Here is a 113,691-nt window from a genome sequence, read left to right as displayed (position 1 = left end):
AACTCGAGCTCGACCGGGGGGCCGTGCCGCCCCAGCGCCCGGGCGAAGTCGGCCATGAACATGACCGCGCCCTTGAGGACACAGACGAGCAGCAGCCCGTCGGCCACCGACGCGTAGTCGGCCGATACCTGCTTGGCGAGGTCAGCGGTCTTCTCACGGATCTGCGCCTCGGTGATGATCACGTGGTCGATGTCGGCGTCGTACCAGGAGCCGTCAGCCATGGCCCTAGCCTGCCGTACGCCGCCGGACGCCCGCCGTCGGGGCGGGTACCGCGTACGCCGCCGGCCGGCCGGTGGCGCAGGCCGCCACCGGCCGGCGCTTTCCGTCGCGACGCGGACCCGGTCAGTAGCTATGTGAGCGCCACCGGTGGCCACGCTCGGTGGGTTTCCAGTCCGCGGAGTCGCGGCTGTCGGCGGTGAGTCCGGCCGCGCTGGCGGCGGCCAGGATCAGGAAGAAGGCGATCAGGATCAGGAGTTCCATGGCGGCGGCCACCTTTCGGGTAATGCCTTCGGAGGGTTCGCCGCCGGTGCGCACCGGACGTCTGAATCCAGTCTGCGGGTGACGCCGGACGAGCAACAGTGGCAGTCATGCCATACACCCTCGAATTTCTGCCAGCGAACGGTTAGGCTGGTCGGCATGCTGCGAAACGTCGCCGTCCTCGCGCTCGATCAGGTGACCGCCTTCGAGCTCGGCGTGCTCTGCGAGGTCTTCGGCACCGACCGGACCGCCGACGGCTTCCCCGGCTACCGCTTCGACCTCTGCACCGCCGACGGCCGACCGGTCCGCTGCCGCTCCGGCTTCACCATCACCCCGACCGCCGACCTCGGGCCGGTCGAGCAGGCGGATCTAGTCGCCGTACCGGCACATCCGGACGGCACCCTGGTGCCACCGGTGGTGACCGAGGCGCTCCGCCGGGCCGCCGAGCGCGGCGCGTACGTGCTCAGCGTCTGCTCGGGGGCGTTCGTGCTGGCCGAGGCCGGGCTGCTGGACGGCCGGGCCTGCACCACTCACTGGCGGTACGCCGACGAACTCGCCCAGCGCTATCCGCTGGCCCAGGTCCGGTGCAACTCGCTGTACGTGCAGGACGGCCGGATCCTCACCAGCGCCGGTACGGCGGCCGGCATCGACGCCTGCCTGCACCTGGTCCGGCAGGAGCACGGTTCGGCGCTGGCCACCAAGCTGGCCCGCCGGATGGTGGTCCCGCCGCACCGCGACGGCGGGCAGGCCCAGTACATCGAGGCGCCGATCCCGCAGACCCCGGACGCGGCGACCCTGGAGCCGATCCTGACCTGGCTGATGGGTCACCTGGACCGCAACGTGACGGTGGACGAACTGGCCGCCCGGGCGCACATGGCACCGCGTACCTTCGCCCGTCGGTTCCGGGCCGAGACCGGGACCACCCCGCACGACTGGCTCACCAATCAGCGGGTCCTGCTGGCCCGGCAGTTGCTCGAGGAGACCGACCTCGGCGTCGAGGCGGTGGCCACCCGGGCCGGCTTCGGTGACGCGGCGACCATGCGGCACCACTTCGGGCGCCGGATCGGCGCCACGCCGCAGGCCTACCGGGCCACCTTCCGCGACCGGGTCCCGGCGGGCTGACCAGGGGACCGCGGCCCACGCCGTGGAGCCGGGCGGACCGGCTCCGAATGCCAGGTGCCCCACCACCGACCGGTGGTGGGGCACCCGAGCTGGCTGGCCCCGACGGCGCCGGGGCCGGCCCGATTACGGCAGGAAGCCGCCGGTACGGAATCGGACCTCGACGTTCGACGACACCTGGGTGGTGCCGGGAACCGTGTCGGCGTCCATCGACGTGGCGAGCACGCCGGTGCCGGGCAGCACCCCGGTGACCTGGACGGTGTACGAGACCGACGCGCCCGGAACCGGGTCGCTGCTGGTCACCCGCAGGTCCTGGGTCGGTGCCGTACCCGCCGGCAGTTGGTCACCGCCGGTGCCGTTGACGTTCTCCGCCCCGACCACGGTGGCCTGGGCCGCCGGCAGCGCCGGCAGGGCGGCGGGGTTGTAGGCGTAGGCAATGTCCTCGGTGCCGTTCACCCCGATCCAGACCTGGAAGGTCCGGTTGGAGGTGGTGCCGTACACGAAGACGTTCCACTCCACGACCAGCCAGGTGTCCACCCCGTCGGTCAGCGTGCCGATCCGGATGCCCTGGGCGCCGGTGCCGTTCAGGTCGGTCCAGAACGGCGCCAGGACGTTGTTCGGCCGACTCGGGTCCGGGATCGCCGGCGGGTCGTACTCGACGTCCTGCGAGGTGCCCCCGCCGACCACCAGGTAGCCGTTGGAGGTGACTCCGACGCTGGTGTAGGTCTGGCCGCCGTAGACGAACCCGGGCACGTCGTAGTTGAGGATCGTTTCGTCGGCGACGGCTTCCGGCGCGATGCCGAACGCGGCCAGCGGCAGGTATCCGGCGATGGTGCCCGGGCTCAACGACGGATCGCCCGGCTGCGCGCCGGCCAGCGCCACGTCCTTCTTCTCCACCGTCCACGGGCTGGTCTTCCTGGCGCCGTTCACGCCGGAGACCAGCAGGTGCAGGTTGGCGGTGGACTTCAGGTCCACGGTGGCATCCCCGAACGAGTTGTTCGTGGCGGTCACCGTGCAGGTGCTCTTGCCGAACCAGGTGATCTGGGCCGGCCCGCAGCTGCTGGTCAGGGCGACGTCGCCCTGCTGCGGCACGAACGCCACCGGCAGGTGCAGGGTGGGCAGCCCGGCGCGGGTGGCGTCGAGCTTGACCTCGCCGAACACCTGGGCGGTCGGCGCGGTCGAGGAGATGGTGATCTTCAGGTTGACGGACCTGCCGGGCGCCAAACTGAACGAGCTCGGGCTCACCGTGATCTTGCTCTTGGCCGGTGCGCTGGCGGAGACCCGGTAGGACTGGGTCCGGTTGGTCACGTTGGTCGCGGTGCGGACCGTGGTGAGCTTGCCCGGCATCACCGGGGCGTTCACCGACGGCAGGTTGAGGTGCACCGCGTTGACCGGGTCGTTGCCGAGGGCGAGCATCCGCTCGGCGGTCTCGTCGAAGGTCAGGCCCGGGTTGTCGGCGGTGGTGAGGTCCACCCGGCCACTGCCGTAGTCGAACGGATCGGCCGGGGTGGTCAGGTCCTCCTTGACCACGTCCTGCGTCGCCGTCGTCATCAGCGCCGACTTGATCTGCCCCGGCGTCCAGGTCGGGTGCAGCGCCTTCATCAGCACGGCCGCGCCGGCGATGTGCGGCGAGGACATCGAGGTGCCGGCGATCGCCTGGAAGAACTCCCCGGGCGGGCCGCCGTCGATGGTGTCCGGGGTCGGGGTGTGGCCGGCCAGGATCTGCACCCCCGGCGCGGTGATGTCCGGCTTGATGCCGAAGCCCCCCGGACCGCGGGAGGAGAAGGCGGCCATCACGTCGCCCTGACCGGCGCGCTTCTGACCCGCCGTGAAGCTGGCGGTCACCCCGCTGTGCGAGCCCATCCAGGCCACGAACTCGGTGCCGTCGGCCAGGTGCACCGTCGGCAGCCAGTGGTTGTCGGTATTGGTGTCGGCCAGCGACGGGTTGTAGAGGATCATGCCGACCGCGCCGCCCTGGGCGACGTTGTAACCCTTGCTGACCCGGCTGGTCACCCCCCGCTGGCACGCGACGATCTTGCCGGCGAAGCTGCCGGCCGGGGCCGGCGCCTGGCAGAGCGCGTCCCCGTACGGCGCCGCCGAGGCCATCACCACCGGGGTGTCGGTCGGGACGCCGGCAGTGACCGACGCGCCGCGCAGGACCAGCGTCTCGGTTCCGGACTTCAGGGTCAGCGTCGAGCTGAACTCCCGGGTCTGGGTGGAGGCGGCAACGGTCGTCACCCACGGCGAGACGTGGTTTGTCGTCGCCGCGCCCGGGCCGCTGTTGCCGGCCGAGGTCGCCACGAACACCCCGGCCGCGTACGCGTCCAGGAAGGCCAGCTCCACCGGGTCGGAGAACGGGTTGGCGCCGCCGGAGATGGAGAAGTTGATGACGTTGACGCCGTCGAGCACGGCCTGGGCCACCGCGGCCGCCGAGTCCGAGGAGAAGCAGCCGTCGGTGCCACAGACCTTGTAGATCGAGACCCAGGCCCCCGGGGCGACACCTCGCGCCGGGCCGCGCTCGACCCCGAAGATCGGGGCGTTGTCGATCACGTTGCCGGCCGTGGTGGTTCCGGTGTGGGTGCCGTGGCCGTCGCTGTCCCGGGCCGAGTCGGGGTAGACCTCGCCACCGACGGCCGCGTTGTAGGTGTCGATGAACGGCTGCCCGCCGATCAGCTTGTTGTTGCACTCGAAGACGTCGGTCTCCGGAGTCAGCGGGTTGTCACCGAAGTCGCAGGTCCGGGCCGGACCGGGCGGGGCGGAGAGGTTGCCCTGGTCGGCGAAGGAGGGGTGCTCCGGCCAGGCGCCACTGTCCAGGACCCCGAAGATGACGCCCTCGCCGGCGTTGCTCGCACCACCGAGTTCGTCGTTGAGGGAGTCGGCACCGATGAACTCGGTGCTGGAGTCGGTGAGCGGCTGCCGCAGCTCGTCCTTCTGCACCGCGACCACGCCGTCGATCTTCAGCAGGTCCGAGATCTTGTTCGCCGGTACGGTCGCCGAGACGCCGCCGTAGACGGTCCTCAGCCGCTGGCCGACGTCCGCTCCCGGCACCGCGCGGTCGAGGTCGGCGACGAACTCCGCCTCCTGGCGAGCCAGGTAGTTCTCGTAGCTGCGCTCCGGCGCGGAGCCGGTGAGCTTGCGCCCGGTCACGGCCGGGCTGGTGGCCGCGAGGTTGTCCACCCCGCCGGCGTAGGTGGCCACCGGGTCGTGGTCGAGCTTGACCAGCACCGCCACCGGCTCGGCGTCCTTGCGACCGAGCAGGGAGCGGTCGGTCTCGGCGAGCCGACTGGTCGGCGCCTTGGCCGCCTCCTCACGGGACTTGACCGCGATCGGCGTGGCGGTCAGGTCACCCGCCGGTGCCGCCGCGGCCGGAGCGGCCCAGGCGACGACCGCGAGCGGTGGCAGTAGGGCGGCGGCGATTCCGGCCCGCAGCCACTTTGGATCTCGCATCCGGTTCCCCTCTCAAGGGTTTGGTAGTGCAGCACCGTTCCAACGTCGGCGGACCGAGTCAGTCACGTTGACCGAACGGTGACAGGGGGTTCCGGCATCGTTGCATGGGAAATAGTCAAACAACAGATGTCCGGCCGCGGCTGGTACCGCAGTTGGTCGAATCGATACCTGAGACCCACCACCGATGGGAATTAAGGCTTCGAATCGGGAGCATGGCCCCAACCCCGGCAACCGGCAATCCGGTAACCGACAGCATTCCCCTCAGTACCCGACGGCCGACCCGTCGGTACGCGGCTCGGTACCCGCCACGTACCCGCCGCCGGCCAACCGCCAGATGGCCTGCCCGTGCCCGAAGATCGCCGGCTCGCTCCCGACGGTGGCCAGGTGGCCCCGGGACCGCAACCCCGCCGCCACCTTCTCGCCGAGGTCGGGCTCGACCAGCACCGACCGGCCGGCGTGCCAGTACCAGCGCGGGGCGGCCAGGGCCGCCTGCGGGTCGAGCCCGCCGTCCACCGTGGCCGAAACCAGCTGGACGTGTCCCTGCGGCTGCAGGTGACCACCCATCACCCCGAACGGTCCGACCGGCTCGCCGCCGCGGGTCAGGAAACCGGGAATGATTGTATGGAAAGGCCGCTTGCCCGGCTCGACCACATTCGGGTGTGCCGGGTCCAGGCTGAAACCGACGCCACGATTCTGCAGGCCGAACCCGTGGCCGGGCAGCACCAGGTAGGAGCCGAATCCCAGGTAGTTCGACTGGATCAGGCTGACCATCATTCCGGCCGAATCGGCCGCGCAGAGATACACGGTGCCGCCGCGGGCCGGCAGGCCCGGCGCCGGCTCCCCGGCCCGTGGGCCGATCAGCGCCCGCCGCCGGTCCGCGTAGCCGGCCGACAGGAGCTCCCCGGTCGGCACCGGCACCCGGTCCGGATCGGCCACGTAGGCGTGCGCGTCGGCGAAGCCGAGCTTGATCGCCTCGATCTGCCAGTGCAGCCGCTCCTCGACCGGCATGGCGGCCAGGTCCACCCCCGCCAGGATGTTCAGCGCGAGCAGCGCCGCCACCCCCTGCCCGTTCGGTGGCAGCTCCCAAACCTCATGCCCGCGGTACCCGACGGACACCGGCGACACCCAGGTCGAGGCATGTCCGGCCAGGTCCGCGCCGGACAACAACCCACCGGTACGCGCGGAGTGCGCCGCCAGCGCCGCCGCGATCTCGCCCCGGTAGAACGACTCCGCCCCGCTGGCCGCGATGGCCCGCAGGGTGCGCGCCGCGTCCGGGTTCCGCCACCGTTCGCCGGCCCGCGGCGCGCGTCCACCGTCGACCGTGAAGACCCGCCGCCACTCGGCGAACTCGGGTCCGGTCAGCGCGGCGTGGGCGGCCACCGCCCGGGCCCAACCGGCCGCGACGGTGGGCGCCACCGGATGGCCGCCCTCGGCGTAGCCGATCGCATCGGTGAACAGGTCGGCGAAGGGCAGCCGGCCGAACCGGTCGTGCAGATCCCGCCAACCGGCCGGCGCGCCGGGCACGGTCACCGGCAACCAGCCCGCGGTCGGCATCGCCGGTCCGCTGGCCTGCGCGCCGCCGAGCGCCTCGGTCGGCGCCGCCCCACCGGCCCCGGTGGCCGCCAGGACCGCCTCCCGGGTCAGCGCGGCTGGTGCCCGGCCGGAGGCGTTGAGCCCGTGCAGCCGGTCGCCGTCCCAGACGATCGCGAACAGGTCGCCGCCGATGTCGTTCGAACCGGGCTGGACCACGGTGAGAGTGATCGCGGCGGCGAGCGCGGCGTCCACGGCGGTCCCGCCCCGCCGCAGCGCGGCCAGGCCGGCGGTCGCGGCGAGCGGCTGGCTGGTGGCGACCGCGCCGCGCGGCGCGAAGATCGGCTGTCGGGGGTGCGGCATGCCACCTGTCTACCCGGCGCTCAGCCGGGTAGCTCCTCCGGTGCCGGTTCGGTTGCCGGTCCGCCCGGGCACCCCAGCAGGGTCCCGCCCCGGCGGGACACCACGATGCCGCCGGGCAGCTGGGTCGGGCCCTGGCCGCGCCAGCCGGTGACCAGGGCGTCGAGCGCCTCGACGTGCCGATGGGAGAGCGCGCCCGGCGCCGCCCCCAGCTCACGTGCCCAGGCGTGCAGCACCCGGGTCCGGATCGCCGCCGGCAGCCCGGCCAGCGCCGCCGCCGCGAGCGTCCGGCCGGCCTCCCGGTTCCGGTCCGGGCCCGGCGCGGCGGCCAGGTCCGACCCGCCGGTTCCTGACCCGACGCCCGGCCCGACGCCCGGTGCGACGGTGGCGGCTTGGAGCGCGGCGGCGGCCAGTTCGTCGAGGGCGGCGTTGTCGGCGGCCACCAGGCTGGCGGTGCGGGCCAGGTTCCCGACCACCCCGGGGCCGAGCTGCCCCACCAGCGCCGGCAGCAGTTCCGACCGGACCCGGGCCCGGCGGTAGCGCGGGTCCGCGTTGTGCGGGTCGTCCCAGGGGGTCAGGCCGAGCGCCGCGCACGCCTGGCGGGTCTGCTCCCGGCTCACCGCCAGCAGTGGCCGCAGCAGGGTCACCCCGGCCAACTCGCGCCGCTCCGGCATGCCGGCGATGCCGCGCGGCCCGGCGCCCCGGGCGAGGGCGAGCAGGACTGTCTCGGCCTGGTCGTCCCGGGTGTGGCCGAGCAGCACGGCGGACGCACCATGCCGGTGGGCCACCTCGACCAGCGCCTGGTAGCGGGCCTCCCGGGCGGCGGCCTCCGGGCCGCCGGGCCGGCCGGCCACCGTCACGGTCGCCAGTTCGGCCGGGGCCAGGCCGATCTTCTCGGCCCACCGCAGCACGTCGGTCGCCCGCGCCGCCGAGCCGGCCTGCAGCCCGTGGTCCACCGTGACCAGGCCGGCGGCGCGCCCCAGCCGACGGGCGACGAAGGCGGTGCCGGCGGCGAGCGCCAGCGAGTCGGCGCCCCCCGAACAGGCGACCAGCACCAGCCCACCCGGCGGACTTTCACCGGCCCTCGCCCCTCCACCGCCCGACAGCTCCGCCTCCGCGGGCGGCCACGCGGCGTCGTGCGGTGGCCGGACGTGGGCGGCGGCGGGTGCCGGCAAGCTGGTCAGTGCCCGGCGCACCGCGAGGCGGATGGCCGCGACCGACGGCGCGAGCGTCGCCACGGCGATCCGGTCAGCCGATCGCCGGAATCGGGCCGACCGGGCCGTGCACCCGGGCCACCCAGGCGTCCGGGTCGGCCAGCTCCTCCAGCCGCGGCAGGGTCAGCGGTGAGCTGAAGACCTTGTTGAACCCGTCCATGCCGACCCGTTCGACCACGCCGTGGACGAACTTGCGGCCCTCGGCGTACTGGCGCATCTTCACGTCGACGCCGAGCAGCTTGCGGATCGCCTTCTCCAGCGGGTTGCCGGACTCCCGGCGCCGGTTGAAGCGGGCGCGGATCTGGTCCACGGTCGGCACCACCTGCGGGCCGACCCCGTCCATCACGAACTCGGCGTGCCCTTCGAGCAGGGTCATCAGCGCGGTCAGCCGGTCGAGCACGGCGCGCTGCCCGGGCGTCTGCACGATGTCCAGCACGCTCGCCCGGCCGTCGGGGTTGCGGATCGAGTCGGCGAGGGTGCCCACGCCCCGGCGCAGTCGCTCCAGAAAGTGCTCGCCGCCGGCCTGGGAGGCGTCCACGAACGCCTGCACCTCGCCGAGGAAGTGGCCGCGCATCCACGGCACGGCGGTGAACTGGGTGCGGTGGGTCACCTCGTGTAGGCAGACCCAGAGCCGGAAGTCGCGCGGGTCGGCTTCGAGCTTCCGCTCCACCTCGACGATGTTCGGGGCGACAAGCATCAGCTGCCCGGGGTCGGTGGAGAAGACCTCGTACTGCCCGAGCACCCGGCCGGACAGGTACGCCAGCACCGTGCCGGCCTGCACCCCGGTCAGCCGGGAGCCGATGGCGTCGCCGAACGCTCCCGGCCGCCGGTCGCCGGAGAGCCGGGACACCAGCGGCGTGATCACCTCGCGCAGCCCGGCGATGTTCGTGGCCGCCCAGTCCCGCCGGTCCACCACCCGCACCGGGGGGAACTCGACCTGCGGCCGCAGCCCGGTGTACGCGACCACGTGCTCCGCCGCCTCGTCGGTGAGCCGCCGCAGGTCGGCGACGACCTCGGTGGCCTCGTCGTACGAGACCCGGGGGCCGGACTTACCCAACGCCCCCGCGGTAGCGGCGGCCAGATCCCAGTCCACGAACTGCGCCATGCAACCACCGTACCCGCGCTCCGGTAGCCGGACCGGGGCTCGGGCCGCGCGGCCGGCGGATCCGCCGTTCCGGGGGCCTGGTGCGCCCGGTCAGCGGCAGCCGCAACGGGCCAGCGCCGCGGCGATCCGGTCGAGCGCCGGCTGCGCCTGTTCCGGGCCGCTCGGCACCCGGTCGGCCAGCACCGCGAAGGCCAGCAGCCGGCCCTCCGCGGTGGTCACCGTCCCGGAGATCGCGTGTACCCCCGAGAGCGTGCCCGTCTTGGCCCGGACCACTCCGGCGCCGGCCGCGGTACCGGCGGTCGCGGCGGCGGGGCCGGCGAAGCGTTCGCTGAGCGTGCCCGACCAGGCGGCCACCGGCAGCCCGCTGAAGAGACCGGCCAGCTCCGGCCGGGAGCCGTCGGCGGCGAGCGCGAGCAGGTCGGTGAGGAGCGCCGGCGTGATCCGGTTCGTCCGGGACAGCCCGCTGCCGTCGGCGAGGGTGCCGCCGCCGTCGGTGAGTCCCAGCTCGGCGACCACCGCCTCGGTGGCCGCCGCGGCGCCCTCGAACGAACCCGGCTGGTCGCGGGCGAGCGCCACCTGGCGGGCCAACGCCTCGGCCACCACGTTGTCGCTGTCGGCGAGCATGTACTCGACCAGCCGGACGACGGGTGGGGACTCGACGCTGCCGAGTTCCGTACCGGGGGTGACCGGGGCGGCGCTCGCCGAGGTCGGGCTCGCGCCGGATGCCGAAGGAGCAGGCGGGGCGGCGCCCCGACGCGCCGCCGAGGCGGGCAGTCCCAGGGCCTTCGCGAACGAGCGGCCGGCCGCCAGGTCCGGCGTCGACGACCTGGCCGGCCCCTTCGCCTTGTCCTTCGGATCGAGCCGCGCCCCGTCGGTCATCAGGGCGGTGATCGGGGCCCCGAACCCGCCGGTGGGGATGTCGTCGTCCCAGCCCGGTTCGTAGACCGGACCGCTGAACAGCGAGCCGTCCACGGTCACCCGGGTCGGCGCCGTGCCGCCCATCGCCTCCTTCACCTGCCGGGCGAGCCGGTCGAGCCGGCCCGCCCCGGCGTAGAAGGAGGTGCCGTTGATGGCCAGGGTGGGGTCGCCGCCGCCGACCAGCACCACCTCGCCGGGCTGGGCGCCGGCCACCGCCCGGGTCTTGATCCGGTACCCGGGGCCGCGGGCGGCGAGCACCGCCACCGCGGTGATCAGCTTGGTGGTCGAGGCGGGCACGGTCGGGGTGTCGCCGTCGTGGTCGTAGAGGGACTCCCGGGTGGCCACGTCGACTACTGACACGTTCACCCGGTCGCCCAGCGCGGCCGCGGTCACCAGCGACTCAAGCGCGGCCTCGACGCCGGCCCGGGTGGGCAGCGGGGCGGTGGCCTCGGCCGCGGCCAGCACGGCCGGCGGCGGTGACTCGGGCTGTTCCGGGACGGTGGTGGGGGTGGTCGGCTCAGCGCCCAGCCAGCCGGCGACCGGTCCCGGCCGGACGACCGCGACCCCGGCCAGCCCGAGCAGCAGGACGAGGACGAGGACCAGTGGTACCGCGAGCCGCCGGGCCCGACCCGGCCGGCTCGGGCCGGCGGCCTCCGGGTGAGCCCCGCCCCCGGCCGCTGGCCTGGGCGGACCGGGCGGCGGACTGTCCGGACCCGGAGCGTTCCGCGGACCACCCGGAGCCGTCTGCGGGCCGCCCGGAGCGTTCCGCGGACCACCCGGGACCGTCTGCGGGCCGGCGGCGGGCGGCCAGGCCCGCGGCGGTACGACGGCCCGACCGCGAACCGGCCCCGGACCGCCCGGACCCGGACCGTGCGGACCCTGGCCGTGCGGACCCTGGCCGTGCGGGCCCGGTCCACCGGGGCCCGGGTTGCCCGGAGTCGGTCGCCGGTCGGCATCGGGCACCGGGTAGGAGCCCGGGACACCGGCCCGGCCCCGGTGCGGCGGGACCCCCGACGAGCCGCTCACCGGACCCGAGTGTGAATCTTCACTCCCCACCGGCCCCTCCTCCCCGCACGATTCGGCCTAGGCGACACTACTTCGGTCCGTACCTTAGGCGGCGTCCAGATCGACCAGATGGCGAGAATCTCGTCCGGTCCGCGCCGTTTCGATTCCTAAGCCAGCGCCGGCGACGAGGGAGCGTGTGTGATGGATTTCGACGTGACGGTTGAGATCCCCAAGGGTCACCGCAACAAGTACGAGGTGGACCACGCCACCGGCCGCATCCGGCTGGACCGCACCCTCTTCACCTCCACCCAGTATCCGGCCGACTACGGCTTCATCGAGGGCACCCTCGGAGCCGACGGCGACCCGCTCGACGCGCTGGTCCTGGTGCCCGAACCGACCTTCCCGGGCTGCCTGATCCGGTGCCGGACGATCGGGATGTTCCGGATGACCGATGAGAAGGGCGGCGACGACAAGGTGCTCTGCGTTCCCTACGAGGACCCCCGCCAGGAGCACCTGCGCGATATCCACCACCTCGGCGAGTTCGACCGGCTGGAGATCCAGCACTTCTTCGAGGTGTACAAGGACCTGGAGCCCGGCAAGTCGGTCGAGGGGGCGACCTGGGTCGGGCGGACCGAGGCCGAGGCGGAGATCCGGGCGTCGTACCGCCGGCAGCAGGATGCCGAGGCGGCGGGCGAGACCACCCACTGACGCCCGTCAGCCGAGCAGTCCGCGGGCCCGCCCGTAGAGGCCGAGCACCGCGCAGGCCACCGGCACCACCGAGACCACCATCAGCACGTCGAGCACCTCGGCCGCTCGGCCCAGATAGGGGCCGGGCGGTCGATTCGCGTACCTGGCGCCGGTGGCGACCGTGGCCAGGGCGGTGATCAGCGCGGCGGCGGCCAGCGTCATCAGCCCGGCGGCGCCGAGCCGGCCGGTCCAGGCCAGCCCGAGCAGGGCGCCCAGGGCCAGGCCGGCGGCGAGCAGGGGGATCCGCTGCGCCCGGGCGGCGAAGATCCGGGAGCGCAGCAGCAGGGCGATCCCGGCGACCGCCGCCAGCAGCTGACCGGCCACCCCGCCGGCGGTGACCAGCAGCAGTCCGGCCAGCCCCGCCAGTACGGCGTGGCCGATCAACAGGCCGGTCAGGATCTCCTCGGTCCGGGCCACCGCGGCGTGGACGCGACCGCGCGCCGGCCGGTGCCGGGCACCGTCCGGCCCGCCGGCCACCGCGCCCTCCGGCGGGTGCTCCGACAGGTGCTCCGGCGCGCCGGTCCCGGTCGGCACCGCGATGGCCGGCATCGGCAGTCTGCCGAACCGGATGGCCAGCAGCGGCAGCGCGCCGATGCCGCAGACCAGCACCGACATCAGCACCGCCGCCGCGCCGGCGGCCGGCAGCACGAACCCGAGCAGCGCCGTCGCGGCGCCGAACCCACCGGCGAGGACGCCGGCCACCGGCACCGGTCGGCCGGCCGCCACCCCGACGGTCGCCAGGACGGCGGTGAGCAGAACGGCGACCGCGCCGGCCAACGCCTCCGGGGCGCCGATCCAGCGCACCGGCGCCAGCACCCCGACCGGGTCACCGGTGGCGACCAGTTGGGCGCCGCCGCAGAACGCGTACCCGAGCGCGTAGCCGCCGAGGGCGGTGCCGGCCGGGGCGTCCCCGTACGCCCGGGAGGCGACCACCCCGGCCAGGGTGAGCAGGGCGGCCGTCCCGAGCGCCGCGACCGCGCCGAGGTGCCAGCCCGGGCCGCCCCGAAGTAGGGCGGCGAGGCCGATCGCGAGGGCCAGCCCGGCGGCGACCAGGCTCACCGTCCGGGTGGCCGGGGCGGACCAGGCGCCGCCCCGACGGCGGGCGCCGTCGGCGATCGCCTCCACCACGTCGTCGTACTCCAGTTCCGGCCACTGCGCCCGGGCCGGGACGAGGTGCAGCACCTCGCCGTCGCGTACCCCCTGCGGGTGCAGCGGCTGCCCGGCGGCGAGCGCGGCCCCGTCGGCCCGCCGCAGCACCCAGCCGCCGTGCCGTTCGCCGTCGTCGGCGAGCCCTTCACCGGCGTGCCGCAGCACCTCGGGCAGCAGGTCGGCCAGGGGCAGGTGTTCGGGTAGCGCGAGGTCCATCCGCCGCTGCGGTGCGCTGATCGTGACGCGGGCCAGCCCGGTACTCATCGAGTCCTCCATCGCGCGGTGGACCGCGGCTGCGCGGACGGCCGCACTTACCTACCATGAGTCCGGCTCATACTACCGAGCGCGATGATCACGGTCTGGATTGGACCGGCTGCAATGGACAGGACGGCATGAGCACGCTCGTCATCCGACGCCCGCCCCGGCGTCCCGCGCCCGAGATCCCGACCGGCGAACTTGTCGTCGAGGCGCCACCGGAGCTCCCCCAGGAAACCGGGAACCGCTGGCAGCAACTGCTGATGGTGCTGCCGATGCTGGGTGGCTCGGTCGCGATGGCGATGATGTTCGGCCGCGGCGGCGGCGCCTACGCGTACGTGGTCGGCGCGATGTTCGGGCTCTCGTCGCTGGCCATGCTCGCCACCTCCTGGGGTGGCTCGGCCGGTTCGCCGCGCCGGTCGGAGCTGGTCGCGGCCCGGCGGGGGTACCTTCGGCACCTCGCCGGGCTGCGGCGGCGGGTCCGCCAGACCGCGGCGCGGCAGCGGGCCGGTCTCTTCTACCGGCACCCGGACCCGGGCCAGCTCTGGTCGACGGTCGCCAGCCACCGGGTCTGGGAGCGCCGCCCCACCGACGCGGACTTCGGGGTGGTCCGGGTGGGGGTCGGCCCGCAGACCCTGGCGACGCCGCTGCTGCCGCCGGCGACCCGGTCGTTGGAGGATCTGGAGCCGCTGACCGCCGGTGCGCTGCGCCGCTTCCTCGACGCGTACTCGGTGGTGCCGGACCTGCCGGTGGCGCTGTCGCTGCGCGGCTTCGCCCGGGTCCACCTGCAGGGCGAGGCCACCGGGGCCGGACCCGGTGGCAGCGGCCACGCGCTGGCCCGGGCGATGTTGACGCAGCTCTCGGTCTTCCACGCCCCGGACGAGTTGATGATCGCGATCTGCGCCGGTCCGGAGCGGCGGGCCTGGTGGGAGTGGGCGAAGTGGCTTCCGCATGCCCGCCATCCGAGTCGTACCGACGCGGTCGGCCCGGTGCGGTTGGTCGGCAGCTCGGTGGCGGACCTGGAGCGACTCCTCGCCGACGTGGTGGGCGACCGTTCCCGGTTCGATCCGGCCGGCCCACCGACCGCCGGCCCGCATGTGGTGGTGGTGCTGGACAGCGCCGACCTGACCGGGGCCGCCCGACTGATCGGCGAGGGCGGCATCGACGGCGTCACGGTCATCGACATCGACGGTGTGCCGCCCCGGCTGCCGGACCGGTCCACGATCGTGCTGACCGCCCGCGACGACCGGCTGGGCACGTTTTCGACGGACGGCGCGGCCGAGGTCGGCACCCCGGACCGGCTCGGGCTGGTCGAGGCCGAGGCGGTGGCCCGCCGGCTGGCGCCGCTGCGGCTGGCCGGCCCGGCCAGGGGGTCGGACGCCGCGCTGGCCGCCGAGCCGGGCCTGGCCGAGCTGCTCGGCGTGGGCGACCCCGACAGCTTCGCCGTCGCCCAGGGCTGGGCGCCCCGCGCGGACGCCGACCGGCTCCGGGTGCCGATCGGGGTCGGAACGGACGGCGGCGCCGTCGAGCTCGACCTCAAGGAGTCCGCCCAGGACGGGATGGGCCCGCACGGCCTGCTGATCGGTGCCACCGGCTCCGGCAAGTCCGAGCTGCTCCGGACCCTGGTGCTCGGGCTGGCCGCCACCCATTCGTCGGAGGAGCTCAACGTCGTCCTGGTCGACTTCAAGGGCGGGGCCACCTTCTTCTCCCTGGACCGGCTGCCGCACACCGCCGCGGTGATCACCAATCTCGCCGACGAGCTGCCGCTCGTCGACCGGATGGTCGACGCCCTCAACGGCGAGCTGGTCCGCCGCCAGGAGCTGTTGCGCCGGGCCGGCAACCTCACCAACCAGCGCGAGTACGCGGCGGCGCGCGCCGCCGGCGCCGCCCTGGCTCCGCTGCCGGTCCTGCTGATCGTCGTCGACGAGTTCTCCGAGCTGCTCGCCGCCAAGCCGGACTTCATCGACCTCTTCGTCCAGATCGGCCGGTTGGGCCGGTCGCTCGGCGTACACCTGCTGCTCGCCTCGCAGCGGTTGGAGGAGGGCCGGCTGCGCGGGTTGGACACCCATCTGTCGTACCGGATCGGGTTGCGGACCTTCTCGGCGTTGGAGTCCCGGGCGGTGCTCGGGGCAGCGGACGCGTACGAGCTGCCGAGGTCGCCGGGGCACGGCTATCTGAAGTTCGGCACCGAGCCGCTGGTCCGGTTCAAGGCGGCCTACGTCTCCGGGGCGTACCGCCGCCCGGGCGGGCCGGCCGACGCGGGGCGGACGGGCGCGGCCCGGGTGCTGTCCTATTCGACCCACTTCACCCCGGCCCCCGAGCCGATCTCGCCGCTCCCGGCCGCGCCGGGGCCGGGCGCGAATTCCGCGAGCCTGCTCGACATCCTGGTCGACCGGCTCGCCGGGCAGGGTCCGCCGGCGCACCAGGTCTGGTTGCCGCCACTGTCGGCGGCCCCGACCCTCGACGAGCTGCTCGGGCCGGTCGGCGTCGACCCGGCCCGGGGCCTCACCGTCGGCAACCCCGAGCTGCACGGCGCCCTGCAGGTGCCGGTCGCGCTGGTGGACAAGCCGTTCGAGCAGCGCCGGGACCTGCACTGGCTCACGTTGGCGGGCAGCGCCGGGCATGTGGCGGTGGTCGGCGGCCCGCAGAGCGGCAAGTCCACGGTGCTGCGGGCGCTGATCTGCGGCCTGGCGCTGACCCACACCCCGGTCGAGGTGCAGATCTACTGCCTGGACTTCGGTGGCGGTTCGCTCGCCACGCTGCGCGACCTGCCGCACGTGGGCGGGGTGGCCGGCCGGCTGGACGACGCCGCCGTGCGGCGTACCGTCGGGGAGATCACCACCCTGTTGGCCGACCGGGAGCGGCGCTTCGCCGAGCTGGGGGTGGATTCGATGCCGGCGTACCGCCGTCGGCGGCGGGCCGCGACCGGCCCGGGTCATCCGCTGGGCGACCCGTTCGGAGACGTCTTCCTGGTGGTCGACGGGTGGCCGACGCTGCGCGGCGAGTACGACGATCTGGAGCCCCTGATCACCGACATCGCCACCCGCGGGCTGTCGTACGGCGTGCACGTGGTCGCCAGCGCGCCGCGCTGGATGGACTACCGGCCGGCGATCCGGGACCTGTTCGGCTCCCGGTTGGAGCTGCGTCTCGGCGACCCGACGGATTCCATCGTGTCCCGCCGGGCGGCGAGCAACGTGCCGGAGCGGACCCCGGGCCGGGGTATCACCGCCGACAGCCTGCATCTGCTCACCGTCCTACCGGCACTGGCCAGTCTGGGCGATCAGACGGCACCGCTGGTCAAGGCGGTCGCCGCCGGCTGGTCGGGCGCCCCCGCCCCACGGGTACGGCTGCTGCCGCCGGTGTTGCCGTACCCCGATCTGGACCTGGCCGGCAGCAGCGGACTGCGGATTCCGATCGGCATCGCCGAGGCGGACCTCCGGCCGGTGGTGGTCGACTTCGGCGCCGAGCCGCACTTCCTGGTCTTCGGTGACGCCGAGTGCGGCAAGTCGTCGTTTCTGCGGGCGCTGGCCACCACGATCGTCGGCCGGTTCGCGCCGGAGCAGGCCCGGGTGATCCTGGTCGACTACCGGCGCAGCCTGCTCGGCGCGGTCGAGACCGAACATCTGATCGGGTACGGCACGGCGGCGGCCGGCACCGCCGAGTTGATCGAGTCGGTGGCCGGGTACATGCAGCGTCGGCTGCCCGGTGCCGACGTCACCGCGCAGCAGTTGCGGGACCGCTCGTGGTGGACCGGTCCGGAGTTGTTCGTCCTGGTCGACGACTACGACCTGGTGGCGACCGGGCCGGCGAACCCGCTGCGGGCGCTGGAGGAGTATCTGCCGCAGGGCCGCGACGTCGGCCTGCACCTGGTGCTGGCCCGCCGCTCGGGTGGCGCCGCCCGGGCGCTCTACGACCCGATCGTGCAACGGCTGCGGGAGCTCTCCGCGCCCGGTCTGGTGATGTCCGGCAGTCCGGACGAGGGCGCGCTGATCGGCACGGTGCGGCCCGGCCCCCTGCCGCCGGGCCGCGGCCGGTTGATCACCAGGCGGGAGGGGGTACGGCTGGTACAGCTCGGACATCTGCCGCCGACCTGACCGGTGCCCCCGCCCGCCAGGTGTGATCAAATCCGCGAAGATGCCACCGCGACAGGGGTGAAACACGGTAACCTCCGTGCATCACGTGTCTGCCGGGGTGTAAAGGCCATGCTGTGACTGGGCAACGGCATCAGTACCGGAGCGCCGTGGCCCGGGTGTCGGGAGCGGCGCTGATTGCCGTTGCCGGCTTCTCGGGTGTGCTGCTCGGACCGTCTCCGGCCGCCGCCGCGCCGGTCCCGCCGCCGGTGGGCGTGCCGGTCTCCACCGACATGGCCCGCGACGAGCAGTGGCAACTCGACGCGTTCGACATCGAGTCGGCGTGGCAGGTTTCGACCGGCGAGGGCGTCACGGTCGCCGTCATCGATTCCGGGGTGGATGGTTCCCATCCGGACCTGGCCGGCCAGGTGCTGCCGGGTATCGACCTGGTCGCCAATCCGGGAGACCCGGCGGACCCGGCGGCCGATCCGGAGCCGGTGGCCGGGGCGGGCGACGGTCAGAACGATCCGGTCGGGCACGGCACCACCGTCGCCGGGCTGATCGCCGGCCGCAACGACGACAGCCGCGGTGTGGTCGGCCTGGCGCCGCGGGCCAAGATTCTGCCGGTCCGGGTGCTGGACGAGGAGAACCGCTACGACGACGCGCTGATCGTGGCGAAGGGCGTGCGGTGGGCCGTGGACAACGGGGCGACGGTGGTGAACCTCTCCCTGGGCGGCACCGGCGAGAGCCCGGCTTTGGCCGCCGCCCTCGACTACGCGTTCGCCCGGGACGTGGTGGTGATCGCCTGCACGGGCAACGCCAGCGCCTCCTCCACCAACGAGGTCTGGTACCCGGCCCGGGAGCCGGGGATGGTGGCCGTTGCCGGTCTGGAACGCGACAGCGACGCGCTCTGGTCGGGGTCGATCACCGGTCCGGAGACCGTGCTCACCGCCCCGGCGACCGGGCTGCTGGGCGCCCGGCCCGGTGGCTTCTGGCGGGTCCAGGGCACCAGCTTCGCGGCCCCGCTGGTCGCCGCGTCGGCGGCCCTGGTCCGGTCGCGCTGGCCGGACCTGCCGGCCGGGGCGGTGGTGAATCGGCTGATCAGCACCGCCCGCGATCTCGGCCCGGCCGGCCGGGACGCCGAGTTCGGGTTCGGGCTGGTGAACCCGAACGCCGCCCTGAACAGCGAGGTCTCGACGGTCGAGCGTAACCCGCTGGACGACGGTGCCGCGGCGCCGGGGGTGTCCGGATTCGGTCCGGCGCCCGGCCAGACTCCGCCGCCGGACCGGGCCGAGGCCGACCCGGAGCAGCTCGGCGCCGCGGCGCACGGTTCGCGGGACGGTTGGGTGGCGCTACCCGCCGGCAGTCCGGTGGGTGGTCGGCCGCAGGGTTTCTGGGGTGGCGGGGCGTTGCTGGTGGCGGTCGTCGCCGGCGGTGCCCTGCTGGCTCGCCGGTTCCGCGAGGTGCCGGCCCGGGCACGCCAGCGCGGCGGTCGCGCCGGCCTGTCCCACGGCTCCACCCCCCGCCGCCCTCGACCGGACTGAGCTCCCCCTCCCCGGGCCCGCCGTCCGTCGGGCGGGTCCGGCTCAGGTGCAGTCGCCGGTGCCGGTGCTGCGGGTGCGGTCCGCGCCGGCGGTGGCGACCGGGGCGGCCTCGGCGGCGGTGACGGCGAAGCCGGTGTTGCGGTCGTCCGCCGCCGCCGCGAAGATCACCCCGAGCACCTCGCCGTTCGGCGCCACCAGCGGGCCACCCGAGTTGCCGCTGCGGACCAGCGCCCGGATCGTGTAGATCTCCCGGGTGACGTCCCCGGACTCGTAGATGTCCGGTCCGGTGATGTCCCCGGCACTGCGGACCCGGGCGGACTGGGCGTTGTAGGGGCCGTCCAGCGGGAAGCCCAGCACGATCGCGTCGGCGTCCGGCGCCACCGGGCGTTGCGCGAACGGCATCACCGGCGCGGAGATGCCGGGTACGTAGAGGACGGCCAGGTCCCGGTCCGGGTCGTAGACCACCACCCGCCCGGTGTGCCGCTCACCGCGTACCTCGACGGCGACGGTCCGGGCACCGGCCACCACGTGCGCGTTCGTCATCACCCGGTCCTCGGCGTAGACGAAGCCCGACCCCTCGATCCGGCGCGAGCAGCTCGGCGCGACGGCCAGCACCTTCACCACCGACCGTTCCCCGTTCGCCACCACCTGGGAGCCGGCCAGGGCCGGGTCCGGTGGCGCCACGTCCCGCGCCCGGGTCGGCGTCAGGCCGCCGAACACGTCGGGGAAGCCGTTGGTGTCCACGGTGTCCCGCAGCGCGTTGGAGAGGGTCTGCACCTCTTCGGGCAGCACCCGGTCGACCACGGAGAGCAGCGCGCTGTTGCGGACCGCGCTGGCCAGCCACGGCAGCGACGACGACCCGAGCGGTACCGCGACCAGCCAGCCGACCAGCAGCACGGCGAGCAGCGAGACGAACGCCCCGCCGATGTCGTCGGCCTTGCGGCCGGCGTGACTGGTGATCGCCCGCCGCAGGTGCGAGCCGACCCAGCCCGCCAGCGCCTGGCCGAGGACGGCCAGCCCGAAGATCGTGACCAGCGAGACGCCGACCCGGGTCGCTCCGTCGGCGAACCGCTGGGCGAGCAGCGGCCCGAGCTGCAGGCCGATCAGCGCCCCGGCGAAGAACCCCGCGAACGAGAGGAGACCGATGACGAAGCCCTGCCGGTAGCCGCTGATCGCGAACACGAGCATGAGCAGGATGAGGATGACATCCACGGCGGACACCCGTTAAGGGTACGGGGCGGTCGCCGCAACGGCTTCCGTGACTCGATCATGGGACGGTCAGTCCGCGCCGGCGGACGGCGTCGGGAGCGATTGGCTCGGGGGCAGGTCCACCACCCGGTCCAGCGGCCAGGGGCGGCTCCAGCCGGCCATGTCGAGCAGCGCGGCGAGCACTCCGCCGGTGAAGCCCCAGACCAGCATCCCGCGGGCCTGGAAGGCCGGCCCGACCCAACCGCTGGGGTGGCGGACCCGGAGCCGGTTGTCGGGGTCGACCAGCTCGGCGACGGGCAGCCGGGCCACGTGCGCCACCTCGGCGGGCTGCCGGGGGTGCACGGGGTGCGGCCGGTGCCACCAGCCGAGGACCGGGGTGACCACGAATTCGCTTACCGGAATCCACAGCCTCGGCAGCTGGGCCAGCACCGTCACGCTCGTCGGATCGAGACCGACCTCCTCGTTCGCCTCGCGCAGCGCGGTGGCCGGCGGGTCCGCGTCCCCCTCGTCGGCGGCACCGCCCGGGAAGGCCGGCTGCCCCGCATGGTTACGCAGGGTCGCCGCGCGCTGCATGATCAGCACGTCGGGTCCCTGGCCGGGTTCCTCGCCGAGCAGTACCAGCACGGCGCTCTCCCGACCGCCGCTGGTGGGCGTCCGCAACCGGGTGAAGTCCTCCCGCCGGGCGGCCCGGACCCGACTGAGCAGCGGCTCGCACCAGCCGGGTAGCTGGTCGGCCCCGCCGCCGGTGGCGCCGGACCCGCCGGCACCGCCCCCGGTGGCGTGGCCGGTCACGGTGCCACCGCCACGCCGAGATGCTGCTCGACCAGCTTGCCGAGCGTCTCGTCGTCGAGGGCGCCGGACTCGTCCAGGTGCCGGATCAGGCCCTGGCCGTCCACGAAGGCGGTGACCGGGATGACCCGACGTTCCAGCCCGATCAGCAGCCGCTCCTGCTCGTCGAAGAACTGCGGGAAAGTGATGCCGAGGTCGGCGGCGGTCTCCTCGGCGGCCGCCCGCCGGTCGCGGGTGTCCACCCCGATCACCCGCACCGCGCCGGCGGCCCGCTCATGCAGCCGCTGCAGGGCGGGCAGTTCCTTGCGGCACGGCCCGCACCAGGAGGCCCAGAGGTTGACGACTGCCGGGCCGCGCAGTGCGCCGAGGTCGACCCGCTCCCCGCCGACGAAACAGTCGAGCGTCACGGCTGGCATCGCCCGATGCCCGCCACCCGGGGCCGTTTCCATGGCCACCACTCCCAGGGCCGCCGTTCGTGGGGCCTCCGCCGGGCTCTCGGCCGGAGCGCGTGCGGCAGGCGCGGCCGAGGACCCCGCCGGGACCGGCGGGACGTCGAGTTTCGGGCAGGGCTCGAACGGCGCCGGGTCGGACCCGGCCGTGGCCGACCGACGGTCCGGCTCCGGCGACGGACCGGAACAGCCGGCGGCGAGCAGCGCCAGCGGCAGCAGCACCAGAGCCAGCAGCGGCCCGGCCGAGCGGGGTCTCACGGCACCTCCGCCGCCACGGCCGTCGCCGGGACCAGGCCCGGGTCGATGCCGGCCGCGACCACCAACTCGACCGCGCGGGGGCCCTTGAGCAGCTTCGCCGCGGCCGGCGCCGCCGTCGGCCCCAGCCCGACGGACGGGCAGAGCGGGGCCAGCGTGCAGGCCCCGCAGGCCGGCTTCCGGGCGTGGCAGACCCGCCGCCCGTGGAAGATCACCCGGTGCGAGAGCATCGTCCAGTCCCGCTTCTCGAAGAGCCCGCCGACGGCGCTCTCGATCTTGACCGGGTCGGTCTCGGCCGTCCAGCCCCAGCGCCGGACCAGCCGCTGGAAGTGGGTGTCGACGGTGATCCCGGGGACCCCGAACGCGTTGCCGAGGATCACGTTCGCCGTCTTGCGGCCGATCCCCGGCAGGGTCACCAGGTCGGTCAGCCGGCCGGGCACCTCACCGTCGTACCGCTCCACCAGCGCCTGGCCCAGGTTGATCAGGGAGGTGGTCTTGTTGCGGTAGAAGCCGGTGGGTCGGAGCAGCTCCTCCAGCTCGGCCCGGTCGGCGCCGGCGTAGTCGGCCGCGCTGTGGTAGCGGGCGAACAGTTTCGGCGTGACCTCGTTGACCTTCTTGTCGGTGGTCTGGGCGGAGAGGACCGTGGCCACCGCGAGCTGCAACGGCCCCTGGTGGTCCAGTTCGCAGTGCGCGTCCGGATGGGTCTCGGCCAGCACGCGGGCCATCCGGCGCGCCCGCCGCTTGCGGCCGAGGTCGGTCTCGCCGACCGGGCCGGCGCTGATGGGGGTACTGGTCACGAGGTCAGCGTACGTCGGGGTTGTGACGCCACCGCGGGCCCGGCGGCCCGGCCGCGGTCGTCGCCGGTCAGTCGGCCGGTGGCGGCGAGATGACGCCCTTGGCGTCCAGCTTCGCGCCGGTCTGCGGGAAGTCGGAGCGGTTGAGCTGCTGAATCAGCTTCAACCCGCGCAGGTCGCGGTCCATGGTCGGCTTGCCGGCCCCGTTCATGTACGTCGAGAGGAACTGCCCGCCGGCCCAGCTCCCGTCGGCGTTCAGCTCGACCTTGAGCACCCCGCCCCAGCCGAGCCGGCCGTTGTTGCTGAGCATGTTGCCGCCGCCGGCGAAGTTCCCGAGGCTGTACGCGATCAGCCGGCCCTGGTAGAACTCCATGCCGCGCAGCACGTGCGGCCCGTGCCCGACGATCAGGTCGGCACCGGCGTCGATCATCGCCTTCGAGAATTTGACCGGATCGCCCCGGTTCTCGCCCAGGAACAGCTCGGTGCCGGGCTTGACGCGGGTCATCTCCGACCCCTCCGCACCCATGTGCACCTGGACCACGACCAGGTCGGCCATGGTGGTCGCCTTCTCGATCACCTTCTCCGCGGCGGCGATGTCGACCAGGCTGTTGTTCCAGGCGTACGAGGAGAAGCCGGCGACCGCGACCTTGACCCCCTCGACCTCGGTGACGGTGATCTGGTCCACCGCGCCGGTGTGCAGCAGGTCGTGGCGCTCCAGTGCCTGCTGGGTGTTGCGGTAGCCGGCGGCGCCGAAGTCGTACCCGTGGTTGTTGGCCTGGTTGAGCAGGTCGAAACCGGCGTCGGCCAGGTGCTTGGCGTACGACGGTGGGGCCCGGAACTGGAAGCACCGGGTGGAGTCGGCGCCGCACTTGCCGGTCCCGGTGTCCTCGGTCAGCGGCTCCTCCAGGTTGCCCATCACCAGGTCGGCGGCGAGGGCGTCGCGGACCGAGTCGAAGAAGCCCTCGCCGTCGTTGGCCGGCAGCCGGTTCGGCGCGTTGCCGAGCACGATGTCGCCGGTCGCGGACATCGAGATCGCCCGGTCGGCCGGCGTCGGGCTCGGGGTCGGCGCCGACTGGCCGGTCCCGCCGGTGCTGTCGGCCGAGCCGGCCTGCCAGGTCGGCGCCGGCGGCTCGTCGCGGAGGAACCCGGCCGCGGCGACACCGACCACGCCCAGCCCGACCAGCAGTACGACGACAGCGGCCAGCACCAGGGCCGGCCGGCCGAGCAGTCGTCGGCGGGGGCGTCCCGGGCGGTTGGGTGCCTGATCAGCGTGTGTGGACATCGCCAGCAGACAGTACCGGAACCGGTACCGGGGGACGACTGACCGACCGTCCGGACATTTCAGCGTTCGTGCCGGTCGGCGGCTCGTTTCACCTCGGCCGCGTACCGGACCGACCAGGCCGGACCGGGGTCCGGTCCACGGGCCACGACCGCGTCCCGGGTCGCCCGCGCCAGCGGGGCACCCCAGCGGGACCGCGGACCGCCGTACGCCTCCCGCGGGCCGTCCGGCGGGCAGAGCACCACCACCGCGTCGGTCGCGGTGCCGGTGGCCGCCAGCCCCAGCTCCCAGAGCGCCTGGGCCTTGGCCTCGGTCACCGTGCCGACGGCGTTGACAAGCGCCGCATCGCTCAACCCGACCGGCACCCAGGCGACGATGTTCACCGTCCCCACCTCGCGCGGAGCCGGCGATGATCGCGGCCGGACCGGCACCCGCACCGCCGCCGACCCTGCCGACTCCGGCGTCGCGGGCACCGACTCCGACCCGGGCGCTGAACTCTCCGGTGAGACGGCCAGGATCGCAGGCGCCGACCCGGGCGCTGCCGGCTCCGGGGCGGCGGCCAGGATCGGCGTGCCCAGCCCGATGGTCGCCCAGACGCGCACCCCGGTCTCCTCGCGGGTCACCAGGTCGGCGACGTCGACGCCAGTGAGCAGGCCGATACCGGGTCCGACCAGGTCGAGGTCGTGGGCGAGCGCGGCCAGGTGCGCATCCGGGTCGTCCCGGCGGTACGACATCGGCACGGTCGCGTTGATCAACCAGCGCCGTTCGCCGATCCCGCCGCCCAGCGGCGCGGATCCGATCGCCCGCGCCGGCCCCGGCAGCCGCCAGACCAGCAGCGGAAGATCGAGGCCATCCTCGCGCCGGGACGTCAGCGCGGGACCGGTGATCACGGGCCGACCCTAGCGGTCGGCGCCGAAGCAGGAGCCCCGGGAGTGCCCCGACGAGCCCGTGGGAGCGCGATCGTAGCGAGGTATGAGAACAGATCGGTTACGCTTCTGGATCAAGATTCCCGGGGTGCACCGCCGATCACGGCCGGCGGGCGCCTAGACTTGGCGAACGCGCGACGGATGACCGACCGGCGGACCCGGCCGGCGGACGGCACGCGCGGGTGGAGGTGCGCTATGGATGAGGTACTGGCACGCAGCGGGATCTTCCAGGGCGTGGACCCGGAGGCCGCCGAGGCGCTCGCCAAGGAGATGGAGATCATCGAGTCCCGCAAGGGCGAGATCGTCTTCAACGAGGGCGAACCGGGCGACAGCCTCTATATTGTCCTGAGCGGCAAGATCAAGGTGGGCCGACGCGCCGCCGACGGCCGACAGAATCTGATTGCCGTGATGGGCCCCTCCGACATGGTCGGGGAGCTCTCCCTCTTCGATCCCGGCCCGCGTACGGCCACCGCGACCGCGGTCACCGACACCCGGCTGGCCCGGCTCCGCAAGCAGGCGCTGCGCCCCTGGCTGAACAACCGCCCGGAGATCGCGGAGCAGCTGCTCCGGGTGCTCGCCCGTAGGCTGCGCCGGACGAACGACGCGCTGGCCGACTTGATATTCACTGACGTGCCGGGGCGGGTGGCGAAGAACCTGCTGCAGATGGCCGGCCGGTTCGGCACCCGGGACGGCGGGGTCCTGCGGGTCACCCACGACCTCACCCAGGAGGAGATCGCCCAGCTCGTCGGCGCCTCCCGGGAGACCGTCAACAAGGCACTCGCCGACTTCGCCTCGCGCGGCTGGCTGCGCCTGGACGGCAAGAGCATCATCATCCTCGACCCGGAACGCCTGGCCCGCCGCGCCCGCGTCTAGCCCCAGCCGCAGCCCCACTGGTCGCACCTGTGATCACGAAGGATCCGGTGATCTGGCGCGACCCGAACCCGTCGCGATCACGGGCCGACGTGCAGGGCTGGGGCGGGACCAGGTTCCTGCGTGGCGTCGATTACGCGGCCGTGATGCTCGGCCTCCGCTCGTGAGGATGGCTGGCGCACCGGGTGAAGAAGATCCCGGTGTACGCGGCGGGATCGGTCGTGGGAATCCAGCCGGTGTGTCCGTCCCGGAATGGCCAGGTCGGGACATGACAGGGGCACCGCCCCTTCGCGCCGCCGGGGTAGCGGACGCAGCAACAGGGAACCGCGGTCCCGACGGCGCCGGTAAGTGAGCCGTCGACGTCTACGACCAGCAGCTTGCCGGTGCAGTTCGGACACGGGTCGCCTTCCGGCATGATCAGCGGTCTCGGTATCTGGGGTACGGACATTACTGATGCCTTCCTCCCGAGCCAGCGCGTCACCAGGATCCAGCCATGGGACTAAGCACCTCCCGTTTCCGTCACCCACAGCCTGTGGATAGCACATGTGTACGACGGATGCCTTCCGGCTGACGCCACGTAACACCGGCCGACCACTTACCCTGGCGGAGTTTGCATATGCAAACCCTGATTCGAGTTTCCGTTGAGCCGGGGTGGATAGTCAAGGGTCTGCGTACGCATACTTGGCAGAGATGTGACAGGGGAGGACCGAAGGTGGCAACGGGATACCGCGCGATCGCGGAGATGCTCCGGGCGGCCATCGAGCGGGGGGATTTCCAGCCGGGATCGCGTATCCCGACGGAGCACGAGTTGGCCGAGCAGTACGGCGTCGCGCGGGAGACGGTCCGTCGCGCCTTGGCTGTGCTCAAGGCAGGTGGTCTGCTTGTCTCGGCGACGAGCCAGGGCACCGTGGTGGCCGAGCCGCCGGTACGCCTGTCAGTGACCAGGTACGCCGACGTCACGGATGGGAGCCGGTCAGACAACCACCTGGGGCCGTGGGAGACGGCCTGCGCGCAGCAGGGTGTGCCGGGCCGGGCCGAGGTTGTCGGGGTGAACCGGGCGACCGCAGACGCCTCGCTTGCCGCTCAGCTCGATGTTCCCGAAGGGGCCGAACTGGTGCACCGGGCTCGCGAGATGTGGGCGGGCGACGATGTCGCCCAACTCCAGGACTCGTGGTTGCCCGCCGAGCTCGTGGAGGGCACGCCGCTGGCAGAACCGGGGAAGGTGGTCGGTGGGGTCTACGCGGCGATGCTGTCCGCCGGGCTCGTCCCAGCGACCTTCACCGAGTCACTTTCCGCGAGACTGCCCACCAGAGAAGAGCAGCAGCGGATGCGGCTCGGAGATGCGGCGCCGGTCCTGGAGGTCTGGCGAATCACCCGGGACGGTTCAGGCCGGTCATTGGAGGCGCTGCGTACGGTGGCGGATGCTCGCCGATCCCTGTTCGTCTACGACGACCTGCCGGTCCGGACGTGACAGGGACCCAGGCTCTGGTCTGCCCCAAGCAGAAGGGCGGGACAGCCGCCTCGGGTGGCTGACAGGGTGGGCCGATGCGGAACCGGGTCGCTGTCCTGTCCGATATTCACGGCGTACTGCCGGCGCTGGCGGCGGTGCTGGCCGAGCCGGAGGTTGCCACCGCCGACCGGGTGGTGCTGACGGGGGACATCGCGGCTGGCCCGCAACCGGTCGAGGTCCTGGACCTGCTCACCGAAATCGGCGACCGGGCGGTCTGGGTACGCGGCAACGCCGAGCGGATGATGGTGACCTACCGGCGGGGCGGGACGGTCGACATCCCCGACCCGATCCTGCCGTGGGCGGCCGACCAACTGGGCCGGACCCACCTGGACCGGCTCACCGACCTGCCCACCTCGGCCACGCTGCCTGTGGCAGGGCTTGGTCCGGTGCTGTTCTGCCACGCCACTCCCCGCGACGACGAGGAGGTCGTCCTCGTCGACTCGCGGCTGGACCGGTGGGCGGAGGTGCTCGAAGGCACGGAAGAGGGCGTCCGCACCGTCGTCGGCGGACACACCCACATGCCGTACGTCCGGCTGGCGCACGGGCGGTTGGTCGTGAACCCGGGCAGCGTGGGGATGCCGTACGGGCGCTCCGGGGCGCACTGGGCGCTGCTCGGACCAGGCGTGGAGCTACGCCGCACGGTCTACGACGTAGACGCCGCCTGCGCCGAGGTCGCCGCCAACTCGACCTATCCGGACGCGGCTCGGTGGGCCGACTACTACTTGCGGGCCACCGCCACCGATGCCGACGCCCTGCGCGTTTTCGGACCTCGCGACGGTCGTACTACGTCCTGAGAAGCTGCACCGCTTCGCCCAAAAGGCCCACGATGACGCGACGCTCGTCCACCTCGTACCCGCTTCCAAAGCGAGGTCACGGTCACGAAGAGGGCTGCTCCTCGTTTGCCCAGCGCACGTTGGTCGGGCGTCGGCCGGTGGCGGTGTATTCCAGGACTGCGGCCCGGGCGACCACGGAGGTGACGCGGGCGAGGTTGGCCGGAATGTCGACCAGGCCGGTATCGGGTGACTCGTAGACGGTGATCGGCGTACCGGCCTCTTGCTCGATGGCGTAACTGCCGTCAGGCAGCCAGCGCACCGCCGCCCGGTCGGTGTCGATGTCGATGTCGATGCGCAGGACGGGTTGATCTTGGGTGCCGATGGTCAGGGTCTGCCCGCAGCCCCCGTGCGGCATGATTGTGTCGATCTGCCCATCGAAACGACGCCCCGCATCCTGAACGTCGGTCAGTTCGTAGGGGTGGCCGTGGTAGTCACGCAGCAGTGCCAACGGGCGATCCTTTCGCCGGTGCCGGTGTAGACACTGCCGTTACGAGTGGGGCCCATAGCGCGCAGGCGAGTGAACCATGGCCACGCGTCCAGTCGCCTACGCGGCCGCGATACGCAGCCGTCGCGCCGCGAGGTGGCCCGGACACCGGGTGAAGAAGACCCCGGTGTACGCGGCGGGATCATTCGTGGGAATCCAGCCGGTGTGTCCGTCCTGGTACGGCCAGGTCGGGACATGACAGGGGCACCGCCCCCTCGCGCTGCTGGGGTAGCGGACGCAGCAACAGGGAATTGCGGTCCCTACGATGCCGGTAAGTGAGCCGTCGGTGTCCCACGACCTGCAGAGTGCCAGCGCAGTTTGGACACTGGTCACCCTCCGGTAGGACCAGCGTTCTCGGTTTCTGCGGTAGGGACATGCCTTCCTCCCGAGCCAAAGCTTCACCAGGGTCCAGACGTGGGATTACGTACCTCGTGACCGTTATGGACAGCCTGTGGATAGCACATGTGTACGACGGATGTTCGTTAGCCGATGCTGCGTAGTGCGCGGGAGACGGCCCGGCCGACCGGTGGTCGCCGGGCCGCTTCGGCGAGCACTTGGGTGGCCCAGTCGAGTTCGTCGCAGCCGGGGCCGCAGGACCAGCAGCAGCGGACCCCGGCGTCGCGTGCCTGCTTGACCCGCCGCGCGGCCTCGACCCTGTTCGCCCAGGTGGGGGCGCCGTCGTCAGTCATCGGTGGCACCGCCCGCCGGCTGCTTGCGCGGGCTGGCGTCGTACCGGTGGGGTCGTCGGTTGTCGAACCACGGCGGCGCGAGCCGGGGTTGGCCCTGTTGTCCAAGGTCCAGTGCCTGTCTGATCCGGGTATCGATTGCGGCGTCGCGGGCGACGTCGGCCGCCTGTCGTAGCTCGTCGCCCTTGCGGGCCGGTCGGGCATCTGTCGGTTCCATCGGTCGCACACCTCCCGGGGCGGAGGGTGCGGCGGCCGAGACCCCTGTCAGCCGACCGCCGCACCCAGCGGAGCGGACGCGATCACGAGCGAGATCCAGTTGCCGCTGGTGTCGTAGTTCTCGCGTCCAGACTGGACGGCCGACAGAAGGTGTGGATCTATCTCGTCCCACGGCCGTTTGTCCACACGCTACACCTATACACACCACCCATCTATATAGGTGGTCGCCCAGGGTGAAAGATTCGTCACGGGGCGGACGACGGTACGGTGATCGACGTGCCTTCCCAGCACGAGCGTCCCCGCTACCGGCGGGTCGCCGACGAGCTACGCGGCCGGATCATGTCCGGCGCCATCCCGCCTGGCTCGCTGCTGCCATCCGAGTCCACCCTGATGGGCGAGTTCGACGTCAGCCGCGGCACCGCGCGCGAAGCCATCGCACTACTGCGTTCCGAGGGCCTGGCCGTCACCGAGATGGGTCGAGGCACCTACGCGAGACCCGTGCTGCCGATCCGGCGCCTGGGCTCCGACCGGTACCACCACGAACTTGCTCAGCTCAGTGGCGAACTGCCGCCCGCCACGTCGTTCACCGCCGATCATCACGTCGGCTGGCACGACTACCGTCTCGACAAGACGTTCCGGGAGGTTCCGGCAGGCACCGCCAGGGCGGAGCTATTCGGAGTCGCACCCGAGACCATGCTGCTGGAACGCCAGTTTGTCTTCCACGCGGAAGGCGTAGCTCAGCAGATGTCGACGTCCTGCCTGCTCCTGGAGATGGTGGCGGGCACGCCCGTGGCGGATCCCGACCGGGAACCGTGGCCCGGCGGCAACACAGCCCAACTCCACAGCCTCGGGGTCGTGATCACCGGAATCCGGGAACAGGTCCGGTCGCGGATGCCGGTCCGCGATGAGACCGAGACCCTTCGCATCCCAGGCGGCGTACCCGTCCTCACGATCACCCGACAGACCTACGCCGGAGAGCGCGTGGTCGAGATCGCCACCGACATCGTGCTCCCAGCAGACCGCGTGGTACTCGACTACTGGATAGACCTGACCGACCGCACCTCGACCTGACCGCCAGCCCGTCAGCCATCGGCGGCAGGTGCCGCAGAACCTTGAGCGTTGCCGGAGGGACCGCACGCCAGGCCGCCACGGCGCCGACATAAACAATCAGACTTGACTGTTTGTTTATGGAGCGGGAGGCTGGTGCGGTGTCCACAGAACGGGTGCCGCAGCAGGAGCGCAGTCGCGCCACCCGGGCTCGTCTGCTGACCGCCACCGTCGACTGCCTGGTCGAGTACGGCTGGTCCGGGACCACCACCACTGTCGTCGCAGCCCGCGCTCAGGTCTCCCGGGGCGCCCAGCTGCACCATTACCCGACCCGGGCGGCCCTGGTGGTGGACGCCGTCGGGCACCTCGCGCAGCTGCGCGCCGACGAGATCCGGGCCGAGGCCGCCGCGCTGCCGGCCGGGCCGCGCCGGCTCGACCGGGTGATCGACATGCTCGCCACGGCCTTCACGGGTCCACTCTTCGCCGCCGCGCTGGAGCTGTGGGTCGCCGCCCGCACCGACCGCGACCTGCGCGACGCCCTGGTCCCCCTCGAAGCGATGGTCGGCCGGGAGATGCACCGGCTCACCGTCGAACTGCTCGGCGCGGACGAGCGCCGCCCCGGGGTCCGCGAGTCCATCCAGGCGACCCTCGACCTGCTGCGCGGGCTGGGCGTGGCAAACCTGCTCGCCGACGACTCGGCCCGCCGCACCGCCCTGCTCGACACCTGGAAACGCCAACTCGCCACCATCCTCGACCCACCCACCACCACGCAGTCCAGACCTGCCGCCGACAGTGCGGCTGGCCGGCGCGCACCGGAAGACCGGAGGAACCATGGTTGACCTCGACGCCCTGCTCGCCGACCTGGCCGACGAGTCCGCCGAGTTGGACGCGCTGGTGGCCGGTCGGCCGGCCACCGACTGGGCCCGGCCCACCCCGGCGCCCGGCTGGACCGTGGCCCATCAGATCGCCCACCTGCACTGGACCGACCAGGTCTCGTTGCAGGCCAGCACCGATCTCGACGCGTTCCTCGGCACACTGAGCGCAGCCGCCGCCGACCCGTCCGGCTTCGTCGACAAGGGCGCGGCGGAGGTGCTGGCCGCCGCGCCCGACCCGACCGACCTGCTGACCGCCTGGCGGGCCGGCCGCACGGCGCTGGCCACCGCCCTGACCGGCGTCCCCGAAGGCACCAAGATCCCCTGGTTCGGCGTGCAGATGTCGCCCGCCTCCGTGGCGACCGGTCGGTTGATGGAGACCTGGGCGCACGGCCAGGACATCGCCGACGCACTCGAACACGAGCGCGTCCCGACCGGCCGGCTACGGCATGTCGCGCACCTGGGCACCCGTACCCTGGTCAACGGTTTTCTGGCCCACGGCCGGCCGGCGCCCGAGGTGCCCGTCCGGGTCGAGCTGCGCGCGCCGGACGGCGGCGAGTGGGCGTACGGGCCGACCGGCGCCGCCGACCGGGTCACCGGCACCGCCCTCGACTTCTGCCTGCTGGTCACCCAGCGCCGGCACCGCTCCGACCTCGGACTGGTCGCGACCGGCCCGGTCGCCGACGAGTGGCTCGACATCGCCCAGGCGTTCGCCGGCCCAGCGGGGGCCGGCCGGACGGCGACCCCGGCTGCCGGATGACCGGCCGATCCGCCGTGTTGCGGGTCGGCAACGCATCCGGCTTCTACGGCGACCGGTTCGACGCCTGGCGGGAGATGCTCGACGGCGGCGACCTCGACGTGCTGACCGGCGACTACCTGGCCGAGCTGACCATGCTCATCCTCGGCCGGGACCGGCTGCGCGATCCCGACCTCGGCTACGCCCGCACCTTCCTGCGGCAGATGGAGTCCTGCCTCGGGCTGGCCGCCGATCGCGGGGTGAAGATCGTGACGAACGCCGGCGGGCTCAACCCGGCCGGGTTGGCCGCCGCGCTGCGTGCCCTCGCCGACCGGCTCGGGGTGCCGGTGCGGGTCGGCCACGTCGAGGGCGACGCGCTGGACCGGCCCGACACGCTCACCGCGAACGCGTACCTCGGTGCCTTTGGCATCGCCGAATGCCTGGTCGGCGGCGCGGACGTGGTGGTGACCGGCCGGGTCACCGACGCCTCGCTCACCGTCGGCCCGGCGATCGCGCACTTCGGCTGGGGCCGCGACGACCTCGACGCGCTGGCCGGGGCGACGGTCGCCGGGCACCTGATCGAGTGCGGCGCCCAGGTGACCGGGGGCAACTTCAGCTTCTTCACCGAGCTGCCCGACGGCGGCCGGCGCCCCGGCTTCCCGATCGCCGAGCTGCCCGCGGACGGTTCGGCCGTCATCACCAAGCATCCCGGCACCGGCGGCGCGGTCACCGTGGAGACCGTCACCGCGCAACTGCTCTACGAGATCGGCGGCCCCGACTACCTCGGCCCGGACGTGGTGTCCCGGCTGGACACGGTCACCCTGACCGCGCCGGGTCCGGACCGGGTCCTGGTTTCCGGGGTACGGGGAACACCGCCCCCGCCGACCCTCAAGGTCGGCCTCAACAACCTCGGCGGCTTCCGGAACTCGATGACGTTCGTCCTCTGTGGACTCGACCTCGAGGCGAAGGCCGAGCTGGTGCGGACCCAGCTCACCGATACCGTCGGCGACGGCCTGGAGTTCGTGTTGGCCCGCACCGACCACCCGGACGCGACCGACACCGAGGCGGCGAGCGCGCTGCTGCACGTACACCTGCGCGACAGCGACCCGAAGCGGGCCGGGCGGGCGTTCTCGGCGGCCGCGGTGGAGCTGGCCCTGGCCTCCTACCCCGGCTGCACCCTCACCACCGTGCCTGGCGACGCCACCCCGTACGGCGTGTTCACCGCCGACGAGGTGCCGCAGGAGTCGGTGCGGCAGGTCGCCGTACTACCCACCGGGGAACGGGTGCCGATCCCGCCACCGACCCACACCGCCTCGGTCCCGGCCCGACCTGCCGTGTCCGCGCCGGACCCGACCCGACCGCCGGACCCGACCCGACCGCCGGACCCGACCCGACCGGCAGACCCGGTGACCGTCAGATCCGGGCCGGCGGACCGCGAGCCGGGGCCGGTGGCGGATGCGGGAGGTCGGCGTGGGCCGTTGGGCAGCGTGGTCGGGGCGCGGTCCGGGGACAAGGGCGGCGACGCCAACCTGGGGGTCTGGGCCCGCACCGATCCCGGGTACGCCTGGCTGCGCGGCTGGCTCACCGTCGACCGGCTGCGCGAACTGCTGCCGGATACCGCCGACCTGCCGGTCGAACGGTACGAACTGCCGAACCTGCGGGCGATCAACTTCGTGCTGCGGGGCCTGCTCGGACCCGGGGTGGCCGGCTCGACCCGGTTCGACCCGCAAGCCAAGGCGCTCGGCGAACTGCTCCGCTCCCGGATCGTCGACCTGCCGGCGGAGACGTTGCCGGAGCCGGCTGAGCCGGAGTCACCGGAGCCGGCAGGCCCGACGTCTCCGGAGCCGACTGAGCCGGAGTTGCCGCAGGCGGCAGGCCCGGAGTTGCCGGAGCTGACCGGACCGGAACGAGGAGGCCCGCGGTGACAGTCTTGACGACCGCCGTCGACCCGGATGCGCCGGCGTACCGGGAGAACCGGGACGCGATGCTGGACCGGCTCGCGGAGCTGGAGGCGGCACTGGGGACCGCCCGCTCCGGCGGAGGGGCGAAGTACACCGACCGGCACCACGCCCGGGGCAAGCTGCTGCCGCGGGAGCGGATCGAGCTGCTGCTCGACCGGGACTCGCCGTTCCTGGAGCTCTCCCCCGTCGCCGCCTGGGGCACCGACTTCCCGGTCGGCGCCAGCGTGGTCACCGGCATCGGCGTGGTCGAGGGCGTCGAGTGCCTGGTGGTCGCGAACGACCCGACGGTACGCGGCGGCGCGGTAAACCCGTACTCGCTGCGCAAGACCCAGCGGGCCGGCGAGATCGCCCTGACCAACCGGCTGCCGATGATCAATCTGGTGGAGTCGGCCGGCGCGGACCTGCCGAGCCAGGCCGAGATCTTCATCCCCGGCGGGCGGGTGTTCCGCGACCTGACCCGGCTCTCGGCGGCCGGCGTACCGACCGTCTCGGTGGTGTTCGGCAACGCCACCGCGGGCGGCGCGTACGTGCCCGGGATGTCCGACTACACGATCATGGTGCGGGACCAGGCCAAGGTCTTCCTGGCCGGGCCGCCGCTGGTGAAGATGGCGACCGGCGAGGACGCCGACGACGAGTCGCTCGGCGGCGCCGCCATGCACGCCAGCCGGTCCGGACTGGCCGACTTCCTGGCCACCGACGAGCGGGACGGAATCCGGCTGGCCCGGCAGTGCGTACGCCGGCTGAACTGGCGCAAGCTCGGCCCGCCGCCACGCACCGCCGCACCGGCCGCGCCCGCGTACGGCCCGGAGGAACTGCTCGCCATCGCCAGCGCCGACCTGCGGGTGCCGTTCGACCCGCGGGAGGTGCTGGCCCGGCTCCTGGACGGCTCGGAGTTCGACGAGTTCAAACCCGGCTACGGCACCGCCCTGGTCACCGGCTGGGGGGAGCTGCACGGCTGGCCGGTCGGCGTACTGGCGAACGCCCGCGGCGTGCTCTTCTCCGAGGAGGCGCAGAAGGCCGCCCAGTTCATCCAGCTCGCCAACGTGGCCGGCACCCCGCTGCTGTTCCTGCAGAACACCACCGGCTACATGGTCGGCACCGAGTACGAGCAGCGCGGCATCATCAAGCACGGCGCCCTGATGATCAACGCGGTGTCGAACTCGACGGTGCCGCACCTGACGGTAAATCTGGGCGCCTCGTACGGAGCCGGCAACTACGGGATGTGCGGTCGGGCGTACGACCCCCGGTTCCTGTTCACCTGGCCGAACGCGAAGTCGGCGGTGATGGGGCCGGCCCAGTTGGCCGGGGTGTTGTCGATCGTCGCCCGGCAGGCCGCCGAGGCGAAGGGGCGGACCTTCGATGAGGACTCCGACACCGCGATGCGGCTGATGGTCGAGCAGCAGATCGAGTCGCAGTCCGGGGCGCTGTTCCTCTCCGGCCGGCTCTACGACGACGGCGTGATCGACCCCCGGGACACCCGTACCGTCCTGGGTCTTTGTCTGTCCGCCGTGCACAACGCGCCGGTGACCGGTGTCGGGGCCTGCGGCTTCGGCGTCTTCCGGATGTGAGTCCCCGACCAGACCAGGAGGGAGGGCCGACAGATGATTCGCAGGCTGCTGGTGGCGAACCGGGGCGAGATCGCCCGCCGGATCATGGCCACCTGCCGGTCCGTCGGGATCGAGACCGTCGCCGTGCACTCCGACCCGGACGCGGACGCCCCGCACGTGGCCGAGGCCGACGTCGCCGTGCGGCTGCCCGGCGCCGCGCCGGCCGACACCTACCTCCGGGTCGAGCTGCTGGTCGACGCGGCGCGGCGGGCCGGGGCCGACGCGGTCCACCCGGGCTACGGCTTCCTGGCCGAGCACGCCGGGTTCGCCGCCGCCGTGGTCGACGCCGGGCTGACCTGGGTCGGCCCCCCTGCCTCGGCGGTCGCCGCGATGGGCGCCAAGATCGAGGCGAAGGCGCTGCTGGCCGACGCCGGGGTGCCGATCCTGCCGACGTACACCGAGCCGGCCGAGGTGACCGCGTTTCCCGTACTGGTCAAGGCGTCGGCTGGCGGCGGCGGTCGCGGGATGCGGCTGGTGCGCTCGGCCGGCGACTTGGCCGGGGCGGTCGCCGCGGCGCGGCGCGAGGCGGCCGGGGCGTTCGGCGACGGCACGGTCTTCATCGAGCGGTACGTCGAGCGGGCCCGCCACGTCGAGGTGCAGGTCGTCGCCGACCAGCACGGGACCGTGCTCGCCCTCGGCGAGCGGGAGTGTTCGATCCAGCGCCGGCACCAGAAGCTGGTCGAGGAGACGCCGTCGGTGGCGGTCGACCCAGAGCTGCGCGCGGCGCTGCAGGAGGCGGCGGTCCGCGCGGCCCGCGCGGTCGACTACGTCGGCGCCGGCACGGTCGAGTTCCTGCTCACCGACGACGGCGAGTTCTTCTTCCTGGAGATGAACACCCGGCTGCAGGTGGAGCACCCGGTAACCGAATGCGTCACCGGGCTGGACCTGGTCCGGCTGCAACTGGTGATCGCCGAGGGCGGTCACCTGCCGGCGGTGGCCCCGCCGCCGGTGGGGCACGCGATCGAGGTACGGCTCTGCGCCGAGAACCCGGCGGCAGAGTGGCTCCCGGCCACCGGAACCCTGCACCGGTTCCGGGTGCCCGGGGTGACCGTGGAGTTCGCCCCACCGGCCGGCCCACAGCCGAACCGGGCCACCCTGCGGCTGGACTCCGGGGTGCGGGACGGTTCGGTGGTCGGCCCACACTACGACTCGATGCTGGCCAAGCTGGTGGCCTGGGCGCCGACCCGGCCGGAGGCGGTCCGGCTGCTGGCCGGCGCGCTCGCCGGGGCCGAGATCCACGGCGTGGTCACCAACCGGGACCTGCTGGCGCGGGTACTGCGGCACCCGGCGTTCGGGGCCGGCGCCACCGACACCGGGTTCCTGGACCGGCATCCGGAGGTCCACGCGCCGCTGCTCGCCTCGCCGGCCGAGATCGGGCTGGCCGGCCTGGCCGCCGCACTGGCCGGCGCGGCGGCCCGGCGGGCGGCGGCGCCCGTGCTGGCCGGCCTACCGTCCGGCTGGCGCAACGTCCCGGCCCGGCCACAGACCATCGGGTACGCCACCCCGGCCGGCCCGATCGAGGTCGACTACCGCCTTGACCGCAGTGGCGGACTGGCCAGCTGGGCCGTCCGGCGAACCGGCCCGGACACTGCCAACCCGCCAGCCGGGTTCGAGGCGCTGCCCGAGGTGGTGCTGGTCGGCTCCGCGCCGGACCGGGTGACGCTGGAGGTCGGCGGGCTGCGCCGGACGTTGCGGGTGCACCAGGTCGGCGCGGACTGCCATGTGGACGGTCCGGACGGCTCGGTGACGCTGGTCGAGCTGCCGCGCTTCCCGGAACCGGCTCCGGACCTGGCCGAGGGTTCGCTGCTGGCCCCGCTGCCCGGCGCGGTCAGCCGGGTGCTGGTGGCCGCCGGCCAGCGGGTGGCCGCCGGCGAGCTGCTGTTGACGCTGGAGGCGATGAAGTTGGAGCACCCGGTGCACGCCCCCACCGCCGGTGTGGTCAGCGAGCTGCCGGTGGCGGCGGGCGGCCAGGTCGAGACCGGCGCCGTGCTGGCCGTCGTCACCCCCGAATAGCCCGATCCGGAGGCGCACATGGACTTCGATCTCACCCCGGAGCAGGCTCAGCTCCGCGACGCCGTGGCGGCGCTCGGCCGCCGGTACGGCCACGGGTATTTCGTGGCGAAGGCGAAGGCCGGCGAGCACACCACGGAGCTCTGGGATGAGGCCGCCGGCCTCGGCTACCTCGGGGTGAGCGTGCCGGCCGAGTACGGCGGTGGCGGCGGCGGGATCACCGAGCTGGCCATCGTCTGTGAGGAGCTCGCGGCGGCCGGCTGCCCGCTGCTGCTGCTGGTGGTCTCGCCGGCGATCGCGGCCACCGTGATCGCGAAACACGGCACCGAGGAGCAGCGGGCGCGTTTCCTGCCCGGCTTCGCGGACGGTTCGCTGAAGGTGGTCTTCGCGATCACCGAGCCGGAGGCCGGTTCGAACTTCCACCGGCTCGGCACCACCGCCCGCCGCGACGGTGACGACTGGCTGCTCTCCGGCCGCAAGTGCTTCATCTCCGGGGTGGACGAGGCGGCGTACGTGCTGGTGGTGGCGCGGACCACGGACGCGGCCACCGGCAAGCTCAAGCCGGCGCTGTTCATGGTGCCGACCGACGCGGCCGGGCTCACCTCGTCCAGGCTGGACCTGGAGATCGTGTCGCCGGAGAACCAGTGGCTGCTCTACCTCGACGAGGTGCGGTTGCCGGCCGACGCGCTGATCGGCGGGTTGGACTCCGGCCTGCCGGCGCTCTTCGCCGGGCTCAACCCGGAGCGGATCACGGTGGCCGCGATGGCCGCCGGGACCGGCCGGTACGCGCTGGACCGCGCCTGCACCTACACGGCGAGCCGGCAGGTGTGGGGCCGGCCGATCGGCGCGCATCAGGGGGTGGCGCACCCGCTGGCGCACGCCACCGTGCAGGTGGAGTTGGCCCGGTTGATGGTGGCGAAGGCGGCGACCCTCTACGACGCGGGTCGCGACCTGGAGGCCGGGGTGGCGGCGAATCTCGCCAAGTACGCCTGCGCCGAGGCGGCGGCGCTGGCCGTGGACACCGCGATCCAGGCGCACGGCGGCAACGGCATGACCACCGAGTACGGCGTGGCGACCCTGCTGGGGGCGGTCCGGGCCGGCCGGATCGCCCCGGTGAGCCGGGAGATGATCCTGAACTTCATCGCGCAGCACGTGCTCGGCCAGGAGCGTTCCTATTGAGCTGAGAGATGGATCTCAATCCTCTGATACTGTTAGCAAACTAAACAGTTAGGAGGGTTTCCTAATGCCGAGACTTCGCTTCATCGCGCCGTTCGCGGTTATCGCGGTCGCCGCCGCGGTGGCGGCCGTCGTACCGATGACCGCCGCCTCCGCCGCCACCTGCGCCACCCCCTGGAACGCGTCGGCCGTCTACACCGGCGGCGCCACCGTCTCCCACAACGGCCGCAACTGGTACGCCAACTGGTGGACCCAGGGCGAGGCGCCGCCCGGCACCACCGGCGTCTGGGCCGACCGGGGCGGCTGCGACGGCGGCACCGGCAACCCCGCCCCCACCTGCAACTACCCGAACTGGCGGGCCGGCACGAACTACCGGGCCGGCGACATCGTCCGCTACACCGACGGCCGGTACTACCGCGCCGAACACGACAACCCGGGCTACGACCCGGTGATCAGCACCTGGTACTGGGAGCCCTTCACCTGCTCCGGTGGCGGCACCACCGCACCGCCGCCGAACCCGCCGGGCCAGGGCGGCTTCGTGGTCAGCCAGGCCCAGTTCCAGCAGATGTTCCCGAACCGGAACGACTTCTACACCTACGCCGGCCTGACCGCCGCGCTCGGCGCGTACCCCGGCTTCGCCAAGACCGGCGACGACACCACCCGGCGGCGGGAGGCGGCGGCGTTCCTGGCCAACGTCAACCACGAGACCGGCGGCCTGGTCCACATCGTCGAGCAGAACACCGCGAACTACCCGCACTACTGCGACCCCGGCCAGCCGTACGGCTGCCCCGCCGGCCAGGCCGCCTACTACGGACGCGGCCCGGTCCAGTTGAGCTGGAACTTCAACTACAAGGCGGCCGGCGACGCGCTCGGCCTGCCGCTGCTGACCAACCCCTGGCTGGTCCAGCAGGACGCCTCGGTGGCCTGGAAGACCGCGCTCTGGTACTGGAACACCCAGCGTGGGCCGGGCACCATGACCCCGCACGACGCGATGGTCAACGGGCACGGCTTCGGCCAGACGATCCGCAGCATCAACGGCAGCCTGGAGTGCGACGGCCGCAACCCGGCCCAGGTGCAGAGCCGGGTCAACTCGTACCAGCACTTCGTCGGCATCCTCGGCACCACCCCCGGCGGCAACCTCTACTGCTGACCGACCGTCCGCCGCCCACCCAGCTCAGGTGCCCGGACGCCGGGGCGGGGTGGGCGGCGCGGTCCAGGTGTACCCGGGTCCCGCCATCTCGAACTCCGGCGTCAGCGTCACATCCCACCAGAGCTGGATTGTCTGGATCTGCTCGCCCGGTCCGACGACGACGGTGGCTGTCTCGCCCGGCTCCGCCTGGTGGAAACTCAACCGGGTTCCGCCAGCCGTGGCCCCGTAGAGCACGGCAAAGGCGGCCGGCAGCACCGCGTCGGCGTCATTGCTCACCGTCAGCCGGATCGCGGGAACCTGGGTGCGCGGCCCGGTCCGCACCCGGACGGAAGCCTCCTGCACCGTCACGTCGATGCAGGCGCCCTGCCCCCGAACGTCCGCGATCACCGGACCCGTCGAGCGGTTGCCCGGCGCCTCGGTGGATCCCAGCAGCTGGTTCGGGTTCTCGGCGGCGGTCAATGGTGAGCCGAACGCGAGTATGCGGCGCGAGGAACAGGACGGCGTGTCGGCGAAGAGCACCACCTTGTCGTAGACCTCGGCGCTCGTACCACCGAGTCCCGCGAACCGGTAACTGACCGGCCGGAACTGACCGGCCGGCAGCCCGACAGCGCTGTGGAAGGTGATCCCGGCGTTGGTGCAGGCGGGCGCGCCGTCGATCTCGACGGTCGCCACCGTACTGCCGGGGTCGAAGGAGTGCGTGTACCGGTCCTGCCCGACAGGTACGCAGGCGGGTAGTTCGCGCTGCTGACAGCCGACGGTCCAGGACATCTCGCGGGTGATCGACTCGGCACCGGCTGGGCCGGTGAAGGTCACCGTCAGGCTCGCCGTCCGCGCCGCGCCCGGCAACAGCAGTCCGGCCGCGATGAGCGAGCCGGCGGGATCGGTGGGGTAGGGGTTCTGCGGCTGCTGGTACGTGAAGTCGTTGACCTCGTCCCGCATCGACACGATGGAGAGCCCGGTCGACCAGGCAACGGTCGTCCAGGTGACCGACCACTGCCCGGTGTTCACGTCGCAGCGCGCGGTGCCGCCGATCGTGGCGACGGCGGGCGACGGCTCCGGGCTCGGCTGCGCGGCGGCCCGCGCCGGCTCAGCGGCGGTTACCGGAACGACGGCGATGGCCAGCAACGCGATCAGCGGCAGGCGGTGACGCAGCAACGGTTCTCCTCAACTCGGCGTACGGCAGGCGGCGTTGATCGGGGCGGCCGGGCGTTCGCGGCGGCCGAGGCCCTCCAGGATGGAGTCCTCGACGTGGAAGCCGTGCACCCGCAACCGATAGCGGGGCAGCTCCTCCTCACCCGGGCAGAGCACCGTCGACCGTACGTCATCCACCGGGATGTAGCGCACCCCGCCCCGCTCCTGAAGCAGGATGGTGTGCACGTCGTCGACCGCGACGATATGGCCGCGGATGTCCTCGTCCGGCTCGGCGCCCGCATCCACCGACGTCACCGTCAGCGGCAGCACCGGCGTGGTGACCACCGCGTACGCCGACCAGAGCATCGCCACCAGCAGCACCAGCGGGGCGGCGGTGGCCAGCGGCCGGACCGTCAACCGGTGGATCGGCCCGGTCACCGCCAGCGCCAGCAGCGCCGGGGCCACGAAGATCGCGACGACCACGTACTCCCGCTGCCCGGCCGCGTCCCGCACCGTCGGCCCGACGAACCAGCCGTACGCGGCCAGCAGCGGGACGATGAACGCGGCCTGGACCCACCGGTTCGGGTGCAACCTGCTTGGCGAGAGTTGGAACATCGCGGCGACCGCCGGCAGCAGCAGCGGCAGGTAGAGGATCTGCCAGGTGGCCAGCGCCACCACCAGCACCAGGATGACGAACCACATCGGAGCGACGTGCTTCCAGCGCACCACCAGCGGCCGGCGGTCCCGGTCGCCGTGCCGGGGGTTCGGGTCGACGCTGGCCGCCAGCACGGCGCTGATCGCGAAGAGCAGGATGAGCAGACCCGAGACCAGCCGCGACGAGGTCGCCGCGAAGGCCGCCACCAGGTTGACCGGGTTGACGTTGGCCACCAGCAGCAGGGTGGTCTGCAGCTCGCCGCCGGCCTCGACCACCAGCCGCAGGACCGAGATGACCGCCGGTACGCCGACCGCCACCGACCAGAACGACTGGCTGGAGGCGGCCCGGCGCTGGTCGTCCAGCTTGGCCGGTGCGGAGGCGGCTGGTGTGCGTACCGGATGCGGTGGAGGCTCGGCCGGGGTCGGAGGTGGCGCCGCCGGCGGCGGCTGCCGAGGCACCGCCGGCGGCGGCTCCGCCGCACTCTCCCGCGGCGTGGCGGTCATCCCCGTGGCGCCTTGTCGTCGAAGTCGACAAGCTCCGGCACGTTCAGCGGTGGCGGCTGCACCTTGTCCGGCCCGAGCCACGGGCCCAGGGTCCGGTTGTACGCGACCAGCCACGGGCTGCTCTCGCCGTCCCGGCCGGCCTGGTAGCTCTTGTCGAGGAAGTAGGCGACCAGGTCGCGCAGCGCCGGGTCGCTGATCGGCACCCCGACGCCGAGTTGCTCGCTGGTGCCGAACGGCATGTCGACGATCTCGAACTCGCCCGGGTATTCGGAGAGGAACCCGGCCAGGATGGTCTCGTCGGAGCTCATCGCCTGGAAGTCGCCGGACTGCAGGCCCTCCAGGCACTCCCGGACGGTCTTGACGACCAGCAGGTTGACGTCGCGGCGCTTCAGTTCGGCCTCGGTGGTCGAGCCGCCGCTGACGCAGACCCGGTACTCGGGGTTCTGCAGGTCCTCCAGGGTCCGGATGTCGTTTCGCAGCGCGACCGGGACCATCACCTCCTGGGTAGTGATGAAGTACGGGCCGGCGAAGCTGACCAGCTTCGACCGCTCCTCGGTGATCGAGAAGCTGGCCACCACCAGGTCGACCTGGCCGCCCTGCAGGGCGGGGATGCGGTCCTCGGTGGCCAGGGCGACGAACTCGATGTTCTGGTCGCCGTCGTAGCCGAGGGAGGCGGCGATGTAGCGGGCGATCTCGATGTCGAATCCGCTGTAGACGCCGTTCTGCAGGACGCCCATCAGCGGCTCGAAGGTGGCCACCCCGATCTTGATCTTGTCCCGGCCGTAGATCTGGGACTCTTCCAGCTTCTCCTGGACCGACGGCAGCGCGGACTCCTTGTCACCGTCGCAGCCGGCCATCCCGGCCAGCGCCAGGGTGAGTACGACGGCGACCGTGGTAGCGATCGGTCGGAGCCGGCTGGCGCCGGCCCGCGGTGCCCGGGGAGTCACGCTCATCGACGACCTCGCCATTTCCGCGACACGGATGGTGTCCACAGTAGCGCCGGCTGTCACCACGCCAGCGCCAGCATCGCGGGCTTGACAGCGCCTGCGTGAGCTGTATATTCAACCTATCGGTTGATAAACCAGATGGTTGAAGGCAGGTAATGACAGCAGATCCGGTCAGCGACGTGTTCGCCGCCCTCGCCGACCCGACCCGCCGGGCGATCCTGGCCCGACTGGCCACCGGCGAGGCGACGGTCAACGAGTTGGCGGAACCGTTCCCGATCAGCGTGCAGGCGATCTCCAAACACCTGAACGTGCTGGAGAAGGCCGGGCTGATCACCCGGATCCGGGACGCCCAGTGGCGGCGGTGCCGGATCGAGCCGGCCCCGCTGCGCACCCTCGCCGAGTGGGTCGCGCAGTACCGCCGGCTCTGGGACGAGCGCTACGACACGCTCGACGAATACCTGCGCGACGTGCAGAAACAACAACAACCAAGGAGAGAACAGTGAGCCCGAGCAAGCCGACCGTGACCCTCCCGTCCGACCACGAGATCACCATGACCCGCGTCTTCGACGCCCCCCGCGAACTGGTCTTCGCCGCCCACACCCAGGCCGAGCACCTCAAGCACTGGTGGGGACGCGGCAACCCGCTCGACATCGAGCTCGACCTGCGGGTCGGCGGCCGGTGGCGGTTCGTCGAACACGCCGACGACGGCAACGCGTACGCCTTCCGGGGCGAGTTCCGCGAGATCGTCCCGCCGGAGAAGATCGTCCAGACCTTCGAGTTCGAGGGTATGCCCGGCCACATCGCCGTCGAGACGCTGGCGCTGACCGAGGTCGACGGCAAGACCACCGTCACCAGCACCACCCGGTTCGACACCAAGGAAGATCGGGACGGCATGCTCTCCTCCGGGATGGAGGAGGGCGCGGCCCAGTCGTACGCCGCCCTCGACACCTACCTCGGCACCCTGCGCTGAGTTCGTGGGGAGGGGCGCCCGGGCCGGCCGAGGCGCCCCTCCCACGGCACAGCGGTCGACGCCGTGCGCCGCCACGTCATCGCAGCCGGCGTCTCGGCTGGGATAGGTTCGTGGCGGCGGCACGACCCCGCCCGCGTGCCCGACCTGGCCCAAGGAGGCTTCCGTGTCCGTGGAGACGGATCAGCCGGCGTCCGAGCCGGTCGACGAGCACCGGCCCCGGCCGCTCCGGCTGCCCGCGTTCGCGCTGGCCGCCCTGCTGCTCGTGCTCGACCAGGCCACCAAGCTCTGGGCCACCTCGACGCTCGCCGACCGGGACCCGATCCCGGTCCTCGGTGACCTGCTCCAGCTGCGGCTGGTCTACAACCCGGGCGCCGCCTTCTCCATCGGCACCGGTTTCACCTGGATCTTCACCGTGGTCGCCGCCGTCGCCGTGGTGGTCCTCACCCGGATGGCGTGGCGGGTCCGGTCCCGCTGGTGGGCGGTCGGGCTCGGATTGGTGCTGGGCGGTGCCACCACCCACCTGCTCGACCGGCTCTTCCGGGAGCCGTCCTTCGGCCGGGGCCACGTGGTCGACTTCATCGACTACGGCCCGTTCGTCGGCAACGTGGCCGACATCGCCCTGGTGGGCGGCGTCGCCCTCCTCGTCCTGCTCAACCTCCGCGACGCCCCCACCACCCCACGCCCGACCCCCTGACCGCGCCCACCACGCAGGGCAGGCGTGCGGCGGGCACGATCTGCGCCCGGGGCCACCGGCGCGGCCTGACCGCGCCGAGCCTCTTCCGCGCCTTTCCCCACCCGTGCCGCGCCAGCGCCGGGCGGGCAACCCACGAGGTGAACGCCAGTTACCCTAAGACTCGCACGTAGGGTAACTGGTGTTCACCTCGCGAGCGCCCCCACGGCCGTCACCATCCACGACGCCCCGTTGCGGACTGAGGCTGGCAACCCGCGAGTCCTAATTTGTATGCTTGCGAGCATACAAATTAGGGGGCATTTCGATGGAGAAGTCGCCGGAGATCGTGAATCGGGACGTCGAGTGGGCGACTCTGGCCGACTTTCTGCGCCATCCCGACCAGCACCTCCGACTGGGTGTGCTGTCCGGCCGGCGACGGGTGGGCAAGAGCTTTCTGCTCCGCGCCCTCGCCAGGGCGAGCGGTGGCCTCTACGTCACGGCGGTGGCCGAAGAGGCCGCCCCGGCGGCACGGCTACGGTTCGCCACTGCCATCGCCCGGTACGCCGGCGTCAGCCCAGACCTGATCGGAACCGGAGCAACCTGGGAAGCCCTGCTCGAAGCGGCGATGAACCAGGTCATCCGGCAGTGCGGCCCCGGTGGACTGCTCGTCATCGACGAACTGCCCTACTGGATGGCCCATTCGCCCGAGTTGCCGGGTCTCCTGCAACTGCTCTACGACCGCTCGCAGGCGGGCGACGGTCCGGCCGGTGGACGGATCATCCTCTGCGGATCCGCCATCTCGGTCATGAACGACCTGCTCTCCGGGACCAAGGCGCTGCGCGGCCGGGCCAGCGTCGATGTCCGGCTCGCCCCGTTCGATCTGGCGACCACTGCCCGGCTCTGGGGCATCGCCGACCCGCCCACCGCGCTGCGGCTGCACGCCGTACTCGGGGGGTCCCCCGGCTATCGTGACCTGGCCGCCCTCCCCCCGCCGCAGAGCCTGCCCGGCTTCGACACCTGGGTCACCGGCACGGTGCTCGATCCCCGGCAGGCGTTGTACTCCCGCAGCGAGACCGAGTATCTCCTGCGGGAAGACCCTCGATTCACCGGCAGCACCCTGCACTACGCCATCCTCGGGGCGGTCGCGGCCGGCGCCACCAGCCCGGCGAAGATCGGCGCCGTGCTCGAACGGGACCGCACCGCCTTGACCCGGCCGATCGAGGCGTTGACCAGCGCCGGCTATCTGCGCTACCTGACCGATCCGCTCTGGGACCGCCGACCGGTCATCACCATCGCCGACCCGATCGTGCGGTTTCACAACCTGGTCACCCTGGCCCACTACGACCTCGTCGAAACCGGTCGAGCGGCGCAGGCATGGCAGGCCGCTCGCGCCACCTTCAGTTCCCGGATCCTCGGCCCGCATTTCGAGCACTGCGCGCGCGACTGGCTCCGTCATCACCTCGCCGAAGCGGGTGAAGACCAAACCGGCCAGATAGCCGCGACGGTGGTGAACGACCGCAACGGACGGGCCCGGCACGAGGTCGATGTGATCGGCCTTCGCCGACAGACCGGCCGGGCGGTCATCACCTGGCTCGGCGAGGCGAAGGCGACCCTCGCCCCGCGGGGACCGGCCGACCTCGACCGACTGGTCCAGGTCAAGGAGCTGCTGCGCCAGCACGGCCACGACGTGTCCGGCTCCCGGTTGGCGGTCTTCTCGACCGAGGGCTTCGCCCGCGACCTGGCCGCGGCGGCCGGCCGCCGTGACGACGTGCTGCTCGTCGACCTCGCCACCATGTTCGGAGCCGCCCCGGCGGATCGGATCAGGTGAAGGCGCCGGACCGCCTGTTGATCAGAACCGTTCTGCGACGTGGACGCCCCGGCCCTGCTGGCCGTACACCAGGCGCTCGGCCTTGAGTTGGATCCCGCGACGATTACATCCGGATCAAGAGCGCCCTGCGAACAGCCACCAGCCGGGCCGGCGGATCGACGGCCGGAACTCGCTTCGTACCCAGGTCACCACTCCCCGTCGATCCACCACATCAACTCAACGCGTGAAGACCATCGCTGGTTGCCGGAATCTGACGTTCGGGTCGCCGGGGGGCGCGACGTCAACGTCGATCATGGGAGCATCGCCGCCATGGGTTTTCTGAAGAGTCTCATCATCCGGCTCGCCACCACCGCATTGGCGTTCTGGCTCGCGACACTGCTGATCCCCGGTCTCAGTCTGGACACCGATTCGGTGTTGGAGGCCGTCACCACACTGATCTTCGTAGCCGCCATCTTCGGTCTGGTGAACGCGGTGTTGCAACCGCTCATCAAGACCGTCGGCTGCGCGTTCTACCTGCTCACCCTCGGCCTGATCGCGGTCGTGGTGAACGGGCTGCTGTTCCTGCTCACCGGCTGGATCGCCGAGCAGCTCAGCCTCCCGTTCGAGGTCGACAACTTCTGGCCGGCGGCCGTCCTCGGCGCGCTCTTCGTCGGCATCGTCACCTGGCTGCTCGGTCTGGTGATGGACCGGGACTGACCCCGGAGCCTCCGGGGTGCGACGCCGGCCACGTTCCGTGAATTGGCTTGAAGGCGGTGTCTCCCCCGGGGCTACCGTCGGGTGGTGCTGACGATCAACCGCGTAGACGGCCGGCGGGCGTGAGCCCGGTCCGGCGCGGCTACCTGCTCGGCCTCGGGGCGTACGGCATCTGGGGTTTCATGCCGCTCTATCTGCGGCTGCTCCGGCCGGCCGGCCCGGCCGAGGTGCTGGCCCACCGGGTGCTCTGGTCGGTGGTCTTCGTCGCCGTTCTGCTGCTCGCGCGGCGGGCCTGGGCGTTTCTGCGGCCGCTGCTGCGCCGGCCGGCCGCGCTGGCCGGCGTCGTCGCCGCCGCCGCGCTGATCGCCGTCAACTGGGGAACCTACATCTACGGAGTCAACTCCGACCGGGTGGTGGAGACCTCGCTCGGCTACTTCATCAACCCGCTGGTGGTGGTCCTGCTCGGGGTGACGGTGCTGCGGGAGCGGCTGCGGGCGGCCCAGTGGGCCGCCCTCGGCGTCGGCGCGCTGGCGGTCGCCGTGCTGGCCGTCGACTACGGGCAGCCGCCCTACCTGGCGCTGACCCTGGCCGTCAGCTTCGGGGCGTACGGCCTGGTGAAGAAGCGGCTGGGGTTGCCGGCGGCGGAGGGGATGTTCGTCGAGTCCGCCGTGCTCGCGCTGCCGGCTCTGGGCTACCTGGGCTGGCTCGCCTGGTGGGGCGACCCGACCTTCGGCCAGATTTCGCTCGCCCACACCTGCCTGCTCATCCTGGCCGGCGCGGTGACCGCGGTCCCGCTGATGTTCTTCGCGGGCGCGGCCAACCTGCTCCCGCTGACCGCCCTGGGCATTCTGCAGTACACCGCCCCGGTGCTGCAGTTCGTCCTCGGGGTGCTGGTCTTCCACGAGCCGATGCCGGCCAGCCGGCTGGCCGGCTTCGCACTGGTCTGGCTCGCGCTTGTCGTCTTCACCGTCGACGCCGTCCGCAACGCCCGGCACAACCGCGCGGCGCTGCTGGCCGCCACCCCGGAGCCGGCGGCGGCCACCGCGACCCGCTGAACCGTCAGGGCACCTCGAAGGCCAGCAGGGACTTGCCGTCGTACGAGGTGAGTTCGAACCCGCCCAGCTCGGCCTCGGAGAACCGGGTCTGCGCGGTCAGGGTGATCTCGTCGCCGGGACCGGCGACCCAGGACGACACCTGCTCCTTCGTCACCCCGTCGCGGCCGACCGCGATCAGCCGGTAGATGCTGGGCTTGGAGTCGTCCGCCGCGTTCTCGTAGGCGCACCGCATGGTGATCTCCGTTCCCCACTTGGTCGGGTTGATGCCGATCTCGGCGCTTACCGGGGAGGTGTTCGCCACCGGCCGCATGGCCGTCATCGCGACCTGGGGGACGGTGCCCGGGGGTTCCTGAAGGAAGGTGACGCCGAGCCCGACCACCAGGGCCAGACAGGCCGCGACGAGCGCGGCGCCGGCGTACCGGAGTCGGTTGAGCCGCCGTTCCTTCCGGCGGACCGCGCGGGCCGCGCTGACCAGGGCCGGCGACCGGTGCTCGAAGGTCGGCGTCTGCGGCGGGGTGGAGATCCGCTCCAACCCGGCCGCGTCCAGCCGGCCGAGCAGGCCGGGCAGCACGGCGATCTCCGAGACGGCCTCCCGACAGGCATGGCAGGTGGCGAGGTGACGCTCGTACGCGGCCCGCTCGGGCGGCGACAGGGCTCCCAGTACATAGGCGCCGTCGTCATGCGCGTATTCACAGCCAATCACCCGGTCACCCCCATCTCTGCCAGAATCAGCCGTAAGGATCGCAATGCGTAGTGCGTGCGGGACTTGACGGTCCCCGGCGGCACGCCGAGGCGTGACGCCGCTTCCGAAACCGAGCGGCCCTGGTAGAAGCACTCCACCAGTACCTCCCGGTGCGGCGGGGAGAGCCGGGCGAGCGCTTCCGCGACCGTCCACGCCTCCACCGCCCGATCCGCCTCGTCGACCACCTGGGGCGGTTCGGGGATCTCGTCGGTGATCACCTCGCCGACCCGCGCACTGCGTCGCCGCCAGGCGTCGATCGCCAGGTTGCGGGCGGTGGTGAACAGCCAGGCACGTACCGAGCCACGCGCCGGGTCCAGCGCTTCCGGATGTCGCCAGGCCCGTAGCAGTGTTTCCTGTACCAGGTCCTCGGCCCGCTGCCGATCGCCGTTGACCAGGCGAAGGGCATGCGAGAAGAGGGCGTCAGCGTGCTCGTCATGCAGCGCGCGCAGCAGTTGAGCGTCCCGATCGGTAATGCCAGTCTCCTCGCGCCGGTTACTGCCGAGGTTCTTGCTCTCTCCCCTTGCACCCTGTCTTACGCACTCCGTGGCCGGGCGGTTCAGCCGCCGCGCCGAGATTCCGTTGGCGCGGCCGAGAATCATCGGCCCAGGTCATTCGACGCGTACCAGGCAAGGGTTCATGTCCGGTTCACCGCCGCGCCGGCATCCGATCATGGCGCACTCATAGCGTCCGGCTGGTGCGCCTCCGGTCAGCGGCCTCGTCGGCGGCCCGGGCGCGTACCCGACCAGCTTAGGAGGCTCCTCCAGATGAGCGACCGACCGCGGCTGCTCCCTCTGCTCGGCCCGGCGGGCCACGCGGGGCGCAGCTCGATGACCTGTCTCTACCGTTGTGGCAACGCCTGTGATCACCCGGTCCCGAACGAGACCGACAACCCCTACTTCGGCGACGTGGTGCGGGCCGAGGTGTCCCGGCGCGGCGTGGTCCGGGCCGGCGCCGTCGGCGCGCTGGTCCTCGGCTTCGGCGGTGCCGCCGCCGGGGCGCTCACCGGCGGCCCGGCCCTGGCCGCGCCCGGCGCCCCGGCCGGTCCGGACGTGGATGCGCTGCGCACCGCCCGGGTGCCGGGCGGCGCGGGCGAGCTGACCTTCAAGCCGATCCCACCGAACCGGCTCGACAACTTCGTGGTGCCCAACGGGTACGACCACTCGGTGGTGATCCGCTGGGGCGACCCGGTGCTGCCCAACGCTCCGGAGCTGGACCTCACGAACCAGACGGCCGAGCGGCAGGCGAAGCAGTTCGGCTACAACTGCGATTTCGTCGGCGTCCTGCCGTTGGACAAGCGCGGCGAGCGGGCGCTGCTGGTGGTCAACCACGAGTACACCAACGAGAACCTGATGTTCCCGGGCTTCACCAGCCAGGAGGCGCTCACCGTCGAGCAGGTGAAGGCGTGCATCGCCGCGCACGGCCTCTCCGTGGTGGAGCTGGAGCGCGTCGACGGGACCGGCGAGTGGGCCGTGGTCCGCAAGGGCGCCCGCCCCTACAACCGGCGGATCACCGCGCTGAACACCCAGTTCGAGCTCACCGGACCGGCGGCCGGCTCGATCTACCTGCGGACGGCGGCCGACCCGGCCGGGCGGACCGTGGTCGGCACCCTGAACAACTGCGCCGGCGGGGTCACCCCGTGGGGGACGGTGCTCTCCGGCGAGGAGAACTTCAACCAGTACTTCGTCGGGGGCGACGGCGCGCCGGAGGCGGACAAGCCGAGGCTGGCCCGGTACGGCATCAGCACCACCGCCCGGTACCCGAGCGACAGCCGGCGCTGGGAGCGGGCGCAGGCCCGGTTCGACCTGACCCGGCACCCGAACGAGGCGAACCGGCACGGCTGGGTCGTCGAGGTGGATCCGTTCGACCCGAAGTCCCGCCCGCGCAAGCACACCGCGCTGGGCCGGTTCAAGCACGAGGGCGCGAACGTGATCGTCGCCAAGGGTGGCCAGGTGGTGGCCTACTCCGGTGACGACGAGCGGTTCGACTACCTCTACAAGTTCGTCTCGGACAAGAAGTTCCGGCCCGGCAACGGTGAGCCGGCCCGCCGGCACAACCTGACCCTGCTGGAGTCGGGCACGCTCTACGTGGCCAAGCTGGACCAGACCAGCGCCAGCGAGGTCGACGGGTCGGGGAAGCTGCCGTCCGACGGCGCGTTCAACGGCCGGGGTACCTGGATCAAGCTGGTCCGCGGCAACACCTCGTTCGTGCCGGGCATGACCGCGGCGGAGGTGTTGACCTTCACCCGGCTGGCCGGCGACGCGGTGGGCGCGACCAAGATGGACCGCCCGGAGGACGTCGAGCCGAGCCTGCTCACCGGCAAGGTGTACGTGGCGCTGACCAACAACACCAACCGGGGCGTCAACGGCAACCCGCCGGCCGACGAGGCGAACCCGCGCAACGCCAACAAGCACGGTCAGGTACTGGAGCTGGTGGAGGACGGCGGCGACAACGCCGCCGAGACCTTCGCCTGGTCGCTGCCGATCGTCTGCGGCGACCCGACCGACCCGTCGACCTACTTCGCCGGGTACGACAAGGCCAAGGTGTCGCCGATCTCCTGCCCCGACAACGTGGCCTTCGACGGCGCCGGCAACCTCTGGATCTCCACCGACGGCAACGCGCTGGGCAGCAACGACGGCCTCTTCGCGACGGCCATCGAGGGTCCGGAGCGGGGTCACCTGAAGCAGTTCCTGACCGTGCCGATCGGCGCCGAGACCTGCGGCCCGTTCATCACCACCGACAACCGGTCGGTCTTCGTGGCGGTGCAGCACCCGGGCGAGCTCTCCGGCGCCTCGGTGGAGAACCCGGCCTCGACCTGGCCGGACGGCGATTTCGCCAAGCCCGGCGTGGTGGTCACCTGGCGGCTGGACGGCGGCCCGATCGGCCGCTGACCCGCGGTCTCAGTGCCTCAACCCGATGCGAGGCGCCCGTCCCGGTGGACCCCGGGACGGGCGCCTCGTCCGCGTCACCCCTCGGCGGCCAGGCCGTCGCCGATCGACCGGGCGGCGGTGAGCAGTTTGGCCCGCACCACCCGGGCCGAGGTCATCATCTCGGCGGCCGGCAGGGCGCAGGCCAGCACCACCCGCCGTTCCATGTCCCGGTCCGGCGCGACAAGCACGGCGGCGCACGCGACGCCCTGCCGGAACTGTCCGAGTTCCAGCTGCATCCCGCGCCGGTCGCCGGCGGCCAGGTCGGCCTCGAAGGTCTCGGTGGTGGTGAGGGTCGAGGAGGTGAATTGGCGCATGCCGTACTCGCGCAGATAGCGGAAGCGCTGCTCGGGGGTGAGGGTGGCGAGCAGCGCCTTGCCGAGCGCGGTGGCGTGGGCGCCCTCGTCGAAGCCGGGCACCAGGTCTTCCACGTACGGCGACCGCGGACCCTCCGCCACCGCGGTCAGCGCCACCTGGCCGCCGATGAACCGGCCGAGATAGTGGCTGTAGCCGGTCTCCAGGGCGGCCCGGCGCAGCGACTCTCCCACCGCGGCCGGGCCCCGGAAGGCCGTGACGAGTTCCCGGTAGCGGTCGGCCACCTCCAATCCCACGATGTACGTGCCGTTCTCGCGCCGGATCACGTAACCCTCGTAGGCCAGCGTGCGCACCAGGTGATACGTGGTCGCCACGGTGAGCTCGCACCGCCGCGCGATCTGTTTCACGGTCAGGCCCTTCGGGGCTCGTCCCACCGCTTCCAGGACGCGGAGCGCTCGGGACACGCTCCGGATCAGGTCCGAAGGTTCCGCCAGGGGGTCGCGCACAACTACCTCCGCCGCCGGGGACTTACACCATATGAAAAACAGGCCGTCTACGAAATGCCTGTTCGGATCGAGGATGCCAGATGTACGGCGACCGTGTGTGCAGCGTTCGACACGAAGGGTTCATACGGGCGGCTCGCGTAGGCTCGTCTTAATTGGCCGAATTACGCGTGATTTCAAAGTAGGCACACTCTTGGCCGTAACCCCTCCCGCCCCAGCTCATCCCGTCCGCGCCTCGCTCGGCGCCACCGCCACCACCATCGCCTGCGTCGTGCCGATCTTTCTGGTCGGCGGCCTCGCCGTGCAGATGGGAACCGAACTCCGGTTCTCCCCGGCCGGGCTCGGGCTGGCCGTCTCCGTCTACTTCGGGATCAGCGCCCTGGCCTCGGTCCCGTCCGGCGCACTTGTCGAGCGGTTCGGCGCCGCCCGGGTCGCCCGGGCGGGCATCGTGATCTCCGCCGCCTCGCTGCTCGCCATCGCCGGCCTGGCCCGCTCGTACGCCGCCCTGGTGGTGCTGCTCGGGCTCAGCGCCGGCGCCAACGCCCTCGGCCAACTCGCCAGCAACGCGGCGCTGAGCCGCAGCGTCCCGGCCGGCCGGCAGGGCCTGTCCTTCGGGGTGAAACAGGCGGCCATCCCGATCTCCACCCTCTTCGCCGGTGCCGCCGTGCCGCTTGTCGCGCTGACCGTGGGCTGGCGCTGGGCGTTCGTCGCGGCGGCCGGCGCGGCGCTGGCCGCCCTCGCGGTGGTCCCGCCCGAACAGGGCACCCCCGCCCGGCGGGCCGGCAACGGCGGCGACCGGGCCACCGGCGCGCTGGTGGTGATCGGCGCCGCCGCCGGCCTCGCCGCGGCCGGGGCGAACGCCCTCGGCACCTTCGTGGTGGACTCCTCGGTGACCCGAGGACTCGACCCCGGGACCGCCGGCGGCGTCCTGACGCTGGGCAGCGTGGTCTGCCTCGGTGCGCGGATCCTGGCCGGCTGGCTCGCCGACCGGCGCACCGGCGGGCACGTCGCCACCGTCGCCGGCATGCTGCTGATCGGCGCCCTGGGGCTGGCCCTGCTGGCCCTGGACGGGCCGGTGGCGGTGCTGGCCGGGGTGGTGCTCGGCTTCGGCCTGGGCTGGGCCTGGCCGGGCCTGCTGACGTTCGCGGTGGTCCGGCTCCACCCGCAGGCGCCGGCCGCCGCCTCCTCGATCTCCCAGACCGGGGTGTACGCGGGCGGCTTCGTCGGTCCGCTGGCGTTGGGTGCCATCGCCGCGCACGCCGGCTACCCGGCGATGTGGCTGACCGGGGCGGTGGCGATGCTGTTGGCCGCCGCGCTGATGCTGGTCGGTCGGCAGCTCCTGCTAGCCCACCGCCGCCGCTCCGGCCGGTGACGCCCGCCGCCGGACCGGCCGGCCCACCGGCAATCGGCCGGCCCACCGGCAATCGGCCGGCCCACCGGCAGTCGGCCGGCCCACCGGCAGTCGGCCGGCCCGAAGGCGCGGTCAGCCGCGGGGCCGGCTGCCGGCGCCGTCAGCCGGTGCGGTCGGCGATGAAGTCGCAGAGCGATTCCAGCGCCTGCCGGGGGGCCGAGGCTGGCAGCGGGGCCAGCCGCTCCCGGGCCTCCTCGGCGTAGCTGCGTACCGTCTCCCGGGCCCGCTTGAGGGCGGGCGACTCGCGGAGCAGCGCCAGCGCCTCGGCGTGCTGGTCGTCGTCGGTGACCGGGCCGGCGGAGAGGATCTCCTTCAGCCGCACGGCGGCGGCGTCGGCGTCGTCGCTGCCGAGCGCGTACAGCACCGGCAGGGTCGGGATCCCCTCGCGCAGGTCGGTGCCGGGGGTCTTGCCGGACTGCACCGAGTCCGAGGCGATGTCGAGCAGGTCGTCGGAGAGCTGGAAGGCGACGCCGATCGTTTCGCCGTACCCGGCGAGGGCCTCGACCCGGTCGGCGGCCGCGCCGCCGAACATCCCGCCGAACCGCGCGGACGTCGCGATCAACGACCCGGTCTTCTCACTGATCACCGAGAGGTGATGGGCGACCGGGTCCTGGCCGTCCCGGGGGCCGACCGTCTCGGCGATCTGCCCGTGCACCAGCCGGGCGAAGGTGCGGGCCTGCAACCGGACCGCCTCGGTGCCCAGATCGGCCGCCAGGTCGGCGGCCCGGGCGAAGAGGTAGTCACCGACCAGGATGGCGACCGAGTTGGTCCACCGGGAGTTGGCGCTCGGCGCGCCCCGGCGCACGTCCGCCTCGTCCATCACGTCGTCGTGGTACAGCGTCGCCAGGTGGGTGAGCTCCATCACCACGGCCGCCTTGACCACCTGGTCGCCGGTCGGATCGCCGAACTGGGCGCCGAGCGCCACCAGCAACGGCCGGAACCGCTTGCCGCCCGCCTCCACCAGGTGCCGGGCGGCCTCGGTCACGAACGGGTCGGCGCTGGCCACGCTGCTGCGCAGCTCGGCCTCGACGCCCTCCAGCACGGTCAGCACCGACGCCTCGACCCGGGCGTCGACGAAGTCGAGCCCGATCGCTGTCAGGCCGCCGCCAGCCGGTCTCCCCACGCCCTCAACCATGCCACACCGGGGCCACCGCCCCTGGTCGGGGGCGGCGCAGAGTAACCGTGGCGACGGTCACCGCCCGGCGGCGGTCATCGGACGAACTGGGCGGCACCGTCGGCGAGGTCCAGCAGCGGCGTCGGTGCCACCCCGAGCACCAGGGTCACGGCCACCCCGATCGTGATGGCGGCGGAGCTCAGCCCGCCGGGCACCGAGACGGTCGGCGTCGACTCACCCGGCTCGGAGAGCCACATCAGCACCACCACCCGCAGGTACGGGAAGGCGAGGATCATGCTGCTGAGCACCCCGGCGATCACCAGCCAGGTCTGCCCGCCGTCCAGCGCCGCCCCGAACACCGCGAACTTGCTCATGAAGCCGCTGGTCATCGGGATGCCGGCGAAGGCGAGCAGGAGGAAGGTGAACAGCCCCGCGACAAGCGGCGACCGGCGGCCCAGCCCGGCCCACCGGGACAGGTGGGTGGCCTCCCCGTCGCCGTCCCGGACCAGGGTCACCACCGCGAACGCGGCGATCACCGTGAACCCGTACGCGACCAGGTAGAACATCGTGCTGGACAGGCCGTCCCGGCTGAGCGCCAGCACCCCCACCAGCAGATAGCCGGCGTTGGCGACCGACGAGTACGCCAGCAGCCGCTTGATGTCGGTCTGGGTGACGGCGAGCACCGCGCCGACCAGCATGGTCAGCACCGCCACCGCGCCGAGCACCGGGGTGAAGTCCCAGGCCGCGCCCGAGAACGCGACGTAGAAGACCCGCAGCAGCGCGCCGAACGCGGCCACCTTCGTGCAAGCGGCCATGAAGCCGGTGATCGGGGTGGGGGCGCCCTGGTAGACGTCCGGCGTCCAGACGTGGAACGGCGCGGCGGCCACCTTGAACAGCAGCCCGACCGAGAGCAGCGCGATGCCGGCGAAGAGCAGGATCGGGCTGGCCGTCGACTCGCCGACCGCCGCCCGGATGGTGCCGAAGTCGACGCCGCCGGGCGCGCTGCCCTCCGGCCCGTCGGTCACCCCGACCGTGAAGCCGTAGATCAGCGCCACCCCGAACAGGAAGAACGCCGACGAGTACGCGCCGAGCAGGAAGTACTTCAGCGCCGCCTCCTGGCTGAGCAGCCGCCGGCGGCGGGCCATCGCGCAGAGCAGGTAGAGCGGCAGCGAGAACGCCTCCAGCGCCACGAACATGGTCAGCAGGTCGTTCGCGGCGACGAAGAGCAGCATGCCGGCCACCGCGAAGATGGTCAGCGGGTAGACCTCGGTCGCCCCGGCGGACCGGACGGTCTGCTCCTTGTCGAGCTCCGAGTTCACCGGCACGGCGGCCTGGGCGACGAACGCGCCGCCGCGCTCCACCGACCGCTCGCCGATCAGCAGCAGCGCCATCGCCGCGAGCACGATGATCGCGCCCTGCAGGAAGACGGTGGGTCCGTCGATGGCGACCGCGCCGCCGGCGGTGAGGGTCCGCGAATCCGCGCTGCGGACCACCATCACCAGGGCGGCGACCAGCGCGAGCAGCCCGATCACGAGCTGCACCAGGTGCCGGGCGCGGCGGGGCACGAACGCCTCCACCAGCACCCCCACGCAGGCCGCGCCGAACAGGATCAGGATCGGCGCGAGCGCCGCCCAGTCGATCCCCGGGGCCGTGAAGTCAGTCACCGTGCCATCCTTCCGTGCCGGACCGTGAACGCCAGCGGGCTCACCGGGCCGCCTCCTGGACCGTGCCGACCGTCGGGGCCGGGTCGGTCTTCCCAACGTCCTGCATGGTCGCCTGGACGGCGGGGTTGATCACGTCGATCACCGGCTTCGGGTAGAAGCCGAGCAGCAGGAGCAGCGCGATCAGCGGGGCGACCACGACCTTCTCCCGCAGGTTGAGGTCCTTGCGCATGCCCTCCACCCCGGTCAGCGCCGGGTTGAGGGTGCCCTGGGTGGTCCGCTGCACCATCCACAGCACGTAGGCCGCGGCCAGGATGATGCCGAGGGTGGCGATCACCGCGACCGGCTTGTTCACCGTGAAGGTGCCGATCAGGACCAGGAACTCGGAGACGAACGGGGCCGTGCCGGGTAGCGCCAGCGAGGCCAGACCGGCGAAGAAGAGCACCCCGGCCAGCACCGGCACCAGCTTGCCGGCGCCGCCGAAGTCGCTGATCAGCGCCGAGCCGCGGCGGGCCACCAGCATGCCGACCACCAGGAAGAGTAGGCCGGTGGCGAGCCCGTGGTTGACCATGTAGAGCACCGCGCCGGTGCCGGCCTGGGTGGTGAAGGCGAAGATGCCGACCCCGATGAAGCCGAAGTGCGCGATCGAGGTGTACGACACCAGCCGCTTGAGGTCGTTCTGCCCGACCGCGAGCAACGCGGCGTAGATGATGCCGATCACCGCCAGCCCGAGCGCCCACGGCGCGAACCACCGCGACGCCTCCGGGAACAGCGGCAGGCAGTACCGCAGGATGCCGAAGGTGCCGACCTTGTCCAGCACGCCGACCAGCAGCGCGGCCGCGCCGGCCGGGGCGGCGCCACCGGCGTCCGGCAGCCAGGTGTGGAACGGGAAGAACGGCGCCTTGATCGCGAACGCCACGAAGAAGCCGAGGAACAGCCAGCGCTCGGCCCCGGTGGACAGGTCGACCTCGGTGAGGGTCTGCCAGTCGAAGGTCTTGCCGCCCAGCACCCAGAGCCCGATCACCGCGGCCAGCATGAACAGGCCGCCGACGAGCGAGTAGAGGAAGAACTTCACCGCCGCGTACTGCCGTTGGTGGCCGCCGTAGCTGCCGATCAGGAAGTACATCGGGACGAGCATGACCTCGAAGAAGACGTAGAACAGGAACACGTCGGCGGCGGCGAAGACGCCGATCATGGTGCATTCGAGGACCAGCAGCAGGGCGAAGTAGACCGGCACCGACCGCTTGGACGCCTCGGCGTCCTTCCAGGAGGCCAGGATCACCAGCGGCACCAGGACCGCGATCAGCATCAGCATCACCAGCGCGATGCCGTCGGCGGCGAAGGTGAAGTTGACCCCCCAGCGCGGAATCCAGGCGTACGACTCGCGGAACTGCAGCCGTTCGCCGCCGATCTCGAAGGCGAGCCACATCACCACCGACAGCGCGAGCACCGCCAGCGACCAGATGAAGGCGACCCATTTGGCCAGCTCCGGCCGCCGCCGCGGCAGGAACGCCACGACCAGCGCGCCGACCAGCGGCGCGAGGGTCAGCACCGAGAGGAACGGGAAGTCGGACATTATGCGAGCCACCCCATCTGCAGCGCCAGGAACGCCCCCACCACCAGCAGCGCCCCGGTGAGGATCGACATCGCGTACGACCGCACGAAGCCGGTCTGCAGCCGGCGCAGCCGGCCGGATCCGCCGCCCACCGTGGCGGCGAGCCCGTTGACCAGCTCGTCGATGCCCCGGTTGTCGAGGAAGACAAGCGCCCGGGTGAGGAAGATGCCGGGCTTCTCGAAGACCGCCTCGTTGAACGCGTCGGTGTAGAGGTTGCGCCGGGCGGCGGTCACCAGCACGCCGGCCGGGCGCGGCTGCAGCGCCGTGCCGCCCCGGAACAGCGCCCAGGCCAGGCCGGCGCCGAGCACGGTCACCACGATGGAGAGGATCGTCACGGCGGTGTGCGACAGCACGCCGTGGGCCTCACCCTCGGCCTCGGGCAGCACCGGGGCGAGCCAGTTCGGCACCGAGCTGACCATCAGCGCGCCAGCCGCGACGGAACCGATGCCGAGCAGGATCAGCGGCACCGTCATGATCGGCGGCGACTCGTGCGGGTGGTCGATGTCCTCGGTCCACCGCTTCGGCCCGTGGAAGGTCAGCACGAACAGCCGGGTCATGTAGAACGCGGTGAGCCCGGCGCCGAGCAGCGCGGCCCCGCCGAACAGCCAGGAGGTCCAGTCGCCCCGCTCGAACGCGGCGGCGATGATCGGCTCCTTGGAGAAGTAGCCGGACAGCGGTGGGATGCCGATGATCGCCAGCCAGCCGGTGCCGAAGGTGATCCAGGTGATCTTCATGTACTTCGACAGGGCACCGAACCGGCGGATGTCGACCTGGTCCTTCATGCCGTGCATCACCGAGCCGGCGCCGAGGAACATGTTGGCCTTGAAGAAGCCGTGCGCCAGCAGGTGGACGATGGCCAACGCGTACGCCCCGCCGCCGAGCCCGACGCCGAGGAACATGTAGCCGATCTGGCTGACCGTGGACCAGGCCAGCACCCGCTTGATGTCGTCCTTCGCCGCGCCGATGACGCAGCCGATCAGCAGGGTCAGCGCGCCGACGCTGACCACCACGGTCTGCAGGGTGGCGTTCTCGGAGAAGATCGGGTTGGACCGGGCGATCAGGTAGACCCCGGCGGTGACCATGGTGGCGGCGTGGATCAGCGCGGAGACCGGGGTCGGACCCTCCATCGCGTCGGGCAGCCAGGCCTGCAGCGGGAACTGGCCGGACTTGCCGGCCGCGCCGAGCAGGAGCAGCAGCCCCATCACCAGGATCGTGCCGGCGGCCAGCCCTTCGACGCCGTTGAACACCTCGTCGTACTGGGTGGTGCCGAGGGTGGCGAACATGATGAAGATCGCGATCGCCAGCCCGGCGTCGCCGACCCGGTTCATCAGGAACGCCTTCTTGCCGGCGGTGGCCGCGCTCGGCCGGTCGGTCCAGAACGAGATCAGCAGGTACGACGCCAGCCCGACGCCCTCCCAGCCGACGTAGAGCATCACGTAGTTGTTGCCGAGCACCAGCAGCAGCATGGCGGCGACGAACAGGTTGAAGTACCCGAAGAACTTCCGCCGGCCGGCGTCGTGTGCCATGTAGCCGACCGCGTAGACGTGGATCAGGAAGCCCACGCCGGTGATCAGCAGGACGAAGACGGCGGCCAGCGGGTCGAACAGCAGCCCGAAGTCGACGTTGAGGCCGCCGACCGCGAAGAACTCCCAGAGGCTCACCTCGACCGACTTGTTCTCCAGGCCGCGTAGCTGGAAGAAGTAGGTCAGGCCGAGGACGAACGCGGCGCCGACGCTGGCCACCCCGAGCCAGTGTCCCCACCGGTCCACGCGCCGGCCGAGCAGCAGCAGGATCGCGGCACTGGCCAACGGGATGGCCACCAGCAGCCAGACGCTGCTCAGTAGCCCGGTCCCCTGGGCGTACTCGACAGTGTGTTCCACCTGGAGGCCCCTCTTAGTACTTCAACAGGTTGGCGTCGTCGACGCTCGCGGAGCGGCGAGTCCGGAAGATCGCCATGATGATGGCCAGCCCGACCACGACCTCGGCGGCGGCCACGACCATGACGAAGAAGGCCATGATCTGCCCGTTCAGGTCGCCGTTGATCCGGCTGAAGGTGACCAGCGCCAGGTTCGCCGCGTTCAGCATCAGCTCGATGCACATGAACACCACGATGGCGTTGCGCCGGATCAGCACGCCGACCGCGCCGACGGTGAACAGCACGGCGGACAGCACCAGGTAGTAGTCGGGAGTCACTTCTCGGTCCCCTTCAGCGCGCGCTCGGCCGATTCCAGCTCCCGCACCGGCAGGATGGTGGAGACGCTCCGCTCGGAGAGGCTGCCGTCCGGCAGCCGGGCCGGGGTGGCCACCGAGCTTGAGGTGGCGAAGACCCCCGGGCCGGGCTTCGGGCCGGGGTAGTTGCCCGGCCGGAACCGGGCCCGCATGGCCGTCGGCTGGTCGAGCTTCTCCTCCTTGCGCTTCTCGATGTGCGCCAGCACCAGCGCGCCGACCGCGGCGGTGATCAGCAGCGCCGCGGTGGCCTCGAAGGCGAGCAGGTAGTCGGAGAAGAGCAGGGCGGCGATGCCCTGCACGTTGCCCTGCGCATTGGCCTCGTCCAGCCCGACCGCGACGGTGCCGCTCACCGCCCGGTAGACGCCGGCACCGACCAGGGCCGCGAAGCCGGCGCCCAGCGCGACGGCGGCGATCCGCTGGCCGCGCAGAGTCTCGATGAGCGAGTCGGAGGCGTCCCGGCCGACGAGCATCAGGACGAAGAGGAAGAGCATCATGATGGCGCCGGTGTAGACGATGATCTGCACCATGCCGATGAACGGTCCGGCCTGCACCACGTAGAAGACGCCCAGGCTGAGCATGGTCAGCACCAGCCAGAGCGCGGAGTGCACCGCGTTGCGGGCCCAGACCATGCCGAGCGCCCCCAGCAGCGCCAGCGGCGCCAGCACCCAGAAGACGACCGCCTCGCCGGTGGCGACCTCCCCGGCGGCGTACACCTCGGTCATGACGCGGCTCCCGTCGGGTTCGAGCCGGCCGGGGCGATGGTGTCCTCCACCGAGCCGGAGCCACTGACCGTGCCGGAGCCGTCGACCGTGCCCTGGTCGGACCAGGGCGCCCGCTCGGCGCCGGCGGAGGTGCCCGGTTCGGTGAGCGCGCCGAGGTAGTAGTCCTTCTCGCTCTCGCCCAGCCGCATCGGGTGTGGCGGCTGCTCCATCCCGGGCAGTAGCGGCGCGAGCAGCTGCTCCTTGGTGAAGATCAGGTCCTGCCGGGAGTCGCGGGCCAGCTCGTACTCGTTGCTCATGGTCAGCGAACGGGTCGGGCACGCCTCGATGCAGAGCCCGCAGAAGATGCAGCGGGCGTAGTTGATCTGGTAGATGCTGGCGTACCGCTCGCCGGGCGAGTAGCGCTCCCGTTCGGTGTTGTCGCCACCCTCGACGTAGATCGCGTCGGCCGGGCAGGCCCAGGCGCAGAGTTCACACCCGATGCACTTCTCCAGCCCGTCCGGGTGCCGGTTGAGGATGTGCCGGCCGTGGTACCGCGGCGCCGAAACCGGCGGCCCGCCGAACGGGTAGTCGGTGGTGACGACCTTCTTGAACATGTGCGAGAAGGTGACCCCGAAACCCTTTACCGAATCGATGATCGCGCCCATCTCAGCTCTCCTTTTCCGGGCCGGGCTCGCCCGCGTCGTAGACCGGCCCGGCGCCGACGTTGGCGGGCTCCCGCTCGGCCACCGCGCGCCGGGCCCGCGGGCTCGGCGGGACCTGCAGGTCCAGCGGTGGGATCGGGAAGCTGCCCCGGGGGTGGGCGTCGGCCTGCTCCTGCGCGGTCAGCGGGGCCGCCTTCTTGCGCGACGGCCAGAAGACCATCACCACCAGTACGACGGCGATGCCGATGCCGGCGACCCAGCGGCGCTGGTTGGTGTCCAGCGCGCTGCCCTGCATCAGCCGGATTCCGCCGAGCACCATCACCCAGACCAGGCTGATCGGGATCAGGACCTTCCAGCCCAGCCGCATGAACTGGTCGTAGCGCAGCCGGGGCAGGGTGCCCCGCAGCCAGACGAAGACGAAGACCAGGACGAGCACCTTGCCGAAGAACCAGAGCAGTGGCCACCAGCCGGAGTTGGCGCCCGCCCAGATGGTGGTGATCGGCGCCGGAGCCCGCCAGCCACCGAGGAACATGGTGACGGTGAAGGCGGACATGCTCACCATGGCGACGTACTCGGAGAGCATGAAGAGCGCGAACTTCAGCGAGCTGTACTCGGTCATGTAGCCGGCGACCAGCTCGGACTCGGCCTCGGGCAGGTCGAAGGGCGCCCGGTTGGTCTCGCCGACGATGGAGACGAAGAAGACCAGGAAGCTGGGCAGCAGCAGCAGCGCGTACCAGCCCGGGGTGGCGAACTCCAGGCCGCCGAGCCAGTCCGGCAGGACGATCCGGGTGCCGTCGGCCTGGGCGGCGACGATCTGGGAGGTGGACAGGGTGCCGGCGGTGAGGAAGACCGCCAGCACCGACAACCCCAGCGCCAGCTCGTACGAGATCATCTGGGCGCTGGAGCGCAACCCGCCGAGCAGCGGGTAGGTGGAGCCGGAGGCCCAGCCGCCGAGCACGCTGCCGTAGACGGCCATCGACGAGCAGGCCAGGATCAGCAGCACCGAGACCGGGATGTCGGTGATCTGCAGCGGCGTCTGGTTGCCGAAGATGCTCACCATCGGCCCGAACGGGATCACCGAGATCACGGTGACCGAGCAGACCACCGAGATGGTCGGCGCGATCAGGAAGACGAACCGGTCCGCCGACTTCGGCAGGATGTCCTCCTTGAAGGCCATCTTGAGACCGTCGGCGAGGGTCTGCAGCAGCCCGAACGGGCCGACCTGGTTGAGGCCGGGCCGCTGGCCCATCCGGGCCACCACCCGCCGCTCGAACCAGACCCCGAGCAGGGTGCAGACCACCGCGAAGACGAAGCCGAAGAGCACCTTCGCCAGGACCAGCCACCAGGGGTCCTGGCCGAAGTCCTGCAGCGTCGGGTCCACCGCCAGGTAGGACGCCGTCACCGTTCACCACCTCCTGCGCTGGCGAGCAGCGGACCGGCCGCCCCCGCGGCGAGCCGGACGACCGCGCCCGAGGTGACGCCGAGACTGCGGCGCACCGTCGAGCCGGGCGAATTGGTCGGCAGCCAGACCACGTCGTCGGGCATGTCGGTGATCTCGGCCGGCAGGGTGAGCGCGCCCCGGTCGGTGCCGACCGTGACCGGGTCGCCGTCGGCGACGCCGAGCGCCGCCGCGGTCTCCTTGCCGAGCCGGACCACCGGCGGGCGGGCGGTGCCGCCGAGGTGTTCGTCCCCGTCGGTCAGGCTGCCCAGGTCGATGAGCTGGTGCCAGGTGGCCAGCACCGCCTCGCCGGCGCCGGTCCGGACCGGGTCGGCCGGCTCGACGCCCGGCGCGGCCGGCCGGTCGGCCTTTGTCGACGGCAGGGTGCCCAGCTCGCGCCGGGTGCTGTTCACGTCGCCGGTGCCGAGCCGCACGCCGAGCTGCGCGCCGAGCGCGTCGAGCACCCGGGCGTCGTTCATCGCGGTGGTGTTCAGGACCGCCTCGAAGGTGCGCAGCCGGCCCTCCCAGTCCAGGAAGCTGCCGGCCTTCTCCACCACCGGGGCGACCGGCAGCACCACGTCGGCTCGCCGACTCACCGCGCTGCGCCGCAGCTCCAGGCTGACCAGGAACGGCACCCGGTCGAGGGCGGCCTCGGCCTGCCGGGGGTCGGCCAGGTCGGCCGGGTCGACCCCGGCCACCACCAGGGCGCCCAGCCGGCCCTCGGCGGCGGCGGCGATGATCTCGTCGGTGTCGCGGCCGGCGCGGCTCGGGATCGTCCCGGCGGCGACGTCCCAGGCGCCGGTCAGCTCGGCCCGGGCCGCCGGGTCGGTGACCGGTCGGCCGCCGGGGAGCAGGTTGGGCAGGCAGCCGGCCTCGACCGCGCCGCGGTCGCCGGCCCGGCGGGGCACCCAGGCCAGCTTCGCGCCGGTGCGGGCGGCGAGTGCCGCCGCGGCCGACAGCCCACCGGGTACGGCGGCCAGCCGCTCGCCGACCAGCAGCACCGGGGTGCCGGCGCCGGCCGGCCGCTCCCGCAGCGCGCTGGCGATGCTCTCCTCGTCGGCCAGCACCCGGGCCTCCTGACCGGGGACGGCGGTGACCACGGTGGCGCCGAGCTTGGTCAGTCCCCGGCTGGCGAACGGCGCGACCGCCAGCACCGGCAGCCCGCGCTTGAGGTACGCCTTGCGCAGCCGCAGGAAGAGGATCGGGCACTCCTCCTCCGGCTCCAGCCCGGCGATCACCACGGCCGACGCCTTGTCCAGGTCGGCGTAGGTGACCTCGGTGATTCCGGCGACGTTGCTGGCCAGGAACTCGGTCTCCTCGGCCGAGACCGGCCGGGCCCGGAAGTCGATGTCGTTGGTCTGCAGCGCCACCCGGGCGAACTTCGCGTACGCGTAGGCGTCCTCGACGGTCAACCGGCCGCCGGTGAGTACGCCCACCCCGTGCGCCCCGTCCCGGGCCTCCCGCAGCCCGTCGGCGGCCACGGCCAGCGCCTCACTCCAGGACGCCTCGCGCAGTTCGCCGGTGCCGGCGTCCCGGACCATCGGGGTGGTGAGCCGGTCGAAGGCGGTGGCGTAGCGGAACCCCCACCGGCCCTTGTCGCAGTTCCACTCCTCGTTGACCGCCGGGTCGTCGCCGGCCAGCCGGCGGGTCACCTTGCCACGCCGGTGGTCGGTGCGCTGGGCGCAGCCGGCCGAGCAGTGTTCGCAGACGCTCGGGGTGGAGACCAGGTCGAACGGCCGGGCCCGGAACCGGTACTGGGCGCCGGTGAGCGCGCCGACCGGGCAGATCTGCACGGTGTTGCCGGAGAAGTACGAGTTGAACGGGACGTCGCCCTCGCCCTCGGCGTCGGTCTCGTCGCCGCCGCCGTAGACCTCGTCCCGGTAGACGTTGATCTCCTCGGCGCTGGACCGGCCCATCAGGTCGATGAACTTGTCCCCGGCGATCTCCTCGGAGAACCGGGTGCAGCGCTGGCAGAGCACGCACCGTTCGCGGTCGAGCAGCACCTGGCTGGAGATGTTCACCGGCTTGGGGTACTCCCGCTTGTGCTCGTGGAAGCGGGAGTCGGTGCGGCCGGTGGACATCGCCTGGTTCTGCAGCGGGCACTCGCCGCCCTTGTCGCACATCGGGCAGTCGAGCGGGTGGTTGACCAGCAGCAGCTCCATGATCCCCTCCTGCGCCTTCTTGGCGACCGGGGAGGTGAGCTGGGTGCGGACCACCATGCCGTCGGCGACCGGCTGGGTGCAGGAGGCGACCGGCTTGCGCTGGCCCTCGACGTCGACCAGGCACTGCCGGCAGGCGCCGGCCGGGGCCAGCAGCGGGTGGTCGCAGAACCGGGGGATCTCGATGCCCAGCTTCTCGGCGACCCGGATCAGCAGGGCGCCCTTCGGCGCGGTCACCTCGATCCCGTCGATGGTGAGCGTGACGCTGTCGGTTGGCTTGGCGACGTCCGTCATTTAGTGCGCTCCTACCAGGGTCTTCTCGGACAGCATGGGAGCTGTCCGGCCCTCGATGTAGTCGAGGTAGTCCTGCTTGAAGTACTTCAGCGACGAGGTCACCGGGCTGGTCGCGCCGTCACCCAGGCCGCAGAACGACCGGCCCAGGATGTTGTCACAGGTGTCCAGCAGGGTGTCCAGGTCCTCCTGGGTGCCCTGGCCGGCGAGGATCCGCCGGTAGACCCGGACCATCCAGTAGTTCCCCTCCCGGCACGGGGTGCACTTGCCGCACGACTCGTGGTGGTAGAACTCCAGCCACCGGTAGGTCGCGTAGACCGGGCAGTCCTGGTCGGAGAAGATCTGGGTGGCGGTGGTGCCGAGGATCGAGCCGGCCGCGGCCACCCCCTCGAAGTCCAGCGGGACGTCCAGGTGCTCGGCGGTGAGCAGCGGGGTGGACGAGCCGCCCGGGGTCCAGAACCGCAGGTTGTGGCCGGGCAGCATGCCGCCGGCCAGCTCGATCAGCTCGCGCAGGGTGATGCCGAGCCCGCACTCGTACTGGCCGGGGTTGGCGATCCGACCCGACAGCGAGTAGATCATCGGTCCGGCGGACTTCTCGGTGCCCATCGACTTCCACCAGGCGGCGCCGCCGAGCACGATGTACGGCACGCTGGCGATGGTGCCGACGTTGTTGACCACGGTCGGGCTGGCGTACAGACCGTGGGTGGCCGGGAACGGCGGGCGCAGCCGGGGCTGGCCGCGGAAGCCCTCCAGCGAGTCCAGCAGCGCCGTCTCCTCGCCGCAGATGTACGCCCCGGCGCCGCTGTGCACCACCAACTCCAGGTCGAACCCGGTGCCCAGGATGTCGGTGCCGAGGTAGCCGGCCGCGTACGCCTCGGCGACCGCGTTGCGCAGCCGGCGGGCGGCGTGCACGGCCTCGCCGCGGATGTAGATGTAGGCCCGGTTGGCCCGGATCGCGTACGAGGCGATGATGACGCCCTCGACCAGCGAGTGCGGGTCGTGGGTCATCAGCGGCAGGTCCTTGCAGGTGCCCGGCTCGCCCTCGTCGGCGTTGACCACCAGGTAGTGCGGCTTGCCGTCGCCCTGCGGGATGAAGCCCCACTTCAGGCCGGTCGGGAAGCCGGCACCGCCGCGGCCGCGCAGCCCGGAGTCCTTGATGAGCTGGATCAGGTCGTCGGGGGCGACCGCCAGCGCCTTGCGCAGCGCGGCGTACCCGTCGAGCTGTTCGTAGACGTCGCGCCGCCAGGCGTCCGGCGACAGCCAGCGCTTGGTGAGCACCGGGGTCAGCTTCTCCAACGTCGCCCGTGAAGGCACCGTCACTTCTCCGCCTCCCTGAGGTTGCGCTCCTGCGGCTCCGCGTCGTCGCCGGCCGGCTTGCCGTCGCTGGCCGGCTCGTTGGCGGCCGCCCCGGCCGCTTCAGCGGCCTTCGCGTCCGGAGAGTCCGGCGGCACCCCGTCGACCGGGTCCTTGCTGCCCGGGGCGTCGGGTGCGGGGGTTTGCGCGTCCGGCGCCCGGGTCTCGGCGGCCCGGATCTCCGGCGACTTGTCGTCGGGGGCCTTGGCGTCCGGCGCGGTGCTGCCGGTCGCCCCGGCCGGCCGGGTGTCCGACTCCGCCGCACCGGTGCTGGCGACCGGGGCCGGCTTCCCGTCCGGCTTGCCGGCCGCGGCCGCCTTGTTGTCCGGCGCGGGCTTGTCGGCCGGCGCTGCCTTGCCAGCCGGCGCTGCCTTGCCAGCCGGCGCGGGCTTGTCGTCGGTGGCCGGTTGGGTGATCGGGGTGTTCGGGTCGAAGCCGGCCACCGAGATGCCGTGCTGCTCGGCCAGGCGCAGGCCGCGCAGGGTCGGTTCGCCGGCCACCCCGTCGGCGACCGCCTCCGGACGCGGGTCGGCGAAGCCGGCCAGCTGGATCGACATCTCCTTGAGGGTGCAGAGCCGGGCGCCGCGGCTGGGCGTGGGGCGGTTGCCGGCCCGCAGCTCGTCGACCACCCCGACCGCCGTCTGCGGGTCGACCTGGTCGAAGAAGTCGTAGTTGACCGTCATCACCGGGCCGTAGTCGCAGGCCGCCAGGCACTCGGCGTGCTCCAGGGTGATGGTGCCATCCTCGGTGGTCTCGTCGTGCCCGACGCCCAGGTGCTCGACCAGGGTGTCGTAGACCTGCTGGCCGCCGAGCACGTTGCACATGGTGTTGGTGCAGACGCTCACCAGCCAGTCACCGGTGGGGCGGCGCTTGTACATGGTGTAGAAGGTGGCCACCGCGCCGACCTGGGCCTTGTTCAGGCCGAGCACCTCGGCGCAGAACTCGACACCCGCCGGCGAGACGTAGCCCTCCTCGGACTGCACCAGGTGCAGCAGCGGCAGCAGCGCCGAGCGGGACCGGTCGGCGGGGTAGCGGGCGACGATCTCGTCGGCCCGCTTCCGGAGGGTTTCGTTGGCAAGCACTATCGATCACACCCACCCATCACGGGGTCCAGCGAGGCGCCGCCGGCGATCACGTCGGCGATCAGACCACCCTCGGCCATCGCGGGGATGGCCTGCAGATTGACGAAGCTCGGCTCGCGGTAGTGCACCCGGTAGGGCCGGGTGCCGCCGTCGGAGACCGCGTGTACGCCGAGCGTGCCGCGCGGCGCCTCGATCTCCACGTAGACCTGGCCGGGTGGCACCCGGAAGCCCTCGGTGACCAGCTTGAAGTGGTGGATCAGCGACTCCATCGACTGACCCATGATCTTGGCGACGTGCTCCAGCGAGTTACCCATCCCGTCGACGCCGATGGCAAGCTGGGCGGGCCAGGCGATCTTCTTGTCGGCGACCATGATCGGGCCGGGCTTGAGCCGGTCCAACGCCTGCTCGATGATCTTCATCGACTCGCGCATCTCGGCCATCCGGACCAGGTAGCGGCCCCAGACGTCGCCGCTCTCGGTGGTCGGCACGTCGAACTCGTAGTTCTCGTAGCCGCAGTACGGCTGGGTCTTGCGCAGGTCCCAGGGCAGCCCGGCGGAGCGCAGCACCGGCCCGGTGGTGCCCAGCGCCAGGCAGCCGGTGACGTCCAGCACCGCCACGTTCTGGGTCCGCTCCAGCCAGATCGGCTGGCCGGAGAGGAGGTCCTCGTACTCCTTGAGCCGCTTCGGCAGGATCTTCAGGAACTCGCGGATCTTGACGATCGCCTCGTCCGGCACGTCCTGGGCGACCCCGCCCGGCCGGACGTACGCCATGTTCATCCGCAGGCCGGTGACCATTTCGAAGATCTCCAGCACGTACTCCCGCTCGCGGAAGCCGTAGAGCATGACGTTCACCGCGCCCAGCTCCATCGCGGTGGTGGCGACCCAGACCAGGTGCGAGGCGATCCGGTTCAGCTCCATCATCAGCACCCGGATGATGGTGGCCCGCTCGGTGACCTGGTCGGTGATGCCGAGCAGCTTCTCCACCGCGAGGCTGTACGCCGTCTCGTTGAAGATCGGCGCCAGGTAGTCCATCCGGGTCACGAAGGTGCTGCCCTGCACCCAGTTGCGGTATTCGAGGTTCTTCTCGATGCCGGTGTGCAGATAGCCGACCACCATCCGGCACTCCCGGACGGTCTCGCCCTCCAGCTCCAGCACCAGCCGGAGCACCCCGTGCGTGGACGGGTGCTGCGGCCCCATGTTGACCACGATCCGCTCGTCGTGCAGCGGGTCGGTGCCGGAGACGACCGATTCCCAGTCGCCACCGGTGACGGTGAAGACCTTGCCTTCCGTGGTTTCCCGTTCCTGGGCGTACGTGGGGTCCGTCTGGGGTGCGGTCATTGGTAGCTCCTCCGCTGGTCCGGCGGTGGGATCTCGGCGCCCTTGTACTCGACGGGCACGCCGCCGAGCGGGTAGTCCTTGCGCTGCGGGTGCCCCTCCCAGTCGTCCGGCATCAGGATCCGGGTCAGCGCGGGGTGGCCGGTGAAGACCACGCCGAACATGTCGTACGCCTCCCGCTCCTGCCAGTCGGCGGTGGGGTAGACGGCGGTGACGCTCGGCACCTGCGGCCGGTCGGCGCTCACCGCGACCTCCAGCCGCAGCCGGCGCCGGTAGGTCATCGAGGTGAGCTGGTAGACCACGTGCAGCCGGCGGGCGTCGGAGCCGAGGTAGTCGACGCCGGAGACCGACGAGCAGAACTCGAACCGCAGCGACTCGTCGTCGCGCAGCACCTGGCAGACCTCGGCGATCCGCTCGGCCTTGATGTGCAGGGTCAGCTCGCCCCGGTCGACGACGACGTGCTCGATCGCGTCGGAGAAGGCCGGGTACGCCTCCTGCAGCGCGTCGTGCACCTCGTCGAAGTAGCCGCCGTACGGGCGAGGGCTGTCCACGATGCCGGCCCGGGGCCGGACCAGCCCGCCGAAGCCGGAGGTGTCGCCGGAGCCCTGGATGCCGAACATCCCGCGGCCGGCGCCGCTGGCCGGCGGGAATTCGGCGGGTGCCCCGCTGGTGGCGCCCACCGGCGGCGGGGCGACCGGCAGACCACCGCCGGTCGGGCCGGCCGGTTCGCCGGCCGCGCCGCTGGGGCTGTCCGGGCCGCCGGGGCGACCGGCGGTCTCCGACGGGTTGACCGGCACGTCGACCGGCGGCTCCCCGTTGACCGGCTCCGACGTCCCGTCGCCGCCCACCGGCGTGGCGTTCTCCTTCTCCGGCCCGGTCACCAGCGTCCGCCTCCCTGCAGATGCCGCTCTGCCTTCATCCAGTTCTCGATCCGCAGCTGTTCCTCGCGGCCCTCCCGGACGGCCTGCTCCCACTCGGCCCGGCGGGTCTTGTCGGAGCGGTAGGAGGACGGCATCGACCCGGGTGCGACCACCGGCACGTCGCCGCGGGCCTGGCGGGCGGCGAGCATCTTGCGGCCGTTGGCGCCGAGCGGCTCGTACATGATCTTCTCGCGCAGCTTGAGGATCGCGTCGATGAGCATCTCCGGCCGGGGCGGGCAGCCGGGCAGGTACATGTCGACCGGCACCACGTGGTCGACACCCTGGACGATCGCGTAGTTGTTGAACATGCCGCCGCTGCTGGCGCAGACGCCCATCGACAGCACCCAGCGGGGCTCGGCCATCTGGTCGTAGATCTGCCGCAGCACCGGGGCCATCTTCTGGCTGACCCGGCCGGCGACGATCATCAGGTCGGCCTGTCGGGGCGAGGCGCGGAAGACCTCCATGCCCCAGCGGCCCAGGTCGTAGTGGGGTGCGCCGGCGGCCATCATCTCGATGGCGCAGCAGGCCAGCCCGAAGGTGGCCCCCCAGAACGACGACTTGCGCGACCAGTTCACCAACTTCTCGACGCTGGTGAGCAGGACGCCGCTCGGGAGCTTCTCCTCGATACCCATCGCGCGCTCTCCTCCCCTCAGGCCCAGTCCAGGCCGCCGCGCCGCCACTCGTAGGCGTACGCGACGGACACGGTGACGATGAACAGCGAGACCGCCAGGTAGCCGAAGAGGGCGAGCTGGTCGAACGCCACCGCCCACGGGACCAGGAAGATGATCTCGATGTCGAAGATGATGAACATCATCGCGGTCAGGTAGAACTTGACCGGGATCCGGCCACCGCCGACCGGTTCCGGGCTGGGCTCGATACCGCACTCGTACGCCTCGAGCTTCGCCTTGTTGTAGCGGTGTGGCCCGGCCAGGCGCGCGGCCACGACCGAGAACAGCGCAAAGGCCGCTGCCAGCGCGAACAGCCCGATGATGGGTACGTAAGGCGAAAGCGACATGGTTGCCTCCGGCCCGTCCTTCCCTGCCCTCGGTCGGTCATTACTTGGTCGTTAACCAAATTCACACTATTCACCGCTACCCGGGCCACGCTGCTCGGGGGTGGTGGTTCCGCCTACACGGCCGGCGCCACCTTGGTCATCGCGTTGATCACCCGGTCCATCGCGTCCCCGCCGCGCGGGTCGGTCAGGTTGGCCAGGAGCTTGAGTACGAACCGCATCAGCATCGGGTGTGGCATGCCGTGCTTGGTGGCGATCCGCATGATCTGCGGGTTGCCGATCAGCTTCACGAATATCCCGCCGAGCCGGTAGTAACCGCCGTAGCGGATCTTCAACTCGGCCGGGTACTGCGCCAGCGCCCGCTCCCGGGCGTCCCCGGCCGGGCGGGCCAGGGCCTGGACGGCCACTTCGGCGGCGAGTTCGCCGGACTCCATCGCGTACGCGATGCCCTCGCCGTTGAAGGGGTTGACCATGCCGCCGGAGTCGCCCACCAGCAGCACCCCCCGGGTGTAGTGCGGGACCCGGTTGAAGCCCATCGGCAGCGCCGCGCCGAGAATCGGCCCGTCGGCGTTCGCCTCGTCGGTGAGCCCCCAGTCCGGCGGGGTGGAGCCGAGCCAGTCGGTGAGCAGCTGCCGGTAGTTGGTCTTGCCGAACGCGGACGAGGAGTTGAGCACGCCCAGCCCGACGTTGACCCGGCCGTCGCCCATCCCGAAGATCCAGCCGTAGCCGGGGAGCAGGTTGTCCCCACCCTCCCGGCTGCGCAGCTCCAGCCACGACTCCAGATAGTCGTCGGCCTGGCGCACCGGGGAGCGGTAGTAGCGCCGGACGGCGACCCCGATCGGCCGGTCCTCCCGCTTGGCGAGTCCCAGCGCGAGCGGGAACCGGCCGGAGACCCCGTCGGCGGCCACGATCAGCGGGGCGTGGAAGGTGACCGGCGCCTTCTCCACCTCGGCCGTGACCCCGATCGCCCGCCCGGCCGGATCCAGCACCGGCGCGATCACGTTCACCCCGGTACGCAGCTCCGCGCCGGCCGCCACCGCCCGCTTGGCGAGCAGGTCGTCGAAGTCGAGCCGGGTGCGGACCAGGCCGTAGTTGGGGAAGCTGGCCAGGTCGGGCCAGTCCAGTTCGAGCCGGATCCCGCCGCCGATCACCCGCAGACCGCGGTTGCGCACCCAGCCGGCCTCCGGGCTGGTGTCGACGCCCAGCTTGATCAGTTGCTTGACGGCGCGCGGGGTGAGCCCGTCGCCGCAGACCTTCTCCCGGGGGAAGTGGGTCTTCTCCAGCAGCAGCACCCGCAGCCCGTGCCGGGCCAGGTGGTATGCGGTGGCGGAGCCGCCGGGGCCGGCGCCGACCACGATGACATCGGCGTCGTTCTCGATCGTGGCCATCCGCGCCTCCCCTCCGGGAACGCTCGTGAAATGCTTCACAAGCTCTATCGGAGGGAGTCTAAGACCGTCCCGAGGTCGCCGCCCGGTTAGGTGAACCTAACTCGCCCCGCCCGGGCCCGTCAGCGGGACGTCATGGTGCAGGTGGCGGCAAATCTCCGTCCGCCGCCGCGGCGCCCGGGTCGCCCGCCAGCCCGGCGCCCGCCCCGCCGGCGGAGCGCCCGGCCGCCAACTGGTCGCCGAGGGCACCGCCGGTCACCCGGTCCAGCGCCGCCAGCACCTCTGCCACCACCTGCCGTACGTCGGCGGGATTCTGACCGGCCACCTCGCGGATATGGGCGATCAGTTCGGCGGTCTCCGGGTCGGCCTCGGCCGCCGCCCGCAACTCCTCGCCGCGCCACTCGCTCTCGTCGCGACCGCCGGCCCGGTCCGCCCCACTCATGCAGCGCAGCCTACGGCGTCAAACCGGACTTAAACCCCAGAACCCAGGATCTGGTACGAGAACCGCGCTATTCACGTACCGCCCGGTGCAGGGCCACCACGCCGCCGGTCAGGTTCCGCCAGGCCACCCGCTGCCAGCCGGCCGCCCCGATCCGCCCGGCCAGATCCGCCTGGTCCGGCCAGGCCCGGATCGACTCGGCCAGATAGACGTACGCGTCCGGGTTGCTCGACACCGTCCGGGCGACCGCCGGCAGCGACCTCATCAGGTAGGACAGGTACCCGGTGCGGAACACCGGGTTGGTCGGGGTGCTGAACTCACAGACCACCAGCCGCCCGCCGGGCCGGGTGACCCGGGCCATCTCCCGCAGCGCGGCCACCGGGTCCACCACGTTGCGCAGCGCGAACGAGATGGTCACGGCGTCGAACGCCGCGTCCGGGAACGGCAGCCGCAGCGCGTCGCCGGCCAGCAGCGGCACCTCGGGCCGCGCCCGTCGCCCGGCCCGCAGCATTCCGATCGACAGATCCATCCCGACCGCGTACGCCCCGGACCCCGCCAGCTCCTCGGTCGAAACCCCGGTGCCGGCCCCCACGTCGAGCACCCGCTCGCCGGGCAGCAGCCCGAGCGCCGCCCGCGTCGCCCGCCGCCAACTCCGATCCCGCCCGAACGACAACACCGTGTTCGTCAGGTCATACCGCGAGGCCACCCCGTCGAACATCGCAGCCACCTCACCCGGCTGCTTGGCCAAACTCGCCCGCCCACCCGCTCCACTCCCACTCACCCCCCCACTCTCCCACTCACCCCCACCCCGCCCACCTCCCCCACTCACGACCGCGCCGCACCACGCGCCCGCGCGATCTTGGTAGCTTTCGGCGCGGGGGGAGCAGGGGTGGGTGGGGGGAGCAGGGGTGGAGAGGGTGTGCGGTTGGGGGAGTGGCGGATAACGCGGGTGCGGGTTGCACGGAGTGGTGAGTTGGGGTGCGGGTCAGGCGGGGTGGGGGGTGCGGCGCGAGAGGTGGGCCAGGAGTAGGCCCAGGGTGGTGAGGAGCAGGCCCAGGACGGCCGGCCATCCTGGTGATCTGCCGGTCAGTGGGAGTCCCTCGGGCGCGGTGCCGGCGGCGGCGCCGACGAGCACCTCGAAGCGGGCCGCCTCGCCGGCTGTGCCGTAGTCCCGGGCGCGCAGGCCGGTGGAGTTGCCGGGCAGCGCGACCGCCTCCAGCCCTGGCACGTATCCGGCCGCCACCGGGGTCACCCGGAGCAGGCCGCCGTCGAGCGTGGCCGGGGCGGGGGCGGAGTCCGCCACCCGCAGCAGGTGGCTGAAACGCAGCGCGGAGTAGACCCGGTCACCCGGGTCGGCGTCGTCCACCGACGGCACCAGGGGCAGGTCCAGGTAGGTGCAGGTGGCGGAGCGGTGATCTGTGCCGTACGCACAGCCGGGGTGCGTTTCGGCGAACCGCACCTGGTCGGGGAGCCGGACCACGACGGTCATCCCCCCGGACAGCCCGGCGCCCCGATTGCCGACCTCGAACCGCAACTCACCGACCCCACCCGGCGGCACCGCAGCGGCCCGGGCCGCCTCAACCGCGCCCACCGCCGCAAAGGCAGCTGCCACCTGAGTGGCACCGGCACCGGTCTCGGGTGGCTGCGCCACCTCGGCCGGGACGCTCCAGGCGCGGACGTAGAGGTCCTGTTCGGCGGGGCCGGCAAGGGTCAGTGAGCTGCTGGCCGCGTTGTCGGCGGGCCGGGCGTCGGTGCCCGCATGGGAGACCGTGAGGGTGAGTTTGCCCACGGTGCCGGTGGCGTTCGCGGCCGTTCGCGGGGTGGCCCGCAGGGCGGTCGAGGCACCCGCCGGCAGGTCGGCGACGGCGCAGGTCCGGTCGATCGACACCTGCAACGACGGCACCGCGGTCGGCCTCGGCGACGGCACGGTCTCGGCGTCGTCGGCGGCGCAGAAGCGCAGGGTCGCGGGATTCATCACCTCGCTGTCGACCCAACCGGTCACCCGGAGGCGGACCGAGCGGGCGGTGACGGTACCCCGGTTGACGACGGTGACGACGACGGCCTTGTCCGGGTCGGTGCCGCGCAGGGTCGCACCGTCGATCTCGACCGCCAGATCCGCCTGGCCGGTCGCGTACGCGGGGTCGGCCGCGAGGGTGGGTCCGAGCAGGAGCAGGACGGCGCCGATCCGACCGGCCGCCGCGAGGCGTGTGCACATGACTGCGAACTGTAGTCAATCCGACACCGGATGACCGTCCACTGAATGGTGATTCCTCGGAGGAAATGTGCAGATAGAGCGTCATCTCGCGCGGAACCGTCCGAGCCGCAGATACGTCGCGGGCGAGGTGGTAGCCCACCTCGCCCGCGACGCCGTGCGTTATGTGAACGGCCCGAGGGCCGGTTGGGGAAGAGTCCGTTCAGAGGGCCGACTTCTCGTCGGCCGGAGCCACCAGCACCACCCGGCGCCGACGGGCCAGCAGGAGCAGCACACCACCGGCGACGATCACGGCCAGCCCGACGCCACCGAGCAGCCCGGCCGGTACGCCGGTCACCGGCAGGCCGCCGCCGCTGCCGCCACCTTCGCCGCTCACGATCACCGAGAACCCGTCGACGTTGTCGCTCTCGTCGATCTCGGTCACGCCGGCGTCCTGGGCGCTCACCATCGTGACGTTCGCCGGCAGGTCGGCCGGCGTGGTGGCCACCCGGGCGTCGGGAGAGACCTGGCCCAGTGCCTCGGCCGTCCACGAGCCGCCGGTCAGGCTCGCCGGCGGCTCGACCCCGTCGGCGACGGTGATCGGCCAGTAGAAGGCGGCCACGAACTCCTCGTCGACCTCGTCACTCAGCGGCATCAGCACCACCGAGGGGTAGCTGCAGGTCGCGGTCCGGTTGTCGGCGGTGTAGACGCAGTCCGACTCGGTCTCGGCGAAGGTGACCCGCTCCGGGAGGCGGACGGTCACCTTGATGCCCTTGGCGATCGCGTCGCCCCAGTTGTAGATCCAGCCGACGACCGCGCTGGTGCCCCCGGCGACCAGCGGACCGGTCACCTCGCCGGTCTCCGGGTCGAGGGTCTCCTTGACGTCCGGCACCTCGACCCCGAGGTCGACCCCGCCGGACTCGCTGAACACCACGTCCGCGGTCCGGGTGTTGTTGCCCGGGGTGGTGTCGTCCGGCGAGCTGATCGTGTAGGTGACGGGCGCCCGGTAGCCGGCGGCGTCCGGGTCCAGCTTGAGCAGGACGACCGGGAAGTCCAGGGTCTCGCCCGGCCCGGGGATCAGCTCGGCCGGCACCTCGCAGGTCCAGGCCACCGGACCGGCGTCGCCTTCACCGGAGCACTCGGCGTCCCCCGCGGGTGCCGCGAAGACCTTCGTGAAGTCCAGGGCGGACAGATCCGCCAGGACGGTCAGCTCGGCGGGGGTGTTCGCACCCCGGTTGGTGATCTTCGCCCAACCGACCTTGCGGTCGGCGCCCTCGGCGATTGTGGTGCCGACGACGGTCAGCTCCAGGTCGGTCCCGCCCGTCCCGGCGTACGCCGGGGCGCTGACGGTCGCCAGCGCGGCGGCGGCCAGCAGGGCGGCGGCGGCCAGGGCACCGGACCGGCGGAGGGCACGGTTGAGGAAGATCATGAAGTGCTGCCCCCGATGGGGTAGAGGAAAGTACGCCCGGGGACGGTAGCGGTCCGCGACGCCGCCCGCCACCCCGTGAATCGCCCATCTCGACCTGCGAACCTAAGATCGGCTTAAGGTGCTGTCCGGATTGATGGCTATTGCTCGGCTATACCCGCAGGTCACGAGCCGGTAGGGCGCAGATGATCGACCGGCTCGCCGAGTAAATATCGACCGATCGGGTGACCGGTTCCCCGCGAGTCACCGGTCACCCAGCGTGAATCCTTCTCGGGTCAGTTGGCGTCGACGAGCGGCAGGGTCTTGCGGGCGCCGCCGCCGGGCAGCGCGATCGAGGAGAAGTGCGACACGACCCGGTCGTCGCTGGGGTCGTCGGCCGGGGTGTGGTGCACCGCCAGGTGCCGATAGCGGGTGTCCCGCTGGGCGGGGATCCGGCCGGCCGAGCGGATCATCCAGATCAGCTCGTGCAGGTTCGAGCGGTGCTTCGCGCCGGCCGAGGAGATGACGTTCTCCTCCAGCATGATCGAGCCGAGGTCGTCCACCCCCATGTGCAGGGCGAGCTGCCCGACGTCCTTGCCGGTGGTCAGCCAGGACGCCTGCAGGTGCGGCACGGTCTCGAAGAAGAGCCGGGCCACCGCGATGATCCGCAGGTACTCCAGGGTGGTGGCCTGGGTCCGCCCCTTGAGATGGTTGTTCTCCGGCTGGTAGGTCCAGGGGATGAAGGCCCGGAAGCCCTGGGTGCGGTCCTGCACGTCGCGGATCATCCGCAGGTGCTCGATCCGCTCGGCGTTCGTCTCGCCGGTGCCCATCATCATGGTTGCGGTCGACTCGATGCCCTGCCGGTGCGCCAGCTCCATCACCTCGAGCCAGCGGGCGCCGGACTCCTTCAGCGGGGCGATCGCCTTGCGGGGCCGGTCCGGCAGCATCTCGGCGCCGGCGCCGGCGATCGAGTCCAGGCCGGCGGCCTTGATCCGGCTGATCGCCTCGTCCAGCGAGACGCCGGAGACCTTCGCCATGTGCAGGATCTCACTCGGCCCGATGGAGTGGATCGCGAGCTGCGGGTACGCGCCCTTGACCGAGGAGAAGAGCTCCTCGTAATACTCGACGCCGTAGTCGGGGTGGTGGCCGCCCTGCAGCATCACCTGGGTGGCGCCCAGCTCGACCGCCTCGCCGCAGCGGCGCAGGATCTCCTCGGTCGGGTGGGTCCAGCCCTCGGCGTGCTTCGGCGCCCGGTAGAAGGCGCAGAACTTGCAGGCCGTCACGCAGACGTTGGTGTAGTTGATGTTGCGGTCGATCAGGTAGGTGACGATGTTGTCCGGGTACCGGCGGCGGCGTACCGCGTCGGCGGCCTCGCCGAGCGCGTGGAACGGCGCCTCGGTGTAGAGCAGCAGCGCCTCCTCGGGCGTGATCCGCCCGCCGTCCGCGCCGCGCTGCAGGATGTCGTCGATCTCCCGGCTCCCAGTCACGACCCGAGCCTACGTCGGCGGCCTCCGCCGGGCACAGGACCGCCGCCCAGGTGACGCCCACCCCACATCGGGTACGCCGTCAGCCGCCCCGGCGCCGCCGTCAGGCGCTACCCGGTGCCACCGTCAGCCACGCCCCGGCGCCACCGTCGGGGCGGGCCGGTGCTGCCGTCAGGCGCCCGGCGCGACCCGTTCACCTGCGCTGTCGCGTACCGTGATCGCCTCGACCGGGCAGACGTCGGCGGCGTCGATCACCTCGTCGGCCGGCTCGACCAGCTCGGTGAGCGGGGTCGCCAGCCCGTCGATCAGCGTGAAGTGGGCCGGGGCGATACCCGCGCAGCTGCCCGAGCCGACGCAGCGCCGCGGATCGACGCCGATCCGCCAACCGGCGCTCACCAGGCCACCGGCAGGCTGGCCAGGCCGCGCACGATCATCCCGCTCTTCCAGCGCAGCTCCGGCTCGGGCACGGCGATCCGCAGGTCGGGGAAGCGCCGGATCAGGGTGGCGATCCCGACCTGCAGCTCCATCCGGGCGAGCTGGGCGCCCACGCAGTGGTGTACGCCGTGCCCGAAGCCGATGTGTGGATTGGTCTGCCGGCCCAGGTCCAGCCGGTCCGGGTCGGTGAAGACCGTCTCGTCCCGGTTGGCCGAGGAGAGCGAGCCGATCACCGGCTCGCCGGCCCGCACCAGCACGCCGCCGATCTCGATGTCCTCGGTCGCGTACCGGGCGAACGAGGAGGCCACCCCGAGCGGGACGTACCGCATCAGCTCCTCGACCGCGGTCGGCACCAGGGCCGGCTCGGCCCGCAGCCGGGCCAGCTCGGCCGGGTGGGTGAGCAGCACGTACGCGAAGTTGGGCAGTTGGGTGACGGTGGTCTCGTGGCCGGCGGCGAGCAGTCCGGCGGCGAGCCGGACGACCTCCTCCTCGGTGAACCGGTCCTGGTTCTCGTCGCGGGCCCGGACCATCGCGCAGATCAGGTCGTCGGTGGGCGCCCGGCGCCGCTGTTCGACGAGTTCGCCGATGTAGCCGTAGAGGTTGTCGAGATATTCCCGGATCTGCTCGGGCGGCAGCGAGGTAGTGGAGACGATCGCCTCCGACCAGACGTGGAACAGGTGCCGGTCGGCGAAGGGCACGCCGAGCAGCTCGCAGATCACCTGGATCGGCAGCGGGGTGGCGAAGTGCTCGACCAGGTCGGCCGGCGGGCCGAGGGCCGCCATGGCGTCGAGAAGCTCGTCGGCGATCTGCTGGGTTCTGGGCCGGAGCAGCTCGACCCGGCGGGCGGTGAACGCCTTGGCGACCAGCCGGCGCAGCCGGGTGTGCTCGGGCGGGTCCATCGACAGGATGCCGCCGTCGAGCTGCCGCGGGGTGAGCCGGGGCTCGTCCCGGCCGATGCTGGCGGCTCGGCTGAATCGCGGGTCGCCGAGGACGGTCCGCACGTCGGCGTGCCGGGTGGCCAGCCACACCGCCTCACCGAACGGCAGCCGCACCCGGGTCAGCGGTTCGGTGCGGCGCAGCTCGGCGTAGAGCGGGTCGAGGTGGAGCCGGTCGGGTGCGCTGAACGGGTAGGGCCGCGCGGCGACCTGTGCGATCTCGGTCATGCCATCCCCCAGGGCGGATCGAATCATCAGACACTTGATCAACGCATCGTTACGCTCCGACCGCTCATCGTAGTGGATTGCATTGACCCTCGCCAGTGTCACCAATCGCCCATCATTCATCTAAACTTGTCGATGCATTAACCGCGCGGGCCCGCGTGAGCCACATCCATCCGAGCCAGAACAGGCATCCCATGAAACGCATCCCACCGAGAACCATCATCCCCATCGGACTCGCGGCGTTGCTGGTCGCCGGCCCGCTCGGAGCGCCGGCCGTGGCCCAGACCCCGGTCGCCATCACCCTGACCGGCAGCAGCGCGACCAGCAACAGCAGCAACGTCTCGATTGCCGGCCGGGTCGTCACGATCACCGCGCCCGGCACCTACCAGATCACCGGCACCCTCAACGACGGCTACGTCAACGTCGACACCTCGGCAGCCGGCGCGGTGAACGTCATCCTCAGCGGCGCCAACATCACCAACTCCAGCAACGCGCCGTTCCAGGTGGCCGACGCCGACGAGGTCGTCCTGACGCTCGCCGCCGGCACCACCAGCCAGCTCACCGACGCGACCCGGTACGTGTATCCCGACCCGTCCACCGACGAGCCGAACGCCGCCCTGTTCAGCAAATCCGACCTGCGGATCACCGGCACCGGGGCGCTGTCCGTACGCGGCAACGCCTACGACGGCATCACCAGCAAGGACAGCCTGGTCATCGAGTCCGGCACGATCACGGTGAACGCGGTCGACGACGGCATCCGGGGCAAGGACTCCCTCGACATCACCGGCGGCACCGTGAACGTGACCTCCGGCGGGGACGGCATTAAGTCCGACGACACCGAGGCCGACCGGGGCCGGTTGTCGATCACCAACGGCACCGTCCAGGTCAACTCCGGCGACGACGCCATCAAGGGCGAGAACGTCGTGAACATCTCGGGCGGCGCCGTCACCGTCACCAGGTCCTTCGAGGCGATCGAGGGCAAGCAGATCACGATCAGCGGCGGCACCGTCAACGTCACCGCCACCGACGACGCGATCAACGGCGTGGAGGAGGGCATCGACGAGTTCGCGGTGGCGCCGAACGCCTTCGTCCGGATCTCCGGCGGCACGGTGCTCGTCAACTCCAACATCGACGGCATCGACTCCAACGGATCGGTCACCTTCGCCGGCGGCACGGTGGTGGTCAGCGGACCGACCACCGGCAGCCCCGGCGAGGGCGCGATCGACTCGAACGGGCCGGTCTACTACAACGGCGGCACGGTGCTCGCCGTCGGCTCCACCTCGATGGCCGTGATGACCAGGCCGCCGACCAACGGCCAGGGCTGGGCCGCCCCCCGGCTGAACACGAACCAGCAGGCCAACTCGATCGTGCACCTGGTCTCCGGCGGGCAGGTGCTGGTCTCGTACCGGACCCCCAAGGCCTACCGCGAGCTGGTCTTCTCCTCCAACCGGATCTCGAACGGGCAGACCTACGAGGTCTACACCGGCGGCAGCATCTCCGGCACCACGATCGGCGGCATGGCCACCACCGGCGGCAGCATCTCCGGCGCGACCCGGATGATGTCCATCCAGGCCGGCACGTACAGCGGTGGGCTGATCGGCTGGCCGGGCTTCCCCCCGGGCCCGACGCCTCCCCCGCCGAACCCCACGACTCCGCCGCCGAACCCCACCACCCCGCCGCCGAACCCCACCACCCCGCCACCGAACCCGAGTGGGGGCTGCACGGCGACCTACTCGAACGTCGGCCAGTGGCAGGGCGGCTTCCAGGGTGACGTCCGGGTGACCGCGGGCTCCGCCGCGATCCGCGGCTGGCGGGTGACCTGGACGTTCGCCAACGGCCAGACGATCAGCCAGTCCTGGAACGCCACCATCACCACCAGCGGCTCCAGCGTGACCGCGACCAACGTCTCCCACAACGGTTCACTCGGCGCTGGCGCCAGTGCCACCTTCGGCTTCATCGGCACCTGGAACGGCACCAACACCGCCCCCACCCTCACCTGCACCGCCACCTGACCCGGCCACTCCATCAGCCATGATCGTTAGTCGCTCACCCGTGTTCTCAGCCGGAGAATTACGGGTGGGCGACTAACGATCACCGGGCCCCGACCTCGAAGATCAGGTCGAGGTGGGCGTCGAGGGCGTCGAGGGCCTGCTGGGGCGGGTAGTTGTCACCGAGCAGATAGAGGCCCAGCCCTTCGACCACCGCCACCAGTCCCACCGCGGCCGCCGCCGGCGGGACTCCCGGTCGGACCTCGCCGGCGTGCTGCGCGGTGTGCAGCTGTTCGGTGATGAAGGCCAGCATCCCGGCCGTGTCCGCGCGCATCGAGGCCGCCGCCGCCGGCCGCACCGCCGCGTACGCGAGGAAGGCCAACGCCACCCGCCCGTCCGCCCGCCGTGGCTCGTCCACCGGCAGCAGCTCGACCAGCATCGCCCGCAGCGCGGCCCGGATCGTCGGCGCCGGGCCGAGCGCCGCACCGGCCGCGTCCATCCGTCGGCCGACCCGCTCGCGGACCACCTTCATGGCGAATTCCATCATCTCGTCCCGGGTCCGGAAGTAGTGCTGCACCATCCCGGCCGAGACCCCGGCCTCCTCCGCGACGTGCCGGAGGCTCACCGCCTCCAGCCCGCGCTCGGCCGCCACCCGCATCAGGGCATCGGCGATCAGGGTGCGGCGCTGACCGTGGTCGACCTGTTTCGGCACCCCCCCATGCTTTCACAATGCAGTCGCATTGACACTCGCGCCGCCCTTCGTTACATTGCAGTCGCATTGCAAAGCGAAGGGAGCCCCATGTCGTACGCGATCGAGGCCCGTGGCCTGGTCAAACACTTCGGCGAGGTACGCGCGCTGGCCGGGGTCGACCTCGCCGTCGGGTTCGGCAAGGTGCTGGCCGTGCTCGGGCCGAACGGCGCCGGCAAGACCACCGCAGTCCGGATCCTGGCCACCCTGCTCCGCCCCGACGCCGGCACCGCCCTGGTCGGCGGTTACGACGTACGCCAGGAGGCGCACCGGGTCCGCCAGCTGATCGGCCTCACCGGCCAGTACGCCTCGGTCGACGCCGACCTGACCGGCCGCCACAACCTGGTCATGGTCGGCCGGCTGCTCGGGATGCCCCGGGCGCGGGCCCGGCGACGGGCCGACGAACTGCTGACCGAGTTCGGCCTCACCGAGGCAGCCGACCGGTCGGTCCGCACCTACTCCGGCGGGATGCGCCGCCGCCTCGACCTCGCGGCGAGCCTGGTCAACCGGCCCCGGGTGCTGTTCCTGGACGAGCCCACCACCGGCCTCGACCCGGTCCGGCGCGGCGAGATGTGGGACCGGATCCGGGCCCTGGCCGAGGCCGGATCGACAATCCTGCTCACCACCCAGTACCTCGACGAGGCGGACAGCCTCGCCGACGACATCGTCGTCATCGACCACGGCGCCGTCCTCGCCCGGGGAACCCCGGACCAGCTCAAACGCCGCTCCGGCCGGCAGACCCTGCGGATCCGGCTCACCGACCCGACCCGCCTCGACGAAGCGGTCCGGGTGGTGGCCGGTGTCATCGGCGCACCCCTCACCCCCGACCCGGACGCCGGCGGGCTGAGCATCCCGGTCACCGGCGACGTCGCCATGCCGGCCGTGGTGCGGCAGATCGACGAGGCCGGCATCGAGGTCACCGAGTTGTCCCTGCGGCTGCCCAGCCTGGACGACGTGTTCCGCGCCCTGACCGACCAGAGGAGCGCGGCATGAGCCTCGACCACCCGGCAACCTCACCCCGACTCGGCCTGCGGCTCGGGGTCAGCCAGTGCCTGACGCTGGCCTGGCGGAGCGTCGTGCGGATCCGCCACAACCCGCTCACGCTCACTGACGTCGTACTCGGTCCGGGGTTGCTGTTGGTGCTGTTCGTCTACGTCTTCGGCGGTGCGATCGAGGGCGACACCGGGCGCTACCTGCAGTTCGTCCTGCCCGGGGTGCTCGGCCTGATGACGCTGCTTGCCACCATGGGCATCGGTGTCGCCCTCAACCAGGATCTGCAGAAGGGCGTCTTCGACCGGTTCCGCAGCCTGCCCACCTGGCGGATCGCCCCGCTGGTCGGCACGGTCGTCGGGGATGTCATCCGGCAGGTGATCGCGATCGCCGCGTTGATCGGCTTCGGCACCGCCCTCGGCTTCCGCTTCGAGGCGGGCGTCTGGTCGGTGCTGGCGGCCTGCGCGCTGGCGGTCGCGTTCGCGCTGGCCCTGTCGTGGGTCTGGGTGCTGCTCGGCCTGCTGATGCGGGACGCGCAGAGCGTGCAGGGGCTGGGCGCTCTGCTGATCTTCCCGTTGGCGTTCGCCAGCAACATCTTCGTCGACCCTGCGAGCATGCCGGGCTGGCTGCGCGCCTTCGCCGAGGTCAACCCGATCCGGCACCTGATGGACGCGATGCGCGGGCTGATGCTGACCGGTCCGGTGGCCGGACCGGTGCGCTGGACCCTGCTGTGGATGGCCGCTTTCGTGCTGATCTTCGCACCGCTGGCGCTGTCGGCGTACCGCCGCCGGCTCTGACCGGGGGCCCCCGCCATTAATTGACATACCTCAATGCAGTCAGTAAGTTAGCGATCACATTCGACCGGGTGGCGGTGCTCAGGGCGGCCCAACACCTTTGGTGTCAACCACGGAAAATTTGCCGCTTCACTGGGCCAGGAACACCAAGCCGACCTCGGGTTGCCGCCTATCACCAGCGCGAGGAGTTGAGGCAGTGGCAGGCAAGTTCCAGCAGTGGTGGCGGACCCGCCGTTCCGGCGTCCGCCGCTGCCTGGCGGTGTTCGGCACCCTCATCCTGGGGGCGGCGTTCGCGCAGACCAGCGCCCAGCCGGCCGCGGCGGCGACCCCGTGGCTCACCGTGGCCGACGGTTTCGTGTCGTTCCGGGTTCCGGCCGCCGACCTGGAGAGCGCCCTGGGCGCGGTGTCGAGCGTCGACGTCGAAGCGGACTTCGGTCCGTCCTTCGCCGTCGCCGACCTGGGCCTCGGACGTTCCGGGGACGCCTGGACCTCGGTGATCGGCCCACTGCGGCCGGGCCTGTACCGCTACCGGATCCGGGCCGACGGCACCAAGCTCCTCAAGGACCCGACCAACGCCGCCTCGGTCACCTCCGACCCGACCTGGAGCACCTTCCTTGTCCCGGGTGGCTCGGCGAGCCTGCTCACGGACGTGCCCGCCGGTCAGGGCGGCACCCTCGGCACCGTCAGCTACCGGTCCGGGCCGCGGCAGGCGCGGTCGGTCACCGTCTGGACCCCACCCGGCTACGACGCGGACCGGCGCCACCCGTACCCGGTGCTGCACCTGCGGCTGGGCGCGGACGGCGACCGGACCGACTGGCTCGACCTCGGACGGGCCAGGCAGATCCTCGACAACCTCGCCGTGCGGCGGCAGATCGAACCCATGGTGGTCGTGCTCGGTGACGGCGACGCCCGGGATCTCCGGCCGGAGCTGCGCGCCATCACGCGGGCGGTCCAGCGCGAGTACAACATCACCGACGACCCCCGGCGCCGGGCGCTCGCGGGCGCGTCGGCCGGCGGCACCCAGGCGCTGCGCGCCGCCCTCACCCATCCCGGGGAGTACGCCTACGTGGGCTCGTTCGCCGGCCCGCTGACCGACAGTCACCTGCGCATCGACGGTCGGGCCGTCAACTCCGGAACCAAGCTGCTGCGGCTGTACTCCGGGAACATGACCGACCCCGCGTACAACCCGACCTACCGGACCCTGCGCACCCTCGACCGGTTCCGGGTCCGGCACGACTTCGACGGGGTGAACCCGGACGACGGTCACACCTGGAACGCCTGGCGGGAGAATCTGGCGGACTTCCTGCCGCGGTTGTTCCGGCCCGTCCACGACCACCGTCCGAGCGCCGGCCATCTGCCGTTGACCCGTGAGTTCACGACACCGGCGCCGGGCACCACGCCGACGCCGTGGCTCACCCAGGACGCCAACGGCGACACCTTCGTCACCGTCGAGACGGGCACCGAGTTCGCCGACGCCGGCCGGGTGACCCTCTGGGGCAACTGGGCTCCCGGCGGAAGCTGGGTGAACGTCGAACTCACCCGGACCGGTGACCGGTGGCGGGGGACCGTGGGCCCGCTCAAGCCCTGGTTCTACTACTACAAGTTCATCGTCGACCTGGCGTCGAAGAAGGACACCTCGAACCCGACGCGGATCACCACGGAACCGACCTGGAGCACCTTCCTCGCTCCCGGCCGGGCCGCCCGCCCGCTGACCGACGTGCCGGCCGGTCGGGGCGGCACGCTCGCGACGCTCACCTACACCAGCACGGTGGCCGCGGCCGAACGCACCGCGTACGTGTGGACACCGCCCGGCTACGACCCCGCCCGCGCGGAACCGTATCCGGTGCTCTACCTCCAGCACGGCGGTGGCCAGAACTACACCGACTGGGTGGAGATGGGCCGTGCCAAGCAGATCCTCGACAACGGCTTCCACGACGGGAAGCTGGTGCCGATGGTGGTGGTGATGGGCAACGGCAACTCGCCAAACTTCAGGGCGGAGTTGCTGGACAACATCGTCCCGGCGGCCCGGGCGGCGTACCACATCTCGGACGACCCGGAGAAGCAGGCGCTCGCAGGGTTGTCGATGGGTGGGTTCCAGACTCTCGACGTCCTCAAGGCACATCCCGGTGAGTTCGCCTATATCGGCATCTTCTCCGCTGGCTTGTTCAACCCCGCCGGCTACGACGACGTCGACGTCGAGGCGGTGAACGCCGGCACCAAGCTGCTGCGGGTCTACACCGGCAACGTCACCGACTTCGTCTACCCGATCGTGCTGTCCACGATGGCCACTTTCGACCGCCTGGGCATCCGGTACGAATTCGCCGGGGTGACTGCGGGGCCGCACGGCTGGGACGCGTGGCAGAAGAACCTCATCGATTTCGCGCCGCGACTGTTCCAGCCCGACGGAGCCTGACCGGCACCGGGTTCCGGGGCGCTCGAGGGGCGCCCCGGAACCCAGCCAGCGGCAGATTGATCAGCCGGCAAGCTGGTCGCGGCGGCGGGTGAGGTAGGCCCGCTCGGCTGGGTTGCCGGCAAGTTCGATCGCCCGGTCGTACGCCGTCCACGACTCGCCGCCGCGCCCCAGTCGCCGCAGCAGGTCGGCGCGTGCGGCGTGGAAGGCGTGGTACTCGGCGAGCACCTCGCCGAGCCGATCGACCTCGGCCAGCCCGACCTCGGGGCCGTCGACCTCGGCGATCGCGACCGCCCGGTTGAGCCACACGATCGGGGACGGATCGAGCCGTACCAGTTGGTTGTAGAGGGCGACGATCGCGGACCAGTCGGTGTCCCGGGCGGTCGGGGCGTTGGTGTGGACCACGTTCATCGCCGCCAGCAGTTGGTAGCGCCCGGGTGGGTCACCGCCGGCCGCCACCACGGCGAGCCGCTCGCGGACCAGGGCGTTGCCTTCGGCGATCAGGTTCCGGTCCCACCCGCCGCGGTCCTGCTCGTCGAGAGTCACCAACTCCCCGGTACGCGACACCCGCGAAAGCCGCCGGGCGTCGATGAGCAGCATCAGAGCGAGCAGGCCGGTGACCTCACCGTTGTCGGGGAGCAGCGTGCGGAGCAGCCGGCCCAGACGGATCGCCTCGTCGGTGAGGTCGACGCGCAGCGGATCGTCTCCCGCACTGGCGAGATAGCCCTCGTTGAAGATGAGGTAGACGACCGCGAGCACGCCGGCGAGCCGTTCCCGGATGTCGTATTCCGAGGGCACCCGGTACGGAATGCGCGCCGCCTTGATCTTCGCCTTCGCGCGGGTGATCCGCCGCGCCATCGCGGTCTCCTGCACCAGGAACGCGCGGGCGATCTCGGCGACGGTGAGGCCGCCGAGCAGGCGCAGGGTGAGCGCCACCCGGGCCTCGATCGCCAGCGCCGGGTGGCAGCAGGTGAAGACGAGCCGGAGCCGGTCGTCCTCGACCGGGCCGGTCGGTTCGGCGGGGCTGTCGTCGTACACCATCCGGGCCGCCTGGTGTTTGGCGTCGCGTTGCGACTCGCGACGGAGCCGGTCGATCCCCTTGCGGGTTGCGGTGGTGACGAGCCAGCCGGCGGGACTGGGCGGTACGCCCTCGTGTGGCCACCGCTCGGCGGCCACCACGAACGCCTCGGCCGTCGCCTCCTCGGCGAGGTCGAGGTCGCCGAACCGGCGCGCGAGGCTCGCCACCACCCGCGCCCACTCCTCGCGGTGCAGACGGGTGATCGCCTGCTCGACGGTGGGACCGATCACGGACCCGGTCTTCGCGCCGCGCTCACTTCTCCCCGGAAGTGTTCCGCCGGATCTCCCCGGAACCTCGGAACCGGTGCACCTCCTGCGGCCAGTCGAGCACGGTCGCCATCCGGCCGGCCCAGTACCGCGCCGTCTCGTCGTCGGGCACGTCGATGACGGTGAAGCCGCCGAGTTGCTCCTTGGTCTCGACGTACGGGCCGTCGGAGAAGACCGGCTGGCCGTCGACCGCCTCGACGCTGAACAGCGTGGTGGACCGGTCGAGTCCACCGTTGGCGAAGAGCAACACCCCCTCGGCCTGCATCTCCTCGATCAGGGCCATGGAGGTTGTCCGCTTCTCCGCCAGCTCCTCCGGCGTGTGTTCGCGCACCCACTCATCGTTGAAGGCGATCAGGTATTCCGGCATGGTCAGATCCTCTCATTACCGTCATTCCACACGAGGTCGCTCGGGACTCCTCGGGCGCGGCGGTTCGCCGCGTACTGGTTCCACGAACGGGCGCGCCCCGATACGACACCACCGGCGGAAACTTCTTTCAAGTCGCCGCCGGCCCGCGCTTGACCTGCCTACTTGACCTGACGCGGGGTTGAGGTCCGAGGATCGGGAGATGGCAGTGACGGACCAGGCGCGGCACGCGCTGGAGCGGCAGCAGACTGTCGAGATCACCATGACCGGGCGTCGCAGCGGCCGGCCGAGGCGGCTGGAGACGTGGCGCTACCGCGCCGCCGGCCGCTTCTGGCTCACGGGCAGCCCGGGTAAGCGCGACTGGTACGCCAACCTGCTCGCGCATCCCGAGTTCACGCTGCACCTCGTCGACCTGGATCTTCCGGTACGGGCACGCCCGGTCACCGACCCCGACGAACGGGCACTCGTCTTCGGCGAGCTCGTCCCGACCCTGGACTGGGCCGAAAGCCTGGAAACCTGGATCGCCGGCAGCCCACTCGTGGAGATCCAGCTCGACTGAGAGCCGGTAACCTCAGGCTCCCGGACTCGCCACAGGCAGGCCGAGTCCCTTGGCCGCGTCGAGCAGCCTGCGGTCATAGGTGACGAAGGCGACGAGTTCGGCCCCCGGCTGACTCACCAGCACCTGAGCGGTCGCCAGATGAATCGCGTCGAGGCTGCGTAGTGCGGAGTCGGGGTAGGCGCCAGCGATCGCCCGGACCGTGGAGTCGATCTCGACCCGGTACAGCCGGGCCAGCGTGGCGGGCACCCCGACCAACCCCTGCGGCGCCGATCGGCGCAGTGCGCGCGGGACCTCGACCTCTACGAGTGTTGACGCGACGAGGGGAATTTCCGACCGATCACCCAACCAGGCGATCAACTCGTCGGTGCCGACCTCATGTCGAAGCAACTTGATGATTGCCGCCGAGTCGAGGTAGATCACCAGCGCTCTTCCTCGCGGGACGCGGCGAGTTGCGCGGCGACGTCGACCTCCGGATCTCCCAGCACCGGCGGCGCGGGTATCGGGCCCAGCGCCGTCGGGGCGACCGCGCGCCCCTCACCCACCAACCTGGCGAGGACGCCGCCCCCGCCCGTGATCGGAGTCAGCCGGGCGACCGGGACACCCCGGTCGGTCACCTCGACCGTCTCCCCGGCCCGGACCCGGGCCAGGACCCGGCTCGTGTGCTGGTTGAGTTCACGCACGGCTACCTGCTCCACAGCACCAGTGTAGTACGCAATGTCCTACACCACGGAGGTGTCCGGAGAGGCGAATCAACCTTTCCGCCCTCCATGCTGGGCACGATCGCGGCCGACGAGGAATGCCTCCACCTAGAGGCGCCGGTTGTAGATGTACCTGTAGACGATGAGTAGCTGAAGAAGTAGACTCGCCGTATGGCGACAACGACGATCAGGGTCAGCACGGTCACTCGGGACCGGTTGATGCGGACGCGTGCGCAGGATTTCGGCGACGCGCCGATCGACGAGGTCATTACCCGACTTCTTGACGAGCACGCCGACCAGGCGTTGCGGGCACGGATGCGAGCCGACGCGGAACACGCTCGGGGCAACGTCGACGACCTCGCCGAAATTCGCCAAGTCCAAGCGGAGATGGACGAAATCAGTGCGTGGTGACGTATACCGACTGCGTGCGCCCCGCGACGCCATGGGTCATGAGCAGCAAGGCGCCCGGTACGCGGTGGTGTTGCAGTCCGACGATCTCAACCTGTCGACGGCGATCGTCGCTCCTACCTCCACCTCGGCGCACCCCTACGTGTTCCGGCCCGAAGTCACCGTGCGCAACGAGCCCACCAGACTGATGCTGGACCAACTGCGCGCCGTCGATGTCGAGAAGGCCATCGGCGACCGGGTGGGACGACTGAGTCCAGCCGACATGGTCGAGGTCAACCGACTACTGCGGGCCGTCCTCGACATCCTCTGATCGGCGCATGTCGTGCTGCGACCTGACCAGCAGTCGAATCGCGCCCGACCGGCTCGGACCGGCTATCACGAAAAAGCGTTGGCCTACGCTCCCCGCTGGGTAGCGATGAAGGCGGACCAGGTCGGGCGGGTGAAGGCGAGGACCGGACCGTGGGGGTCCTTCGAATCGCGTACGGCGATCACCTGCGCCACCTCGGCGACCTCGACGCAGTCGGAGTTCGTGCCGCTGCGGCTGGACTTGCGCCAGACGGCGGCGGAGAGATCGGGGGTGATCATGTCGGGCTCACTCTCGCTCGTGTTCCGTTGCGACCCGCGCAACGAGATCGACCGATTCGGCGGGGCTGAGCGCCACCTCCGCCAGCCTATCCGCCTCCCGCCGGAAGAACGCGACCTGCTTCGGCTCGTCCAGGAAGAGCCCTGAGAGCTTGTGCTCCAGGTGCACCACCGGACGATTGCGGGAAAAGTCAAGCAGCACGATCGGGCCGTCGAGTCCGGTATGCGCGCCGACCCCGAACGGAACCACTCGCAGGGTGACATTCGGACGTTCGGCAGCCTCGATCAAGTGCCGGAGCTGACGGGCCATCACTCTCGGACCTCCGAGCACCCGACGCAAGACGATCTCGTCCAGGACCACGTCGAGCGTCGGCGGCTCGTCACGGGTGAGGATCGCTTGCCGGCCGAGCCGGGCGGCGACACGACCCTGCGCGTCCGACTCGGAAACGCCGCCGCCGCGCATCAACGCGCTCACGTAGTCAGCGGTCTGGAGCAGTCCAGGTATCAGGGTTGGCTGCCAGTTGATGATCGAAGTTGCCTCGGACTCCAACCGGATCAGGGTGCGCGACTCGGCCGGTAGACCACCGATCACCTCCTACTGGGCCGCCCGCGTCCGTTCCTGAGACCCGAGATCGGGGTCAACGGGGTCGGGCTGACAGGCAGAGCACCGAGGCGCCGGTCGACGTTGAAGTCGTCGAAGCGGCGACCAGGAACCCGTGCTCGGCCAGAACGGGCGTCAGGGTCTCCGCGAGTTCGGTCGCCTTGGCGGCGGTGGGCGGCTCGTAGCAGAGCAGAAAGGTGCCGCCCGGCCGCAACAGGCCACGGATCAGGTCCAGCTCAGCGGTGGGTAGGCGAACCCAGAACAGGTTCACATTGATGGCGAAGATCTTGTCGAACGTCTCGCCGGTGAGGTCCACGTCCTCCAGCGCCACCGTCCGGAAGTCAGCCCGGCCGGCGGCGACATGATCCGCGTTGCGCTGCCGCGCCGCCTCGATCGCCGTCCCGGACCGGTCGATCCCGAGTATCCGCCCACCCACCAGGCCCGCACACACCAGCGCCGCCGCCACCCCCCGCCCACATCCGATCTCCAACACCCGATCCCCCTCGCGAACCCCCAACACCCCCACCGCCCGCAAGATCCGCCCCGGCACCGCCCCCACACCCTCGAACCTATCTGGATCTAGGTAGAGAATGGTCCTCAGGAGGGCCGTTTGGGCGGTCACCTGGTCCACATCGATCAGGCGCGTGCCGGTTGACGGCGGCTCGTTCAGCCGGGAAATCTGATCTCGATGTCGAGACCGCCGGCGGCGCGGGCTCGGACGTCGAGGGTTGCCCCGTGCGCGTCGGCGATCGCCCGGACGATGGCCAGACCGAGTCCGTGTCCATGTCCGTCCGGGTGCCTGGTCCGGCGGTTGCCGGCCTGCCGGAACGGCTGGAGCAGGGCGTCGACCTCGCCGGGCGGCACCAGCGGGCCGGAGTTGCTGACCCGGAGAGCGGCGCCGGTCGCGCTGGTGGTCGTGTTGATCTCGACCCAGCCGCCCGGCGCGTTGTGTCGCACAGCGTTGTCCACCAGGTTGGCTATCAGGTGCTCGATCAGGTCGGGGTCGCCGGTCGCCGGTGCCCGATCGAGGGTGGTGCGCACCCGGATGCCGCGCCGGCCAACGTCCTGATGGCGGGCGGCGACCACCTCGGCGGCGGTGTCGGCGATGTCGAGTGGGGCGTGCAATTGGAGGCCCTGTTCGCCGCGCGCCAGGGTGAGCAGTGCCTCGATGAGGCGTTCCTGGTGGTCGCCGAGCGCGAGAACCTCGTGGCACGCCGCCCGCAGCGTGTCGACGGTGGCGTCCGGGTCGGCGAGCGCCACCTGCAGCACCGTCCGCTCGGCGGTGAGCGGGGTACGCAGTTCATGCGAGGCGTTGGCGATGAAGTGCCGCTGCGACTCGAACGCGGCCTGCAACCGCTGGAACAGGTCGTCGAGCGTCTCGGCGAGGTCGGTGAACTCGTCGTGCAGACCGGTCCGGCCGAGCCGGCGGTGCAGGTCGCTGGCGGAGATCTCCCGGGCGGTGGCGGTGATGGTGCGCAGCGGGCGCAGGAATCGGCCGGCGACGAACCAGCCGAGCAGCAGGGAGACCACCACCAAGCCGGCGACGGCCCACGCCGAGGTGGTGAATTGCCGACCAAGCTGACCGCCGTCGCTGGGGACGCCGGCGGGGTCCGCAACCAAACCCGCCGGGATGGCCTGTCTGGTGCCCAGCAGCGGGATCGCGAGCAGCACGACGCCGGAGATCAGGAAGGGTACGGCGTAGAGCAGCGCGAGCTGGACGTGCAGGCTCCGCCGGGGAAGCCGGCGGCGCGTCACGGTGCGCCGATCCGGTAGCCGCCCTCGCGGACGGTATGGATGATCGGTGGGTCGCCCAGCTTGGTCCGCAGCCGCCGGATGGTGGTCTTCACCGCCGTGGTGAACGGGTCCGCCGCCTCGTCCCAAACCCGGTCGAGCAGATCCTCCGCCGACACCAGCCGGCCGTCCGCGACGAGCAGGCATTCCAGGATGGCGAACTCCTTCGGGCTCAGCTCCAGCCGGCGCCCGTCGCGGGTCGCGACCCGGCGGCCGGGGTCGAGCGTGAGCTCCCCGTACTCCAGAATCGGCGGCACGGCCGGGCCTGGCCGCCGGCCGAGCGCCCGCACCCGCGCGACCAGTTCGGCGAAGTCGAAGGGCTTGGGCAGGTAGTCGTCGGCGCCGAGGCCCAGGCCGTCGACCCGTTGTTTCACCGACGAGGCCGCGGTCAGCATCAGCACCCGGGTCGCCGAGTGCTCGGCCACGATCCGCCGGCACACCTCATCGCCCGGTATGCCCGGCAGGTCACGGTCGAGCACCACCACGTCGTAGCGGTTCACGGCCAGGCGTTCGAGGGACTCGTCGCCGTGGAGGACCACGTCGACGGCCATGCCCTCACGGCGTAACCCGACGCCCACCGTACGGGCCAGCACCTCGAAATCCTCCACCACGAGCACGCGCACGATCCCTACCCTGCCACCGCGCGGGTGTCAGAACGGTGTCAACCGGCGGCACCGTCCTGACACCCGCGTCCGCGTAGAACCGGAACCTGCGAACCGCGTCAGCAGGGAAAGGGCCACGGATGGAAACCATTGTCGAAACTGACCAGCTCGGAAAGAGGTACGGCCGAACCTGGGCGCTGCGGGACTGCTCGCTGCGCCTGCCGGCCGGGAAGGTGGCCGCGCTGGTCGGACCCAACGGAGCGGGCAAGAGCACCCTGCTGCACCTGGCGGTCGGTCTGCTGCGGCCGGACGCCGGCGCCGTACGGGTCTTCGGTCGGACGCCGTACGACGACATCGTCGTCCTGTCCGAGGTCGGCTTCGTGGCTCAGGACACGCCGCTGTACCGGGACTTCACCGCGGACGAGTTGTTCACCATGGGCGGCAAGCTGAATCGGCGCTTCGACCCGGCGCTGGCGCGCCGCCGGCTGGCGCAGATCGGCATCCCGCGCGACAAGCCGGTCGGCAAGCTGTCCGGCGGTCAGCGGGCCCAGGTCGCCCTCGCCCTGGCAATCGCCAAGCGCCCACGGTTGCTGCTGCTCGACGAGCCGGTCGCCAGCATCGACCCGCTGGCCCGCCGCGACTTCCTGCGGGCGCTGATGGGGGTGGTCGCCGAGACGGGCACCACGGTGCTGCTGTCCTCACACATCCTGGCGGACCTCGAACGCGCCTGCGACTACCTCATCGTGCTGCACGCCTCGCAGGTGAAGCTCGTCGGCGACGTCAGCGCCCTGCTCGCCGAGCATCGGCAGTTGGTCGGTCCCCGGGACGGTGGCTCGCCACCCGCCGCGGTCGGCCATGTCGTGCGGGCCGAGCACACCGATCGGCAGTCCACGCTGCTGGTCCGCACGAAAGCCGCGCTGCGGGATCCCGCCTGGAAGGCGTACGACGTGAACCTGGAAGACCTCATCCTCGCCTACCTCGGCGAGGGCGACACCCGGCCGCACGCCGCGTGGGAGGTGCCGGCATGATCTGGCTCGCCTGGCGGCAGCACCGCAAGCAGGCACTGTTCACCGCGGTAGGCCTCGCGCTCCTCGCCGTGTTTCTGGTCCCCACCGGTCTGGCCATGCGGCACACCTTCGCCGACCTGGGCCTGGCCGACTGTGTCCGCGCGTTGGGCACCGCCTCGATGATTCCGGCCGACGCGGACACCTGCGGCCGGGCGTCCATTCGGTTCAACGGCCAGTACGGCGTGCTGACCACGGTCGGTGTGCTCTTCCTCGTGCTGCCGCTGCTGGTCGGGTTGTTCTGGGGTGCGCCGCTGGTCTCCCGCGAGATCGAGCAGGGCACCCACCGCATGGTCTGGACCCAGGGCGTCAGCCGGGGACGCTGGGCGCTTGTCAAGTTCGGGGTCGCCGGTGCCGTCGCGCTCGTCGCGTCGGTGGTCTACGGACTGGGCGTCTCGTGGTGGCTGACCCCGATGAGCCAGGCCGGTCAGCACGGCCGGTTCAACGTTTTCTTCTTCGACATGCAGGGCACGGTCCCGATCGGCTACACGATCTTCGCGGTCGCGCTCGGCATCTTCGCCGGCACCATCTGGCCCAAGGTGCTGCCGGCGATGTCCGCCACTCTCGTCGGGTTCCTCGGGCTTCGTATCGCCCTGACGATCCTCGCCCGGCCGCACTACCTGCCAGCACGCGTCCTGACTTTCCCGATCAAGGACGCCGCCGAGCAGACCAACCCGGCCGCCGGCGACTGGGTCCTGTCCTACGGCATCCGCGACGCCTCGGGCCGGATGGTCACGGCCAACGCGCAGATCGCCTGCGCGCCCGACGCCACCGGACCGGGAGCCGCCTGCGGCGCCGACCTCGGCATCACCTCAGGCTCCTACAACTGGCAGCTCTACCAGCCCGGATCACGGTTCTGGCTGTTCCAGGGCATCGAGACCGGCATCTTCGTCGCCGTCGCCGCACTGCTGCTCTACCTCGCCATCCGCCGCATCCGCCGCGTCGCATGACCGCGAACCTTGCTTCGGACCGCCGCAGTCATCGGTCGAGGCGCGCGATGGCTGCCTCGACGCCGTCGAGGATCAGGTCGAGGCCGAAGACGAAGTCCTGGTCCTCCGGGTTCTCGCCCGGAGCCGTCTCGAAGGCGCCTGCGTTGAACAGCGGCGCGGCCGCCGGGAAGCGCTCGGGGTCGACGAGCGCGGCGAGGGCCCGGCCGTAGTTCCGCTCGACCTGCACCTGGCTGAGCCCGGTGCCGCGGCGGCCCTCCGCCAACTGCCGGCCCTGCAGGATCGCGTTGCGCACGTATCCGCTGACGACGACGAGGACACCGGCCTTCGTCCTCGGATCCAGACCGGTGTCGTGCAGGACCCGCAGGAACGCGTCCATCCAGCCGATGGCGTTCGGGCCGCGGGGCGGGCCGGCGAGCGGAACCTCCACCAGCCACGGGTGCTCGGCGTACCGGGCGCGGATGGCGGCCGCCCACCTGTGCACGCCGTCGCGCCAACCGCCCGCCGCGATCCCGGGCGCCGACCCGGTGGCGTGGTCGGCCATCAGCTCGACGAGTTCCTCCTTCGAGCCCACATGCCGGTACAGCGACATCTTGGTGAAGCCGAGCGCCTGCGCGACCTTCTGGAGTGTCACCCCGTCCAGGCCGTCCCGGTCGGCCAGCTCGACCGCGGCCTCGACGACCCGGTCGACATCCAGTTCGGCGGGTCGACCGCGGCGCGCGGACGCCGGGAGTCGCCAGAGCCGCGCCAGGTCGGCGGGCACCTCTCCGGCGGTTGACGGCTGATTGTGTCCCATGGATAGTATCTCCGGTACACTAACGGTGCGGCTGGATCGAGCGGAAGAAGCATATGAACGGAGCAGCGGGCGCGACCGGCGCCGCGACGGACCGGACGCCCGCCGGGCAGCGCCTCCACGACCTCGACGCCGTACGGGGCTTCGCGCTGCTCGGCATCTTCGTCGTCAACATCACCTTCATGGCATCCGGTTACCCCGGCAACCTCGTCACGGACCCGGCGTACTCCTCGCTCTTCGACGACCTGGCGCGCGGAGCCTCCGCGGTGTTGGTCGACATGAAGTTCTACATCCTCTTCTCGTTCCTGTTCGGGTACAGCTTCACCCTGCAGATGGCGTCGGCGGAGCGGGCGGGCGCGGCGTTCCGGCCGCGGATGCTGCGCCGGATCGCCGGCCTGTTCATCCTCGGCGCCCTGCACACGGTGTTCCTGTACGGCGGCGACATCCTGATGACGTACGCGGTGGTCTGCCTGATCCTGCTCGGGATGCGGCGGGTACGTGACCGCACGGCCCTGCGCGTCGCCGGCGTGCTCTACGGGATCGTGCTGCTGAGCCTGCTGACCAGCGGACTCCTCGTGGACTCCGCCGCGTTCCTGCCGACGGAGGCTGAGGCCCTGGTCAACGCCGAGCACGCGACGTCCGCGATGCTCGGCGGATGGGGTGACGTCATCGGCCACCACCTCTCCGGGCTCCCGTTCCTGGTGCTCCAGTCCGCGACGTTCCAGGGGCCGACGGCGCTGGCCATGTTCCTGCTCGGCATGGTCGCCGGCCGGCGACGGCTCCTCGCGGGCGTGCTCGGCGACGAGCCGGTGCTGCGGCGGATCCAGTGGATCGGTTTCCCGGTCGGGATCGCGGGCGGCCTGGCGTACGCGCTTGGCGGTGGCAACGGCGAACCGCTGGCCGTAGCGGTGAGCGCGGCGACCGCCCCACTGCTGACGGCGGCGTACGTGACGACGCTGCTGCGGGTGATGCACAGCCCGCCCTGGGCTTTCGTGCGGTCGGCCCTGGCGCCGGCCGGGCGGACCGCGCTCACCAACTACCTGGGGCAGTCACTGCTCGGGCTGCTCATCTTCAGCGGGGTCGGACTCGGCCTGGCCGGGCGCGTGTCGCCGGCGGGCACCACCGGACTGGCGCTGCTGATCTTCGCGGGGCAGCTCACGGCGAGCGCGTGGTGGCTGCGACGGCACCGGTACGGACCGGCCGAGTGGGCGCTGCGGTGGCTGACGAACGGAGCACGACCGGAGAAGGTGCGGACGGCTGGGGTCTCGCGACCTGCCCGGGACAGGTAGCGGGGCCTCGGGAGGAAAGGCACTCCTGGGGCCGTTCCTCCCAAGATCCCGTTGCACGTCGTCAGTTGACGGGCTGGACGAGTTCTGTTTGCCAGGTTGCCGGGTCGGGGTGGTCGCCGGGGTCGGTCAGGTAGGTCTCCCAGGGGGGTCCCGCCGCGACGAGTCCCTGTTCGCGCAGCCACTTCTCGATCTGCTGGTACGAATCGGGCAGGGTGTCGTACGGCCCCTGGTGGATCGTCACCGCGGCGCGGCCCGCCGGCACGGTGAGCGCCTCGATCCCGGCGTCGGGTGGCGTCGACGGCGGCGCTGCGATGCTCACCCCGCCCTCGATGACGAGCGACCCCATGCCCACCTCCGGGTAGCGGGCGAACGGTGGCCCGGCCAGGGCCAACCCGTGCCGCTGGGCGTAGCCGAACACGGTCGGCAGGAACTCGGCGAGCGTGGTGGCGATCTCGTCGCGGGTGATCCGGCGGCGCATCACGAGGGCGTGAAAGGCCGGCAGATCGCGTACGGAGATGTCGAGCGGCACAGCGGCTTCCCTCTCGGTCGTGGTGATGTGGTGCAGGCTGAGACAGGGCGCCGCCGACGACAGGACCGAGGCGTGCACGGCGACGGCTCGCCGACCCGCGACATGCAACCCCCGTTCGCGGTACGCCCGAGGGCTCAGACCGAGGTGCCGGGTGAAGGTCCGGGTGAAGACCTCGTGACTGGCGAACCCGTGGTCGACCGCCACCGCCGACACCCTGCGGTCGGTGGCAACCAGCTCGGCGGCGGCCCGGGCCAGCCGGACCCGCACCGCGTACGCCTTCGGCGTCTCGCCCACCAGCCGCCGGAACCGGCGGTGCAGGTCGAACCGGGACCGGTGCGCCCACCCCGCCAGGACCGACAGCGAAACGTCCCCACTCAGTCTTGAGTTGACGAGAGCGAGGAGTCGCAGCAGCTCACGGGTTGGCGACGGCACCACTGGACCGTACCGAACCATCCGCACCACCAGTTGACGATTCTTGCGCAGATGGCGGGCCGTCCTCGGCCCCGTAGCGCCGGGCGTATGGTGGGCCGATGGCGTCGGTCAGGCAGATGCAGGTGACCTTCGACTGCGCGAACCCGGAGCGGGTCGCCCGGTTCTGGTGCGAGGTGCTGGGGTACGTCGTACCGCCGCCGCCCGAGGGGTTCGCCGACTGGGCCGAATTCGATCGCTCACTGCCGGCCGAGCGTCAGGGTTCGGCGTTCGCCTGCGTCGACCCCACCGGGGTCGGTCCGCGGCTGTTCTTCCAGCGGGTGCCGGAGGGCAAGGTCGTCAAGAACCGGCTGCACGTCGACGTGCGGGTCGGCACCGGGCTCGTCGGCGAGGAACGCGTCGCCGCGCTGGAGGCCGAATGCGCCCGGCTGATCGCGCTCGGCGCGACCCGCGTGGAGCTGCTGCGGGCCGACGGCTTCAACGAGTCGTGCCTGGTGATGCAGGACGTCGAGGGCAACGAGTTCTGCCTCGACTGATCCCGGCCGACCCTCACCTGCAGCGGCGCAACACCAGCAGGGAGAGCAGCGAGAGCCAGGTCCAGCCGAGGATGACGGCGGCGGTGAAGGCGAGCAGGATCGCCGCGCTCGGGTTGCCCGAGGAGATCCCGACGAACGCGGCGAGGAAGAGCACCCCGGTCACCGCCGAGTACCCCGCCCACCCGCGCCGCCCGAGTACGGCGAACCGCCGCGCGAACACCAGGCACGCCCCGATCAGCGCGAAGAACCCGATCCCCCCGGCTACGAAGTGCATGACCCCGTGCCAGGAGGTGGACTCCGCCGGCCCGGCCGGGGTGCCCACCGGGAAGCCGTCGAACGGGTCGGCCGAGAATGCCCCGGCGGCGAGCAGCCCCACCCCGTACCCGGCGATCAGGCCCGGCCCCCACCGGCGGCCCGGACCGGTGGTCGTCGCCCGGCCGAGCCCGACCGCCGCCGCGAGCACCAACAGGCCGCTGAGCACGAAGTTCCCGATCTGGATCCAGCCCAGCTCGCCGTTGCTCAGCACACTGAGCGGATGCCGCCGGATGTCGAACCCGTCCCGGGTCAGCGCCTGCGCCAACCCGACGGCCAGGTAGAACGGTCCGGCCAGCACGCCGCAGGCCAGCAGGGCCTTCACGGTGCTCGGCGCGCTCGTGGCGGGGGCGGTCATCGAGGTCATGCCGTTGACGCTAGGTCCGATGCGGGCCGGCGTGCTTCTCCAAAACTGCTCCGCCGGCCCGCTGACCGATCAGCTCAACCGCGGAGTGCTCAGGGCTTGCGCAGCATCGCGCCGTACTCCATGACCCGCCGGTTCTTCCTGCTGGCGCCAAGGAAGGGGCGTAACGGCTCGTCGACCATCGCCAACGGCGGCTGGTCCGGGTCGGGATGCCAGTCGACGACCTCAACCAGACCGGGCTCCACCAGGTCCATTCCCCGCAGCAGTTCGGCGACCTCTTCCGGGGTACGGTTCCGCCACACCAGACCCAGGTTGCGGGCCATCTCGTTCCCCTCGTCCACCGCCGCCCGATCGACGCCGCACATCTGGGAGAAGACGAGATAGCTGCCAGGGACGACCGCGTCCCAGACCGTCCGGAGCATGGTCCGCAGGATTCCGTCGTCGACGATGGAATGCCCGATGGAGAGGAAGAGCGTGGCCACCGGCTCGGAGAAGTCGATCAGCCGCCGCGCATCCGGGCCGGTGAGGATCGGCTCGGTCTCGGTCATGTCGGCCGCGATGACCGTCGTGCTGCGTTCGTCTGCGAGCAGCGCCCGGCCGTGGGCCAGCACGATGGGATCGTTGTCGACATAGACCACGCGGGCGTCCGGCTGGAACTGCCTCGCGACCTGGTGCACGTTGGCCTGCGTCGGCAGTCCACTGCCCATGTCCAGGAACTGCCGGATGCCGGCGTCTCGGGCCAGGTAGCGGACCACCCGATAGAGGAAGAGCCGATTGTTGCGGGCCGCGTCCAGTCCGTCGGGGAAGTGGCTGGTGACGACCTGCATCGCCGCTCGGTCGACGGCGAAGTTGTCCTTGCCGCCGAGACAGTAGTCGTACATCCTGGCCGAGGTGGGAACGTCCTGTCGGATCACGGGCCTGGTCCCGAAACTGGGCGAGGTCACGACATCAGCTCCACAATAGACAGGACACACTGGGCTCGAGGTCTGCGGCGAAGTCTACAGGCGACCATACCCCCCGGGGGGCGCCAGCGAAGCCGAACCGGCGCCCCCGGTCATCGGCCTGGTGGCCGCGGTGAAGCTCATGTCGTTGCCCGCTGACCGATCAGCTCACCCGCTCGACCACCGCGCGCCGGATCACGAACTTGCCCGGCTCCCGGACCTGCTCGTAGGCGGCGTTGTTCAGCAGTACGCAGCTTCCGGACGGGCTGGTCACCGTGACCGTGATGCTCATGCCGTTGTCCAGGTTGGTGACCCGCAGCCTCGTGCCGATCGGGAAGGTCCCGCTGGACGCGGCCGGTCCGGCGTCCTCGTTGAAGAGGGTGACCGTCGAACCCGCGCAGACGACATCCCCGGCCGCACCACCGGCAGCGGCCGGCGGGGCAGCGGGCGGAACATCAGCAGCCGGCGGGGCGGCAGCGGGCGGGGCAGCGGCCGGCGGGGCAGCGGGCTGGACGTCGGCGGTGCAGCCGGCGGTGGCCCGGCGCTGCTGGATGAGGTCCACCACGGCCTGCCGGTTGGCGATCCGGTCGGCCGACAACCCGTCCGGGTTGGCCCGTTGGTCGGCGATGAAGGTCAGGTTGTTGCGCAGCGCGGTGTCCAGCCCGTCGCAGTTCTCGCCCGCGTTGCCCATCCCGGTGCCGACGGCCAGGCCGCCGCCGAGCAGCGCCGCGGCCGCCACCCCGAGAAACACCTTCCGCGCCCGCCCGTTCGACCCGACTCGCCTGTTCATCCGCCGCTCCCTCGATCACCCGGCGCGCCCTCGCGCCGGCTACCGAGGGGTACGGACCCCGGCCCGGAATGGATCTATCCCAAAACTCAAATGTCTCTTAAGAGTTTCGGCGGCCGTCCGACGGGCGGCGATGGGGTCAGCGACGGTCAGCCCCGTCGGGTGCCTGTCGGCTCCCCGCGCACCCGGGCACTGCCTGCGCCGGTAGCCGCGCCGAACGGTCGCCAGGCCACCACCGTCACCGCCGTCATGGCCAGCGCCGAGAACCAGAACGGCCCGGTGATGCCCAGCCACCGGGCCAGCGGCCCGCCGATCAACGCGCCCAGCGCGTTGCCGCCGATCGCCAGCATCATGAAGGCCCCCTGCACCCGGCCGCGCAGCTCCGCCGGAACGGTCCGCTGCCGATGCGTCAGAATCACGGCACTCAGGATCGAGCCGTGCAGGCCGAACACCAGCAGTACCGCCGCGGCGACCCAGCCGTCGGGGGCCAGTGCCAGCGCGACGTGGGTGAGCGTCTCGATGAGCAGGCCGATCCGCAGCAGGGTCGACGGCCCGAACCGGGCCTGCAGCCTCGGCGCGACGAGTACGCCGACCAGGCCACCGACGGCGCCCGCGGTCAGCAGCAGGCCGTAGCCGTACTCGTCCAGGCCGAGCCGGTCCGCGTAGAGCACCAGGATCGAGAACCCGGCGAGCATCGTGACGTTCATCAGGAAGAGGACGAGGGTGATCATCCGGAGCACCGGCTCGCGCCACAGCCAGCGCACGCCTTCAGCCAGGTCGGACCGGACCGTTCGCCGGACCGGCCCGGCGGCCGGCGCCCCCCGGACGCCCCGCAACGTCGAAATGAACAGCGCCGCGACGGCGAAGGTCACGGCGTTCACGCCGAACGGCAACGCCGCCGCGAGGACGAACATCGCCGCCCCCACCGGCGGGCCCGCGAACTTGTTGACCAGGAAGAGGACCGCGTGCAGGCGGGCGTTGGCGCGGGGCAGGTCGGCGGGCTTCACGACCGCCGGGATCAGCGTCGCGGAGGCGTTGTCGCCGAGCGTCTCGCAGGTGCCGAGGATGAACCCGGCGGCGTAGATGACCGGGATGGTGGCCGCGCCGTGCCAGACGGCGACGGCCAGCCCGCCGATGACCAGCGCGCGGATCAGGTTGACGTTGACGATCAGCCGCTGCCGGTCGAGCCGGTCGACGAACACCCCGCTGACCAGCGAAAAGAGTAACCAGGGTAGCTGCTGGACGAACACCGCCAGCCCGACCAGGACCGGATCGTCGGTGACCGATGCGACCAGCAGCGGCGCCGCCGCCGCCACGATCCCGTCACCGACGTTGGAGACGGCGGCGGCCGCCCACAGCCTGTTGAAGTTCCTCCCCAGACCAGCCACCGCGGCACGCCCTCCCCGTGATCGGACGTGTCGGCTGGGCACCCGACCGTCGACGTTCCAGGGTAGACCGCGGGCGGTCGGATCAGGCGTCGTAGTCGACGACCAAGCGGTCGGTCAGTGGGCTGGACTGGCAGGTGAGGACGTAGCCGGCGGCCACCTCGTCGGGCTCCAGGGCGTAGTTGCGGGCCATCGTCACCTCGCCGTCGAGCACCTTCGCCCGGCAGGTCGAGCAGACCCCGCCCTTGCAGGCGTACGGCAGCTCGCCGCGCACCCGCAACGCGGCGTCGAGCACCCGCTCCGACCGTCCCATCCGGAACGTCGACGCCCGACCGTCGAGGGTGATCGTCACCTCGGTCCCGGCGCCGGCGGCTGCGTCCGGCCGGGGTGACGGCGGGGGCGCCCCATCGACGTGGAACAGCTCGGTGTGCACCGCCCGGTCCGGCACGCCCCGGTCGGCGAGCACGGCACGGGCGTCGGTGACCAGCCCGTACGGTCCGCAGAGGAACCACTCGTCGATCCGGTCCGCCGGCACGATCGAGGTCAGCAGCCGGCTCAGCCGGTCGGCGTCGATCCGGCCGGAGAGCAGCGGCGACTCGCCGGGCTCGCGGGACAGCACGTGCACCAGGTGCAGCCGGGCCGGGTAGCGGTCCTTCAGGTCGGCCAGCTCGTCGGCGAACATCACGCTGGCGGCCGTGCGGTTGCCGTACACGATTGTCGCGGAGCTGGCCGGTTCGACGGCCAGTGCGGTCGCGACCAGGCCGAGCACCGGGGTTATCCCCGACCCGGCGACGACCGCGCCGTAGTGCCGGCCGCGGGCCGGGTCGAAGTCGCTGGTGAAGTGGCCGAGCGGCGGCAGCACGTCGACCATGTCGCCGGGGCGCAGCTCCCGCAGGGCGAAGCCGGAGAAGGCGCCGCCGGGCACCTCCCGTACCCCGATCCGGAGCCGGCCCCGGGCGGCCAGCTCCGCGGGGGTGGAGCAGATCGAGTACGACCGGCGTACCTCGCCGCCGGGGTCGGCGATCCGGCGTACGGTCAGGTGCTGACCGGCCCGGAAGGCGAAGACCTCGCGCAGCTCCGCGGGAACCGCGAAGGTGATCGCCACGGCGTCGTCGGTGAGCCGGTCGACCGCGTGGACCCGCAGCGGATGGAAGACCGGCCGGCGCCGGACCGGCCGGGAGATGGTCACCGTCACAGCGCCTTCAGGTGGTCGAAGGGTTCCCGGCAGTCCCGGCACCGCCACAGTGCCTTGCAGGCGGTGGAGCCGAACCGGCTGATCTGCTCGGTGCCGGCGGACCCGCAGTGCGGGCAGCGCACGGTCAACGCCACCGACACCGCGCCGGCCGGGCCGGGTGGGGCGATGCCGGCGGCGGCGAGCTTGGCGCGGCCGGTCTCGGAGATCCAGTCGGTGCTCCAGGCAGGGGCGTGGACGGTCACCACCTCGGCGTCCGGCCGGCCGGCGGCGGCCAGCGCGGCGACGATGTCGGCCCGGATGACGTCCATCGCCGGGCAGCCGGTGTAGGTGGGGGTGATGGTGACGGTGACCCGCCCGGTCGCCTGGTCCTCGGTCACGTCGCGCAGGATGCCGAGCTCGTCGATGGTGATCACCCGGATCTCCGGGTCGACGACGGCGGCCACCACCCGGCGGGCATCCACGGCGGTGCGGCTCACCACTTCGCCCCCGGGTGGGCGCGGTGCAGCACCTGCATCTCGGCGAGCAGGTAGGACAGGTGCTCGGTGTGCAGGCCGGCCCGGCCGCCGGTCGGGGCCCAGCCGTCGGCCGGCCGGTCCAGGGTGGCCTCGGCCAGCACCGGTTCGACCGTGGCGAGGAAGGCCGGTCGCAGGTCGGCCGGGTCGACCGGCGCGGCCTGGTCGGGGGTGAAGAGCTCATGGGTGTACGGCCACAGCGCCTCGACCGCGGCCTGCATCCGCCGGTGCGACTCCTCGGTTCCGTCGCCGAGTCGGACCGTCCACAGCGCACTGTGGTCCAGGTGGTACGCGGACTCCTTGCGCGCCTTCGCGGCGATCGCGGCGAGCCGTTCGTCGGGACCGTCGGCGAGTGCGGCGTAGAGCGGCAGCTGGTAGGCGGAGAGGAAGAGCAGCCGAATCATGGTGTGGCCGAAGTCGCCGTTGGGCAGCTCCACCAGCAGGCAGTTGCGGAACTCCCGATCGTCGCGCAGGAACGCCAGAGCGTCCTCGTCGAGCGGGCGGTCACCGGCGCCGGCCGGCGCCAGCCCGGCGGCGGTCATCCGCTCGGCGGCGTACGACAGCAGCAGGCGGGCGGCGCCGAGCTGGTCGAGGGCGATGTTGGCGAGTGCGATGTCCTCCTCCATCTCCGGCGCGGCGGCGGTCCACTCACCGAACCGCTGCGCGGCGATGAGGGCGTCGTCGCCGAGGGCGAGCAGCTGGTCGACGCTCGCCGGGCCGGCGGTGGAGGTGCTGTTCACAGGTGCGCCACCCCGTCGGGCACCTCGTAGAAGGTGGGGTGGCGGTAGACCTTGTCGGCGGCCGGGTCGAAGAACGTGTCCTTCTCGTCCGGGCTGGAGGCGGTGACGGCCGAGGCGGGCACCACCCAGATGGAGACGCCCTCCTGGCGGCGGGTGTAGACGTCCCGGGCGTTGCGCAGGGCCAACTCGGCGTCGGGGGCGTGCAGGCTGCCGACGTGGCTGTGCGACAGTCCGCGCCGGGCCCGGACGAAGACCTCCCAGAGCGGCCACTGCGCGCGGTCGGTCATGCCGGCACCGGTTCGGCCCGGCGGCGCTTGCGGGCGGCGTGGGCGGCGGCGGCCTCGCGTACCCAGGCGCCGTCGGTGTGGGCGCGGCGACGGTGGTCGATGCGCTGCCGGTTGCACGGGCCGTCCCCGGAGATCACCCGCATCAGCTCGGCGAAGTCGGGGGCGGTGAAGTCGTACGCCTGGCGCTGCTCGTTCCAGCGCAGGTCGTCGTCGGGGAGCCGGAGCCCGAGCACCTCGGCCTGCTGTACGCACATGTCGACGAAGCGCTGGCGCAGCTCGTCGTTGGAGAACCGCTTGATCTTCCAGGCCATCGAACGCTCGGAGTGGGTCGAGTCGGTGTCGGGCGGGCCGAACATCGCCAGCGACGGGTACCACCAGCGGTCCACCGCGTCCTGGGCCATCGCGTGCTGGGCCGGGGTGCCGTGCGCGAGGGTGTGCAGGATCTCGTACCCCTGGCGCTGGTGGAACGACTCCTCCTTGCAGATCCGGATCATGGCCCGGGCGTACGGGCCGTAGGAGCAGCGGCACAGCGGCACCTGGTTGACGATCGCGGCGCCGTCCACCAGCCAGCCGATCGCGCCGACGTCGGCCCAGGTCAGGGTGGGGTAGTTGAAGATCGAGCTGTACTTCTGCCGGCCACGCAGCAGCAGTTCGACAAGCTCGTCCCGGGTGACGCCGAGGGTCTCGGCGGCGGCGTAGAGGTAGAGCCCGTGGCCGGCCTCGTCCTGGACCTTGGCCAGCAGGATGGCCTTGCGCTTGAGTGACGGTGCCCGGCTGATCCAGTTCCCCTCCGGCTGCATGCCGATGATCTCGGAGTGGGCATGCTGCGCAATCTGCCTTATCAGCGTTTTCCGGTACGACTCGGGCATCCAGTCGCGCGGCTCGATCTTCTGATCGTCGGAGATCATCGCCTCGAAGTACGCCGCCAGATCCGACTCGGCCGCCACCGACCCGTCCGCACCGGAGCCTGGGCGACCCCGGGCCGCCGCCGCCCGGAGGGCCTCCTCGGCGGCCGCCACCTGCGCCAGCAGCCCGGACTCCGGCCCCGATGGGCGACCCTCGGTGCCGGCCGGCGCAGCGTCGTCGTCGGGGTCGGAAAAGTCGTTGCCGTACACGAACCAAGTGTTACAGCTCAACCCACCAGTAACCAAGAGGTGTAACAGAATTGCCGCCCACTACCTTTGGTCACGGCTCGATCACTCCTGGCTCGCATTTCCTTCCCTTTTGGACAAATAACCCATATCGGCTCGCCGCCAGAATTCAGGATGTCTTGCTACATAAGGGTTTATTTCCGTTCGACGGCAGAGATCAGGCACCGTCGACATCTGGCGTGTCGCGATTCCCGACGTAGACTTTCCGCGCGGCGGCCCCGCCCCCTCCCCGGGCGGACCGTGCGCGCGGGAGCACTGCCGGTCCCCCCGGCAGCACCGCTCCCGCGACAACCCGAAGCGCACCCGACCCGCGCCCCCCGGCCCTGAGCACCTGGAGTCCGCCTCTCATGCGTCCTCGCGTGATCATGGCGTTCGCCGCCGCGACGATCCTGCTCGGCGGTGTCATGCTCGTCCCCACCGCGTATGCGCGGCTGAGCGGCGGTGTTGAATCCGTTTCACTAGATACCGTCGTCGAGGTGCCGGCGAGCACCCTGGCCGCGCCGCCGCCACCGACCCTGGTGTCCGCGCCGGTCAAGGCGGAGGGCATGGACGACTTCTTCTCCTGGGCCCTGCTCGACCGGGCCAGCGGTGAGATCTCCGGGGCCAAGAACATGTCGAAGACCAGCTCGACCGAATCGATGATCAAGATCTGGCTGGTCTCCGACTACCTGCGCCAACTAGGCGACACCGAGCCCAGCGCCGAGCGCAAGCGGCAGGCGAGCAGCGCCATCCGGGACAGCGACGACAGCGCCGCCGAGAGCCTCTACCGGCTCGGCGGGCGGGACGCGGTGATCACCCGGATGATCAAGCTCTGCCGGCTGACGGACACCCGGCCCGGAGCGCCGGCCGGCAGCCGCGGCGTCTGGTGGAGCTACACCCAGATGTCCCCGCGCGACGCCGTCCGACTCGGCGAATGCGTCAAGAACGGCACCGCCGCCGGTCCCAGATGGACCAACTGGGTGCTCGCCGAGATGACCAAGGTACGCGGCAGCACCGCCAGCAAGGACCAGCAGCGAACCCGGGGTGGTGGTCGGTGGGGGATCATCGACGGCCTGCCGAAGGAACTGCTCGCGCAGAGCCCGGTGGCAATCAAGAACGGCTGGACGCTGATCGGCGCCGACGGCATGTGGCACCTGAACTGCCTGGCGGTCACCGATGACTGGGCGCTCGCGGTGATGATGCGGTACCGGGGCGCCCGCGGCCTCGACCACGGCGCCGACACCTGCGCCAGCGTCGCCACCCAGCTGGTGAGCGCCCGACCGGGCGCCGCGCTCAAGATTCCCGCGCCGTTGGTGAAGAGCTGATGGCCGGCACCCGGCGGGCCGGTCGTAACGGCCGCCGTCCGAGCGCCGCCCGGCGGGGCGGCGACGTCAGCCTGTTGCGGCTCGGCCTCATCGCCGGCGTCCTGCTCACCCTGGTCCTGGTCGGGCTGCGGCTGCTGCCCGGCTCGCCGCTGGCGGCGAGCGCCGCCGCGCAGTGGGACCAGGCCACCGGGTCCACCGGCCCGGCCACCGGCGAAGAGGCCGCGAGCCGGTCCGGCCGGCCGACCCCGACGCCCACCCCGACCCTGCCGGCGCTGCCGGTTCGCCCGACCGACGTCACTCTCGACGTCGACGGCTGGTGGTCCTGGGCGCTGCTGGACACCCGTACCGGCGAGATGTCCGGCTCGGCGAACCGGGACGAGACCAGCTTCACCGCCTCGCTGATCAAGGCGTGGATCGCGGCCGACTACCTGCGCCGCACCGCCGAGGCCGGCGACGAGCCGAGCGACGCCCGGCTGGAACAGGTCCGGATCATGATCCGGGACAGTGACAACAACGCCGCCCAGACGCTGTTCAACGTCAACGGCAAGCTCGCGTCGATGAAGCGGCTGATCAAGCTCTGCAAGCTGACCGACAGCAGCCCGGCGGACGACGGCGGCTGGAGCCGAACCGAGCTCTCCCCGCAGGACGCGGCCCGGATGGGCGCCTGCATCGCCGATGGGCGGGCCGCCGGCCCCGAGTGGACCGACTGGCTGCTCGACGAGATGCGGGCGGTCCGCGGGGTCGGCGACTTCGGCATCCGCAAGGCGTTCCCGACCAAGCTCCGGAAGACGATCGCGATCAAGAACGGCTGGGTCGACCGGACCGAGGAACAGGAGTACCACGTCAACTGTCTCGCCATCGGGGACGGCTGGACGATGGCGGTGATGGTGCAGTACGACATCAACCGGGGCTACGAACCGGGTGCCAAGATGTGCCAGGACGTGGCGAAGCAGCTGCGCGCCGGCTGAGCGCGGGTCAGCAGGTCAGCCGGCGAAGAACGCCGGGCCGTCCGCCGGCAGCGGCGGGACGGCCCCGGCCGCCGCCGCCCGCCGGGCGAACTCGCGCAGCCCGGCCACCTGCCGCCCGCCGAGCGAGAAGTCCAGCGCCCGGAAATACGACGCCAGCGTCGCCGCGTCGAACGGCTCCCAGCGCGCCGCCGCCTCGGCCACCTCGTCCAGCTCTGCCAGGCACAGGTCACGCGAGCGCAGGAACGCCTCGTGCACCTCCTTCACCTGGCCGGGGTGGTCGGCGGCGAAGTCCCGGCGGACCGCCCAGACGGCGAACACCATCGGCAGTCCGGTCCAGTCCCGCCACTGCTGTCCGAGGTCGGTGACCGTCAACCCGCGCTCCGGCGCCTCGTACCGCGCCCGGAGCGCGACGTCGCCGATCAGCACGCCCGCGTCGGCCTCCAGCAGCATCTGGGTCAGGTCGGGCGGGCAGGTGAAGTAGTCGGGCCGGACGCCGTACCGCTGCGCCAGCAGCATCTGGGCGAGCAGCACGCCGGTGCGGGAGGTGGAGCCCAGGGCCACCCGGGCGCCGTCGAGGTCCGCGAGCGGCCGGGTGGCGACCATGTTGACCGAGAGCACCGGCCCGTCGCTGCCGACCGCCAGGTCCGGCAGGATCAGCAGCTCGTCGGCGTGCCGCAGGTATTCGACCAGGGTGATCGGGCCGATGTCGAGGTCACCGGCGACCAGCGCGGCGCTCAGTCGCTCCGGCGAATCCTTGCGCAGCTCGACGTCGATGAGCGCGCCGGAGCGCATCAGCCCCCAGTAGATGGGCAGGCAGTTCAGGAACTGGATGTGCCCTACCCGGGGTCGCCGCAGCTCGGTCATGATCCGACCGTATCCGGCGGTTGGGCCGCCCGCTCAGCTCACGGCCCGGGAAGTGGCCAACCCCGCATCCCGGCCGCCGGCAGGCTCGCTGTCCGGCCCGGGTCCGGCGGCCGGGTCGGATGCGGGCAGGGGCGCGGTTCCGACCGGCCCGCGGGTGGCCCGGAAGACCGCGGGCGCCAGGCCGGCCACCACCAGCAGCCCGACCACGCCGAGGCCGGCGATCAGCGGCCGGACCGGCACCAACTCGACCAGCACCCCGCCGGCGAGGTAGCCGAGCACGGCGGCGGCCTGGACGGTCGCCCCGAGGGTGGCGAACGCCCGGCCCCGGAACTGCGCGGGCGCCCGGTTGGCGACCACCACGCCGGTGAAGACGTTCATCCCGCCGTTGAAGGAGCCGGCGACGACCCAGACGGGGATCAGCCAGCCGGCCGCGCCGAGCACCGACGCCAGTGGAAACAGGGCGCAGATCCCGCCGAGCAACAGGAGCACCCCGCGTACCAGCCGTCCGTCGTCGCCGATCCGCCGGGCCACCCTGGCGAAGATCCAGGCGCCCACCAGCAGCCCGGCCATCTCGGTCGCCTCGATGAAGCCGTACATGGTCTCCGATGCCCCGAGCGTCTCGCGGACGAAGAAGACATGGACCACGTTAATCGCGCCGACCCCGCCGACCACCGCCGCGATCGAGATCATGATGGCGCGCAGCAGCGGGTCCCGCCAGGCCGACCAGGCCCTGGCCGTCGCGGGCCGGGCACCGTCGGCCGCCGCCGGCGCCGCGCCGCCAACCGCCGACCGACGGGTACGCAACGCCAGCCCCGCCCCGGCCAGGGCGAGATAACCGAGTACGCCGACCAGCAGCGGCGTCGAGCGGCCGAACTGCCCGAGCAGGACGCCGGCCAGCGCCGGGCCGGTCATCATGCCGATCGTTCCGGCGGTCTGGTTGACCGCGCCGGCCCGGGGCAGGTCGGCCCGGCCGACCAGGCCCGGGATGAGCGCCGAGATGGTCGGCTGGCTGACGGCCAGCCCGGCGGAGAGCAGGCCGACGAGCGCGACCCAGGCCACCGGGTGGTCGACGAGCGCGAGCACCGTTGCGGTGCCGGCCTGGGCGAGGCCGAGCGTCAGCAGCAGCCGGCCGGCGTCGACGCGGTCGGCGAGCCGGCCGGCCAGCGGGGCGAGCGCGACGACCGGCACCACCTTCGCCAGCAGCACGGCGGCCACCGCCAGCCCGCCGTAGCCGGCCGACTGGAGCACCAGGACCAGCGTGGTGGCGACCAGGAAGTCGGCGCAGACGGCGAACCCGCGACCCGCGGCGACCGTGTAGACCGCGCGCCACGGTCCCGGTGGCATGGCGACACCGGCAGATACGAAGGACATGCTTCGAAAATAATCCTTCACATCTGCCCGGGGCAAGAGGGCTGCCTCAGTCCAGCGGCAACATCACGTAGTGCGCCGCCACCGGCCGCGCCCCCTCGACCGCCGACCCGGCCGACCGCCGACGCCGCTTGTACGGCTCCAGCAACGCCAGCACCGCCGTGTTCAGCTCGGTCAGCTCCTCGGCGGTGATCAGCAGCGTCGAGTCGCTCATCATGGCGGCGTCGTACCACTCCTTCGACACCTCGCCGGACCGGTCCAGCCAGTCCCGCACCCGCGCCAGGTGCCGGGCGACGAAGACCTCGATCAGCGCCGCCTCGGCCGCCCGGGTCTCCGGCGCGGCGTCCTGACCGGCGTTGATCGACCAGGTCTGCGCCGCGCTGCGCCAGAGCCGCTCGCGGGCGTCGCCCCGACTCGGCGCCTGCTCCACCATGCCGGCCTTGGCCAGCGCCCGCAGGTGGTAGCTGGTGGCACTGGGCGACAGCCCGACCACCTCCGCGCACCCGGTCGCCGTCACCGGCTCGTCGGTCGAGCCGAGATGATCCAGGATGGCCAGCCGCGCCGGGTGGGCCAGCGCCCGCATCACCTGCGGATCGGTGATCGTCATCCGCGGCAGCCCGGCACGCTCGTCAGTCATGCAGGCATGATCCCGCCCCGCGACCCGACCCCGCCAATCCCATGCCGGACCGACTGTCAGGCTGGCCGGAACAGGAAGTCCACTAACGGCGACGCAGAAGAGCCCCGGTCTCGATTTCGATCCCGAACGGGTCGGCGGCGGTAAGCGTCTCGCCGTCCTTCGCGATCGCATGCTCGACGTAGTGCTGGCCGTCCAGGCGGAGCAGCCGCAGCGCCACCGAATCCGGCCGCTCCGCTTCGACGAGGAGATACCAGGGGATCCGCGCCGCGGCGTAGAGCTGCATCTTCAGCAGCCGGTCAGTGCCGGCGTTACCTGGTGAGACCACCTCGCCGGCCAGCACCACGTCCGCCGCGTCGATGGTCGTGACGTCCTCGATCGGCGTCACCACGAGGTCGGGAATGAAGATGCGGCCACTCGCCAGGCGAACATTCACCGCCTCGTAGACCCAGAGGCCGGCCGTGTCGGCCGAGGCATCGACCAGATTCGCCAGCCGTCGGGATATGTGCTGATGGCGCGTGGTGGGCGCTGGGCTCACCAGCAGGCTCCCGTCGAACAGCTCGATCCGATTGGTGGTCTCGCCGATCGCGAAGTATTCATCTTCGGTCCACGGCCCGAGATGATCGAGGACGGCAACACTCATCGGCGACTCACCTCCCAACCGAATCCTGTCACAAGCGTGGCACGCTCGTCGCTCATGCCGGCATGATCCCGCCTCTCCGCCCAACCTCGCCAATCCCCGCCGCGGGCCGGTTGAACAGTCGCCATGCCTTGAACAGGAGGTCGATGAGGCTCACGGCGACGATGATGGCGATCCAGAAGATGATGGCGATCCAGAACTTGCACGACACCTTGCGCGGACGCCGCGCCAAGTAGCCAGATCACTAGTACGCCGATGACACCGAGCCGCACGAAACGGCGGGTGTCGGCCTGGTCGATGACGGCGAGTGGCCGCCCGTACCGGGCTGCCACCTCGGCCGGGCGGCCGAAAGCCCGCAGTCTCGCGATCGGATTCTCGCTGCCGTCCAACTCGTCCCGCAGCAGTCCAGCACGAGGGGTAACGTGGGTAGCCGATTGGGTAGGAAGCCGGTAGGATCTCGAGTATGAAGGTAAGCGTCAGTCTGCCGGAGGACGATGTCGCCTTCGTCGACCGGTACGCCCACGAGCACGGCACCACCCGCTCGGCCGCCATCCACG

Annotated in this window: 110 protein-coding genes (2 of these 110 only partly in view); 37 read left to right on the top strand and 73 right to left on the bottom strand. The window is 71.9% G+C overall.

The window, feature by feature from the left end; genetic code table 11:
• Together hpt and O7627_RS01840 are read right to left on the bottom strand one after the other, a co-directional pair.
• Positions 1–221: the beginning of a hypoxanthine phosphoribosyltransferase gene (hpt, locus tag O7627_RS01845; protein WP_278091760.1), read on the bottom strand. It extends 355 nt beyond the left edge of the window; 221 of the gene's 576 nt are visible here — the first part of the coding sequence; it begins with the start codon at positions 219–221; its stop codon lies off the left edge, out of view.
• Positions 222–342: 121 nt separating this feature from the next.
• Positions 343–480 (bottom strand): hypothetical protein, encoded by a 138-nt coding sequence (locus O7627_RS01840; protein ID WP_278091759.1) that lies wholly within the window; start codon positions 478–480, stop codon positions 343–345.
• A 156-nt stretch (positions 481–636) separates the two neighbouring features.
• Here O7627_RS01840 and O7627_RS01835 point away from each other — a divergent pair, with 156 nt between their 5' ends.
• Positions 637–1,599 (top strand): helix-turn-helix domain-containing protein, encoded by a 963-nt coding sequence (locus tag O7627_RS01835; protein ID WP_278091758.1) that lies wholly within the window; start codon positions 637–639, stop codon positions 1,597–1,599.
• Positions 1,600–1,722: 123 nt separating this feature from the next.
• Here O7627_RS01835 and O7627_RS01830 read toward each other — a convergent pair whose 3' ends face one another.
• The 5 genes from O7627_RS01830 to dacB form a co-directional block, all read right to left on the bottom strand.
• Complete coding sequence (locus O7627_RS01830; protein WP_278091757.1) at positions 1,723–5,043, bottom strand: S8 family serine peptidase; 3,321 nt, start codon at positions 5,041–5,043, stop codon at positions 1,723–1,725.
• A gap of 261 nt (positions 5,044–5,304) precedes the next feature.
• A complete protein-coding gene (locus tag O7627_RS01825) occupies positions 5,305–6,936 on the bottom strand; it encodes a gamma-glutamyltransferase family protein (RefSeq protein WP_278091756.1) in 1,632 nt (543 codons plus the stop codon).
• Positions 6,937–6,956: 20 nt separating this feature from the next.
• A complete protein-coding gene (gene tilS, locus O7627_RS01820) occupies positions 6,957–8,039 on the bottom strand; it encodes a tRNA lysidine(34) synthetase TilS (RefSeq protein WP_278098116.1) in 1,083 nt (360 codons plus the stop codon).
• Positions 8,040–8,181: 142 nt separating this feature from the next.
• Entirely contained in the window at positions 8,182–9,252 is a 1,071-nt protein-coding gene (locus O7627_RS01815) for a zinc-dependent metalloprotease (RefSeq protein ID WP_278091755.1), read from the bottom strand.
• A gap of 90 nt (positions 9,253–9,342) precedes the next feature.
• Positions 9,343–10,773: a D-alanyl-D-alanine carboxypeptidase/D-alanyl-D-alanine-endopeptidase gene (gene dacB / locus O7627_RS01810; RefSeq protein WP_278098115.1), complete on the bottom strand. Its 1,431-nt coding sequence runs from the start codon at positions 10,771–10,773 to the stop codon at positions 9,343–9,345.
• A gap of 603 nt (positions 10,774–11,376) precedes the next feature.
• Here dacB and O7627_RS01805 point away from each other — a divergent pair.
• Positions 11,377–11,883 carry an inorganic diphosphatase gene (locus O7627_RS01805; protein WP_278091754.1) on the top strand — a complete coding sequence of 169 codons (507 nt, stop codon included), beginning with the start codon at positions 11,377–11,379 and terminating at the stop codon, positions 11,881–11,883.
• A 6-nt stretch (positions 11,884–11,889) separates the two neighbouring features.
• Here O7627_RS01805 and eccD read toward each other — a convergent pair whose 3' ends face one another.
• Entirely contained in the window at positions 11,890–13,335 is a 1,446-nt protein-coding gene (gene eccD / locus O7627_RS01800) for a type VII secretion integral membrane protein EccD (protein ID WP_278091753.1), read from the bottom strand.
• A gap of 128 nt (positions 13,336–13,463) precedes the next feature.
• Between eccD and eccCa the strand changes: the two genes are divergently transcribed.
• Both eccCa and mycP read left to right on the top strand, forming a co-directional pair.
• Positions 13,464–17,420: a type VII secretion protein EccCa gene (gene eccCa / locus O7627_RS01795; protein ID WP_278091752.1), complete on the top strand. Its 3,957-nt coding sequence runs from the start codon at positions 13,464–13,466 to the stop codon at positions 17,418–17,420.
• 155 nt (positions 17,421–17,575) lie between these two features.
• Positions 17,576–18,940, top strand: coding sequence for a type VII secretion-associated serine protease mycosin (mycP, locus tag O7627_RS01790; RefSeq protein WP_278098114.1), 1,365 nt, complete (start codon positions 17,576–17,578; stop codon positions 18,938–18,940).
• Positions 18,941–18,982: 42 nt separating this feature from the next.
• Here mycP and O7627_RS01785 read toward each other — a convergent pair whose 3' ends face one another.
• The 6 genes from O7627_RS01785 to O7627_RS01760 form a co-directional block, all read right to left on the bottom strand.
• Entirely contained in the window at positions 18,983–20,161 is a 1,179-nt protein-coding gene (locus O7627_RS01785) for a MarP family serine protease (RefSeq protein WP_278091751.1), read from the bottom strand.
• Positions 20,162–20,218: 57 nt separating this feature from the next.
• Complete coding sequence (locus O7627_RS01780; protein ID WP_278098113.1) at positions 20,219–20,854, bottom strand: CoA pyrophosphatase; 636 nt, start codon at positions 20,852–20,854, stop codon at positions 20,219–20,221.
• 83 nt (positions 20,855–20,937) lie between these two features.
• Positions 20,938–21,645: a TlpA disulfide reductase family protein gene (locus tag O7627_RS01775; RefSeq protein WP_278091750.1), complete on the bottom strand. Its 708-nt coding sequence runs from the start codon at positions 21,643–21,645 to the stop codon at positions 20,938–20,940.
• Positions 21,642–22,367 (bottom strand): endonuclease III, encoded by a 726-nt coding sequence (gene nth / locus O7627_RS01770; RefSeq protein WP_278098112.1) that lies wholly within the window; start codon positions 22,365–22,367, stop codon positions 21,642–21,644. Before nth ends, O7627_RS01775 begins: the two co-directional genes overlap by 4 nt.
• A 139-nt stretch (positions 22,368–22,506) precedes the next feature.
• On the bottom strand, positions 22,507–23,718 hold the full coding sequence (locus O7627_RS01765) for a CapA family protein (protein ID WP_278091749.1): 1,212 nt from the start codon (positions 23,716–23,718) through the stop codon (positions 22,507–22,509).
• Between the two features lie 59 nt (positions 23,719–23,777).
• The gene (locus tag O7627_RS01760) at positions 23,778–24,605 is read right to left on the bottom strand and encodes an adenosylcobinamide amidohydrolase (protein ID WP_278091748.1); all 828 of its coding nucleotides are present in this window, start codon (positions 24,603–24,605) and stop codon (positions 23,778–23,780) included.
• A 231-nt stretch (positions 24,606–24,836) separates the two neighbouring features.
• Here O7627_RS01760 and O7627_RS01755 point away from each other — a divergent pair, with 231 nt between their 5' ends.
• The 3 genes from O7627_RS01755 to O7627_RS01745 all read left to right on the top strand — a co-directional run bounded on the left by O7627_RS01755 (position 24,837) and on the right by O7627_RS01745 (position 27,815).
• Positions 24,837–25,514: a Crp/Fnr family transcriptional regulator gene (locus O7627_RS01755; RefSeq protein ID WP_278091747.1), complete on the top strand. Its 678-nt coding sequence runs from the start codon at positions 24,837–24,839 to the stop codon at positions 25,512–25,514.
• A gap of 709 nt (positions 25,515–26,223) precedes the next feature.
• Positions 26,224–26,982, top strand: a complete 759-nt coding sequence (locus O7627_RS01750) for a GntR family transcriptional regulator (RefSeq protein ID WP_278091746.1) — start codon at positions 26,224–26,226, stop codon at positions 26,980–26,982.
• Between the two features lie 74 nt (positions 26,983–27,056).
• The gene (locus O7627_RS01745) at positions 27,057–27,815 is read left to right on the top strand and encodes a metallophosphoesterase family protein (RefSeq protein ID WP_278091745.1); all 759 of its coding nucleotides are present in this window, start codon (positions 27,057–27,059) and stop codon (positions 27,813–27,815) included.
• Between the two features lie 82 nt (positions 27,816–27,897).
• Here O7627_RS01745 and O7627_RS01740 read toward each other — a convergent pair whose 3' ends face one another.
• The 4 genes from O7627_RS01740 to O7627_RS01725 all read right to left on the bottom strand — a co-directional run bounded on the left by O7627_RS01740 (position 27,898) and on the right by O7627_RS01725 (position 29,426).
• Positions 27,898–28,302 (bottom strand): Imm1 family immunity protein, encoded by a 405-nt coding sequence (locus O7627_RS01740; RefSeq protein WP_278091744.1) that lies wholly within the window; start codon positions 28,300–28,302, stop codon positions 27,898–27,900.
• Positions 28,303–28,820: 518 nt separating this feature from the next.
• Positions 28,821–29,027, bottom strand: coding sequence for a hypothetical protein (locus O7627_RS01735; RefSeq protein ID WP_278091743.1), 207 nt, complete (start codon positions 29,025–29,027; stop codon positions 28,821–28,823).
• On the bottom strand, positions 29,020–29,241 hold the full coding sequence (locus O7627_RS01730) for a hypothetical protein (protein ID WP_278091742.1): 222 nt from the start codon (positions 29,239–29,241) through the stop codon (positions 29,020–29,022). The genes O7627_RS01735 and O7627_RS01730 overlap by 8 nt, the downstream gene beginning before the upstream one ends.
• 47 nt (positions 29,242–29,288) lie before the next feature.
• Positions 29,289–29,426 (bottom strand): hypothetical protein, encoded by a 138-nt coding sequence (locus O7627_RS01725; protein WP_278091741.1) that lies wholly within the window; start codon positions 29,424–29,426, stop codon positions 29,289–29,291.
• A gap of 81 nt (positions 29,427–29,507) precedes the next feature.
• Here O7627_RS01725 and O7627_RS01720 point away from each other — a divergent pair, with 81 nt between their 5' ends.
• The 8 genes from O7627_RS01720 (at position 29,508) to O7627_RS01685 (ending at position 39,799) form a co-directional block, all read left to right on the top strand.
• The gene (locus O7627_RS01720; RefSeq protein ID WP_347404629.1) at positions 29,508–30,311 is read left to right on the top strand and encodes a GntR family transcriptional regulator; all 804 of its coding nucleotides are present in this window, start codon (positions 29,508–29,510) and stop codon (positions 30,309–30,311) included.
• A gap of 137 nt (positions 30,312–30,448) precedes the next feature.
• A complete protein-coding gene (locus O7627_RS01715; protein ID WP_278091739.1) occupies positions 30,449–31,126 on the top strand; it encodes a TetR/AcrR family transcriptional regulator in 678 nt (225 codons plus the stop codon).
• On the top strand, positions 31,119–31,919 hold the full coding sequence (locus O7627_RS01710; protein ID WP_278091738.1) for a TIGR03084 family metal-binding protein: 801 nt from the start codon (positions 31,119–31,121) through the stop codon (positions 31,917–31,919). The genes O7627_RS01715 and O7627_RS01710 overlap by 8 nt, the downstream gene beginning before the upstream one ends.
• Positions 31,916–33,820, top strand: coding sequence for an acyclic terpene utilization AtuA family protein (locus O7627_RS01705; RefSeq protein WP_278091737.1), 1,905 nt, complete (start codon positions 31,916–31,918; stop codon positions 33,818–33,820). Before O7627_RS01710 ends, O7627_RS01705 begins: the two co-directional genes overlap by 4 nt.
• Complete coding sequence (locus O7627_RS01700; RefSeq protein ID WP_278091736.1) at positions 33,817–35,424, top strand: carboxyl transferase domain-containing protein; 1,608 nt, start codon at positions 33,817–33,819, stop codon at positions 35,422–35,424. The genes O7627_RS01705 and O7627_RS01700 overlap by 4 nt, the downstream gene beginning before the upstream one ends.
• Positions 35,425–35,457: 33 nt before the next feature.
• On the top strand, positions 35,458–37,476 hold the full coding sequence (locus O7627_RS01695; protein ID WP_278091735.1) for a biotin carboxylase N-terminal domain-containing protein: 2,019 nt from the start codon (positions 35,458–35,460) through the stop codon (positions 37,474–37,476).
• An 18-nt stretch (positions 37,477–37,494) separates the two neighbouring features.
• The gene (locus O7627_RS01690; protein ID WP_278091734.1) at positions 37,495–38,652 is read left to right on the top strand and encodes an acyl-CoA dehydrogenase; all 1,158 of its coding nucleotides are present in this window, start codon (positions 37,495–37,497) and stop codon (positions 38,650–38,652) included.
• A gap of 64 nt (positions 38,653–38,716) precedes the next feature.
• Positions 38,717–39,799, top strand: coding sequence for a glycoside hydrolase family 19 protein (locus O7627_RS01685; protein ID WP_278091733.1), 1,083 nt, complete (start codon positions 38,717–38,719; stop codon positions 39,797–39,799).
• Positions 39,800–39,823: 24 nt separating this feature from the next.
• Here the strand turns inward: O7627_RS01685 and O7627_RS01680 are convergent, their stop codons facing one another.
• Genes O7627_RS01680 through O7627_RS01670 form a run of 3 tightly spaced genes read right to left on the bottom strand, consistent with a single transcriptional unit; the run spans position 39,824 to position 43,041 of the window.
• Positions 39,824–40,954 carry a hypothetical protein gene (locus O7627_RS01680; RefSeq protein ID WP_278091732.1) on the bottom strand — a complete coding sequence of 377 codons (1,131 nt, stop codon included), beginning with the start codon at positions 40,952–40,954 and terminating at the stop codon, positions 39,824–39,826.
• 9 nt (positions 40,955–40,963) lie between these two features.
• Positions 40,964–42,088 carry a hypothetical protein gene (locus tag O7627_RS01675; RefSeq protein ID WP_278091731.1) on the bottom strand — a complete coding sequence of 375 codons (1,125 nt, stop codon included), beginning with the start codon at positions 42,086–42,088 and terminating at the stop codon, positions 40,964–40,966.
• Positions 42,085–43,041: a transporter substrate-binding domain-containing protein gene (locus O7627_RS01670; RefSeq protein ID WP_278091730.1), complete on the bottom strand. Its 957-nt coding sequence runs from the start codon at positions 43,039–43,041 to the stop codon at positions 42,085–42,087. Before O7627_RS01670 ends, O7627_RS01675 begins: the two co-directional genes overlap by 4 nt.
• Before the next feature lie 149 nt (positions 43,042–43,190).
• Between O7627_RS01670 and O7627_RS01665 the strand changes: the two genes are divergently transcribed.
• The 6 genes from O7627_RS01665 to rarD all read left to right on the top strand — a co-directional run bounded on the left by O7627_RS01665 (position 43,191) and on the right by rarD (position 48,251).
• Positions 43,191–43,538 (top strand): metalloregulator ArsR/SmtB family transcription factor, encoded by a 348-nt coding sequence (locus O7627_RS01665; RefSeq protein ID WP_278091729.1) that lies wholly within the window; start codon positions 43,191–43,193, stop codon positions 43,536–43,538.
• Positions 43,535–44,005, top strand: coding sequence for an SRPBCC family protein (locus tag O7627_RS01660; RefSeq protein ID WP_278091728.1), 471 nt, complete (start codon positions 43,535–43,537; stop codon positions 44,003–44,005). Before O7627_RS01665 ends, O7627_RS01660 begins: the two co-directional genes overlap by 4 nt.
• Before the next feature lie 163 nt (positions 44,006–44,168).
• Complete coding sequence (locus O7627_RS01655) at positions 44,169–44,699, top strand: signal peptidase II (protein ID WP_278091727.1); 531 nt, start codon at positions 44,169–44,171, stop codon at positions 44,697–44,699.
• A gap of 301 nt (positions 44,700–45,000) precedes the next feature.
• Positions 45,001–46,503: an AAA family ATPase gene (locus tag O7627_RS01650; RefSeq protein ID WP_278091726.1), complete on the top strand. Its 1,503-nt coding sequence runs from the start codon at positions 45,001–45,003 to the stop codon at positions 46,501–46,503.
• A gap of 309 nt (positions 46,504–46,812) precedes the next feature.
• Entirely contained in the window at positions 46,813–47,199 is a 387-nt protein-coding gene (locus tag O7627_RS01645; RefSeq protein ID WP_278091725.1) for a phage holin family protein, read from the top strand.
• 119 nt (positions 47,200–47,318) lie between these two features.
• Positions 47,319–48,251 (top strand): EamA family transporter RarD, encoded by a 933-nt coding sequence (gene rarD / locus O7627_RS01640; RefSeq protein ID WP_278091724.1) that lies wholly within the window; start codon positions 47,319–47,321, stop codon positions 48,249–48,251.
• 4 nt (positions 48,252–48,255) lie between these two features.
• On the opposite strand, the gene O7627_RS01635 is transcribed toward rarD, so the two are convergent.
• Positions 48,256–48,954 (bottom strand): zf-HC2 domain-containing protein, encoded by a 699-nt coding sequence (locus O7627_RS01635; RefSeq protein WP_278091723.1) that lies wholly within the window; start codon positions 48,952–48,954, stop codon positions 48,256–48,258.
• Positions 48,951–49,466, bottom strand: coding sequence for a sigma-70 family RNA polymerase sigma factor (locus O7627_RS01630; protein ID WP_278098111.1), 516 nt, complete (start codon positions 49,464–49,466; stop codon positions 48,951–48,953). The genes O7627_RS01635 and O7627_RS01630 overlap by 4 nt, the downstream gene beginning before the upstream one ends.
• 291 nt (positions 49,467–49,757) lie before the next feature.
• Here O7627_RS01630 and O7627_RS01625 point away from each other — a divergent pair, with 291 nt between their 5' ends.
• Positions 49,758–51,881, top strand: coding sequence for a PhoX family phosphatase (locus O7627_RS01625; protein ID WP_278091722.1), 2,124 nt, complete (start codon positions 49,758–49,760; stop codon positions 51,879–51,881).
• Positions 51,882–51,955: 74 nt separating this feature from the next.
• Here the strand turns inward: O7627_RS01625 and O7627_RS01620 are convergent, their stop codons facing one another.
• Positions 51,956–52,738 carry an IclR family transcriptional regulator C-terminal domain-containing protein gene (locus tag O7627_RS01620; protein ID WP_278091721.1) on the bottom strand — a complete coding sequence of 261 codons (783 nt, stop codon included), beginning with the start codon at positions 52,736–52,738 and terminating at the stop codon, positions 51,956–51,958.
• A gap of 190 nt (positions 52,739–52,928) precedes the next feature.
• Between O7627_RS01620 and O7627_RS01615 the strand changes: the two genes are divergently transcribed.
• Entirely contained in the window at positions 52,929–54,107 is a 1,179-nt protein-coding gene (locus O7627_RS01615; RefSeq protein WP_278091720.1) for an MFS transporter, read from the top strand.
• A gap of 139 nt (positions 54,108–54,246) precedes the next feature.
• Here the strand turns inward: O7627_RS01615 and O7627_RS01610 are convergent, their stop codons facing one another.
• The 23 genes from O7627_RS01610 to O7627_RS01500 form a co-directional block, all read right to left on the bottom strand.
• Positions 54,247–55,281 (bottom strand): polyprenyl synthetase family protein, encoded by a 1,035-nt coding sequence (locus tag O7627_RS01610; RefSeq protein WP_278091719.1) that lies wholly within the window; start codon positions 55,279–55,281, stop codon positions 54,247–54,249.
• A gap of 74 nt (positions 55,282–55,355) precedes the next feature.
• Positions 55,356–56,924, bottom strand: coding sequence for an NADH-quinone oxidoreductase subunit NuoN (gene nuoN, locus O7627_RS01605; protein ID WP_278091718.1), 1,569 nt, complete (start codon positions 56,922–56,924; stop codon positions 55,356–55,358).
• Positions 56,925–56,964: 40 nt separating this feature from the next.
• Positions 56,965–58,497, bottom strand: coding sequence for an NADH-quinone oxidoreductase subunit M (locus tag O7627_RS01600; protein WP_278091717.1), 1,533 nt, complete (start codon positions 58,495–58,497; stop codon positions 56,965–56,967).
• Positions 58,497–60,416 (bottom strand): NADH-quinone oxidoreductase subunit L, encoded by a 1,920-nt coding sequence (nuoL, locus tag O7627_RS01595; protein ID WP_278091716.1) that lies wholly within the window; start codon positions 60,414–60,416, stop codon positions 58,497–58,499. Before nuoL ends, O7627_RS01600 begins: the two co-directional genes overlap by 1 nt.
• A gap of 13 nt (positions 60,417–60,429) precedes the next feature.
• Positions 60,430–60,729 carry an NADH-quinone oxidoreductase subunit NuoK gene (nuoK, locus tag O7627_RS01590; protein ID WP_278091715.1) on the bottom strand — a complete coding sequence of 100 codons (300 nt, stop codon included), beginning with the start codon at positions 60,727–60,729 and terminating at the stop codon, positions 60,430–60,432.
• Entirely contained in the window at positions 60,726–61,487 is a 762-nt protein-coding gene (locus tag O7627_RS01585) for an NADH-quinone oxidoreductase subunit J (RefSeq protein WP_278091714.1), read from the bottom strand. Before O7627_RS01585 ends, nuoK begins: the two co-directional genes overlap by 4 nt.
• A complete protein-coding gene (gene nuoI, locus O7627_RS01580; RefSeq protein ID WP_347404628.1) occupies positions 61,484–62,131 on the bottom strand; it encodes an NADH-quinone oxidoreductase subunit NuoI in 648 nt (215 codons plus the stop codon). Before nuoI ends, O7627_RS01585 begins: the two co-directional genes overlap by 4 nt.
• A gap of 1 nt (position 62,132) precedes the next feature.
• The gene (gene nuoH, locus O7627_RS01575; protein WP_278091713.1) at positions 62,133–63,530 is read right to left on the bottom strand and encodes an NADH-quinone oxidoreductase subunit NuoH; all 1,398 of its coding nucleotides are present in this window, start codon (positions 63,528–63,530) and stop codon (positions 62,133–62,135) included.
• Positions 63,527–66,019, bottom strand: coding sequence for an NADH-quinone oxidoreductase subunit G (locus O7627_RS01570; protein ID WP_278091712.1), 2,493 nt, complete (start codon positions 66,017–66,019; stop codon positions 63,527–63,529). The genes nuoH and O7627_RS01570 overlap by 4 nt, the downstream gene beginning before the upstream one ends.
• A complete protein-coding gene (gene nuoF / locus O7627_RS01565; RefSeq protein WP_278091711.1) occupies positions 66,020–67,336 on the bottom strand; it encodes an NADH-quinone oxidoreductase subunit NuoF in 1,317 nt (438 codons plus the stop codon).
• Positions 67,333–68,454: an NADH-quinone oxidoreductase subunit NuoE gene (nuoE, locus tag O7627_RS01560; RefSeq protein ID WP_278098110.1), complete on the bottom strand. Its 1,122-nt coding sequence runs from the start codon at positions 68,452–68,454 to the stop codon at positions 67,333–67,335. Before nuoE ends, nuoF begins: the two co-directional genes overlap by 4 nt.
• Positions 68,451–69,788 (bottom strand): NADH-quinone oxidoreductase subunit D, encoded by a 1,338-nt coding sequence (locus O7627_RS01555; protein ID WP_278091710.1) that lies wholly within the window; start codon positions 69,786–69,788, stop codon positions 68,451–68,453. Before O7627_RS01555 ends, nuoE begins: the two co-directional genes overlap by 4 nt.
• Positions 69,785–70,486 carry an NADH-quinone oxidoreductase subunit C gene (locus tag O7627_RS01550; RefSeq protein ID WP_278098109.1) on the bottom strand — a complete coding sequence of 234 codons (702 nt, stop codon included), beginning with the start codon at positions 70,484–70,486 and terminating at the stop codon, positions 69,785–69,787. The genes O7627_RS01555 and O7627_RS01550 overlap by 4 nt, the downstream gene beginning before the upstream one ends.
• Positions 70,487–70,662: 176 nt before the next feature.
• Entirely contained in the window at positions 70,663–71,337 is a 675-nt protein-coding gene (locus tag O7627_RS01545; protein ID WP_278091709.1) for an NADH-quinone oxidoreductase subunit B, read from the bottom strand.
• Between the two features lie 17 nt (positions 71,338–71,354).
• Positions 71,355–71,720, bottom strand: coding sequence for an NADH-quinone oxidoreductase subunit A (locus tag O7627_RS01540; RefSeq protein ID WP_278091708.1), 366 nt, complete (start codon positions 71,718–71,720; stop codon positions 71,355–71,357).
• Between the two features lie 113 nt (positions 71,721–71,833).
• Positions 71,834–73,105 (bottom strand): geranylgeranyl reductase family protein, encoded by a 1,272-nt coding sequence (locus O7627_RS01535; protein ID WP_278091707.1) that lies wholly within the window; start codon positions 73,103–73,105, stop codon positions 71,834–71,836.
• Between the two features lie 130 nt (positions 73,106–73,235).
• Entirely contained in the window at positions 73,236–73,544 is a 309-nt protein-coding gene (locus O7627_RS01530; protein WP_278091706.1) for a hypothetical protein, read from the bottom strand.
• A gap of 67 nt (positions 73,545–73,611) precedes the next feature.
• Positions 73,612–74,322 (bottom strand): demethylmenaquinone methyltransferase, encoded by a 711-nt coding sequence (locus tag O7627_RS01525; RefSeq protein WP_278091705.1) that lies wholly within the window; start codon positions 74,320–74,322, stop codon positions 73,612–73,614.
• Positions 74,323–74,526: 204 nt separating this feature from the next.
• The gene (locus tag O7627_RS01520; protein WP_278091704.1) at positions 74,527–75,756 is read right to left on the bottom strand and encodes a hypothetical protein; all 1,230 of its coding nucleotides are present in this window, start codon (positions 75,754–75,756) and stop codon (positions 74,527–74,529) included.
• Positions 75,757–75,955: 199 nt separating this feature from the next.
• Positions 75,956–77,161: a cell wall anchor protein gene (locus O7627_RS01515; protein ID WP_278091703.1), complete on the bottom strand. Its 1,206-nt coding sequence runs from the start codon at positions 77,159–77,161 to the stop codon at positions 75,956–75,958.
• A 272-nt stretch (positions 77,162–77,433) separates the two neighbouring features.
• Complete coding sequence (mqnC, locus tag O7627_RS01510; RefSeq protein ID WP_278091702.1) at positions 77,434–78,624, bottom strand: cyclic dehypoxanthinyl futalosine synthase; 1,191 nt, start codon at positions 78,622–78,624, stop codon at positions 77,434–77,436.
• Between the two features lie 168 nt (positions 78,625–78,792).
• Positions 78,793–79,017 carry a ferredoxin gene (locus O7627_RS01505; RefSeq protein WP_278091701.1) on the bottom strand — a complete coding sequence of 75 codons (225 nt, stop codon included), beginning with the start codon at positions 79,015–79,017 and terminating at the stop codon, positions 78,793–78,795.
• Positions 79,014–80,219 (bottom strand): cytochrome P450, encoded by a 1,206-nt coding sequence (locus tag O7627_RS01500; RefSeq protein ID WP_278091700.1) that lies wholly within the window; start codon positions 80,217–80,219, stop codon positions 79,014–79,016. Before O7627_RS01500 ends, O7627_RS01505 begins: the two co-directional genes overlap by 4 nt.
• 191 nt (positions 80,220–80,410) lie before the next feature.
• Here O7627_RS01500 and O7627_RS01495 point away from each other — a divergent pair, with 191 nt between their 5' ends.
• Positions 80,411–82,228 (top strand): carbohydrate-binding domain-containing protein, encoded by a 1,818-nt coding sequence (locus O7627_RS01495; RefSeq protein ID WP_278091699.1) that lies wholly within the window; start codon positions 80,411–80,413, stop codon positions 82,226–82,228.
• A 79-nt stretch (positions 82,229–82,307) separates the two neighbouring features.
• Here the strand turns inward: O7627_RS01495 and O7627_RS01490 are convergent, their stop codons facing one another.
• Positions 82,308–82,916 carry a TetR/AcrR family transcriptional regulator gene (locus O7627_RS01490; RefSeq protein ID WP_278091698.1) on the bottom strand — a complete coding sequence of 203 codons (609 nt, stop codon included), beginning with the start codon at positions 82,914–82,916 and terminating at the stop codon, positions 82,308–82,310.
• A gap of 87 nt (positions 82,917–83,003) precedes the next feature.
• Here O7627_RS01490 and O7627_RS01485 point away from each other — a divergent pair, with 87 nt between their 5' ends.
• The 3 genes from O7627_RS01485 to O7627_RS01475 all read left to right on the top strand — a co-directional run bounded on the left by O7627_RS01485 (position 83,004) and on the right by O7627_RS01475 (position 87,149).
• A complete protein-coding gene (locus tag O7627_RS01485) occupies positions 83,004–83,945 on the top strand; it encodes an ATP-binding cassette domain-containing protein (protein WP_278091697.1) in 942 nt (313 codons plus the stop codon).
• A complete protein-coding gene (locus O7627_RS01480) occupies positions 83,942–84,739 on the top strand; it encodes an ABC transporter permease (RefSeq protein WP_278091696.1) in 798 nt (265 codons plus the stop codon). Before O7627_RS01485 ends, O7627_RS01480 begins: the two co-directional genes overlap by 4 nt.
• 193 nt (positions 84,740–84,932) lie before the next feature.
• Entirely contained in the window at positions 84,933–87,149 is a 2,217-nt protein-coding gene (locus tag O7627_RS01475) for an alpha/beta hydrolase-fold protein (RefSeq protein WP_278091695.1), read from the top strand.
• A 60-nt stretch (positions 87,150–87,209) separates the two neighbouring features.
• Here O7627_RS01475 and O7627_RS01470 read toward each other — a convergent pair whose 3' ends face one another.
• Both O7627_RS01470 and O7627_RS01465 read right to left on the bottom strand, forming a co-directional pair.
• The gene (locus O7627_RS01470; RefSeq protein ID WP_278091694.1) at positions 87,210–88,454 is read right to left on the bottom strand and encodes a DUF6596 domain-containing protein; all 1,245 of its coding nucleotides are present in this window, start codon (positions 88,452–88,454) and stop codon (positions 87,210–87,212) included.
• A 22-nt stretch (positions 88,455–88,476) separates the two neighbouring features.
• The gene (locus O7627_RS01465; RefSeq protein WP_278091693.1) at positions 88,477–88,857 is read right to left on the bottom strand and encodes a YciI family protein; all 381 of its coding nucleotides are present in this window, start codon (positions 88,855–88,857) and stop codon (positions 88,477–88,479) included.
• 199 nt (positions 88,858–89,056) lie between these two features.
• On the opposite strand from O7627_RS01465, the gene O7627_RS01460 reads away from it, so the two are divergent.
• Positions 89,057–89,413, top strand: a complete 357-nt coding sequence (locus O7627_RS01460; RefSeq protein ID WP_278091692.1) for a nitroreductase/quinone reductase family protein — start codon at positions 89,057–89,059, stop codon at positions 89,411–89,413.
• A gap of 12 nt (positions 89,414–89,425) precedes the next feature.
• On the opposite strand, the gene O7627_RS01455 is transcribed toward O7627_RS01460, so the two are convergent.
• A complete protein-coding gene (locus tag O7627_RS01455; protein ID WP_278091691.1) occupies positions 89,426–89,833 on the bottom strand; it encodes a type II toxin-antitoxin system VapC family toxin in 408 nt (135 codons plus the stop codon).
• Positions 89,830–90,108, bottom strand: coding sequence for a type II toxin-antitoxin system prevent-host-death family antitoxin (locus tag O7627_RS01450; RefSeq protein WP_278091690.1), 279 nt, complete (start codon positions 90,106–90,108; stop codon positions 89,830–89,832). The genes O7627_RS01455 and O7627_RS01450 overlap by 4 nt, the downstream gene beginning before the upstream one ends.
• Before the next feature lie 174 nt (positions 90,109–90,282).
• Between O7627_RS01450 and O7627_RS01445 the strand changes: the two genes are divergently transcribed.
• Both O7627_RS01445 and O7627_RS01440 read left to right on the top strand, forming a co-directional pair.
• A complete protein-coding gene (locus O7627_RS01445) occupies positions 90,283–90,522 on the top strand; it encodes a hypothetical protein (protein WP_278091689.1) in 240 nt (79 codons plus the stop codon).
• Positions 90,512–90,829, top strand: a complete 318-nt coding sequence (locus tag O7627_RS01440; RefSeq protein WP_278091688.1) for a type II toxin-antitoxin system PemK/MazF family toxin — start codon at positions 90,512–90,514, stop codon at positions 90,827–90,829. Before O7627_RS01445 ends, O7627_RS01440 begins: the two co-directional genes overlap by 11 nt.
• A gap of 83 nt (positions 90,830–90,912) precedes the next feature.
• On the opposite strand, the gene O7627_RS01435 is transcribed toward O7627_RS01440, so the two are convergent.
• From O7627_RS01435 to O7627_RS01415, 5 genes are all read right to left on the bottom strand, one after another.
• Positions 90,913–91,104 carry a DUF397 domain-containing protein gene (locus O7627_RS01435; RefSeq protein WP_278091687.1) on the bottom strand — a complete coding sequence of 64 codons (192 nt, stop codon included), beginning with the start codon at positions 91,102–91,104 and terminating at the stop codon, positions 90,913–90,915.
• 7 nt (positions 91,105–91,111) lie between these two features.
• Positions 91,112–91,693 carry a DUF5753 domain-containing protein gene (locus O7627_RS01430; RefSeq protein ID WP_278091686.1) on the bottom strand — a complete coding sequence of 194 codons (582 nt, stop codon included), beginning with the start codon at positions 91,691–91,693 and terminating at the stop codon, positions 91,112–91,114.
• Between the two features lie 46 nt (positions 91,694–91,739).
• A complete protein-coding gene (locus tag O7627_RS01425; protein WP_278091685.1) occupies positions 91,740–92,252 on the bottom strand; it encodes a class I SAM-dependent methyltransferase in 513 nt (170 codons plus the stop codon).
• A gap of 116 nt (positions 92,253–92,368) precedes the next feature.
• Positions 92,369–93,457 carry a HAMP domain-containing sensor histidine kinase gene (locus O7627_RS01420; RefSeq protein ID WP_278091684.1) on the bottom strand — a complete coding sequence of 363 codons (1,089 nt, stop codon included), beginning with the start codon at positions 93,455–93,457 and terminating at the stop codon, positions 92,369–92,371.
• Positions 93,454–94,116, bottom strand: coding sequence for a response regulator transcription factor (locus tag O7627_RS01415; protein WP_278091683.1), 663 nt, complete (start codon positions 94,114–94,116; stop codon positions 93,454–93,456). The genes O7627_RS01420 and O7627_RS01415 overlap by 4 nt, the downstream gene beginning before the upstream one ends.
• 119 nt (positions 94,117–94,235) lie before the next feature.
• On the opposite strand from O7627_RS01415, the gene O7627_RS01410 reads away from it, so the two are divergent.
• Positions 94,236–95,123: an ABC transporter ATP-binding protein gene (locus O7627_RS01410; RefSeq protein WP_278091682.1), complete on the top strand. Its 888-nt coding sequence runs from the start codon at positions 94,236–94,238 to the stop codon at positions 95,121–95,123.
• The gene (locus O7627_RS01405; RefSeq protein ID WP_278091681.1) at positions 95,120–96,109 is read left to right on the top strand and encodes a transporter; all 990 of its coding nucleotides are present in this window, start codon (positions 95,120–95,122) and stop codon (positions 96,107–96,109) included. Before O7627_RS01410 ends, O7627_RS01405 begins: the two co-directional genes overlap by 4 nt.
• Positions 96,110–96,137: 28 nt before the next feature.
• Here O7627_RS01405 and O7627_RS01400 read toward each other — a convergent pair whose 3' ends face one another.
• Positions 96,138–96,902 carry a TetR/AcrR family transcriptional regulator gene (locus O7627_RS01400; protein WP_278091680.1) on the bottom strand — a complete coding sequence of 255 codons (765 nt, stop codon included), beginning with the start codon at positions 96,900–96,902 and terminating at the stop codon, positions 96,138–96,140.
• A gap of 53 nt (positions 96,903–96,955) precedes the next feature.
• Between O7627_RS01400 and O7627_RS01395 the strand changes: the two genes are divergently transcribed.
• Positions 96,956–98,188, top strand: coding sequence for a DUF418 domain-containing protein (locus O7627_RS01395; protein WP_278091679.1), 1,233 nt, complete (start codon positions 96,956–96,958; stop codon positions 98,186–98,188).
• A gap of 61 nt (positions 98,189–98,249) precedes the next feature.
• Here O7627_RS01395 and O7627_RS01390 read toward each other — a convergent pair whose 3' ends face one another.
• Positions 98,250–99,149, bottom strand: coding sequence for a helix-turn-helix domain-containing protein (locus tag O7627_RS01390; protein ID WP_278091678.1), 900 nt, complete (start codon positions 99,147–99,149; stop codon positions 98,250–98,252).
• A 98-nt stretch (positions 99,150–99,247) separates the two neighbouring features.
• Between O7627_RS01390 and O7627_RS01385 the strand changes: the two genes are divergently transcribed.
• A complete protein-coding gene (locus tag O7627_RS01385) occupies positions 99,248–99,682 on the top strand; it encodes a VOC family protein (protein WP_278091677.1) in 435 nt (144 codons plus the stop codon).
• 13 nt (positions 99,683–99,695) lie between these two features.
• Here the strand turns inward: O7627_RS01385 and O7627_RS01380 are convergent, their stop codons facing one another.
• The 9 genes from O7627_RS01380 to paaA form a co-directional block, all read right to left on the bottom strand.
• Positions 99,696–100,361: a DUF998 domain-containing protein gene (locus tag O7627_RS01380; protein ID WP_278091676.1), complete on the bottom strand. Its 666-nt coding sequence runs from the start codon at positions 100,359–100,361 to the stop codon at positions 99,696–99,698.
• An 89-nt stretch (positions 100,362–100,450) separates the two neighbouring features.
• Positions 100,451–101,272, bottom strand: coding sequence for an SAM-dependent methyltransferase (locus O7627_RS01375; protein WP_278091675.1), 822 nt, complete (start codon positions 101,270–101,272; stop codon positions 100,451–100,453).
• 190 nt (positions 101,273–101,462) lie between these two features.
• Entirely contained in the window at positions 101,463–102,089 is a 627-nt protein-coding gene (locus O7627_RS01370) for a hypothetical protein (protein WP_278091674.1), read from the bottom strand.
• Between the two features lie 146 nt (positions 102,090–102,235).
• Complete coding sequence (locus O7627_RS01365; RefSeq protein WP_278091673.1) at positions 102,236–103,474, bottom strand: MFS transporter; 1,239 nt, start codon at positions 103,472–103,474, stop codon at positions 102,236–102,238.
• A gap of 82 nt (positions 103,475–103,556) precedes the next feature.
• The gene (paaE, locus tag O7627_RS01360; protein ID WP_278091672.1) at positions 103,557–104,666 is read right to left on the bottom strand and encodes a 1,2-phenylacetyl-CoA epoxidase subunit PaaE; all 1,110 of its coding nucleotides are present in this window, start codon (positions 104,664–104,666) and stop codon (positions 103,557–103,559) included.
• A complete protein-coding gene (gene paaD, locus O7627_RS01355) occupies positions 104,663–105,127 on the bottom strand; it encodes a 1,2-phenylacetyl-CoA epoxidase subunit PaaD (protein ID WP_278098108.1) in 465 nt (154 codons plus the stop codon). The genes paaE and paaD overlap by 4 nt, the downstream gene beginning before the upstream one ends.
• A gap of 11 nt (positions 105,128–105,138) precedes the next feature.
• Positions 105,139–105,918, bottom strand: coding sequence for a 1,2-phenylacetyl-CoA epoxidase subunit PaaC (gene paaC, locus O7627_RS01350; RefSeq protein ID WP_278091671.1), 780 nt, complete (start codon positions 105,916–105,918; stop codon positions 105,139–105,141).
• Positions 105,915–106,205 carry a 1,2-phenylacetyl-CoA epoxidase subunit PaaB gene (gene paaB / locus O7627_RS01345; RefSeq protein ID WP_278091670.1) on the bottom strand — a complete coding sequence of 97 codons (291 nt, stop codon included), beginning with the start codon at positions 106,203–106,205 and terminating at the stop codon, positions 105,915–105,917. Before paaB ends, paaC begins: the two co-directional genes overlap by 4 nt.
• Complete coding sequence (gene paaA / locus O7627_RS01340) at positions 106,202–107,320, bottom strand: 1,2-phenylacetyl-CoA epoxidase subunit PaaA (protein WP_278091669.1); 1,119 nt, start codon at positions 107,318–107,320, stop codon at positions 106,202–106,204. The genes paaB and paaA overlap by 4 nt, the downstream gene beginning before the upstream one ends.
• A gap of 383 nt (positions 107,321–107,703) precedes the next feature.
• Between paaA and O7627_RS01335 the strand changes: the two genes are divergently transcribed.
• On the top strand, positions 107,704–108,660 hold the full coding sequence (locus tag O7627_RS01335) for a hypothetical protein (RefSeq protein ID WP_278091668.1): 957 nt from the start codon (positions 107,704–107,706) through the stop codon (positions 108,658–108,660).
• Complete coding sequence (locus O7627_RS01330; protein ID WP_278091667.1) at positions 108,660–109,628, top strand: serine hydrolase; 969 nt, start codon at positions 108,660–108,662, stop codon at positions 109,626–109,628. The genes O7627_RS01335 and O7627_RS01330 overlap by 1 nt, the downstream gene beginning before the upstream one ends.
• A 15-nt stretch (positions 109,629–109,643) precedes the next feature.
• Here the strand turns inward: O7627_RS01330 and O7627_RS01325 are convergent, their stop codons facing one another.
• The 5 genes from O7627_RS01325 to O7627_RS01305 form a co-directional block, all read right to left on the bottom strand.
• Complete coding sequence (locus tag O7627_RS01325) at positions 109,644–110,495, bottom strand: menaquinone biosynthesis protein (protein ID WP_278098107.1); 852 nt, start codon at positions 110,493–110,495, stop codon at positions 109,644–109,646.
• A gap of 30 nt (positions 110,496–110,525) precedes the next feature.
• Entirely contained in the window at positions 110,526–111,863 is a 1,338-nt protein-coding gene (locus O7627_RS01320) for an MFS transporter (RefSeq protein ID WP_278091666.1), read from the bottom strand.
• Positions 111,864–111,909: 46 nt separating this feature from the next.
• Positions 111,910–112,497, bottom strand: coding sequence for a winged helix-turn-helix domain-containing protein (locus O7627_RS01315; RefSeq protein WP_278091665.1), 588 nt, complete (start codon positions 112,495–112,497; stop codon positions 111,910–111,912).
• 82 nt (positions 112,498–112,579) lie between these two features.
• Positions 112,580–113,137, bottom strand: a complete 558-nt coding sequence (locus O7627_RS01310; RefSeq protein ID WP_278091664.1) for a Uma2 family endonuclease — start codon at positions 113,135–113,137, stop codon at positions 112,580–112,582.
• A gap of 52 nt (positions 113,138–113,189) precedes the next feature.
• Positions 113,190–113,366, bottom strand: coding sequence for a hypothetical protein (locus O7627_RS01305; protein ID WP_278091663.1), 177 nt, complete (start codon positions 113,364–113,366; stop codon positions 113,190–113,192).
• 231 nt (positions 113,367–113,597) lie between these two features.
• On the opposite strand from O7627_RS01305, the gene O7627_RS01300 reads away from it, so the two are divergent.
• Positions 113,598–113,691, top strand: partial view of a ribbon-helix-helix domain-containing protein gene (locus tag O7627_RS01300; RefSeq protein WP_278091662.1) — the start only. 122 nt of this gene lie beyond the right edge of the window; only the first 94 of its 216 coding nucleotides appear in the window; it begins with the start codon at positions 113,598–113,600; its stop codon lies beyond the right edge, outside the window.

Origin of the sequence: Solwaraspora sp. WMMD1047 (assembly GCF_029626155.1) — a bacterium.
Taxonomy (GTDB): domain Bacteria; phylum Actinomycetota; class Actinomycetes; order Mycobacteriales; family Micromonosporaceae; genus WMMD1047.
This window is presented reverse-complemented; position numbering and strand designations above follow the sequence as displayed.

Excerpts from the sequence above, each read along its gene's own strand:
- nth (WP_278098112.1), bottom strand. The coding sequence starts at position 22,367 with ATGGCCCGCGTGCTGGCCGAGACCCATCCGGACGCGCACTGCGAACTG.
- O7627_RS01825 (WP_278091756.1), bottom strand. The coding sequence starts at position 6,936 with ATGCCGCACCCCCGACAGCCGATCTTCGCGCCGCGCGGCGCGGTCGCC.
- O7627_RS01690 (WP_278091734.1), top strand. The coding sequence starts at position 37,495 with ATGGACTTCGATCTCACCCCGGAGCAGGCTCAGCTCCGCGACGCCGTG.
- O7627_RS01480 (WP_278091696.1), top strand. The coding sequence starts at position 83,942 with ATGAGCCTCGACCACCCGGCAACCTCACCCCGACTCGGCCTGCGGCTC.
- O7627_RS01540 (WP_278091708.1), bottom strand. The coding sequence starts at position 71,720 with ATGTCGCTTTCGCCTTACGTACCCATCATCGGGCTGTTCGCGCTGGCA.
- eccCa (WP_278091752.1), top strand. The coding sequence starts at position 13,464 with ATGAGCACGCTCGTCATCCGACGCCCGCCCCGGCGTCCCGCGCCCGAG.
- O7627_RS01495 (WP_278091699.1), top strand. The coding sequence starts at position 80,411 with ATGAAACGCATCCCACCGAGAACCATCATCCCCATCGGACTCGCGGCG.
- O7627_RS01530 (WP_278091706.1), bottom strand. The coding sequence starts at position 73,544 with ATGAGTGGGGCGGACCGGGCCGGCGGTCGCGACGAGAGCGAGTGGCGC.
- O7627_RS01515 (WP_278091703.1), bottom strand. The coding sequence starts at position 77,161 with ATGATCTTCCTCAACCGTGCCCTCCGCCGGTCCGGTGCCCTGGCCGCC.
- O7627_RS01645 (WP_278091725.1), top strand. The coding sequence starts at position 46,813 with ATGGGTTTTCTGAAGAGTCTCATCATCCGGCTCGCCACCACCGCATTG.
- O7627_RS01765 (WP_278091749.1), bottom strand. The coding sequence starts at position 23,718 with ATGTCCACACACGCTGATCAGGCACCCAACCGCCCGGGACGCCCCCGC.
- eccD (WP_278091753.1), bottom strand. The coding sequence starts at position 13,335 with ATGAGTACCGGGCTGGCCCGCGTCACGATCAGCGCACCGCAGCGGCGG.
- O7627_RS01815 (WP_278091755.1), bottom strand. The coding sequence starts at position 9,252 with ATGGCGCAGTTCGTGGACTGGGATCTGGCCGCCGCTACCGCGGGGGCG.
- paaB (WP_278091670.1), bottom strand. The coding sequence starts at position 106,205 with ATGACCGACCGCGCGCAGTGGCCGCTCTGGGAGGTCTTCGTCCGGGCC.
- O7627_RS01435 (WP_278091687.1), bottom strand. The coding sequence starts at position 91,104 with ATGATCACCCCCGATCTCTCCGCCGCCGTCTGGCGCAAGTCCAGCCGC.
- O7627_RS01485 (WP_278091697.1), top strand. The coding sequence starts at position 83,004 with ATGTCGTACGCGATCGAGGCCCGTGGCCTGGTCAAACACTTCGGCGAG.
- O7627_RS01465 (WP_278091693.1), bottom strand. The coding sequence starts at position 88,857 with ATGCCGGAATACCTGATCGCCTTCAACGATGAGTGGGTGCGCGAACAC.
- O7627_RS01555 (WP_278091710.1), bottom strand. The coding sequence starts at position 69,788 with ATGACCGCACCCCAGACGGACCCCACGTACGCCCAGGAACGGGAAACC.
- O7627_RS01735 (WP_278091743.1), bottom strand. The coding sequence starts at position 29,027 with ATGACTGACGACGGCGCCCCCACCTGGGCGAACAGGGTCGAGGCCGCG.
- O7627_RS01395 (WP_278091679.1), top strand. The coding sequence starts at position 96,956 with ATGAACGGAGCAGCGGGCGCGACCGGCGCCGCGACGGACCGGACGCCC.
- O7627_RS01705 (WP_278091737.1), top strand. The coding sequence starts at position 31,916 with ATGACCGGCCGATCCGCCGTGTTGCGGGTCGGCAACGCATCCGGCTTC.
- O7627_RS01805 (WP_278091754.1), top strand. The coding sequence starts at position 11,377 with ATGGATTTCGACGTGACGGTTGAGATCCCCAAGGGTCACCGCAACAAG.
- O7627_RS01315 (WP_278091665.1), bottom strand. The coding sequence starts at position 112,497 with ATGACTGACGAGCGTGCCGGGCTGCCGCGGATGACGATCACCGATCCG.
- O7627_RS01745 (WP_278091745.1), top strand. The coding sequence starts at position 27,057 with ATGCGGAACCGGGTCGCTGTCCTGTCCGATATTCACGGCGTACTGCCG.
- O7627_RS01405 (WP_278091681.1), top strand. The coding sequence starts at position 95,120 with ATGATCTGGCTCGCCTGGCGGCAGCACCGCAAGCAGGCACTGTTCACC.
- O7627_RS01385 (WP_278091677.1), top strand. The coding sequence starts at position 99,248 with ATGGCGTCGGTCAGGCAGATGCAGGTGACCTTCGACTGCGCGAACCCG.
- O7627_RS01730 (WP_278091742.1), bottom strand. The coding sequence starts at position 29,241 with ATGGAACCGACAGATGCCCGACCGGCCCGCAAGGGCGACGAGCTACGA.
- O7627_RS01330 (WP_278091667.1), top strand. The coding sequence starts at position 108,660 with ATGGCCGGCACCCGGCGGGCCGGTCGTAACGGCCGCCGTCCGAGCGCC.
- O7627_RS01675 (WP_278091731.1), bottom strand. The coding sequence starts at position 42,088 with ATGACCGCCACGCCGCGGGAGAGTGCGGCGGAGCCGCCGCCGGCGGTG.
- O7627_RS01610 (WP_278091719.1), bottom strand. The coding sequence starts at position 55,281 with ATGGTTGAGGGCGTGGGGAGACCGGCTGGCGGCGGCCTGACAGCGATC.
- O7627_RS01710 (WP_278091738.1), top strand. The coding sequence starts at position 31,119 with ATGGTTGACCTCGACGCCCTGCTCGCCGACCTGGCCGACGAGTCCGCC.
- O7627_RS01445 (WP_278091689.1), top strand. The coding sequence starts at position 90,283 with ATGGCGACAACGACGATCAGGGTCAGCACGGTCACTCGGGACCGGTTG.
- O7627_RS01460 (WP_278091692.1), top strand. The coding sequence starts at position 89,057 with ATGGCAGTGACGGACCAGGCGCGGCACGCGCTGGAGCGGCAGCAGACT.
- O7627_RS01410 (WP_278091682.1), top strand. The coding sequence starts at position 94,236 with ATGGAAACCATTGTCGAAACTGACCAGCTCGGAAAGAGGTACGGCCGA.
- O7627_RS01695 (WP_278091735.1), top strand. The coding sequence starts at position 35,458 with ATGATTCGCAGGCTGCTGGTGGCGAACCGGGGCGAGATCGCCCGCCGG.
- O7627_RS01840 (WP_278091759.1), bottom strand. The coding sequence starts at position 480 with ATGGAACTCCTGATCCTGATCGCCTTCTTCCTGATCCTGGCCGCCGCC.
- O7627_RS01535 (WP_278091707.1), bottom strand. The coding sequence starts at position 73,105 with ATGGCCACGATCGAGAACGACGCCGATGTCATCGTGGTCGGCGCCGGC.
- O7627_RS01370 (WP_278091674.1), bottom strand. The coding sequence starts at position 102,089 with ATGAACAGGCGAGTCGGGTCGAACGGGCGGGCGCGGAAGGTGTTTCTC.
- O7627_RS01670 (WP_278091730.1), bottom strand. The coding sequence starts at position 43,041 with ATGAGCGTGACTCCCCGGGCACCGCGGGCCGGCGCCAGCCGGCTCCGA.
- O7627_RS01320 (WP_278091666.1), bottom strand. The coding sequence starts at position 111,863 with ATGTCCTTCGTATCTGCCGGTGTCGCCATGCCACCGGGACCGTGGCGC.
- O7627_RS01570 (WP_278091712.1), bottom strand. The coding sequence starts at position 66,019 with ATGACGGACGTCGCCAAGCCAACCGACAGCGTCACGCTCACCATCGAC.
- O7627_RS01650 (WP_278091726.1), top strand. The coding sequence starts at position 45,001 with ATGGAGAAGTCGCCGGAGATCGTGAATCGGGACGTCGAGTGGGCGACT.
- O7627_RS01310 (WP_278091664.1), bottom strand. The coding sequence starts at position 113,137 with ATGAGTGTTGCCGTCCTCGATCATCTCGGGCCGTGGACCGAAGATGAA.
- O7627_RS01335 (WP_278091668.1), top strand. The coding sequence starts at position 107,704 with ATGCGTCCTCGCGTGATCATGGCGTTCGCCGCCGCGACGATCCTGCTC.
- nuoI (WP_347404628.1), bottom strand. The coding sequence starts at position 62,131 with ATGGGCGCGATCATCGATTCGGTAAAGGGTTTCGGGGTCACCTTCTCG.
- O7627_RS01600 (WP_278091717.1), bottom strand. The coding sequence starts at position 58,497 with ATGTCCGACTTCCCGTTCCTCTCGGTGCTGACCCTCGCGCCGCTGGTC.
- O7627_RS01585 (WP_278091714.1), bottom strand. The coding sequence starts at position 61,487 with ATGACCGAGGTGTACGCCGCCGGGGAGGTCGCCACCGGCGAGGCGGTC.
- O7627_RS01500 (WP_278091700.1), bottom strand. The coding sequence starts at position 80,219 with ATGACCGAGATCGCACAGGTCGCCGCGCGGCCCTACCCGTTCAGCGCA.
- O7627_RS01755 (WP_278091747.1), top strand. The coding sequence starts at position 24,837 with ATGGATGAGGTACTGGCACGCAGCGGGATCTTCCAGGGCGTGGACCCG.
- O7627_RS01520 (WP_278091704.1), bottom strand. The coding sequence starts at position 75,756 with ATGTGCACACGCCTCGCGGCGGCCGGTCGGATCGGCGCCGTCCTGCTC.
- O7627_RS01830 (WP_278091757.1), bottom strand. The coding sequence starts at position 5,043 with ATGCGAGATCCAAAGTGGCTGCGGGCCGGAATCGCCGCCGCCCTACTG.
- O7627_RS01625 (WP_278091722.1), top strand. The coding sequence starts at position 49,758 with ATGAGCGACCGACCGCGGCTGCTCCCTCTGCTCGGCCCGGCGGGCCAC.
- O7627_RS01665 (WP_278091729.1), top strand. The coding sequence starts at position 43,191 with ATGACAGCAGATCCGGTCAGCGACGTGTTCGCCGCCCTCGCCGACCCG.
- O7627_RS01685 (WP_278091733.1), top strand. The coding sequence starts at position 38,717 with ATGCCGAGACTTCGCTTCATCGCGCCGTTCGCGGTTATCGCGGTCGCC.
- O7627_RS01400 (WP_278091680.1), bottom strand. The coding sequence starts at position 96,902 with ATGGGACACAATCAGCCGTCAACCGCCGGAGAGGTGCCCGCCGACCTG.
- O7627_RS01380 (WP_278091676.1), bottom strand. The coding sequence starts at position 100,361 with ATGACCTCGATGACCGCCCCCGCCACGAGCGCGCCGAGCACCGTGAAG.
- O7627_RS01835 (WP_278091758.1), top strand. The coding sequence starts at position 637 with ATGCTGCGAAACGTCGCCGTCCTCGCGCTCGATCAGGTGACCGCCTTC.
- O7627_RS01545 (WP_278091709.1), bottom strand. The coding sequence starts at position 71,337 with ATGGGTATCGAGGAGAAGCTCCCGAGCGGCGTCCTGCTCACCAGCGTC.